The organism is Streptomyces sp. NPDC001220 (genome assembly GCF_053597895.1).
The window spans coordinates 1-115343 of record NZ_JBSFJE010000008.1; the positions used below are offsets into that span (position 1 = coordinate 1).

A 115343-nucleotide genomic window follows, 5' to 3' on the forward strand; every position below is an offset into this window, starting at 1 on the left:
GCCATCGCGAGGCCGCTGCCGCGGCCCTCCGCCCGGGCCCGTTCACCCATCCTCGGATACAGCTCGCGCACCATCGCCCCGCACGACCCGGACGGCGTCACGATCGCCTCGTACTGCGCGAAGACATCGGAGAAATGCCGGGCCAGTGGTTCTGCCTGGTGGCGGTATCCGGTGTTGTAGTGGGCCTGTCCGCAGCAGGTCTGGGCCATCGGGAAGTCGACCTCGACGCCCAGTCTGGTCAGGAGTTTCACCATGGCACGGCCGGTGTCCGGATACAGCGTGTCGTTGACACAGGTCAGGAACAGGGCGACACGCATCACGGCTCCTCGCGGTCGATCATCGGATGAGTGCAGGGAGTCTCGTTGACACGGGCACAGGCCAGGGCGACAGGCACGGCGGTCATTCCTTGGTGGCGCCGGCCAGCATGCCGGCCACCAGGGTGCGCTGTGAGACGAGGAAGAGCGCGAGGACGGGCAGGATGGCAAGGATGATCGCCAGGGCCAGTTCCGGGATGGTGATGTTCAAGCCGGCGCCGGCGACCGGGTTGAACGACGGTGTGGACGTGAGCAGTTGGTTCAGGCCGACCTGGATCGGGAACTGCTCGCTGTTGGGCAGCACGAGGTAGGGCAGGAAGAAGTTGTTCCAGTTGCCGACGAAGCTGAAGAAGGCGACCAGTCCGACGACGGGTTTGGCCAAGGGCAGCGCGATGCGGGCGAACAGCTGCCACTCCGTGCATCCGTCGATGCGCGCCGCGGACAGGAGGTCCCTGGGCAAGCTGCTGCCGAAGTAGATGTAGACCAGGTACACGCCGAACGGATAGAACGAGAACGGCAGGATGACGGACCAGACCGTCCCGATCAGATGGAAGCGGTTGAGCTCCAGGAAGACGGGGAGCACCAGGGTGGCCTGCGGCATGATCATGGTGACGAGGGTGATCACCAGGAGCAGCTTGCGGCCGCGGAACTTCGTCAGGGCCAGCGCGTAGCCCGCGGGGACGCTGACGAGCAGCGTGAGGACGAGTGAACCGCCCGAGTAGATCGCGGAGTTGCGCAGCCAGGTGAACATGGCGCCGTCCTGGAAGGCGAACAGGTGCTTCCACGCCGCGCCGACCTGGTGGAAGGAACCGAAGGAGAGCGGGTTGTCCCGCACCACTTCACCGGCGGTCTTCGAGGGTGCGAGGAGCAGCCAGACCACCGGCAGGACGAAGAAGACCAGCAGCGCGGCCAGCAGGATGCCCACGACGACGTAGGACAGGGCACGGCCAGGCCGGACGAGACGGCCGGCGGTCGGTGAGGCGGAAGTGGGCAGCGTCATTTTTCATCCAACGTGAACAGGTTCGAGCGGGCTACCAGGAGACCGGCGGCAAGCAGTCCTACGACCAGGAGGCAGACCGAAATCGCGGCGGCGCCGTTGAAGTCGCCCTGCTGGAAGGCGTAGACGTAGGCCAGCTGGTTGGGCGACCAGGTCGGGCTCACACGGCCCAGGCTGGCGGTCTGCAGCAGTTGGGGTTCGACGAAGAGCTGGGTGCCCGTCGCGAACGCCATGATGGTCATGTAGACGATCCACTGCCGGATCATGGGGATCTGGATGTGCCAGGCGGTGCGCCAGGGTCCGGCGCCGTCCATCCGGGCGGCTTCGAGCACCTCGTCGGGGATGTTGTTGAGGGCTCCGTACATCACGACCATCCAGCCGCCCGCACCGGTCCAGAACGCGATCAGCATCAGGATGAGCGGCAGGTTGCCTGGTGCCAGCGCGGCGGCGAAGGTGTGCAAACCCATGCTCTCCAGCAGCCAGGACACCGGGCTGACGTCCGGATCGAGCATGAACAGCCAGACCAGGACACTGGCCACGCCGGCCAGCGCGCCGGGGAGGTAGTACAGGAAGCGCAGGAGCGCGGAGAGGCCGGGGCGGATCCGGCTGCGCAGCACCACGGCGACCAGGACGACCAGCACCACCAGGGTGACCAGCCACAGGAGCAGATAGACGAGCATGTGGCCGAAGGCCGGGAGGAAGCGGTAGTCCTTGGCGACTTTCACGAACTGGTTGAGGCCGGTGAACTGGCCGCGGTCGTTGGTGAAAGCCAGGTAGAAGGAGTAGCAGGTCGGGAAGACACCGAAGGCGAGCAGCAGCAGCGCGTATCCGGCGACGAAGAGGTATCCGGCCGTACTGCGGCGCCTCCGCCGCGGCGCGGTGCCGCGGCGGAGGGCGGAGACGGCGACGCGCTCGGTCTCCAGCAGGGTCACTTGGTGACCACCTTGTATCCCTGGGCCTTCGCCTCGTTGCCGATCTCCTGCTGCCAGGCGGGCAGGGTCGCGGTGAGACTCTTGCCGGCGGTGAGGGCGGGCAGGACGACGCTGGACCAGGCGGTGGAGTCGGAGAACCGGGTGTTGGACCAGCCGGTCCACACGGCGTCGGCGGCCTTCTGGAACGCGCCGCTGACGTCATTGGCGAAGTAGTCGCTGTTGGCCGGGTTGGCCAGCCAGGCCTGTGCCGCCTTCGTGTAGGCGGGGTAGGTGGGCGCCGAGGCCTGATTGGCGTCGGAGGTGGTCAGCCAGGTCACGAGGTCGGTGGAGCCCTTGAGGTTGGCGCTGTGCGAGGAGACCATCCACACGCCGCCGCCGACGTTGCCGGTGGCGACCGTCGACTCGCCCTGCCAGGTCAGCGGGGGCGCGGCGGCGATCTGCTTGGCGGGCGTCTTGAAGGCGGCCTTGAACAGGTACTGGCCGTACCAGGAGGGGCCGTAGGCCATGAGGACCTTGTCCCCGCTGTCCTTGGCGAAGCCCTGGCTGAAGAACCCCTTGGTGGTGACGGCCTTGGCGTCGATCAGGCCGTCCAGGAGCTTGGCCGTGCGGGTGCAGTTCGGGTCCTGGAGGTCGGTGCGCAGGGTGTCCGGCTGCACCAGGTCGAACGCCGGGCACTGGCCGGACCAGAAGTACGACTCGTGGGAGTTGGTGTCGCCGACCGAGCCGACGAGGTAGCCGGGGTGCTCCTTGGCCACTTTCTTGCCCAGGGCCTCGTACTGTTCCCACGTGGTGGGGACCTGGTAACCCCACTTGTCCATGAGGGACTTGTTGTACCAGAGGACGACCTGCGCGATGTCGTTGCGCAGGCAGTAGGTGTGGCCGTTGAACTGGCAGGGGGTCAGGGAGCCCTTGGCGAAGCCCTTCAGCGTGCTCTGCGGGACGAGCTTGTCGTCCAGCGGGGCGGCGAACGGCTGGGCGCCGGGCTTGGTGGCCTTCGAGGCCCAGGTGACATCGGTGGGTGAGCCGAAGACGACGTCGGGCCAGCCACCGCCGGTGCGGTCGAACAGCTGGATCTTGGACTGCAGGTAAGTCGAGCCGTCCGCTCCGCCGTCGTAGGTGACGATCTTCAGCTTCTCGTCCGGATGAGCCTTCTGGTAGGCCTGTACGGCCGGCAGCCGGGTGGAGTCGGCCCACACGGTGATCTCGGAGCCGTCCTTCTGCTTGACCGGCTTGAACGCGGCCTTGGAAGAGGAGGAGGACTGGGTGCTGGTGTCGGCGCTGGCGCAACCGGCCAGCACGGCCGCGGTGGCCAGAGAGATGGCTGCGGCCGCAGTACGGACGACCGCGCGGCGTCGGGCGCCTGTCGGAGATCCGGAAGACCTCATCGTCGTGCCTTTCTGTTCATGCTCGGTTCTCTACCGGCGGGATGAATCCCCGCGCGATTCGGGTGGTGCGCCGGATGGGGGGCGTCGGCAGTGGTCGCCATCGCGGTGAACGGCGATCACTGCCGGCTCAGCACGGTTGTTCGACGAAGGGCAGCAGTGCGTCGCCGTAGCCGAAGTCGAGGGGAAGGGCGATGCCCGGTCCGGTGGGAGCGTGGACCAGACCCTGGTCGTCCACATGGCGTTCGCGTACGACGTGCGCCGCGGTCACCAGGGACTCGTAGTAGGTGGTGTTGGAGATGGCCATGCACAGGTGGTGGTTGGGGATGTCCGAACCGTGCACCTCGGCCCGCAGCCGGTAGGCGTCGGCGAGGTGGGCGGTGCGCATGGCTCCGGTGATGCCGCCCCGCAGGTTGGTGCTGGCGCGGACGCCGAAGGTGGCGGCGCCGGCCCGGATGAAGTCGGCGGAGTTCATGTGGGCTCCGTCGGAGGTCTCGGCGACCAGCAGCGGGATGTCCACCGCTTCGGCGAGCCTCTGGTACGCGGTGATGCTGAACTCGCGCATCGGCTCCTCGTACCAGAGGTAGTCGGCCTCGGAGAGTGCCCGGCCCAGCCGGATCGCGTCGGGCAGGTCGAACCCCGCGGATCCGTCGTACATGAGGGGGATGTCGGGGCCTACGTGGTCGCGCAGCGCGAGGCAGAGCGCCGCGTCACGGCGGGCGTCGCCCCAGGCGTGCAGCTTGATACCGCGGTAGCCCAGTGCCAGGCACTGGTCGGCCACGTCGAGGAACTCCTCGGTGGAGGAGAAGGTGGAGGTGGAGGCATAGGCCGGGATGGCCTCGCGGAACCCGCCGAGGAGGCGCCAGACCGGCTGTCCGTGGTAGCGGCCGGCCAGGTCCCACAGGGCGGTGTCGATGAGACCGAGGGTGGGGAGCGGGAGTTCGTGGATGCGGTCCAGTTCCCACACGCGGTGCCACAGCCACTCCCGCTGGAGGGGGTCGGCGCCGAGCAGCTCTTCCCGGAAGACCCGGTCGACGAGTTCGGTGAGGGTGGTGAAGGCTCCCGGGCGGGCGAACACCGCCACGCCCTCGGCGCCTTCGTCGGTGCCGATGTGCAGGACCGCGCCGTCGCCGACCTCGGGGCTTCCGCTCAGGCCGTCGCGCCACCGGAAGGGTGGGCTGGCCGCCGGAACGTCGATCCGGTGTACTTCGACATGGGTGATCTTCATTCTGGCTTTCGTCTCTGTGTGGGAGGAGCCGGCCGGGTGCCGGCGGCGCGGTGGCCGCCGGACGCCCGCCGTGCGGGTGGCTCAGAAGCCGCCGTAGGCCTGGAGCTCGTAGATGCTGCCGCCGTTCCAGCTGGAACCGGTGACCGTCAGGCGCAGGTAGCGTGCGGTGACCGGGTGTTCGGCGAAGGCGTAGTTGGTCGCCGAGGTGGTGTTGTCCGCCGTGTGGTCGTCGAACAGGGACCAGTTCTCGCCGTCGGTGGAGTACTCCAGGCGGTACTTGTAGCCGCTGGACTTCTCGAAGGTGACCGCCACGCTGGAGACGTCGGTGGCGTCGCCGAGATCGACCTGGATCCAGGACGGGTCCGGCAGGCCGAGGCCCTGGGCCCAGCGCGTCGACAGGTCGCCGTCGAAGGCGTTGGCGGGCGCGTACCCGTCCGACTCGGAGGACGCGGTGGCGGGCTTGTGCAGGGCGAGGTCGTTGTCGGTGGGTGTGGTCACGGTGGCCGCGGGGCTCGGGTCTGACGCGTTCAGCGCGGCGTCACGCGCGACGACCGTGAAGGCGTACTGCGTGTGGGCCGTCAGGCCGGTGACCCGCAGGGTGGTGTCGTCGGTGACGGCGATGCGCTTGCCGTCCTGGTAGACGGCGTAGCTGGTCACGGCCGTGTCGTCCGTGGCGGCCGACCAGCTGAGGTCCAGGGCGCCGGGCGCCAGCGGCCGGATCTCGGGCTGCCCGGGTCGCGAGGGAGCGGTGTGGTCCGAGCTGGGAGCGGCCGGGCTGCCGTAGACCTGGAAGTCGAAGATGCTGCCGCCGTTGCCGCTGGATCCGGTCACGGTGAGCCGTACGTAGCGGCCGGTGACAGGGGTGCCGGTGTGGTCGTAGTTGGTCTGGGCCGTGGTGTTGGCGCCGGTGCGGTCGGTGAGGGTCTTCCAGTGGACCTCGTCCGGTGACACCTCGATGCGGTACTTGTAGCCGCCTGCCTTCTCGAAGGTGGTGATCGCACCGTCGACGTCGTAGGAGCCGCCGAGGTCGACCTGGATCCAGGACGGGTCGGGCAGGCCGAGGCCCTGGGCCCAGCGGGTCGACAGGTCTCCGTCCACCGCCTTCTCAGGATGGTTGTCCTCGGAGTCGGAGGAGGCGGTGACCGGCTTCTTCAGTGCCAGGTCCTGGCCGGCGGGCATGGTGAGCTTCAGCGTGCCGCTCGGTGCCGACTCGTTGCCGGCCGCGTCGCGGGCGGTGACCTTGAAGGTGTACGTCTTTCCGGCGGTCAGGCCGGGAATGCGCACGGCGGGGGTGGCGGAGGCGTTGACGAGCTTGCCGTCCTGGAACACCGAGTAGCCGGTGACCGCGGTGTCGTCGGTGGCGGCGGGCCAGCTGAGGTCGGCCACGGTCGGGAAGTCGGTGACGGCGGTCGGGGTGCCGGGGACGGTGGGAGCCCGGTGGTCGGTCACGGCGGGATCGGGGTCGAGATGGCGGTAGGGCTTCTGCAGGCCGGCGTTGTCCACGATCGAGGCGGGCAGCTGGTCGCATGCCCCCACCGTGATGTTGCCGTTGACGGTGTCGTTCTTGCTGAGGTACTGGACGCTGAAGGCGGGGTTGGTCGTGTAGTTGCCGGTGGCCCGGTTGTCCTCGGCGTGGTTCATGAGCAGCCACTGGAAGGCGATGTCGCAGAAGGCGTTGCCGGTGTTCGTCCAGTGGCGGCTGCCCTCGTCGTGGTAGACGGCACCGTAGGCGGGGGCCGGCACGCCGTGGATGTAGTTGCCGGAGACGCGGCCGCCGGGGTTGTCGCTCAGGGTGTAGATCGCTCCGCCGTCGGCCTGCGACTTCATGATGTCGCTGATCTCGTTGTCGCTGACGACGTTGTCACGGCTGATGGTCGCGGTGTCGGAGACCGGGACGCCGGCGTTGCCGAGGTAGGCGGAGTTGCCGCCCTGGTCGGTCAGGCCCCAGCCCCAGCCGACGGAGATGCCGCTGTAGGGCAGGTCGTGGACCTTGTTGTGGGTGATCACCGTGGAGTCGGTGTAGCCGGCCAGGATGCCCAGCGACCCGTTGTACTGGTCGGCGACCTCGGTGACGACGTTGTTGTCGACGCGGGTGTCCCGGGTGATGTCACGGGGGTCGTCGGGGTGGGCGTCGCCCCAGGTGACTCCGCCGATCTGGATGCCGGTCGCGGCGATCTGGCGGAACACGTTGCCGGTGATCGTGGTGTGCTGGGTGCCGGTGTTCAGGTTCAGGCCGACGGCACCGAGGTGCGTGAAGGTGTTGCCGGTGAACTCGATGCCCTGCCCGTGGCTGACGTTGACCGCTCCGGGGGTCTTCTTCCAGTTCAGGCGCGTGGAGTCGAAGGTCGGGTTGTCGTCGCCGACCATCCGGAAGCCGGCCTGGCCCTCGATGAGCCCGTCGGCCGAACTCGGCTCGAGCCAGGTGGAGTAGGAGAAGGTGATGCCCTGGAGGGACACGTTCGCCACGGGGTGGTCACGGGTGCCGTTCAGGTCCACCAGGTCCTGGACCACGGGCACGGTGACGTCCGCGGTCTTCATGTCCTCACCCTGCGCGGGCATGTAGTAGATCTCGCCGGCGCTCTTGTCGAGGTACCACTCCCCCGGGCTGTCCAGCAGTTCCCGGGCGTTCTCCAGCCAGGTCGGGTTCTGGATCTCCTGACCCTGCTGGAGGTTGGCGTTGTGCCAGCACGGCTGCCGCATCGTCATCGTGGTGCCGGAGATCGACTCCACGGGGCAGCGCATGAGCTTCCAGCCCCAGGAGCTGACCACTTCGAGGTCCGCGGGGTGTTTGTAGGCGCTGATGGCGCTGTCGGTGAAGGTGTAGCCGGTGGAGGTCTTGCTGAAGCCCGAGGGGTTCTTTCCGCTGCGCGCCCGGGTTCTCAGCTCGCCGTTGACGTAGAGCTGGCGGGTGTCGAGGCCGGTCAGTTTCGCCTTGTAGACCGTGCCGTCGGCGTCGGCCTTGGTCCAGCCGGTGACCTGCTTGCCGCCGCTGACCACCGGGTGCGCACCGGGCGCGGCCTCGTAGACGATCCGCTGCCCGTCCCGGCCGGAGTCCTGGGCGGTGAGGGCGAAGGTACGGCTGAGCCGGTACGTGCCGGACAGCAGCCGGACGTGGATGTCGCCGTCGACCTTGCTCTTGGTGTCGCGCACGTAGTCCCGTGCGTGTTCCAGGGTCTTGAAGGGGTGGTCGGCACTGCCCCGGCCGGTGTCCTTGCCGGTCGGGGAGACGTAGACGGTGAGCCCGGACGCTTTCGGGGCCGCCTGGGCCGGGGCGACGGCCAGGGGGGCCATCGCCAGGGCGACGGGCAGGGCGGCTATGAGGGTTCTCGGCAGGGGCACGGCTCTACCCCTGCGTGCAGACAGAAGAGACACGGAGATCCAATCGCCTGGTGAATGGAACACGGGAAGCAGGTCGTCCGCCCTGTTACCGGTACGCCGGTCTGCACGTGCCCGTGCCGGTCGGCGCGGGCACGTCACCGGGCTAGGACGCCGACGTCTGCGGGGGCGCCGCAGCGGGCCCGGGGCCGCTGTCCACCGACGGCCACGCGGGTGCCCCGGGGGCGGGGCGGTCGTCGAGGTTGAACAGCCGGTCGCGGATCTTCCGCTCGAACTGGCTCTGAGTGGTGGCGATGTGCTCCACCATCAGCTGCTCGGCGAGTTCGGCCTCCCCCGCGGAGACCGCCTCGGCGATGGCGAGGTGCTGGCGCGCGGCGACCTCCAGGGAGCCGGGGGCGTCGCCGTGGAAGAGCAGCACGTCGGACTGGCCTGCAAGACGCCGGACACCGGCGACGCTCGACCGGAGGAACACGTTGTGCGAGGCGGCGCCGACCGCGTCGTGGAATGCCTCGTCGGCGCGGGCGAAAGCGTGCACCTCGTGCCGTCCGGCGGCTTCCAGCGAGGCCTGCGCACTGTCCTTGATGGCACGGACTTCGATGGGGGTGGCGAGGGTGGCGGCCCTGCGGGCCGTCTCCGACTCGATCACCGATCGGTAGTCCAGGAGCATCAGGACGTCTTCCATGCTCGTCGGCCGGAACTGGGACATCTGGTCGTCGACCAGTCCCCCGGTCCCCTCGGCCACGAAGATGCCGGCCCCCCGCCGCACGCTCAGCCTGCCGATGGCCGCCAGGACCTTCACGGCCTCGCGGGTGACGTTGCGGGTCGCGCCCAGGATCTCGGCGAGGCCCTTCTCGGTGGGGAGCCGGTCACCGGGACGCAGCCCCTGTTCGGAGATGTAGTTCAACAGTTGCTCGGCCACCAGCTCGTACCCGGGTCGGTAGGGATGTGACGCATCGTCATCCCCCTTGCCCGGGGCGCGTGACGGATCGGGCACGATGCACTCCTTCTCGCTCATCAAATGAATCTGGTTCATCGGCGAGGCCACTATGACATCGGTGTTACGTGATGGGTAGATGTTGACGAAGATCAGTTTCAAATCCGACTTAACGTGTCGGAGTCAGTGGTCAGAGAAGGTTTGTGAGCCCTCTGTTGCGCCAGAGCGATCTCATCCTTATGGTCCTGAGCGTCAGATGAAGCAGATCCATCGCACACTGCAAGGTGTCGGTAACCCGACTCTGTGGTCGTGCCGCAGGAGCGTCCGGCGTGTGCCGGCGTCCACGCCCGGGGCCGGACGACCTCGCACTGCACCTGACAGCCGAAGTTCGAAGGCACTTTTGCGGGAGAGTTCTGTGAGACTGGCGCGGCACGGCTCGGCAGGAGCCGAGACACCCCTGATATCCGGACCGGACGGCGCGTGGCCCGATCTGCGCCCTGTCGTCGACGACCAGTGGGACACGGGCAAGAACTGCGAGACCTTCAACCCACTGGGACCCTGGCTGCTCACCGCCGACGAAGTGCCCGACCCCCAGGCCCTGGGCCTGCGGCTCTCGGCCAACGACGAGGTCCGCCAGAACGGCAGTACCTCCGACATGGTCTTCGGCGTCTTCGAACTGATCCGCTGTCTCAGCCACTTCATGGTCCTGCGCCCCGGTGACGTGATCAACACCGGCACGCCGGCCGGCGTCGCTCTCGGGCTGGCCGGCGCTCCCTACCTGCGGACGGGTGATGTCGTGGACGTGGAGATCGACGGACTGGCCGCCAGCGACAGACATTCGAGGAGGCCTGACATGAGCGGGTTCAACGGGCTTCGTGCCCTGGTCACCGGCGGCGCTTCCGGCATCGGGCTGGCCACCGCCCGGCTGCTCGCCTCCCAGGGAGCACGCGTCGCGATCCTGGACCTGACGCAGGCATCCCCCGACGGGTTCGCCGCGTGCCTGCAGGCCGACGTCGGTGACGACACCTCCGTCACAGCTGCCGTGAGCAGCGCGGTCGACGCCCTCGGCGGCCTGGACATCCTGGTCAACAACGCCGGGATCGGCGCCCAGGGCGGCATCGCGGACAACTCCGACGACGAGTGGCACCGGGTCTGGGACATCAATGTCGTCGGGCTCGTGCGGGTGACCCGCGCCGCGCTGCCCGCGCTGCGGTCCTCCGCGCACGGTGCGATCGTCAACATCTCCTCCATCGCCGCGACGGCAGGCCTGCCCCAGCGGGCGCTGTACTCGGCCACCAAGGGCGCGGTGCTGTCGCTGACCCGCGCCATGGCGGCGGATCTGCTCCCCGAGGGCATCAGGGTCAACGCCGTCTGCCCCGGCACCGCCGACACGCCGTGGGTGGCACGCCTTCTGGAGCGGGCTCCGGACCCGGCGGCCGAATACGCGGCGCTCGCGGCCCGGCAACCGCACGGCCGGCTCGTCTCCGCGGACGAAGTCGCCGCAGCCGTGGCCTACCTGGCTTCCGCCGCGGCCGGATCCACCACCGGGACCAGCCTGGCCGTGGACGGCGGCATGGACGGCCTGCGGCTGCGAAAGGAGGCGTGAGCGATGGAACGCCACGCCGCCGTGGTCAGGCTGCGCCCGGAGAAGGAGGCCGAGTACCGGGCCCTGCATGCCGCGGCATGGCCCGGCGTCCTGGCGGCGCTCAAGCGGGCCAACATCGGCAACTACTCGATTTTCCTGCGCGACGGACTGCTGTTCAGCTACCTCGAATACACCGGCGACGACTACGCCGCCGACACCGCCGCGATCGCCGCCGACCCGACCTCACAACGGTGGTGGGCACTGACCGACCCGTGCCAGCAGCCGCTGGACACCGCCACCGACGGCCGGCTGTGGGCAAGCGGCGAGGAACTCTTTCACCTCGACTGACCCCGCGCCCCCGCGTGACGCCGCACCACTGTCCAGCCCGCCTCTTCTCTCACCTGGAACGGACCATGCGCATCGACGCCCATCACCACCTGTGGGACCTGCGGGTCCGTGACCAGCCCTGGACCCACGGCCTGCCCGAACTGCACCGCAGCTTCAGTCCGTTCCAGCTGCGGCCGCTGCTCGAGCACAACGCCATCGACACGGCCGTCGTCGTACAGACCATGGCCGACGCCGAGGAGACACCGGAGCTGCTCGCGCTGACCACCAAAGACACGCATGTGAAGGCCGTGGTCGGATGGACGGACCTGACCGATCCGGCGGTCACCGACCGCCTCTCCGAGCTGCGCGACGCCCGGGGCGGGGCGGCGCTCGTGGGAATCCGCCACGGTATCCAGGACGAACCGGTGTCCGACTGGACGTCCCGCCGCGACGTCCGCCGTGGCCTTCGGGCTGTCGCCGCGGCCGGACTCTCCTACGACCTGCTGGTGCGACCCGACCAACTCCCCGACGCGGTCAGGACCGTACGCGAGCTGCCCGACGTGCGCTTCATCCTCGACCACGCCGGCAATCCCGTGATCAGCGAGGCGGGCCTGGACGCCTGGACCGCCGAGATGAAGGACCTGGCCGCGAGCCCCAACGTCGCCGTGAAACTGTCCGGTCTCGTGACCCGGACGCCTTCCGGAGACGACGCGGTTCGTGCGCTGCGCTCCTTCACGGACGTGCTCTGGTCGACCTTCGGGCCGAGTCGCGTCATGTTCGGATCGGACTGGCCGGTCTGCCTCCTGGCAGCCCACTACGACGACGTCCTCGCCGTGGCCGAAATCCTGTGCGAGGGCCTGAGCGACGCAGAACGCGAAGCCGTCTTCGGCACCACCGCCGCGCACTGGTACGGAATCCCGGCATGAACGTCACGCGGCTGAGCCGCACGAAGGTGCACGTCAGCGCCCTGGGCTTCGGTGCCGCTCCGCTCGGCAACCTCTACAGCGCCATCAGCGACGATGAGGCTCGGGCCACGGTCGACGCCGCCTGGGACGCCGGACTGCGCTACTACGACACCGCTCCCCACTACGGCCTGGGGCTGTCGGAACGGCGCCTTGGCGCGGCACTCGCCGACCGGCCGCGGGAGGACTTCGCCGTCTCCACCAAGGTCGGACGGCTTCTGGAACCTCACCCCGCACCTACCGGGTCCGACCTGGCCGCGGGCGGCTTCGCCGTACCGGACACCCTGATCCGTCGCCCCGACTACTCCCGCACGGGCGTGCTGCGGAGTCTGGAAGCCAGCCTGGACCGCCTGGGGCTGGACCGGGTCGACATCGTCTACGTCCACGACCCGGACGACCACCTGGACGCTGCCGTCGGTGAGGCCGTACCTGCGCTGCTGGATCTGCGTGACCAGGGAGTCATCGGCGCGGTGGGCGTGGGTGCGAACACCGTGGGCCCGCTCCTGCGGACCGTCACCGAGACGGACATCGACACTGTCATGGTGGCCGGGCGGTGGACCCTGCTCGACCGCACCGCCCGGCCGCTGCTCGACGCCTGCGCTGCGCGAGGACTGTCCGTCGTCGCTGCGGCGCCCTTCAACTCCGGTCTCCTGAGCCGCCCCGACCCGGCCGCCGACGCCACCTTCGACTACGGTCCTGTTCCCGCGGCCGTGCTGCACGGCGTCCGTGGTCTCGTCGAGGTGTGCGCCCGACACCGAACGGTCCTCCCCCACGCCGCCGTGCGTTTCCCCCTGCGCAGTCCCGAGGTGGCCTGCGTGGTGGCAGGTTTCCGCTCCGGCGACGAAGTGCGAGCGGCCGCCCGATGGGCCGCGGTCGACCTGACCGAAGAGGCATGGGCCGACTTGGACAGCGCCGTTGAGACGATATGAGGTGTCCCAGCCGGGGATGAAACGGTGTGGTCCGATGGCCTGAGAAAGTTCGAGGACCGGAGTATGCGGCCATGAAGCACTCGCCGTCCCGCGCACCACGCCCGTGGTTCATCCGGGCCGGGTCGAGAACGTAGGCGGGTCGCCGCCGGCCTCCTCAACGCCCTCGCTCCCAGGGTGGCACCAGGTGCTGTACACCACACGGATCCCTCGCTGGCCTGCAGTGTTGTGCACAGCACGGCGGCCGGCACCCCGACCGCCTTCCGCGTCAGGTCGGCCACGCGACGCCCGCAAGTTAACGTCAACACGTCCCGAGCTTCAGCGATCTCTAAGCTTGCAAGCTTCTACGCACCCACCACCTCGGATAAACCGCCAGTTCAGAGGTGGGTAAGCGAGAGATGTCTGCACCGGACAGAAGAGTGGACGCCTTCTGACGCCCGTTGTTATCGTTAACTTGAAACAGGAAGACCCCCCGTGAGGAGTAGATGTGCCGTCGCCGTCTCGTTCGTACGATGCCAACCCCAGCTACGAGCCCGTAGAGGGGCAGGTAGTCGCGGGCTGGCCGACTGCTGTCGCCGGACTGCCCGCCGGTCCGCTCGTGCTGTCGGTGGACGGTCCTGCCGCTCTGGACTGGGACTCGGTGGCCGAAGGCCTGTCGGCGGCCGTCCGCTCCGCAGGGCGGGAGGTGCGGTTGGTGGATGTGCGTCACCACTACGCACCGGCGGCCGCCGACCGCATCGCCGCCCGGCCCGTCCCTGCTGACGACTCCTTCTTCACCCCCTTGTCCGAGGCACAGGTCTGCGACCTCTTCGGCGTCGTCCCCCGGGCCGAGAGGCTCCCGGACGAGGGCATCGTGGTGATGTTCGGTCCGGGCGCGGGGCTGTGCGAGCCGGACGTGCTGTGGTACGCGGACCTGCCGAAGCGATACGCCGAGGCCGCCGTGGCGCACGGGCAACTGCCGGTGGGCACGAACCTGGCCCGTCTCGGTGAACCCTCGGATCTGGTACGGCTGTTCTACACCGACTGGCCCGTGCTGGACCGACACCGGGACGCACACGCGACACGGGTCGACCGGTGGATCGACACGCAGGACGCGTCAGCCCCCGCCTCACTGGACGGCACCGCCCTGCGCAGCACCCTGGAACACCTGGTGCGCGGGCCCGTACGCACCCGCCCGTACTTCAACTCCACGCCATGGGGTGGCCAATGGGCGGCGAGCGAACTCGGCTTCACCCCGCAGGCCGGCAACACCGCCCTCGGCTACGAACTGATCGCCCCCGAGGCGGGAGTCCTCATCGGCGACAAGGGCGGGCCACAGGTCGAGGTCCCGTTCCAGCTGCTCTGCGTCCTGCATCCGGAGGCCATGCTCGGCGAAGAGGTCCACCGCACCTTCGGCACCTCCTTCCCGATCCGGTTCGACTACCTCGACACCGTCGGGGGCGGCAACCTCTCCCTGCACTGCCACCCTCAGGAGCAGTACATGCGGGAGGTCTTCGGCTGGCCCTACACCCAGCACGAGACGTACTACGTCACCGCGAGCGAGCCCGGCGCCCAGGTCCTCCTCGGGCTCACCGAGCACGCGGATCCCGCAGTCATGCGCCGCCAGGTTCAGGACGCCATCGCGCACGGCACCCCCATGCCCGTCGAGGACCACGTCCAGACCCATCCGGCCACCGTCGGCCAGCTGTTCATGATCCCCGCGGGCACCCCGCACGCCTCCGGCGCAGGCAATCTGGTGCTGGAGGTGAGCGCGACGCCCTACCTGTACTCCCTGCGCTTCTACGACTGGCTCCGCAAGGACGCCGCCGGCGCCTCCCGGCCCCTCCCTTACGAACACGGCTTCGCCAACCTCGACACCACTCGACGCGGAGAGGACGTGACGAAGGACCTGATCCAGCAGCCGCGCATCCTGCGTGCCGGCGAGGGCTGGCGCGAGGAGGTCATCGGCGCGCTGCCGGAGATGTTCTACGCGGTGCACCGCTTGGTCCTGGCCCCGGAAACCGGCATCGCCGACGACACCGCCGGCCGCTTCCACATCCTCAACGTCGCCGCGGGCCAGGGAGTCGTCATCGAGACGCGCGACGCGGGCAGCCACTTCCTGGCCTTCGCGGAGACCATCACGGTGCCCGCCGCAGCCGGCCCGTACCGCATCAGCCCGGTGGGCAGCGACGAGGTGCACATCGTCAAGGCCCTGGTGGTCGCGCCGTGACCAGCGCTCTCGTCCAGCGGGCCGGTGCGCTGATCCCCGTACTCGACATCGGCGGAACACATGTCACCGCCGCCTTGGTCGATCCCGCGACCAGCCGCCCCGTTCCGTCCTCGGTGCTGCGCAGGCCCCTCGACTCCGACGCCGCGGCCGACAGCATCCTCGACACCGTCGCCCTGGCCGCCCTGGAACTGCCCGCCGGACACCGGCCCTGCTGGGGCGTCGCCATACCAGGCCCCTTCGACTACGACACCGGCGTGGGCCGCTTCACGGGCATCGGGAAGTTCGAGGCCCTGTCCGGTGTCGATGTCGGGGCCGGATTGCGCCGGCGGTTGGGCCACCGGGCCGAACGGCTGCGCTTCCTCAACGACGCCGATGCCTTCGCGATCGGCGAATATCACGCGGGGTCCGCGGCAGGGCATGAGCGCGTGGTGTGCCTGACGCTGGGCACCGGTGTGGGCTCCTCGTTCCTGCGGAGCGGCCTGCCTGTGCACGATGACGCGCAGGTGCCTCCCGACGGTCACGTGCACCGGCTGACCATGCGCGACCGGCCGCTGGAGGATCTCGTCTCACGCCGTGCCATCCGCGCCCGCTACACCGGTCTTGGGAATCTCGCGGAGGATCGAGACCCGCCGGACGTCCATGAGATCGCCGCGCTGGCGAAAGGGGGCAACCCGGCAGCTGCGGAGGCTTTCCGCTACGCTTTCGCCAGCCTTGGCGAGGTACTGGCCCCGTGGATCGTCCGCTTCGCGGCCACCGCGGTGGTGGTCGGTGGTTCCATGGCTCAGTCGTGGGACCTGATCCACCCTCCGCTCTCCGCCGGACTCGTCCGGACCGGTGGGATCCCCGTGCGGGTGTTGCCGGCCAGGCAGCTGGCGGAGGCACCGCTGATCGGAGCCGCCCACTGGGCACACGACACAGCCAGTACGGCGCCTTGAGGGCCGGCCAGGTCCGGGAGCCGCCACAGTGGACGCAGGAAGGGGAACGGGCATGAGCGCTCGCCGCGGCGGCGGGGCGACCATGCAGGACGTCGGGAAACTCGCGCAGGTCAGCGCGATGACGGTCTCGCGGGTGCTCAAGAACGACCCCCGGGTCTCCGAAGCCACCCGCGAACGCGTCTTCGCGGCGGTGGACCGTCTCGGCTACCGCCTCAACGAGACCGCGCGCAGCCTGCGGCTCGGCGGCAGCGGCATGATCGGCCTCGTCGTCACCAACCTCGCCAACCCCTTCTATTCACGTCTCGCGCTCGGGGTCCAGGAAGTCCTCACCGAACACGGCTTCCGGATGCTGCTGAGCAACACCGGCGAACAAGCCGAGCTCGAACCCGGTCTCGTCAACGGTCTGGTCGATCACCGGGTCGAAGGCCTGATCGTCGTCCCCGCCGGCAGTCGGCAGCAGCACCTGGCCGATGCCATGCGCCATGTCCCCGTCGTCCTCGCCGCGCGGCCACCTGCCGGACTCGACACCGACTGTGTGCTGGTCGAGGACTTTCACGGCGCCCGCGAGGCCACCACCTGTCTCCTGGCGGAAGGTCACACCCGCATCGCCTTCCTCGGCAATCCGCCGGCGCTCTACACAGGGGCCGAACGGCTGCGCGGGTTCTGGGCGGCACACGAGGAAGCCTCGGTTCAGCCCGACAGCGCCCTCGTACGGCAGGGCCTCGTCGACGCCGCTACAGCCGAGCAGGCGACCCTCGAACTCCTCGACCTCCCCGACGGCCCCACAGCGCTGTTCTGCACGAACAACCGCATCAGCCAGGGCGCGATCAGAGCCCTCCACAAGGCCGGTACCCAGCTCCCCCTGGCAGGCTTCGACGACTTCGACCTCGCCGACGTCCTCGGCCTCCCGCTGACACTCGTCTCGTACGACGCCGACGAGATCGGCCGTCAAGCGGCACTCCTCCTCATCGACCGCCTCGGCCGGCAGGACACCGAGACCCCCGCGTCCCGACGCATCACTGTCCCGACCCGCCTGCTGCGCTACGGCCCGCACCCTGGCGCTCGCCCAGGCAGGAGGCCGTCGCAGGACTCCTGACGACCTCGTGCCCGGTTGGCCGTGGCACGTCGATGACGAGCTTGAGGTACGCGCGGAGCGGCGGGTCGACCGACCCAGGGCTCAGGGCAGGTTCACCAGGGGAGGTTCCCGGACCGGTCGATGAACTGTCCCGTCGGCCCGTCCGGGCCGATCGTCGCGAGGGTCACGATGGACTCCGCGCCGTCGGCGACGCTGTGTCCGAGGCCGCCGGTGAAGTCGGTCGCGGTCTGCCCGGGGTCTGCGGCGTTGACCTTCACGTCCTTCAGTTCCTTGGCGTACTGCGTCGTGAGCATCGTGACCGCGGCCTTCGAGGCGCAGTAGAGGGGCAGGGCATACCGCGACTCGATCCGCGCCGGGTCCTGGGTCATGCCGAAGGAGCCCATCCCGCTGGACACGTTGACGATGACGGGGTTCGGCGACGTGCGCAGCAGCGGGAGGAAGGCGTGCGTGACGCGCACGATCCCGACGACGTTCACGTCGAGTACGGCGCTCACGTCGGCCGCGGTGTACTCCTCGACGGGGCCGACCTTGCCGAGGACGCCGGCGTTGTTGACCAGGACGTCGATCGTTCCCTCATGCGCGGCGACATCCGCGGCCGCGGCCTGGACCGAGGCGTCGTCGGTCACGTCGATCTGAACGAACCGGGCGCCGAGCGACTCGGCGGCGGCCCGACCGCGCTCACGGTGGCGGGCACCGAGGAGGACGGTGTGCCCCGCCTCGACGAGGCGACGAGCGGTTTCAAAACCGAGGGACTTGTTGGCCCCGGTGATGAAGGTGGTGGTCATGCTGACTCCTCCTGGTCCGAACAGCACGGTCGTGCGCTGTTCACGCACTCCATGCTGGGTCCACGGGAGGGTTGGCGGGAGCTACGAAACTTCCTGGTACAGCGCGTACCACCCAGCAGCCTGGTCCATCGGTCGAGGCGGAACGCGGGCTTTCATTTCTGCGGAGACATCCTCTGGACCCCAAGGGCCGCGAGGAATTCGAGTTTGCTACGGGCGTCGGTGCCTGGCTGCGGCGTGTACACCACGAGGCGGAGGTTCGTGTCCTGGGTGTTGAGGATGTCGGAGTTCATGGCGATGTCTCCGACATCCGGGTGCTGGACGAGTTTGCGCGCACTCTGGTGACCGCCCACCGCTCGGCGGCTCCACAACTCGCGGAACCGTGTGCTGAGGTTCAGCCTCGACACCAACGCCGCGAGGTCGGGATCGTCGGGGTACCGGCTCGTCGTCGCGCGCAGGTCGGCGACGAGGGACTCCTCGAACGCCGCCCGCTCGGCCGCCGTCTGCCGGACCCGGGGCAGCTCACCCAGGAACTGCCGGACCAGGACGTTGCGGTCTCCCACACCGTGGACCGTGGGATCGCCGAACGTGGCCGCGAACAGCGGATTCCAGTGCAGCAACTGCCAGGTGGCGTCGTAGATCGCCAACGGGTTGCCGGCGAGCTGGTCCACGATCCGGTACAGGCTCTCTGGGATCATGCGCGGAACCCGGGTCGGGTCCGCTGCATGACCGGCCATGCGCAAAAGGTGAGCGTGCTCGTCGTCGGACAGGTGCAGGGCGCGAGCCAGGGCCGAGCAGACCTGTGCCGAGGGTGTCGCCACCCGTCCCTGCTCCAGCCGGACCACGTACTCGACCGAGATGCCGGCCAGCGCCGCCAGCTCCGCGCGTCGCAGACCCGGGACCCGACGGGGTGAGCCATGGGCGAAGCCCACTGTCGCGGGATCCAGCCGGTCCCGCCACGCCCGCAGCGCGGCACCGAGTTGATCCATGCGCACCATCCTCCCCCACACCCTGCCCCGCTGGGTGGTACGCGCTGTACCACGAAGCCCCGTGGCTCCCGCCGACGCTTCCCGGGGCTCAGTGTCGAGTCCTGAACGGCGCACACCGATGCTGTTCGGAGTCAGGAGGAGCAAGCGTGACCACCACGTCGAACCACTACGTCAGAGTGGTGTCGGAAGCCCGTGCCTGCCTGCCTGCATCCGGTCGCGTCAGGACGACGCCTCCACCAGTCCTCCACCAGTTCAGCGAGCCGCCTCACAGCCCGTCCGAGGCGCCGGCCCGGAGCCCTGCGGGGCGGCGCAAGCAGCGGCAGGTCACCGCGCCGCCCATGGTGCGGGAGCAGCTGATCGGACACCCACGTCACGACATCGGAAAGTGCCGGTTCGCAGGTCACAGGTGACGTGCAGGCCACGAGCACCCTCATGGATGAGGATCCTTGGACATGGCTCTGGCCGGAGTTTTGTGAACAGCCGGGTCAGCAGTGCGGGGATACCGAGGATCCAGCCTCACTGCGGGGTTCGCTACCCAGCAGCCACGACCTGGCCGGCCGTGATCTGAGGAGGGTTGGGAAGCAGCGATGCGAGGCTTTCCCGTACGAAGTCCACCGCCCTCTTGACCGACTCGTCGGCCCCGGCCTGGTCTTCATAGATGCTGGTAGAGACCATCACCCCGCCCCCGGCATCAATCCAGTAGTAGGCCACGAAGCCGGGGACCTGACGGAGGATGGGGACGAATCCCTCGTCCACCCGGCGTCCCGCCTCGGCAGGATCCGTCACTCCTTCATACCGCCGAACCACTGCGTACATGGCTGATCTCCTCGCGTATCCCAAGGCCACCTTGCTCGAAAGGGCGTACCCCGCAGCGGGTGTCTCCCGTTCATGGCACGCCCGGAAGACGCTCGGATAGGCGCATGGTTCATCCGCACGTGAAAGGCCATGGACGGTGGGCTCGGAGTTCCACATCAGGTCTCGTGCCTCACCGCCGGCACCAAACGTCTCAGACGGTCAGACCAGCGCTGGTCATCCAGATGTGTTCACAGGTCGCGGATGCCTCTTGGAGTTTCTCGCGGGACTCTTGCGAAGCGTGGTAGAAGGTCCGCTCGATCATCCAGCACAGGGCGCGTGCCATGGCTGACGCTTGTTCCGGTGCGGAGCCGGCCTGGATGCCGGCTCGCTCCAGGACCGCGGTGATGGCCGTGATGAACAGGTCGGCTGTGTGGTTCCACAGCTCGCCGATCTCCGGGACGGTCAACGACAGGTCGATGGCCGTGCGCATGACCAGGCCGTGCTCGTTCCACAGCTCGACGGTGCGCTGCATGGCTGCGGTGATGGCGGGGCGCGGCTCGTCCGTCTGCGCGGTTGCCCGGGACCGTTCCCATAGGTGCTCGACGGTCCGGGCCACGAGTGCCGCGACGACTTCTTGCTTGGAGCCGAAGTAGAAGTACAGGGCACCGCGTGTGATGCCGGCGCCCTGGGCGATGTCGCCGACGGTCATGGCGTCGTAGCCCTTTTGCGCCAGCAGGGCCTCGCAGGTGTCGAGGATGGCCCGCTCCCGGACATCGCCCTTGCGTTCGGTGGGGCGACGGCTCCGCGCAGGGTGGTGGCCGGACATCAGAGCTGAGCACCCTCGGCGAAGTCGGTCGTACGGGAGAGCGTCTCCCATGCGCGGATGTCCTCGTCAACGGCCCTGCGCGCGGCGCTGACCAGTCGCAACGCGTCCGAGCCCAGGACGAGGTGGGCCGGCGGCTGCTCGACCGACGTGATGTGCACGACTGCTTCCCCGGCCTTGGCCGGATTGCCCAGCTGGTTCCCGCTGGCCTTCTGCCGCGCCTCGCGGATGGGGGTGAACAGCTCGTCGTAGTCGTCGATGGTCTGCGCGGCGCGAGTCATGGACCGTCCGGCCCAGTCGGTGCGGAAGGAGCCGGGCTCGATCGCCGTCACGTGGATCCCGAACTGTGCGACCTCCTTGCCCAGCGCCTCCAGGACGCCTTCCAGGGCGAACTTGCTGCCGCAGTAGGCGGACATGCCGGGCACGGCCATGAGCCCGCCCATGGAGGTGACGGCCATCAGGTGTCCGCGGCGGCGCCGACGCATGTGGGGCAGTGCCGCCTGCAGGGTGGCCACTGCCCCGAATACGTTGACCTCGAACTGCCGCCGCACCTCGGCCAGCGGGGTTTCCTCGAAGGTGCCCTCCAGGCCATAGCCGGCGTTGGCGATGACGACGTCCAGGGGGCCGACGCTCTGCTCCACTTCCGTGACCACGCTGGAGACGACGTCGCCGTCGGTCACGTCCAGGATGCGTCCGTGAGCGTGTCCGGGTTTGAGGTCTTCGAAGGCTCGCAGATCCGTCTCTGTGCGGGTGGTGCCGACGACGGTGTGCCCGGCGGCCAGGGCGGCTTGGGCGAAGGCACGTCCAAGGCCTGTGCTGACGCCGGTGATGAGCCAGTTCCGCTTCTCCACTGCTCCTCCAGGAGGGTCTCGCGGGGACCTGGGGTGCCCCCTCATCAGAAAGTCTACACAGCGTCGATTTTTATCGCCGCCGTGTTGATTCTTCCGCGCTTCGCGGCGCGACCAGAGCGCTTCCGGCCCCTCACCGATGTCGGGGCCAGCCGACACCTCTCGCTGTGCGCACTGGCTGGTGGGCTGCGCCGCTGTCCCGCGACGTCACTCCGGCATCCACGGTCCGCATTCGGAGGACCTGGCCCGGCATGGGTTCGGCCGGCGGAGACGGACTGATCGGCATCAGGTGACTGTTCGGCCCCGGGATGATTCCCACGTGTCTGGTGTGGTCACAGGGCGGCCTCGGTCGGTAGGCAATGGCCTTGCTGCGACGGTCACGCCCAGCGATGCTGGGCCGATGCCGGGACAGCGCAAGAGGAGACGTCAGCACCAGGACCAGATGCGGCGGACTGCTGACCGCTTCGCGCCGGAGGCAGGCCGCTGGGAAGTGCTTTTCGAGACCCAGGATGAGCCGGAGTGGCGCGAGCACATTCGGCACCTCCGGGCATCGGACACGCAGATCGACTGGTCCGCAGCGCGGATGGACACGTTCTGCGGACGCCTGCTGCAGCCGACTACGTACCGGCTGAGCCTCTTCGTGCGGGACAGAGTGTCTGATCCGGGCAAGGGCTCCTCTGACAATTGATCTTGTGGCCGACCGGGGTGGGTTGACGGATACGGCGCGGTCGCGAATAAAGTCTTGCTGCCGCAGGTGGACGGGCGCGGCCGTCCGTGGCGTGATCATCGTCAGGTGGTCAACGGTGTGCTGTGGCGGCTGCGGACCGGGGCTCCGTGGCGTGATCTGCCTGAGCGGTACGGGCCCTGGCAGACCGGTCGACGGCCGGGGCCTGCCCTTGCCGATCGGGCTCACGCCCGGCCACTCCAACGACGCCATCACGTTCGCCCAAGTCCTGGAAGGCATTCGCATCCCCAGGGCAGGCAAGGGCCGGCCCCGCACAGCCCCGGACCGTGTCCTGGCCGACAAGGCCTGCTCCAGCCGGTCGATCCGCCAAACGTCGCAGGCTCTGACCTGTGGCAGCGGCGCAGCCAGGAGGGCGCCGAGGACTCGGCATCGCCAGGGCGGCCAACTAGTTCTTGATTGAACTATCCATTATTGCTACGGTGGCACCACCACGGCACGGGACCCCTTTCCGTGCACGGATTACGTATTGATCAATCCAGAAAAGAAATGGTGTGAGGTCATGGATCTCGGACTCGACAACAAGGTCGTCGTCGTCACCGGCGCCAGCAGGGGCATCGGCCTGGCTGTCGCCCGCGCCTTCGCTCACGAGGGCGCTCACGTGGTCGCGGGCGCGCGCAACCCGGGCAAGGAGCTCGCCGAGCTGAGCAAGCGACACGGTCTCGTCTCGCTGCCGGTGGACCTGAGCACGGCCGACGGAGCCGCCGCCCTCATCGACGCGGCGGTCACCCACTTCGGCACCGTCGACGTACTCGTCAACAACGTCGGCTCGGTCACTCCGCGCCTGGGCGGGTTCTCGTCCGTCAGCGACGACGACTGGACGCAGACCTTCAACACCAACCTGTTCAGCGCCGTGCGGGCCAGCCGGGCAGCCCTCCCCCACTTGCTGGAGAGCCGCGGAGCAATCATCAACATCGGCTCCGTGAACGCGATCCTGCCCGACCCGAGCATCGTCGACTACGCGGCATCCAAGGCCGCCCTGGCCAGCTTCGCCAAGTCGCTCTCCAAGGAGGTCGGCCCCCAGGGCGTCCGCGTCAACACCATCAGCCCTGGACCGGTCGAGACCGACATCTGGCTGGCCGACGGCGGCATGGCCGACACCGTCGCCAACGCCATGGGTGTCGAACGTGACGCGGCACGCGAGGCCATCGTCGCGGGCCTCGGCGGCCTGGCCACCGGCCGCTTCACCCGCCCCGACGAGGTCGCCGACCTCGCCCTGCTGCTGGCCAGCCACCGCACCGGCAACGTCACCGGCGCCGACTTCACCATCGACGGCGGACTCATCAAGACCCTGTGACACCCGCCCGGGGCACCCGCACGCCATAGGGGCGCGGAACGGACACACGCCCGCTCCGCCGAGGCCAACACGGGGGTGGCTGTGGAACGCACCCCCGGGACCGGCCATACCACCAGGACGCCCTTCGACTCGACCATCGCGCACGTCCCGACGGTCAAGGACGGCCTGCCGGCGGGCTTCGATGCGTTCTTCGGGGATCAGCCGATCGCCGCCGCCATCAGTGCCACGCCCGCTCAGAGCTGACCGGGCGGAGCACTCGGGCACACCTCGGCTGCGCGTTCCGGTCCGGCCTGGACGCGGTTGTCCCTTGGAGCGGCGATCACCTCCTCGATACTGGAATAAACATTCCAAAAATGCTACTATGATCACATGGCACGCCCTCGGGAGTTCGACACAGACCAGGTACTGGAGCGGGCCATGGACCTCTTCTGGCGCCAGGGCTACAACGCGACGTCGCTGCCGCAACTGACGGCGGAACTGGGCATCGGCAGCGGCAGCCTGTACGGCGCGTTCGGCTCCAAGGAGGGCCTGTACGCCCAGGCCCTGAAGCGCTACTGCGACGACCAGGCCGCCTCCCTCGTGGAGCGACTCGATTCCGCCTCCGATATCCGTGCGGCACTTCGGGAGACGCTGCTCGCCATGGCCGAGGCGGACCTCGCGGATCCCGAGCGCGGCTGCCTGCTGGTCAACGCGGCTACGGAGCGCGCATCGCACGAGGGCACAGTCGAACGTGTGAAGTCGACCATGGCCACCGTCGAGTCCGCGCTGACCGGGGCGTTGCAGCGCGCCCAGGTTCGGGGTGAGCTGTCCGCCGAGAAGCGTCCGGCCGAGCTGGCGCGCTTTCTGACGACGTTCATCCAGGGAATGCGTGTGATGGGCAAGGCCCATGCGGACCGGGAGTTCCTCGAGGGCGCCGTGTCCGGCGCCCTGAAGGTGCTGGACTGAGGCCGTACCCGGATCGCCGAACTGCGCGACAGCGGCGTTCTCTCCTTCGACATCGATACCGAACGCGCGCGGCTCGGGCTGCCGATCCGCACACCCAGCTATAGAACGCGGACGTGTCGCGCACGCAACTCACCCACAGTGAGAGGCAGTTGATCGAGCTGTACCTTCCAATCGGCAGGTTCGGTCCGCATCCCGAGCGGTTGCGTGAGCAGTTTGAGGGGGTGGTGTGGCGATTCCGCACGGGCAGCCCTGGCGGGACATGTCGCCCAGGCCGTTGTCCTTCGAGCTGACCGGGGGCCAGGCCGCCGACAGCCCCCGCTTCGTTCCGGTGCCGGAAAAGGTCGAAGGTGGACGGGAACGGCCCGGCGCAGCCCTGTTCAAGCCGCTGCGACAGGTCATCGAATCGATCAACGAGACCTTCCAGGGACAGCTTGACCTCGAACGGCACCGAGGGCGCACTCCCGGAGATGTCATAGCCCGCGTCATGCAACGCATTCTCGCGCTGACCGCCGCGATCTGGCACAACGACGCCACCGGACAAATCGTCCTACGCTCACTGATCGCCTACGATCACTGCCCCTTGGACTGGATCATCTAGTTCGCCCCTGTGTCCAGCGGGGGTTCCTGCCAGTGAGGGCCAGTGCGCGGTCGAGCACGGGTGCGCCTGCGTCTTGGGGTACTTCGCCACCCAGGAGGCCGAGACCGCGCATGCGGGGTGCCTCACGCGAGTAGGTCGCGAACGTGGCTTCGGCCAAGGCCGTGGGAATAGTGAGCCGTTGTCCGGTGGCTGCTGCCGTGTCCCAGGCGTGGACGGTGAATTCGGCGATCAGGATCCCGCCGAGCGCGGTCGCGGGCATGGGCGGTCCGCCGAGGCCGGCCTCGCCCTCCCATGCTGCCGGCTCGGACCAGGCCCTGGCCGCCGGTTCCGCTCCGCCGGCCACGAGCGACGCCCACTCGGACTCCGGCCGCCCGGCGAGGAGTGGCACCGGGCTCGCGGTCAGCAGGCCCGGATCCGATGCCGTGCGGGTGCCCGCGTCCCTCGTCATCAGCAGCATCATGGCGATGTGATTGACGAGGTCTTTCACCGTCCACGCCGAACACGGCGTCGGGTGGTGATACTGGTCGACCGCCGCACCGCGCACAGCGTCCACGACCAGATCGATGCTCTGCGCCAACTGCTCCACCTTCGTCGCCGGCAGCATGGGGCATCCCTCCTTCGAAGTCGATTGCGACGAACGCGATCACCGCGGTTCGCCCCTCATCCGTAAGGCGTCGTCCTAGTCGATGAAGACGCTCCACGCGGTGGCGTTGAGGTTGTCGGAGAGGAAGATGTCGGTCCCGCCCAGGCGCTTCTCCCAGGACGGCATCAGCTCGGCCGCGCGGGCGGTCACCGCATCCATCCAGACCTTGATTTCCGCCTGCTTGTTGTTGGCCGGCACCCTGGCGGCGGCCGAGGCTTCCTTCAAGTCGACCGTGCGCAGTGCTTCGGAAGCAGCGGCGCGCAGGTCCCGGATGTACTCCCGGTTCGTCGCCACGTCCTCGGGCGTACCCGGCAGGGCCATGTGGCCGGTGACGATGGTCTCGTAGTCGTACTCCAGCAACTGGTCCATGGCGTCGAAGTACGCGGGGACGTGCGCGGAGAAGTACAGGCGGAAGAACGGCGCGCTCTTCGGACTGAAGCTGTCCATCGCTCCCATGAGCTTCAGTTCCGGCAGGTGGATGAACAGGTTGCCGGCCTGATGCCAGTCTCCCGTGTAGTCGAGTACGAACCGCACCCCGTCGATGTCCATCTCCTTGCGCCGGCCGCTGAAGGTCTCGGTGGGCAGGGGACGCCGGTCGTCGTTCTTGACCTCCTTGATGAACTCGCCGGTGATCTCATGGGAGATGATCTTCAGGCCGTTCCGCTTCAGCAGGTGAGCCGCCCCGATGTGGTCGGCGTGCGCGTGGCTGTAGATCAGGTGGGTGACCGGCTTGGGGGTGACCGACTCGATCGCCTCCAGCAGTTTGTCCCCCAGGAACGGTGAGGCGTCCACGAGGACGACACCGTTCTTCGTCTCCACGAACATCGTGTTGATCATCCCCTGGGTGACGAAGTGGGCGCCGCCGCCCAGGTCCTGGACGACGTACCCGGACTCCGGGATGTCCGGCCCCAGGGCGAAGTCGGGTACAGGCGCGAACTCGGTCATGTCGATCTCCTTTGGGCGGCCCGCCCCAGGGCCGGGGCGGAGGGGTGTCTTGTGATGGGGTTCGAAGGGGCCACGTGGGGGCTGGCTCGGGCCTGCCCTGCGGCAGCGCGGTCTTCGAGGCGACAGCGGGCCGGTGCAGGACAGCCGGTCCGTTCTCCGGCCGAATGCAGGGATGTCCTCTGGCTTCCTCGCGGGAGAAGGCGGTCGCTTTTCAGCCAGCATGGCCCGCTTTGCGTTCACGTGGAGGCTCCAAGGACGCCCTGCTGAACCTAGGTCTGACTGGTCCACCTTCACCGGCCCGCCGCGCCGCTACGGGGACCACACTGGCCGCATGAACGACAACGGCGAACTGGGGGACTTCCTGCGCTCGCGGCGGGCCCGTCTGCGTCCCGAGGAGGCGGGCGCGGCTTTCAGCGGCGGCGCGCGCCGGGTTCCCGGACTGCGCCGCGAGGAAGTCGCGCACCTGGCCGGGGTGAGTACGGACTACTACGCCCGTCTCGAGCAGGGCCGGCACCCACACGTCTCGGAGGCGGTGCTGGAGGCGGTCGCCCGCGCGCTGCGCCTGGACGACACGGAACGCGGCTACCTCTTCGAACTCGCCCGGCCCAGGACACCCGGACGCCGCCGGAGCAGTCCCGTCCGCGCACCGCGCATGCGGCAGCCGATCCACCAGATGCTGGACGTCCTGAACGACGTCTCACCGGCCGTCGTCATCAACCACCGCGCTGACGTCCTGGGCGCCAACCACCTGGCCAGACAGCTGATCACGGACTTCGACGCACTGCCGCACCGCGACCGCAACCTCGCCCGATTCGTACTGCTGCACCCCGCCGCCCGTGACCTGTACCAGGACTGGGACCGGGTCGCGGAGACCTTCGTCGCCAGTCTGCGCCTGGCCTCCGGACGCCATCCCGACGACCGCCTGCTCATCGAGCTCGTCGGGGAGCTGTCCATCAAAGTTCCCGAGTTCTCCGCCTGGTGGGCCGGCCACCGCGTGGACCAGTGCGCCCACGGCACCCAACGCCTCGTTCACCCCGTGGTCGGCGAACTCACCCTCTCCTACGAAACCCTGGCTCTGCCCGCCGACCCTGACCAGAGCATCGTGCTCTACACCACCGAACCCGGCTCCGCCTCCACGGAAACACTCCGCCTGCTCGCCAGCTGGACCACACCGACGAACACACACGAGGCCGCCCCTGCCCAGGCACCGTACGGCTGATGCGGAACAGCCGGTCGTCACCGGCGCCGCGTCGGGTCTTGGGCTGAGACCGCCCGTTCCCTCGCGAGCGCCGACGCCTTGGTCACCTTCACGGTCGGCAGCACGGACGTCGGCGAGCTCGCCGCGACCGGTATCCGTAAGGCGGCCGGGAACGACACCGTCCATGTCGGCCCGCTCGATCTCGCCGACGGGACGTTGATCGCCGCCTTCACGGGCGTCTGGTCCGGGTCCCTGATACTCATCCTGTTAGGGAACAAACGATGGACTCCGTACCTCGCACCGCACCGCAGCACTCCCTGGGCCGCTTCGGGATCTTCAGCCACGAACTGCGCTCCGAAGATCCGGCACTTCAAGAGCAACGGCGACGCGCGGCAGCCGAGCTGGAAGAGCTCGGCTTCGGCGTGATCTGGCTCGGGGGCAACAGCAGCGTGCACCACGCCGCCGCGCTCGCCGGGTGCACTGAACGCATCGCCCTGGCCACCGGCATCCTCAACATCTGGCACGAGGACGCCGCCGCGGTGGCCCAGCAGCGAGCCGAACTGGAGGAAGCCCGCCCCGCCCGGTTCCTCCTGGGCCGGGGCGCAAGCCACGCCCAGCTGGCCCAGAACTACCAGCGGCCCTACTCCACGATGGTCGGCTACCTCGACGCCCTCGACAACGCCGCCACCCCCGTCCCGGCCGACCGCCGGATCCTGGCGGCGCTCGGACCGAAGATGCTGCGTCTCGCCCGCGACCGGGCCGTCGGCGCCCACCCCGCGATGGTCACCCCCCAATACATCAAGCAGGCCCGGGAGGTCCTGGGCGACGGACCGCTCCTGGCTCCCGTGGTCACCGTGCTCCTGGAAAGCGACCCCGTCCGGGCACGTGCCATCGGCCGTGACTTCCTCGAGCTGTACCTCCGGCTGCCCAACTACACCACGAACTTCGAACGCCTCGGCTTCACCGCTGACGACTTCACGGGCGGCGGCAGCGACCGCCTGGTCGACGCCCTGGTCGCCTGGGGAACCGACGACGCGATCAGCGACCGCCTGACCGAGTTCCACACCGCCGGCGCCGACCACCTGGCCCTGCAGCTCATCACCGCCGAGGGAGGTGAGACGCCGCCGCTCACCCAGTGGCACCGCCTCGCCGACGTCTGCGCGAAGAGCGCGTAGCCGTACAGGTGACGACACCCGAGGCACTCATGACAAGCATCCTCTGGAGCACGGCATGTCCACACCCGAGCAGAACAAAGAAACCGTTCTGAGAGCCTTCGACACACTCTTCCGCAAGCGCGACTACGCGGCCGCGAAGGTGTTCTGGTCCGAGGACCACCTCCAGCACAGCCGGCACATCCCGCCGGGGCGGGAGGGTGTGTTCAACATCGACCGGCTCGGATTCGACGCCGCCATCGACTACAGGCGGGACGACTTTCCCGACCAGCTGCGCGACCGCACCCCTCGATACGTCGACGTGTTCTTCGACAACGTCGGCGGAGACATCCTCGACCAGGCACTCACCCGCCTCGCCCGCGGTGCGCGAGTCGTCATCAGCGGCGCGATCTCCCAGTACGACAACGCCGACGCGGTCGTGGGACCGAGCAACTACCTGACCCTGCTGTACCGGAGCGCCTCCGTGGCAGGCGTCGCCGTTCCCGCCTTCGCCGACCGGTATCCCGAGGCCATGACGCAGATGTCGCACTGGCTCGCCGACGGTCAGCTGACGAGCATCGAGGACACGGTGCACGGCGACATCGAGACGTTCCCGGCCACGCTCAGGCGCCTGTTCACCGGCGAGAACACCGGCAAGCTCGTCCTCGAACTCGCGCACCAGACGTGAGCCACCCCTCTGTCTTCCGGCGCACCTGCACCAGGCCTGCCGGGACCGCCTCCCTCACCTGTTCAGGCGAGGACAGAACAACCGACCTACTACTAGGGACTTGAGGTCATGACAACCACCCAGCGCATCCACACCCCCTTCGGGGAAGAGTCGACGGCCGCCGAGGTCATCGAAGGCATCGATCTTTCCGGCAAACACGCGGTCGTCACCGGCGCCGCCTCGGGTCTCGGCGCCGAGACCGCCCGCGCCCTCGCGGAAGCCGGTGCCTCGGTCACCCTCGCGGTCCGCAACACGGACGCCGGTGAACGCACCGCGACCGACATCCGCAAGGCCACCGGAAACGACGCCGTCCATGTCGGCCGGCTCGACCTCGCCGACCAGGCGTCGATCGCCGCCTTCACGAACGCCTGGACCGGACCCCTGCACATCCTCGTCAACAACGCCGGCGTGATGGCACTGCCCACGCTCGACCGCACACCGGACGGCTGGGAGCTGCAGTTCGCGTCCAACCATGTCGGTCACTTCGCGCTCGCGCTCGGCCTGCACGACGCGCTCGCGGCCGCCGGCAACGCGCGGATCGTGTCGCTGAGCTCCCGCGGCCACCATGCCTCGCCCGTGGAGTTCGACGACATCAATTTCGACAACCGCGCCTACGACCCGTGGCTCGCCTACGGGCAGTCCAAGACCGCCAACGTTCTCTTCGCGGTCGAGGCGAGCGACCGCTGGATCACCGACGGGATCACCGCCAACGCCGTCCACCCCGGCGTGATCATGTCGACGAACCTGTCGCGCCACATGGATCCGGACCAGGCCGCACAGCTGCGCGCCGCAGAGGCGGCCGGAGAACTCGGCTCCATCCAGGGCGCACCGTTCCGGTTCAAGACCATCGCCCAAGGCGCCGCGACCAGCGTGCTCGTCGCGACCTCCCCCCAGCTGGAGGGCATCGGCGGCCGCTACTTCGAGGACAACAACGAAGCGGAGAAGCTGTCGGCCGAGGCCGTGGGATCCGCCCCCGGCGGCGTGGCCCCATACGCACTCGACCCGGACGCCGCCAAGCGCCTGTGGGAACTGTCACTCGCTGCAGCGGGCGCATGAGCAGAATCCTCGCGAGAGGGGCGGCACTGAACTCGCGGCAGCGATTCCAGCGGAGCAGCGGCAGGACGGCTGCCACAGGTCACACGGAAGCGGAGATTGCGGCCGGTCCTTCGGAGTCAACCTGAGGGTGCCTCGGAGGAGCTGCGCCTTCGTAGGGCCGTCGGGGCACTCCAGCTGGCGAGCATGCCGAGCGCTTCCGCGGAGGCCGAACCAGGTTCCGCGGTGTAGAGGCAGATACTCAGGTCAGGGTCGGCGGGCAGGGCAAGGATCTCGTAGGAGAGGGTGAGTTCGCCGACCACGGGGTGAAGCAGGCGTCGGCTGCCGTGGGCGCACTGGTCCACGCGGTGGCCGGCCCACCAGGTGGAGAACTCGGGAACCTTGGTGGACAGCTCCCTGACGAATTCGTTGAGCAGGCGGTCGTCGGGATGGCGTCCGGCAGCCAGACGAAGACTGGCGACGAACGCCTCCGCGACCCGGTCCCAGTCCTGATAGAGGTCACGGGCGGCGGGCTGGAGCAGTACGAATCGGGCGAAGTTGCGGTCGCGGTGCGGCAGCGCGTCGAAGTCCGTGATCAGCGCCTTGGCAAGATGGTTGACTGCCAGGACGTCGCTGCGGTGGTTGATGACCAGGGCCGGCGAGACGACGTTGAGAACGTCCAGCATCTGGTGGATGGCAGGACGCACGCGCGGCAGCGGGGCCGGACGGCGCCGTTCCGGACCGGGGGACTTGGGCCGGGCGAGCTCGAAGAGGTAGCCGCGTTCGGTGTCGTCCAGGCGCAGCGCGCGGGCGACCGCCTCCAGCACCGCCTCCGAGACGTGTGGGTGCCGGCCCTGCTCGAGACGGGCGTAGTAGTCCGTACTCACCCCGGCCAGGTGCGCGACCTCTTCACGGCGCAGTCCCGGGACCCGGCGCGCGCCGCCGCTGAAAGCCGCGCCCGCCTCCTCGGGACGCAGACGGGCCCGCCGCGAGCGCAGGAAGTCACCGAGCTCGTCGCTTCGATCCATGCATCCAGTGATACCACCACAGCGGCATGACGGGGCCTGTGAGTGGCCCAGTCAGACCTAGGTTCAGCAGGGCGCGCGCGAGGCGTCCGCACGGGCCTACCGGACGGGATGCTGGACGCGAACCGGGAGGCAACGCCGCCTCCACAGGTGGTCCTCGGCGGCCACGGGCCCTTGCTGAGAACGGGCCGCGCACGGCCGAGCGGAGCACCCGGTCACCCCTCGTTCCTCACACGAAGCAGATGAATCATGCCCTTTGTGATCTACGTCCTTGGGCTGGGCATCTTCGCCCAGGGCACCTCGGAATTCATGCTCTCCGGCGTGATGCCCTCCATCGCCAAGGACCTAGACATCCCCCTCGCCTCCGCCGGAATGCTGGTGTCCGCCTTCGCCATCGGCATGCTCGTCGGAGCACCGCTGATGAGCCTGGTCACCCTGAAGATGCCGCGCCGTTCCGCGCTGGCCGGCTTCCAGCTCGTCTTCATCGCCGCCCACGTCGGCGCCGCTCTCGTCCCGCACTTCGGATTCCTGCTGGTCATGCGGGTGCTGTCGGCCATGGCGTATGCCGGATTCTGGGCCATGGCCTCGGTCGCGGCCATCTCGCTGGTCGAGGCCGGCAAGCAGGGCCGGGCCATGGGAGTGGTCGTCTCGGGACTGAGCGTGGCCACGATCATCGGTGTCCCGGGCGGCACGCTGCTCGCACAGCACGCCGGCTGGGAGGCCGCCTTCTGGGCCGTGGCCGCGATGACCGCTCTGTCCACGATCGCACTGCTCATCGCCCTGCCCGGCGGCCGGGACACGACAACGGCACAGCCGCGTCTGGCCACGGAACTGCGCTCGCTGATGCAGCCACGGCTCTGGGTCGCCTACGCCACCACCGCACTGACCGTGGCCGCCCAATTCGCGGTCTTCTCCTACCTCGGAGCCCTGCTGGAGGACGTCACCGGCCTCAGCACAGGCCTGGTGCCCCTCGTACTCGGACTCTACGGCGTCGGCGCGTTCGTCGGCCTGACCATCGGAGGACGCGTGGCCGACCGCGCCCCCTTCACACTCCTGCTGGTGGGCATGGCCGCCTTCATCATCGCCGCGACAGCACTCGCAGTGACCGCACAGGTCGCGTGGGTCACGATCGTGCTGGTGGTGCTCCTGGGCGCCGCCAACTTCGGGGTCACGCCCGCGGTCAACGCCAGAGTCTTCGCCATTCTCGGAGAGACCAGGACGCTCGGCGGCGCCGTGAACATCGCCGCCTTCAACGTCGGCATCGCCGTCGCCCCCCTGGCATCCGGCCTCGTGATCAACACGGGACTGGGGCTGGCGGGTACGGCCTGGATCGGTGCGGCCTTCGGGGTCGCCCACATGGGCAGCGTTCTCCTGGACCGCCACCTCACCCGACGCCACGAAGCGGGAACCGAGGAGCCCACAACCGTCTCCGAGCTGGAGCACGCTGCCGCTGCATCCTGACAACCGCAGCCGTAACCAACGACCTCGTGCACGGTTGGCCGTGGCCCGTCGAGGTGTGTGGCGTTGTCGGTGTTCACGCTCGGGCGGTGCCGTGCTCGAGGCGGATGCGCCGGGAGGAGTGTGCGCTGCGCCGTAGTTCATGCCGCTCCTCGTACCAGGCAGAAGCGTTCTTCGTGAACCTGCGATGGGTCGCGTCACCCATCCCCTTGTAGCCGGCGTCCGCGAGGATCTCCGTGAAACTCCATGCGGTATTCGCTCCTGCCGGTCGCAGCGGCCGACCGCCGGCCCCGAGCGGGCTGCCCGCGGCGACGAGTACGGACAGGTCGACAGCAGGGACCAGTTGGTGAGCGCGCTACAGCAACTGCCCATGCGGATGCGGACGGTGGTGGTCCTGCGGTACTTCCATGACCTCTCGGACAGCGAGATCGCGGGCGACCTGGGCATCTCGCCGAGCACGGTGCGCTCCCAGCTCGCCCGGGGGATCGAGAGGCTCAGACGCCAGTTACCCGCACTCTCCGCCCCTTCACCACGGCAGCACACGGAAGGAATCCGCCGGAGACCTCGAGTCCCGGATAGGGCGACGTTCCTGGCGGCAGCGGATAGAGGCCCATCCGCTGCATGATGTCTGCCCGGTTCAGGGCTGTGGCCGCCAGGTGCCGGCGTCTGTACCTGGTGGTGCCGGCGTCTATTCGGAGGCCGCAGGGCGGTCGCGGACTTCGCGCAGTCGCCGATGAGCGGCCGAACAGATGGTGGACCACACCGAGGTGACCGCTCCGGTCAGTGTTGCGGGATCAGGGTCTCCGGCCACCGGAGCCGCGGGTTCCGACACAGGCGCGGTCGGCGGCTCGCAGCCGAGCGCCGCCCTGTCCGGCATGTCAGCGCGCACCGGCCGCTTTCATGATCTTCAGCGCGCCGGTCAGTAGAGCTGCCCAGGTCTCGGGCGAGATGCGGGCAGGCGGGGTGAAGCCCTGGACGCGCTGGTGGGCGACGGTCTGCGGCTCGGTGTACTTGAGGATTCCGTCGGCGCCGTGGCGGCGGCCCAGTCCCGAGTCGCCCATGCCGCCCATCGGTGCGTCGATGCTCCCCCATGCCGCAGCGAACGCCTCGTTGACGTTGACGGTGCCGGCGTGGACACGGGCGGCCACTGCCCGGCCGCGGGCACCGTTGCCGGTCCAGACACTTGCGTTGAGGCCGTACGGCGTGGCGTTGGCCCGCGCGACCGCTTCATCGACGGTGCGGAAGGGGTAGATGGAGACGACGGGCCCGAAGGTCTCGTGGTCGTACAGCGTCATGTCGGGTGTGACGCCGGTGAGGATGGTCGGCTCGTAGAACAGTGGGCCCAGATCCGGCCGCGCCCGGCCACCGGCTACGACGGTCGCACCCTTGGCGACGGCGTCGTCGACGTGCTCGCTGACGGTCTCCAGCTGGGAGGAGTTGGTCAGGCTGCCGACGTCGATGCTGTAGTCGTAGGCGGCGCCGATCTTGAGCTGCCGGGTGCGGGCGACGAACGCGGCGACGAACCGGTCGCGGATGGGTTCGGCGACGTAGAGACGCTCGATGGAGACGCACAGCTGCCCGGCCGAGGGAAAGCATGCCGCTACGGCGCCGTCGGCGGCCTTGTCGATGTCCGCATCGTCGAGGACGATCATGGCGTTCTTGCCGCCGAGTTCCAGGGACGCGCCGATGAGGCGCTGTCCGGCGCCGCGGGCGATCTGGCGTCCGCTGGCGGTGGAGCCGGTGAACATCATGTAGTCGGCGTTGTCCAGCAGGGCGCCACCGATGGAACTGCCCCGGCCTACCACCATCTGCCACACCCCGGCCGGCAGGCCGGCCTCGTGCATCAGGTCCAGCGCCCACAGTGCGGTGAGAGCGGTCTGGGTGTCGGGCTTCTGCACGACGGCGTTACCCGCCAGGAGCGCGGGTATGGCATCGCCGGCGGCCATGCTCAGCGGGTAGTTCCACGGCGAGATCACCGTGACGACCCCCTTGGGATGACGCAGTTCGGTGGTGTGGGTCAGCAGCGGGACCGCGCCGCGGCGGCGCTTGGGCTCCAGGTACCTGGCGGCGTTGCGCGCGTAGTAGCGGGTGGTGATCGCGATGTCGGTCACCTCGAGGAACGCGTCGCGGCGGGTCTTGCCGCTTTCGGCCTGCATCAGGTCCAGTGCCTCGTCCTGGCGGGCGAGTACGAGATCGTGGAACCGCAGCAGGATCTTCTTGCGCCGGCTCAGCGGCAGGGCGGCCCAGGATTTCTGGGCCGTGCGGGCGCGCGCGAAGGCGTCCTCGACATCGCCGGGTGTCGAGACCGGCAGGCCGGCCAGCGGCAGACCTGTGTAGGGAGCGGTGGTGGTGACCCGAGCGGCGCCCGGGGCGGCGGCAACGCGCTGCGCGAGGCGCTCGATGCGGCCTGGAGCCAGCGTTGCGGGCAGGTCGGCACCGCGGGCGGTGGTGGGTCGGGTCGTGTGTTCGGTGACCATCGCAGGCTCCCTTGCTACTTGTTCCGGCTCGGGACCGAGGTGGGCACCGGCATGTGCAGGGCAAGCTGGCCCTGTGTCATGACGTCGAGCTGGAGGGTCCGCATCGGCCTGAGCGAGCGCAGGTCATCCGCCATGCGGCCCTCGCCGACCTGGAGCTGGATGTCACGCGGAAGGCGCGTCGTGCCGGCCGACAGCACGTTGGTCTGGCTCAGTGTCGAGTGCCACGCGCCGTTGATGGAGGTGTAGGAGGTGAGCGAGCCGACGCGCTCGCCGCTCGGATAGGCGGTCTGCTTCGGCGTGGCCACCTGGAGCGAGAGGTCGGTTCCGCCGGCGTCGTTGGCGACCCGGGCCGCTGTCCGCTGGGGGTCGATGTCGACGTCGAGACCGGTGACCCACTTGGGGAAGCCGTAGCCGTCGTGGCCGCGCACCTGGGCGATCTCCGTGCTCACCGGGAGGGACAGCACATAGGAGTCGAGGTGCTCGTTCTTCAGCCCGGCGACGAGATCGAAGAAGCCGAGCCTGCCGTGCCGGGCCGGTTTGACGGCGATGCCGACAGCGGCCTCGGTGTAGAAGTCGATGTCGCACACGTCGTAACGGAAGAACATCACCGAGACGAGACCGACGCCCGGGGCGATCTCCAGCGGCGCCAGTTCCCTGGGCAGGCGGGACCGGACGGCGCGGGACGGGGCGAGCATGGTGAGCCGCACGGTCGAGACGGAGTAGTAGAAGTTCGGCGTGAGTGTGCTGCCGATCAGTGAGTCGACCTTGATCTTGGGGAGCCGGCGGAAGAAGTCCACGCCGTTGACGCGGGGGTCCCTGGCGACTTCATCCAGGTCGGTGTCCATCCGGTACCGGTCGTACAGGCCGCCCTTGGGGACGGTGACAGTGCGGCCGCCCAGGTCGACCTCGACCACTTCCTGCTGCGTCGGTGCTGACATGACGTGCTTCCTCATTTCCATGTTTACGATGCACACATGACCCTAACCCTCGATGTATACACCGTCAACACCATCTCCGGGCGTCCGGTGCGATGCGCGCCTCGGACACGGCGAAGATCCGGGCAGGCAGAGACGCGACAGCGCCTGCGGGAAGCGACGGCGGCTCAGTCCCGCCCCAGACGGTCGAGCCCACACGCTCGGCCGCGAAGGCACGGGCACCGTCCTGGACAGCCCCCGGGAAGCCGAACGGGAGACGGAACCCGTCATGTGGAAGGGGCACGGCGGTGAAAACCAACAGTGGGTACTCGCCCTACCCTTCGGCACCTCCAGATCGCGAAGCGCCATGTTGCTGAGCACCCCCGTCGACCGGGCCGCAGCACGGGGTGTGGGACCGCCGCAGCGGCGAACGGTCCGTCCGGGGTCGTGCGGCCCCGGACGGACCGTTCTTCACTCGCATGCGATCCGCGACCGTGCGTCAGCGCAGGCCGAACGCCCGAATCACCGTCTGGTGAACGGCGTTGCCCGCCGAGTCCTCGGCGCTCGCCCTCAGCGACACGTAGGACGCATTCTTCGGCGCGTCCAGGCGGTACCGCCCGTCGTGATCGGAGGTGGCCCTGTGCCACGTCGTGCCGCCGTCGTAGGACATCTCCAGGGTCACCGCGCCGACCCGGCCTGCGCCGGCGGCACCCGGCAGCTGAGCGGCGGTGACGGTCAGGGTGTCGTGCCGTCCGGCCCGCCCTGCCGAGTCGGTGCCGACCTCGTAGTCGATCTGCACCAGCGGCAGCACCGCGTCGGAGCCGTCCGGCGTCGCCTTCGAGGTGAAGTCCCACTCGGTGCGGGTGCTGGAGGAGTACGGAGTGAACGCCACTTCGCGCTTGCCGGTGACGACCAGCCGGTAGGGCAGCTTGCCGGCGCCGGGTGCGTCACCGGAGACGTTCGTGAAGGTGCCCGTGCCCAACTCCGTGGTGCCCTGGTACAGGGTCTGCCGCTGCTCCGCTCCGCCGTCGATCTGGTTCATGCCGACGTGGTTGCGGCTGCCCCAGGCGGGGGCGTCGACGTACAGGTGGTCACCCCTGCGCGTGGGCAGACTGTAGACGTCGTTCAGGTAGGGCCGTTCGATCGGCTTGAACCACTCCTCGGACTGCGTGCTGCCCGCCCGGTAGGAGGCCTTGGGCCCGGCTTCGAAGACCATGCCGTCCGCGTACGCGCTCTGGCTCCAGCTGTTGAAGCCCCCGGTGGAGACCCAGTCGGTCCGCTTCCCCCGCACCGGCTCCGGCATCATTCCGCCGACGGCCCAGTCGTTGTAGGCCGGCCAGTCGAACCGGAACTCGCCGCCGGTGCTGCCCGGGGCCGGGCTGTCGAAGGTCTCGTCGACCCGGGCGAGGTTCTTGGAACTGCCCTGCACCACCATGTGGCTGGGGATCTCGTTGTGCCAGGTCCGGTCGAGGTCGTAGACGTACGGGCTCACGGGCGCGGAGCCGACCGTGACCGAAGCGCCTCGGGCCTGGGCCTGCCGGACGAGCTTCTCGCCCTCGTCGGTGCTGAGCAGGCCCACGTCGAGCGGGATGGGCAGCGAGCTGAACGGCGCGTTGTAGGAGCGGAAGCCGCGGCCGTCCACGTTGTTCACGACCAGCATGAGCTTCGCGCCCGCGGCCATCGCGGCGGCCGCCTGGGCCATGTCGGACACGTCGTCGTTACGGCGTACCACCACGGCCTTGCCGTGCACGTCGAGGTGAGCGTAGTCGGCGCTCGCGCCCTCCCCGGCGAAGACCAGGGGGAACTTGACGCTGCCCTTGGGCAGGGGGGTGACGCCGTCCTGGCGCAGCACGTCGGTGAAGTCGGTCGTCCGGGTGGAGACGGACAGTGCCGGCTGCTCCTTGCGCCACCGAGCCGCCAGGTAGAAGTCGCCGTGGGTGACCTTGTGAGTGGTCGGCTGGGCCCACAGGCTGTCGTAGTTGGTCTGGGTCTCCATGTAGTCCCGCCAGTTCTGGCCGCCCATCAGGCGGGTGTAGTCCAGGCGCTGGTAGGTGGTCTCGGTCCGCTGCGGGGCGGTCATGTCGATGCGGTGGGCCTTGGACGCGTCGAGGGTGACGGTGGTGTCACGGTCCAGTCGGACGTCCGGGTCGCCAAGCAGTGCCATGCCCCACGAGTGGGGACCGTGGACGCCCTGCACCGTCTTGAAGGACAGCACCGAGTACACGTCGTTGGGCAGGTACATCTGCGCCGTACCGGAGTCGTCGATCACGACGAACTGCGGGGCGTCGTCACCGGACCTGAGCAGTTCGACCACGCCGGACATGGGCCGCCCCTGGGCGTCCTTGAACTCCATGGTCAGTTTGTGCTGGACGTCCCCGAGGGAGACGGCGGTGTGCGCCGCAATGTCGCCGGCCGTGGTCTTCGCGACGACCTGGCCGGTGTACCGGCCGTTGTCGGTGGTGATGCCCGAGCCGTCGATCGTCACGGTGACACCGGCGGTCCCGTGCGCGGGCACGACCACCTCGGAGGCGGAGAGCCGGAACAGCCCGGCGGGGGCGTGTGCCGCCTCGACGCTCAGCGCGAGGGTGACGGGCGTGTCCGTGGTGTTGGTGTACGTCACCGGGCGGCGCACGCCGCCGGCGGGACTCTGCGGAACCTGGGCGGCGTAAGCGGTCGCCGTGGCGAAGACTCCGGCATGCGAGGCCGCGGCGACATCGAGGCGGCCGCTGCCTGCCTGGAAGGCGTCGTACCGCGGGGTCTGCCGGGAACTGCTGGCCAGCAGGTCCTTCAGCTGGCTTCCGGTGAGGTCCGGATGAGCGGCGGCCATCAGCGCGGCGGCGCCGGTCACGTGGGGCGTGGCCATGGAGGTGCCGCTCATGGTCTGGTAGGCGCCCTCGCCGTTGCCGTCGAACTGGGAGTTGGCCGCGAGGATGTTGACGCCGGGCGCGGTTATCTCCGGCTTCAGCGCGCCGTCCACGCGGGGACCCTGGCTGGAGAACTCGGCCACGGAGTCGTCGGAGTCGACGGCGCCCACGGTCAGCGCGTCGCTCGCCGCGCCCGGTGCGCCGATGGTGCCGGGTGCCCCCGCGTTGCCGGCGGCGACGACGAACAGCGCGCCGGTCTCGGCGCTGAGCCTGTCGACGGCCTGGCTGAGGGGGTCGGTCCCGTCGGACGCCTGACCGTCACCGAGGCTCATGTTGATGACCTTGGCGTGCTGGTCGACCGCGGCCCATTCCATGCCGGCCAGGACCCAGGAGGTCTGACCGGACCCGGTGTCGTCCAGCACCTTGCCGATGTCGAGGCGGGCGCCGGGTGCGACACCCTTCTCCCTGCCGTCGGAGGCCGCGCCCGTGCCGGCGATGATGGACGCGACATGCGTGCCGTGACCGAAGTGGTCGTCCGTGTTCTCGTCCGGTACGAAGCTCTGCCGGCCCGCGACGCGGTCCGCGAGGTCGGGGTGTCCGGCGTCGACGCCGGTGTCGAGGACGGCCACGTCCACGCCCTGTCCGGTGTTGCCGTCCGCCCAGACCTGGGGGGCACCGATCTGGGCCGTGCTGTCGGCGAGGTCGGCGTGGACGAGGCCGTCCAGCCAGATGTGCGCGATCCCGTCGGCGAAGGCCGGTGCGGCGGACTGCTTGCGGGCGCCGTCGGTCGTCGCCGTCCCGGCCACGGACTTCCAGAAGTCCGCGGCGTGCGCGCGGTCCGCGGTGACGGCGGCGCCGTTGATGCCGTCGAGGGTACGGACCCGGGTCGCCCCGTCGGGCAGGGCGGCGGCCTTGCTGCGCGCGCCGGCGGAGCCCGCGTAGGAGACGATGAGCGGCAGTCGGTCGCGGTGCGCGTCGTCGTACCTGTCGGCGATCATGGCTGTGACGTTGAACAGCTGCCGGTCCAGGATGCCCTTGGCCACGAAGGGCAGCACGGACTGGGGGAACACGTAGAGGTCGTCGCCCGACGTCAGGATGTGGGTCTCTACCGGGCGCCCGTCGGCACCGCGGACGCTGACGATGCCTCCGGTCCCGTTGTCGGCGCCGGAGCTCTGCCGGGTGGTGACCACGTCACCGGTGATCAGCGTGACGGAGTGGTCGCCGGCGGGCACCCGGTCGGACGTGGATACGGTGGACGGGGAGTCGGCGGCGACGGAACGTGCTGCCGAGGACGCGAAGGCCATCGCGTCGTAGGGGCCTGCCAGCGCGAGTACCAGAGCGCCGGCGGCAACCGGCACGCTCCAGCGTCTGCGGTGGTGTGCTTTCACTAGGTCTCTCCCGGCTCTGCGATCGGGCAGAGCACGGTCGTCCTCTGCCGTCCACGTGGCGCCCCCTGACCGGTCGTAGGCACCGAGGGTGCTCGGAGCCCTCCACAGGTGGCGTGAACGTTCAGAGTGAAAGCTTGTGAATGACGAATGTCTAGATCAAACTCGTGTCGCACATCGCCAGTTGGCGATTCGCGCCACGACCGTCCCGACTGCTCGTCGGGCGGTGGTCACTGGGAGGGCCGCCGGTGCTGAGCACCCTGGGGATCAGCGAGTTCGAAGAACGGGTCTACCGCACCTATCTGACCAAGTCGGACCGGACGACTGCCGAGATCGCCGAAACCCTTGGCACCACGCCCAGCCGGATCAGGCGCTCCGTCTCCCGGTTGGTGGAACTGGGCATGCTGAGGAAGGAAGGACACGGCCAGTACCGGCCGGTCAGCCCGCACACCGCGCTGAGGGCACTGCTGGCCAGACGCCGAGCCGAGACCGAGGCCGCGTTCACCGCGGTGTGGGGCACCGTCGACGACCTGGCGGACGAATACCGCGCCCGTCGGCTGCAGGAGGATCCGACCGGACTGGTGGAAGTGATCACCGGCGAGGCGGAGATCACGCTGCGCGTCGCGGAACTGATGCAGTCGGTCCGCACTCATTTCTGGGTGCTCGATCGACCCCCCTATCTGGGCCCCTACAGCACCGAGTTGGAGGAGGACCTGACGATGGACCTGCTGGGCCGCGGCGTCGACATACGGTCGGTCTACACCCCGGAGGCACTGGCACATCCGGACCGTTTCGAGCTGATCACCCACCTCGCCCAGATCGGCGAGCAGGCCCGCATCCTGCCGGCCCTGCCGTTCAGACTGCGCATCATGGACCGACGCGTCGCGCTCGTCGCGCTGGTCCCGGGCCGCTACGACAGGATCGCCGTCGTCCACCAGTCGGGCCTGCTCGACGCACTCCTCGAGCTGTTCGACTCCTACTGGCAGCGTGCGCAGTCGCTCGTCGCGACCGATCCGTCGACGCCCGACGGGCCGAGCGCGCAGGACATCCTGCTGCTGAAGATGATGCAGGCGGGATACAAGGACCAGGCAATCGCCCGGCAGTTGGGGACGAGCACACGCACCGTCACCCGCCGGATCGCGGCGATCGCGTCCGAGCTCGGCCTCGACACCCGCTTTCAGGTCGGAGCCGAGGCCGCCAAGAGGGGCTGGATCTGACACCCGGCATTGATCAAGTCCGTGTGTGTCGACGTGGACCATCTCCCTCGCGGATCCTCACCTCCACTCCCCCGCCCACCGGACAGGCCCCTGATCCCGAGGTCAGGGTCTCGGCGAAGTCGCGCGATGCCCGGTTCGTGGTCTCGGGGTTCTGGGAAGTGAGGCGCATCGAACGGCGCGGGCCCCATGAACCCGAGTGCTGATAGCTTCGCGCCCGTGATCGTGTATCCGCTGTGGCATGTCGGCCACCAGAACGAAGCCGGCGACGACGGCTCGACCGTGCACGTCGATGAAAGTGGCGTGTTCTGCGACGAGTCGGACGGTGACGACGTGAAGCTGCTGGGCATCTACTCAACCCTCGAACGGGTCGAGGAGCGTGTGCGGCAGGCTCGACTGCTGCCGGGCTTCCGTGATGAACCGGAGTGCTTCTACTTCGACCCCTGCGAGCTCGATGAGGACGGTTGGACCGAGGGCTTCGTTCGAGTCCCGCCGGGCGAGTAGGTCTGTGGGCAAGGCTTCGGTGGGATGCCGGTTCCTGGTCACGTGAGCCCGAGGAGCGCGAGGGGACGGGTCACGTCGTCGGCGTTGCGCCGCAGGCCGGCGGCGATGTCGCGGGCGCCGTTGAGCCGCTGAGCCGTTGAGCCGTAGGGCGCCGATGGCGAGGTTGCGCCAGGTGGCCGCGTCGCTCGTGACTACGACTCCAGCCAGCTCGGACATGGAGTCCAGCAGCGGTTGGAAACTAGGGCTCTTGCCGTCCACGGCCAAGCCGCAGAGCTGGGCGGTCCAGGTCTCTCTCGGCCGGCGGTCTGCAGAGCGACGGCCACTGCTCGACGGTCACGCGAACCGTCGGACCAGGCCCAGGAGCAGTGGTAACCCGACGAGTACCTCAGGGATCAGTTCCTCCTGGACCTGTAAGCCACGACGGCCGCATCCTGCACTCGGGCGACCTCCTTACGCTCGTTTTCGGGACCTGTCGTCAGCAATATGTGGTAACGGCCGCCGATAAGCACGGCCGCATTCTTTACAAATAGGCTCTTCCCCTCTTCGGTTTCCCATGTGAACTGTCCCTCGGCTTCGGTGAACTTGCCGACTGTGACCGTACGCATCCCGGTTGCGGTGCCCCAGCTCGTATCCCGAAAGGGCTGCAGTTCCGGTTCGACCTCGCGCTGATAATCCATGGGGTCTTTGGCAGCCCCCGTGGCGGAGTCACGGCCGGGAACGACAGTGAGCGTGTAGGCGCCCTGGGTGTAACGGTACTGTCCGGAGGCGTTCTTGGCGTGCTGCTTCCAACCCGCCGGAACGACGGTGCTGAACTCGGGCTGCTGAACGTGTACGTATCCGCCGCTGGACGAGGGCGATGGTGTCGGCGTTGTGGCTGAATGTGTTGAGCGTCCCTGAGTCGAATCACGCGCCTGCCGTCCAGCGGCGTCCAGGTATCTCGTTCCGAATGGAGCGGCGGCCAGAAGCGCCAGAGCCGTCAGCCAGCTCCAGCGCCTCCATCTCCCGACTCCCGGGTCTGGTGACTCGCCGGTCGGTTCCTGTCGACGCGGCGTCGAGCCGTCGTCCGGTGCACGCCCTGGCGACGCCCCCCTGTGCCTTCCGCGCGGCCGGTCCCCGGACTTCCGGCTCAGCAGATCGATGACGAGTGGTCCCGCATCGACCGGTGGAGGGGGCGGTCTCTTGCCGGTCCCCACCGTTTCGGCGCCCCCGTCCATGAGGCCTCCCGGCAAAGAGCCTGCACCGTAAGCGCCGCCGAGGAGCTTCGGTAGCGGGGCAGCCTGCTGATGCGACGGCTCGGGTCCGTCCGGTTTGCGAGTCGGCACCGTCGTCGCGCGGTTGCGTACCAGGGCGATGACGTGACCGGCATTACGTGCCCGCTGCTGCGGCAGTGGCCGGGACTTTGCCTCCAACTCCCTGCGCACATGCCAGAACAGTGCTTCCATCTCCAGTGGATCCGAGGCGCCCGGGACCCCGAACTCCAGGGCCTTGAGCAGCTCGCCGGTGAAGGCTGTGTAGGTCTCTCCTTCGGGCGCCCAGGCGAGTTTGGTTTCAGCCGAGGCCGTCATCAGGTAAGTGCCCTCGATCAAGGCATGGTTGGCCACATCCACAGCGGGCCCCATATGTCCGACCAGCGCACGGCCGCTGTAACAGCAGTCCAGAATCACCACCTTCCGGGTCGCGGTACAGGTGTCGACCAACTGCTGGCGCAGGTCCTCATATGCCACGGCGCGATAGAGGCGCTTGGCGTGCGCGGTGGGCAGGGCCAGATACAGCTCGCCGCCGGCAGAGACCAGCCCGTGTCCCGCGAAGTACACGACGAAGGCGTCTTCCGCCTCGGCCGCAGCGTCGTGCACCGCGTCCAACACCATCTCGGGAGAGGAAGGATTGAGCAGGACCGTGCACTGTTCAGGGCTCCCCAGTCCCCACAGATCCGGGTCTCCCAGAACCTGCGCCAGACGGTCGATGTTGTTCGTCACCGACGGAAGGTCGGGCAGTACGGCGTAGTCCGCCACTCCGACGAGCACGGCACGGGATGTGGCCGGGTCGGGTAACAGTCTCACTGACTGTTCTCCGCTCCCTCAACGGCTGCCCCCGGTTCCTCGTCCCGGTCACTACCGGCCGTCGACTGCAGCGCCTGCACGATGCGCCGGATGGTCTCCTCCGACGCATCGTCCACGGTGAGTGGGCGGTCGGTGGCTGTGACGGTGATGGTGATCGGCGGCGCGGCCGGACGCGCCGTGCGCCAAGCGGCATACGACATGGCCAGGTTCAGGGCCGAGAACCCCTGGCTGAGGACCAGGTCGATGATCTCGACCGCCCCCATGGCGCCGCCCGGCCGTCCACTTGGCATCAGTTCCACCGTCGCGTGCCGTCGCACATCGGGATCCTCCCTCAGCCACCTGTAGAGGTCGGAAACGGTGTCATGGCCGTCTTCGGCGGTCGTCGCCACCCGGATGTGCATGATTTCCCCTGCCTTTCCTTCTCGCCCACGATAGGGAAGGTTCGGCCGCCCGGTAGCCAAAACGTCCTCGAGGCCCGGGCCTTCCTGTCGTTGGTCTAGGGCGTCGTATGGAGATCGTTTGGGGCCGTCCGGACGGTGGGGAACCAAGAGCGACGGACGCCTGTGCGGAATGCCGATGCCGAGATCAATGCCGTTCCGTCCGCTCCCGGAGCTGCGACCAGCACCGAGGACCAGGCCCCCAAAGTTCGGGCCTCCGTCAGATTGCCAGGGCCGAGGGCAAGCGCCGCTTCGACGTCGGGGCCGCGGTACGGACCAAGTCCGGTCATCCGGAGCGGGGGTTAACGCAAGCGCACACCGCAGGGGGCAGAGCGGCGGGCCACGGGGTGGCGATCAACCACCCAGCCCGAACAGGTTGAACGTGAGCGCCGTGCGGTCCGGCGTCCGCAGCTCCTCCAGCGAGCGAATCTCTGCCAGACGCAGCACCGCCGCCGGTTGGGGCAGCCCGTGCATCCCCTGGGTTGGTCCAAGGGCCGTCAGGCGTCCTTGGCGCTCTTCGCGTCCGGCGGCATGCTGCTCGATGACGCCATGGCAACGAACAGCGGCATCTTGTACAGCGGAGGGGGTTCGCCTGCCAGACCCAGTCGCTGCCAGGCCAGCTGAGCGGAGAACTTCAACACCCGACGCGCGCGCATGACGAGCAGGAAGGCGAGTGGCAGCTCCACCAACACAGCCGAGGCTATGCTGCCCCACACGTCGCCTCGCCCCAGACTCAGGGAGATGTCGAACCAGGCATCGCAGACCAGAAGCGTCGCCGCCACGAAGGACATCGGAACCAGGGCCTGCCGTCTCAGCAGGACTGCCGCTCCGGCACCGGCCAGCGACACGAGCAGCATGATGTCAAAGCCCACCCACACCATGGGCCAGTACCGAGCCTCATAGCGATCGGGCAGTGAGACAGCCAGATAGACGGTCCACGGGACGAGCACGATCACGCACAAGGCGAATTGCCCCACCGCCCGTCGGTGGCGGCGGCGCAGCGTGGAACTGTCCGGTACGAGTGCCTTGGCCGTCTCACCTGTCGAGGCGGTGGGGTTGCGCTGCTCGCTCATCTCTGCCTGTCCCTGATATCAGCTCCGGGCCCGAGCCGACTCCGTCGGTGACCGCACCGCTGATCGCATCACACGGGCAGCACACGGGCGTCAGGAGGCCATGCCGCGAAACCTGTGGATCGTTCCTCGATACTACGGCGCGCGCATGTGGCGTCCGCAGCCGGACGCGGCATGTCACAGAGCAGGCGAGTGTGCGTCCGGTTGCAGCACTCCGGATGGGGATCTTTGCTGGTAGGTACAGATCTGACTGCACCATGCCGCCCGACCGGGCGACCGAGCGCGGGGTGGCTGGAGTCGGCGGCCGGGTCCGCGTACGGGTTGCCCAGGGAAGAAGTGGATGACATGGGACAGCTTGACGGCAAGGTCTGCCTGGTGACTGGCGGCTCAACCGGGATCGGTCTGGCGATAGCCCGCCGGTTCGTGGCCGAGGGCGCCACGGTGTACGTCACGGGCCGACGCGAAGCAGAGCTGGACTCGGCCGCGGAAGCCCTCGGGGACCGGGCCATCGGCATCCGGAGCGATGTCTCCCGTCTCGACGATCTCGATCGCCTCTTCGCCTCCATCCAGGCCGGCAGCGGACGGCTGGACGTGGTCGTCGCCAACGCCGGCGGCGCCGAGCTGGCGCGGTTGGGCGAGATCACCGAGGAGCAGTACCGATCGACCTTCGACATCAACGTCAAGGGCACGATCTTCACCGTGCAGAAGGCGCTCCCGCTGCTGCCGGACGGCGCCTCCGTGATCGTGCTCTCGTCCACGAATGCGTCGATGGGCCTTCCGGCCATGACCGTGTACAGCGCCACCAAGGCGGCCATCCGCAATCTGGCCCGCACCTGGGCCGCCGAGCTCTCGGAGCGCGGGATCCGGGTCAATGCCATCAGCCCGGGACCGATCGAGACTCCTGGCATTCGCGGTCTGGACAGCCCGTCCGATGGCGAAAAGCAACTGGCGGACAGCATCAGCGAGGAGATCCCGCTCGGCCGGATAGGGCGCCCCAGCGAGGTCGCCGCCGCGGCGGTGTTCCTGGCTTCGGAGCAGAGCTCCTTCACCACGGGAGCGGAACTCTTCGTCGACGGTGGCCTTGTCCAGGTCTGAAGCCGCCTGACGGCGACCGGCGTGGGTGTGCAGGCGTGTCGGCGATGAGGGGGCCCAGAGACATCCCCCGGCCCGCCGACCGAGGGGGCGAAGGGCCGAGGGGGCGAGGGGGCGAGGGGGCGAGGGGGCGAGGGACTGGCTCTGCCAGGTAAGGGTTCCGATCCGTGCCGTCCCGTGCCGTCCCGTACCGGCGCGTTCCGCCGACCGTCCGGCGCGGCCCCGGCACTCGGTCCTCACGCGACATCCACATCCCGTACAACTTGTGGCTGTTCCCCCATCACGGCCTCTGCGCTAGCCTCTCTGGCCGTCGTCCCCCGCCTGTGGCAAGGCCACCGATCACGACCGACACGGCGGTCGGGCCGGCTTCCCTCTGGCGTTGTCGAGTGCACCCAGGAGAGAAGCGCAGCCGTGAACCATGTCGATGCGCCCGTGCGGGACGCGCGCGGTCCGGCCGGGCCGGACGTCCCGCGGCCCGGTGAACTTCAGGCCCTGCTCGCCGAGGGCACCCTCGCCGTGGTCGACGACGGTGATCTGCGCACCGGCCGAGACCGCTTCGAACGCGCCTACCGGATCGCCGAGTCGATGGGCGATGAACGGGCGATGGCGGTGGCCGCCCTCGGCTTCGGCGGCCTGTGGGTGCACGAGCACCGGACGGTCGCCGGCTCGGTACTCCTGGAATCGCAGATACGCCGGGCGTTGGAGTTGCTGGACCCGCGGTCCTCCCTGGCACTGAGGTTGCGGATCAGGCTGGCCGGGGAGGGCGACTACCGCAGCGGCGACAACACGGCGGTACTGGCGCTGCTCGAGCAGGCGAGTTCGCGGCAGAATCCGATGGCGCGCGCGGAGGCTCTGAGCCTGGCCCATCACTGCCTGGTCGGCCCGGAGCACGGCGCACTTCGCCGCGAACTGGCCGCCGAGCTGGTCGCGGAGAGCTTCCGTACCTCCCGCCGCAGCGATCTGCTGATGGGTCTGCTGTGGCAGACGGTCGACATGTTCCTGGACGGTGACCCGCACGCGGAACGCTGCCTGGCGGAGCTGCGCGGCCTGCTGGCCGAGCGGGACCATCTCGCGGTGGGCTTCGTCGTGAGCGCGATGGAGGTCATGCTCGCCGTCCGCGCGGGCCGCCTCGACGAGGCCGAGGCCCTGGCCAGGACGTGTGCCGAGCGCGGGGTCGCCGCCGGTGATGTCAACGCCACGGTGTGGCATGCCGCGCAGCTGGTGACCATCCGCTGGTACCAGGGCCGGGTGCTGGAACTCGTGCCGCTGCTCAGCGAAGTGGTCAACTCCCCCACGCTGAGCGCCGTGGACGATCACGCCCGGGCCGCGCTGGCGGTGGCCGCGGCGACGGCCGGGGACCGGCGGAAGGCGGTCAGTGCGCTGGCCACGCTGTGCGGTCGCGACCTCGGCGACCTGCCGGTGTCCAGCAGTTGGATGGTGACGATGCATGGTGTCGCGGAGGCCGCCTATCTCCTCGACGACACCGCCACGGCGGCGCGGGTCTACGCGTTGCTGAGTCCCTACGGTCACCTGCCGATGGTGGGCAGCCTCGCCGTCGCCTGCTTCGGCTCGGCCCACCACGCGCTGGGGGTCGCCGCGTTGACCGTGGGAGACGTCGACCGGGCCGTGACCCATCTGCGGTATGCGGTACGGCAGAATCTCGCCCTCCCGCACTGGCCCGCGGTCACGGCCTCCCGGGACCGGCTGGCGGAGGCACTCGTACGGGCCGGCCGGCAGGCCGAGGCCGACGCCGTCCGCCGGGAGTTCGCGATGGCTGCCGAGGGGGCCCCGCCGGCGCCGCCGAAGACCGACGGGCCTGACAGCCCGGGTCCGCAGGGCGAGGACGGGCAGGGGCGGCCAGCGGCGTTCTGCGCCCGGTTGGGCCGTAAATGGCGGATCGACCTCGGCGGCCGCAGTGTCCTGGTGGAGCACAGCGTGGGAATGCTCCACCTGGTGGTGCTGATCGCCAACCCCAGCCAGGAGATCCGCGCCGTCGACCTCGTGGCAGGGCTGACCGCGCTCCACGTGGCCGCCGAGCATACGGCCCTGTCCGGGCAGCCGGTTCTGGACCGGGTGGCGACGCAGGAGTATCAAAAACGTCTGGCTCGGCTGCGCACCGAACTGGACGAACTCGAGGCGGCCGACGACCATGAGCGCGCCGCCGTGGCCCAGGTCGAACACGACTGGGTGATGAGCCAGCTTGCGGGTGCCACGGGTCTGGGCGGACGCGTCCGCCGCTTCCCCGAGGGCGAGGAGCGCTCCCGGGTCGCGGTGAGCAAGGCCATCCGCCGGGCACTGGACCGGATCACGGCCGCGGATCCGGTGATCGGTGAACACCTACGGCACGCGGTGCACACCGGGGTGCGGTGCTCGTACTGGCCGGCATGACGTGTGCATCACGCACGCCCGGCCTGCGGCACCGGCCGGACCGCGGGCTCCCCGCCTTGCTCCGCCCGGCCCGCGGCACCGGCCGGACCGCGGGCTCCCCGCCTTGCTCCGCCCGGCCTGCGGCACCGGCCTGACCGCGGGGCTCCCCCCTTGCTCCCGGGCGACCGGCAGGTTGATCTCAACGCGATCCGCGCCCTGCACGCGGCCCGTTGTGCCGGATTCTGCGGGGCCGCCACGGCCGAGCGACCGGCCCACGCCGTTCCCGGCACCGTCCTGCCCTTCAGCGTCGACTCCGCGCTCGAACTCGTCGCGGACCTGGATGCCGTGGCACAGCCATGTCTGCACTTGATCGGCGCCGTCTCGTCCCGACGTATCACCCTCCCGGCCTGGAGCGTGCGGTGGCTGATGAGGCAGAATCTGGCGCGGCCAGGCATGTGTCGGCTGATCTGCGCCGTTCTCACGTGCTGGGGCCCTGAGCCGGGCCTTCGCCGCACGGGAGGCGGTCCCGGCTATGGCTGCGTCGTCGAACTGGTCGATGCCGGAAACCAGCGGAGCGGACCGGCTGAGATGACGGCGGGTCGGGGAGCGAAGTGGAGCCATGACGAGGATGGACGCACCGGCCGAGGACGATCCAGGCCCGACGGGACTCGGCGCCGAGCCGGCGGCCGACCTCGAGACCCTGCTCGCGGCTGCCAGCCGGGCGCTCGTCGTCGAGGGTGACCTGCAGACCGGTCGGCGGCGGTTCGACGCGGCCTACCGGATCGCCGAGTCGACGGGTGACGCACCGGCGATGGCCGTCGCGGCGCTCGGCTTCGGCGGTCTCTGGGTCCACGAACACCGCACGGTCACGGGTTCCGCGCTGCTGCGGGCACGGCTGCGTCAGGCGTTGTCGCTGCTCGCCCCGGACTCCCCGCTCGCTCTGCGGCTGCGGGTCAGGCTTGCCAGCGAGACCGACTACCGGGCCGGTGAGCACGCCGCGACACTCGCCCTGCTCGACGAGGTGAGGCTGACAGCCGACCCGGTGGCGCGGGCGGAGGCCCTCAGCCTCGCCCACCACTGCGTGCTCGGCCCGGACCACGGCGCGTTACGCCGAAAACTGTCGGTCGATCTCGTCGCGGAGAGCTTCCGCACCGCACGGCACAGCGACCTGTTGATGGGCCTCCTCTGGCAGACGGTCGACCTGTTCCTGGACGGCGATCCGCATGCCGAGCGCCGTCTGGCCGAGCTGCGGGATCTGCTCGCCGAGCGGGATCACCTCACGGTCGGCTTCGTGGTGAGTGCGATCGAGGTGATGCTCGCCATCCGGGCGGGCCGTCTCGACCAGGCCGAGACACTGGCACGCGCCTGTGCCGAGCGCGGGGCGGCCGCCGGTGACGTCGATGCCACGGTCTGGCTGGAAGGGCAACTGCTCACGATCCGGTGGTACCAGGGGCGCGTCGAAGAACTGCTGCCCCTGCTCGGGGATCTGGTGCACTCCCCCGAGCTCAGCCCGGTGGACAACCATGGTCTGGCCGCACTCGCGGTGGTCGCCGCGGTGGCCGGGGACCGGCGCAGAGCGGTCGGCGCGCTGGCCATGCTGTGCGGCCGCGACCTTGCCGACCTGCCGCGTTCGAGCAGTTGGCTGGTGACGATGAACGGCATCGTGCAGGCCGCACACCTGCTTGACGACGTCGAGACGTCGGCTCGGGCGTACGACCTGCTGAGCCCGTTCGGTCACCTGCCGATGATGGGCAGCCTCGCCGTCGCCTGTTTCGGCTCGGTGCAGCACGCCCTGGGGGTCGCATCGTTGACCATGGGAGATCTGGACAGCGCGGTGGAGCACTTCCGCGCGGCAGTGCAGCAAAACCTCGCGCTGGCGCACTGGCCCGCGGTCATGGCTTCCCGGCAGCTGCTCGCGCAGGCCCTCGCCCGCCGGGGCCGGCCGGACGACGACGACGCCGCCCGGCGCGAGCTGGCCGCCGCCTCGGAGCCGGCCGCGGCACTGCAGGACGCCGGGCGGCCCGGCGATCCGGAGGAAGAGCCGCCGGCGGCGGAGGCGACCTGTGCCCGCCAGGGCCGGAAGTGGCGGATCGGTCTTGGCCGGCGGAGCACGCTCGTCGAGCACAGCATCGGAATGTTCCATCTCGCGGTGCTCATCGCCAACCCGCGTCAGGAGATCCGGGCCGTCGACCTGGTGGCGGGGCTGACCGCGCTCGGCGGTGCCGTCGGGAGTAGTGGCCTCTCGCAGCAGCCGACGCTGGACCGGGTGGCGGAAGACGAGTACCGACGCCGCCTGACAAGGCTGCGTTCCGAGATGGCCGGCCTCGAGTCGAGGGACGAACACGGGGACGCTGCCGGCTCCCGCCGCGAACACGACTGGCTGGTGACCCAGCTGGCCGGTGCCGCGGGACTGGGTGGGCGCCTCCGCCGCTTCGCCGAGGCCGACGAACGAGCGCGGATCTCCGTGGGCAAGGCGATCCGCCGCGCGCTGCAACGGATCGCGGATGCCGACCCGTTGATCGGTGAACACCTGCGCCACACCGTGCACACCGGACTACGGTGCTCCTACTGGCCCACGTGACGTACGTCCGGGACGTCCCCGTACGCACGCGGACGGGCTTGCTCGGGTCCGGTCGTGCGGGCCGCCGGCCGGCCCTGTCCGGGGCGTGGACCCCGTCGGGGCCGCCGGCGGTGGCGCACCGTACCCGGTCAACCGCCCGCTCACTACTGCCTTCCCAGGCCCCGGCACCAGCGGGTCGGCGTCGGCCGCCAAGCAGTCCCGTGGACGGTCCGCGTCACAGCGCGGTCAGCGTCTGCCAGGTCGTGGACGCGACGACCCCGTCCGCCGGAAGGCTGTGGGCGGACTGAAAGGATTGCATCGCGCTGCCGGTGGACGCGCCGAAGACACCGTCCACGCTCAGCGCGGCCCCGTGGGCGTTGAGCTGGCGCTGCAACGCCGTCACCGCGGGCCCGCTGCTGCCCTGCCGCACGGCAACGGCGAGGGCCCGCCAGGTCGCCGGTCCGACGATCCCGTCGGGGGACAGACCGCGGCTGGACTGGAAGGACTGCACCGCGCTGCCGGTGGACGGGCCGAAGGCGCCGTCCACGCTCAGCGTGGCTCCCCTGGCGTTGAGCAGGTACTGCGCGGTCCTGACCCGCTCACCGCTCGCCCCCTGCTGAACCACCGGCCAGCCGGCGCTCGGAAGCGGCGTACCGCGGCCCGCGGGCACGGGGAAGGGAGCGGGAAGGAGCAGCTGTGTGTTGCGGGCATCGGCCGTTCCGCGGCGCTTGCCGATGCCGGCCGCCACCGCCTGGAGGTCGTTGGCCGCCAGCTCGCGTCCCAGTGAGGCCAGCGCGGCGGGGGTGCTGGTGTCCCCGTTGCACGACAGCGGTGCGTCGGAGTCGACCATGGTCGTGAAGATCGACAGGATGCCGCCGCCTTCGGCGATCTCGAAGATCCGGCTCTGGATGGGCCAGTCGATGTGCGACGCCGTGTTCACCTCCCAGAAGCCGTTGCCGATGGCGGACGGCCAGGAAGTCCTGTGGGCCGAGATGTTGTTGGTGTGGGTGTGGCCGTCGACCATGAGGATCACGTTCGGGAAGCGCAGTAGCAGGTCGCGGAGTTCCGTGCCGCCGTACGGTGACTCGCTGTCCGTGTTGTCCATGGAGTCGAGCGTGTGATGGCAGCAGATGACGATGAGTTTGTCGGTCACGTCAGGCTGGGTGACCACCGTCCTGGCCCTGGTGCCGTCTGAGTCGTCGAGTTCGTAGCGTGAACTGTTGGCCTTGAGCTGGGCGTTCAGCCAGTCCCACTGGTCGGTGTCGATGGCGCCGTCGGCCCCGCCGCTGGTATTGGTCGTGTCCAGCACAAGGAACTGGAACACGTCGCCGGTCCCCGAGGGAATCGCGTAGTAGCCCTTGTCGCTGCCGGAGGTGAAGCCGTGCCCGCGCGGGACACCGGTGGTGTTGAAGTGCTCCGCGATGAAATCGCTCCGCGCGAGCAGCCGCCGGGACGGGTCTGCCGTCACGTGGGCGGTCTGGAGGGTGAACTCGCCCGTCAGTACGTCCTTCAGCAGGTCCAGATAGTACGTCGCGGTGTTGTCGAAGACGTCCGGGAGGCCCTCGATCTCCGTCAGTTTGGTGGAGCCGGTGGCGATGCTCTTGAGCGGGTCGAAGGGGAGAACGTCGATCGGCACGTTGCCCTGGACGAGCGCGTCGTGGTTGCCGTAAGCGGCGTACCAGGGCATGCCCAGCCCGGTCGCCGTGAACGATCTGCGGGCGGCGTTCAGCAGGCCGCTCACGACGGGAAAGCCGTGCTGGGCGTTGGTGTCGGGCGGAGTCTGCCGTGCCTCCGGATGCCAGTAGTGGGTCTCCGTCCCGAACTGGCCGCCGGCCACGCTCTCGTCCTTGGTGAGGTCACCGGAGTCGGGGCGCACCGTATTGCCGTCGAGCAGGTCGATGTACCAACGCGACTCGTTGTACTGGCAGTTGTCGACCGCGTCGCCCGTGACAACGGTGAAGGCCAGCGGTGTGCTCGTCCGCGGGCTGCGGAGGACCTGCCGGACGGCTCGGCACATGGCGTCGGTCGTCTGCGTCGAAAGGAATTCGTGCGCGCGGTACGCCGATTCGGTCGGGTACGAGTTGTAGTGCGGAGGTCCGTAGTCCGCGAGCCGGTCCAGGCACTCGACCCGCAGCGGCGACTGGTCATCGACGATGTGCAGGTCGGACATCTGGGCGAAGGCGATCAGCGACCGGGTGACCTGCGGCGAGGTGGCGACGGTGAAGTCGTTGCGGATGATGTGCGGTTCGCCGGGCCCGGCGACCACGCCGTGGTATCCCAGGCCCAGGTCGGGACCGACCTGCACGGTCTGGTCCAGGGTGGTGAGCCCGAATGCGGCACCGGTGCCGAGAGGTGGCGATGCGGCACTGGCGACGGCACGCAGACCGCCGACGTCGATGGCCGCGGCCACCACAGCCACTCCGGCAGCGGTCAGGATCCTGCGTCGGGAGATTGTCATGTCGATTCCTTCGGTGTGGGGCGTGACATGCTGCGAAGTCGTCGTCCGCGCGTCCCGCGCCCCGGTGACCGAGGTCAGTTCCGGGGGCCGGTACCGGACGGTTCCGGGGTGGCGGAAACTCGCGCAGGTGCCGGCCCCGCCGCTGGGCGGGCGGGGCCGGCACCTGTGTTCAGGCGGAGGAGCGGGGCGGTTCAGGTGTCGCGGGGCCGGTCACAGCCCGATGATGCTGTGGGTGGAACGTAGCTGGAACTGGCAGGACTCCCAGGCCGACCAGCCGGTGCTGCTGGGGTCGGTCTGCGTGCAGTGGTAGAGCGTGCCCGTTTCGTCGACGGCGAACAGCTCGATCTTCGCGGCCCCGTTGCGCTCGGCGGCGACGTGGCGCATCCGCAGTGTGGTGCCGCCGTATTGGGTCGATATCTGGGCCCAGGGCTGCCAGGTGCCGGCGGCGGGGGCGGTCTCGAAGCGGCGCCAGAGCATCCCGTCGGGATTGGTGCCGAAGATCGCCAGGCGACCGTCGAGGTTGCGGGCCATGTCGATGGAGTCGAGGATGCCGTCGACCGGGAACACCCCGCCCCACTCGCTCTCCGTCTGCGCGTTGGCGACGTTCATCTTGCGCTGGACGAGGAGGCCGTCCTCCTTGATGGCGACCAGCACGGCGCGGCCATCGGAGCCCGTCTCGACGGCGAGCTGGATCGCGCTGCCGCCGAGCTGGGTCCAGGGCGTGAACCAGCCGTTCGAGGGGGTGTCGTCGTTGAGGAAGTCCTGCCAGCGGTGGCGGATGGTGTTGTCGTTGCGGGTCGCGTAGACCTGCATGCCGCCCCACTGGTCCTGGACGGCGGTCACCGAGGTGAAGGCGGAGTCGAACACCTGGGCCGCCGTGTAGGTGCTGCTGCCCACGCCGGTCTGCGCGCGACGGTTCACGAAGCCGTTCTGGTCGATGGCGAACACCTCGACCCGGCCGTCCTGGTGACTGCCGGCGGTGACGCACCGCCACCCCGGACCGGTGGCGAGCTTCGTCCAGGACTGGAGGTTGCCGCCCACGGTCTGCTGGCTGGTGTTCCACAGATTGCCCTGCGCGTCCGTGCCGAACAGCTCCAGCCGCCCGTCCTTGTTGCGGGCCGTGGCGATCGGGGAGCCGAACGGGAGTGGCGCGTGCAGCGGGAAGGGGGCCGGCAGGAGGAGTTGGGTGTTGCGGTCCTGGCTCACGCCCATGCGGTTGGTGATGCCGTGGCTCACCTCCTGCGGGTCGTTGGTGGCCAGCTCCCGTGCCAGGGAGGCGAGTTGCGCGGGGGTGCTGGTGTCACCGCCGAAGGAGAGTGGCGCGGCGGGGTCGACCATGGTGGTGAAGATCGAGAGGGTGGCGGGCCCGGCGGAGGAGCCGAACTCGCCCGCGTTCTGCGCGTCGGGACTCGCCATGATCTCGATGATGCGGCTCTGGATCGGCCAGTCGATGTGCGAGGCCGTGGAGATCTCCCAGAAGCCGCCGGAGATCGGGCTGGAGGCCGGTGTCGGATGCGGGACGATCTTGTTGGCGTGGGTGTGCCCGTTGACCATGGCGATCACGTTCGGGTAGCGCAGCAGCAGTGACTTGAGTTCGTCCCCGGTGTGCCGGTCCCCGAAGATGCCGCCGAAGATGCCGTCGTCGAGGTTGTCCATGGTGTTGAGCGTGTGGTGGCAGAACAGGACGTACATCTTGTCCTGCACACCGCTCTGCGTGACGATGCGGTTGTCGGTGTCGATGTAGCGCGAGCTGTTGGCCCTGAGCTGCTGTTCCAGCCAGTTGAGCTGGTCGGTGTCGATGGACCCGCCCGCGGCACCGGAGCCGAAGCCGTCGGTGTTGGTGTTGGTGGAGTCCAGGGTGATGTAGCGGATCAGGTCGCCGGAACCGGACGGGATCGCGTAGTAGGCCTTGTCGGTCCCGACGCCCTGGAACCCGTGCCCGACCGGCAGGCCGGCGGTGTTGAAGTGGTCCTGGATGAACGCCTTGCGGGTGAGCAGCCGCCGGTTGGGGTCCGCGGCGACCCGGGTTCCCTCGAGGTCCCAGGCGACCATCAGCTTGCCGAAGGTGCCGAGGTCGCTGTAATTGTCGGGCAGGTCGGCGGAGGTGCCGGTGGTCTTGGACGAGCCGACTGTCATGCCCTGTACATCGACGAGGTTGTTGTCGATGGGCTCGTTGCCCTGCCACAGCCCGTCGTGGTTGCCGTACGCCGCGTACCAGGGCATGCCCAGGCCGTGGGAGACGAACGGCCGGCGGGCCGCGCCCACCACTCCGCTCGCATCCAGCAGGCCCGGAACATAGGGAAATCCGAGCCCCGACGTGCCGGTGTACTGGTTGCCCGGCACCTGCTGCGGGGGCACCGACGGGTAGTAGTAGTGGTTGTCCGCGGTGCCACCGCTGGTCAGGGCGCCGCTGGAGAAGCTCTGGTCCAGTCCGAGCTGGCCGGAGTCCGGGACGATGGTCTGGCCGCCGTCGAGCAGGTCGATGTACCAGCGGTTCTCGTTGTGCTGGCAGTTGTCGATCGCGTCGCCTGTGACGATGGTGAACTGCAGCGGCTTCTTGCTCCGCGGGCCTTTGCCGATCCCGGCGATGGCCTGGCACATCGCGTCGACGACCTGGGTGGAGAGGAACTCGTGACCCCGATACGCCGAATCGGTGGGGTACGAACCGTAGTGCGGGGCGCCGGCGTCCGCGTAGCGGTCCATGAACTCGAGGCGCGCCGGCGACTGGTCGTCCACGATGTGCAGGTCGGTCATCTGCGCGAACGCCGCCAGCGCCATCGTCGGAGGGCCGAAGCGGGACCAGAGGTCGGTGCGGATGGTGTGCGGCTCCCCCGGCCCCGCGACGAGCCGCTGGTACCCCGCCCCTTGGGCGTAACTCGCCCGCTGCACCGTCTGGTCCCACGTGGTGACCACCTGCACGTCCGACGGGGAGGCGGCCGCCGCCTTGCCGGTCGCGACCGAGGTCGCGGCTTCGGCGGCAGCGCGGAAACCACCCGCGTCGATGGCTGCCGCCACCACGCCCGCTCCGGTCGTCGTCAATAGCATTCTTCGCGAGATACCCACGCCATGTCTCCCAGAAATGGTCCAACCTCGTCTCCCCTTACGGCGTTCCATTCCGTTCCACCTCGTTCCACGGGCGCGGTCCGGCGTGGGAGGTGTCACCCTGTCACCCGACGTCGATGCCTACGCCGATGCCGCAGATCTCGGCCTCATCGGCACCGACCCGCACACCCCGCCGTGCCGGCCCTCGGGCAGGACCACCCCGACGACGCCTTGTGCAGCCGGTCCGCCTGGTGGTCCGCGCCCCACTCGCACCCATGGGGGCACCCCCGAGTGCGGGACAAGGGCCAGGTCGCGCCGCGTGCCTGAGGCCGGCCCCAGCCATCCCCGCCCTGGCCGGTTCAGTCGGCCGCTCCGGGCTCAGTGCTGGGGGTCGCCGTCACCGAAGTCGGGGAGCTCGGTGACCAACAGGTGCTCAGCGCCGCCCTCGAGGGCTTGGGCCGTCTCGGCGGACCGGGGCAGCATCGTCTTCTCGTAGGCGTGGAGGGCGTCTTCGACTGTCGCCGCGTTCGCCAGGGACAGGGCGAGGTCGCTCGCGTCGAGCATGGCGAGGTTGACGCCGACACCCAACGGCGGCATGAGGTGGGCGGCGTCGCCGAGCAGGGTCACCGTCGCGTTGTGCTCCCAGGAGTGCGGCACGGGGAGGGCGAAGATCGGACGGTCCACGTAGGGGCCGTCGTTGTCGGTGATCAGCTGCTTCATGCGGGGTGACCAGTGGGCGTAGTGCTCCAGGAGCCGGGCGCGGATGGCACCGGTGTCCCGGGGCGGCAGGCCGCTCGCGGCGATCCAGTCGGCCGGGATGCGCTGGATCAGGTAGACGCGGATGTGGTCGTTGCCGTTGCGCTGGGCGAAGATGCCGCGCTCGCCGTCCGCGGCGTGCGCGCCGCCCTGACCGACCAGTTCGGCAATGTCGGGGTGACGTGCTTCGACGTCGGAGAACCACGCTTCCAGGAAGCTGACCCCGGTGTATTCGGGGACGGCCGGCGAAAGAGCCGGTCGCACACGGGAGAAGGCGCCGTCGGCCCCGATGACCAGGTCGGACTCGACGGTGGTGCCGTCGGTGAAGTGCAGCAGGCGCGGCCCCTGGGCGGGTCCGCCGACGCGATCGAGGCCGTGGCCCCAGCGCACCGTGCCGGGCTGGAGGGAGCCGAGCAGCAGGTCGCGTAGCCGGCCGCGGTCGATTTCCGGCTTGAACAGCTCGTCGGGCCTGGGGATCTGGTGCGAGGTGATCACGCCTGTCAGGTCCATCTGTCGCATCTCCTGCCCTTCGGGGCGGGCCAGCTCGAAGAACTCGTCGAGCAGGCCGGCTTCACGCAGGGCGATCTGGCCGTTGTCGGCGTGCAGGTCCAGGGTGCCGCCCTGGTCGCGTGCGTCGGGGCCGGCGTCGCGGTCGAAGACGGTGACCGCGATGCCGTGTCGCTGAAGGACGCGGGCGCAGGTCAGCCCGCCGGGTCCGGCTCCGATGATGCTGATGCGGGCGCGAGTGGGGTGAGGAGAAGTCATGGGTTCGTCCTTCGCTGCGGGATGGCTGGGCGTCGCGGCCGGAGTGGCGTTGCCGCGGCCGGGCCGCGGTGTCTTGTCCGCGCGGCCCGAGAAGCTGCGGGACGGCGTCTACTCGTCAGCTTCTAAAAGTAGAGTACGCAGAAAAGTAGAATGTGACAACTCTTATTCGAGTGGCACCTTCGGATAGGCTCACGGCATGACCGAGCCCGTTGTCAGCCGCCGAGAGCGCAAGAAGGCCGCCACCCGGCAGGCGATCGCCGACGCCGCACTCCGACTCTTCCTGGAGCACGGCTACGACCACGTGAGCATCAAAGACATCGCCGAAACCGCGGACGTGTCGACTGCCACGGTGTTCAAGCACTTCACCGGCAAAGAAGCCCTGGTGTTCGACCAGGAAGAGAGCACGGACGCCCACCTGGCCGCGGCCGTGCGAGAACGGCCCGCGGGTCAGAGCGTCCTCGTCGCCCTGCGCGAGCACGTTCTCGCCACCTGGCTGCCGATCGCCGCACACCCTCAGCGAGCGGAGTTCACACGCCTGGTCAACACCACCCCTGCGCTACGCGCCTACGCCGAGCGCATGTGGACCCGGCACACCGACACCCTCAGCGCGGCCATTGCCGACGAGTACGGCGTTGATCACGGCAATCTCGCCTGCGCCGCCCTGGCCCGATTCGTCCTGGAGGTCCCCGCCCTGGCCCAACGCCAGAAGGACCACAGAGCGGCCGTCGAGGAAGTCTTCGACATCCTCACCAACGGCTGGCAGCCGCCCGACAGCGACGACACCCCCGGAGGTACATGAGGCAACGGAACCGGCGACGGCGGAACCGGCGACGGCCGCAGCAGAGCAGAGCCGCCCCGGCAGCCCAGGCCCGGAACTGGCCACGGCGGCCACGGCGGCCACAGCGCCCAGCACGACGGCAATCCGTCACCGGTACCTGGCACATCAAGGTCGGCGACCGGTCGGTGAACGTGTCCTGCTTCGGCAAACCGGCGCCGCACGGCCGGTCGTCGCACTGATGGCCGGCCTGGGAAATGCCGTGGACAGCCTGACTGACACACAGACGAGATGCGCGCAGGGCCGGGTCTGCTCCCACGACCGAAGTGGCGAGGGCGAGCGCGAGAACGAGAGCGGGAGCGACTCGCCCGCGGGCCCGCGACAGCACCAGACCCGCGGGCCCGCGACAGCACCAGCAAGGTACTGACCGCGGTACTCGACCGGCTGACCGATCACTGGCCCGTCGTCCAGGCCGGGCACTCCCTGAGCAAGCTGATCGCCGCCCGCTACGTACCCTAGGCGATCACGCCTCCGCGATGATGTGGGCCTTCAGCCGGTCACAATCGGCGACCGCGTCCGGCACACGGTCGAAGGAGTCCTTCCAGAAATCCGGTCGCTGCCACTCCTGGGGCGCCCGGGCAGCCGGCCATCCTTCAGTCCGGCGACCCAACAGGTCAGCATCTGATCAGACACGATCGCGGCGACTCGATCTCGTCCCGCCGCGCACTGCGGTCAGGAAGCTGAAACAGGATCCGCAGCCGGGCAGTGAACACTTCCAGGACTGGTCCAGGCACCTGGCACCTCCGGAGCCCCCAGCCCGAGCGCTGCCCGGTCGGCTGGGCTCAGTACCATCCACGGGTGTCCTGGATACGACGTCGCACGCGCAAGGAGGAGCCGCCGGCCAACCGGCTGCCCGACCTGGAGTCCCTCGCCCTGGTGAGGGCCGGGCTCGAAGAGTTAGCGCCCGGTGTGACGCAGGGAGCCCAGCTCAAGGGGAACTCGTTGATCAGCCCACAAGGTTGGGCCGTGGCTGTAGCCCCGCCGCACCACGGGGGCGGCCGCCACTACGACCTCGTCGCGCTACCGGACGTCAGCCTCCAGCCGGACGTGCCGTGCTTCATGGACTGCGTCGTTTCGATGTCCGCCGATCCACAGGACGCAGCGAACTCGTGGGTGCAGACGGCAGGCGCCTGCCTGCTGGAACTCCTTGACCGAGGCGAGCACTTCGCGGACCACGCAGGCCCCGACGACGAGCGCGGCGTGCCCGGCTGGCACGTGATCACGTCCGGCGCGGTCGGCCTCGGACGCGACGTCGACGAGAACCGGCGGCTGCAGGGCGCGCTGCTTGAAGCGAACGTGCTGCACCGGATCGCGGACTCGTTCACCACGGACCTGGAATCGCCCTTCTTCAACGGCATCAAGGTCTTCTACGGCGGTAGCCCCGGCGCGATGCAGGCCGAGATCCGCGTCAACGGTGAGCGCCACGAGGCCGCTTCGGCAGCGATGGCAGCGCTCGAACTGCCCGAGCCAACGACGTTCACGGCAGTGCGGTTCTATGCACTGCTGCTTCCGCTACCGGCGGGCGGGGGCGAGCCGAGCTCCCCGACGGCCCAGCTCAATCTCGTTGCCACCTCCGTGCAACCAAATGCCCACGCCCACCATGCCGCCTGCGACTGCGGCGGCCACCTCGACCCGGAGCACCCCGGCTTCGATCTGGCCCTGCCCCACCTGCTCGCCGAGTTCACGGAGGAGGAGCGCCAACGCCTGGTGAAGTCCGATACGGGCGCGATCATCATCGCGGAGGGCGCCGGCAACTTCCTCAAGGTCCGCCTCCCGATCCGGCTGGACGACGGACGCACGGTGATCTACCTCGCCTGGGTCTACCTCCAGGCGGCCGTGATCGACGACTTCGTGCAGCGGGTCCACAACGACAACCTGGCCGGCCACCGTTTCGAAGGCCTGCTGTGCAACGCCATCGGCCCGTGGGGCGAGGAGGTCCTGCGCGCCCCCGTCGTCCTCGGCGGCCAACGGATCAACGAGGACGGCTCGGTCCGCCTCAGCGAGGTTCTGGAGTCCAGCCACCCCCTGCTCAGCAAGGTACTGAGCGAGACCTGGCCCGCAGCCCTCGTCCTCGGCGACCGCTTCACCCGCTCGCCGTCGAGCTGAGGTGTCGGCAGGGGACGCGGACCCGAAGGCGCGGAGCTCGACCCACTAGGACGGGGCGGCAGCGTCAGCTCCCCCACTCAAGCGTTCGCACCCGGCTCCCTGTAGTGCACCGGGCTCCGTGCGGGTTACCGTCAGTCCCACCAGCCGTCGCCGGCCTGCCAGCGCTGCACCCACGCCAGGAAGCCGAGCGCTTTCGGCAGGGGGTACGGGTACGCGCCGACGTCGGTCACGAGCCAGACCTTGCCCCGTTCGGGACCGGTCACGACGAGAACCCAGTAGGAGAGTCCATCGTCGGTGCCGAGCACAACAGAACCGTGGTTGTAGACGGCGGCGACGCGTTCGTGGTGGTCTTCGGCGAGGGGTTCGCCTTCCCAGGCCCAGGTGTCCTGGAGCGGGAACGGGGTGGCGGGATCCCGGTCTACCTGGCCGGGCCAGTCCGGGGGAAGCCAGCCGAGGGGTAGGAGGCCACCGTCTTCCGGTGGCCCGAGCGATGACCCATTGGTGATCTGGGAGATCAGGCTCCGGTACGGCTCCGGGAGGGCGACGCTGTTCTCGGATTCCCACACCGAGACGGCATCGTCTCCGAGTGCCGGCTCGCGCCACTCTGGCTCGAACACGGAGCGCAGGAACTCCAGTGTGGCCTCATCAGGGCGTTGATCAGGTGAAGTGGTAGTCATGGCAGCATGCTGGCAGAAGAGGCTGGCAGAGCCGCTGTGAGGGCGTCAGGCCCGAACGTTCGGGTGGAGAAGTTGACGCAGCCGTTGGGGAATTGCGTGGCCATGGCCGCAGTTGCGTGAAAGACCATGTGGGACGGGGTGGCAGATCATGTGTCGCCTGCACACTCGATCACGTCATGTGGAGGCTGGTGGATCTGTGTATCCCAGCATGTCGGCGAGGGGAATGCCGGCTCGGGCTGCCGCGATTCGACATGCTCGCAGTTGGGCTCGGGTCCGGGGGCGGAACTTGGGCTCCCTGCCGCAGCCGCAGAGTTCGCGGCCCTCGTAGCGCAGTCCGGCGTTCAGTACCGCAGCCGAACTCGCCGTCGACGCCGTGCAGTACGCACTACTCCAACGTGGCGAAAAGGCGAAGCACTGGCTATTGGGCGCGGCTCACCCCGACCGGGCCGCTGTCTGCGCCGTCACCCATCCCCACCCCGCTCCCCCGTCCTGGCGTACACAGGCACAACTGGGGCGTGTGTCGGAAGTGGTCTAGGTTGACTGACGTGAGTGGGCGGGGGCGGAGTTATCGATATGTCGGACTGGTCGAGCTGAAGGCTGCGGTCCGGCCTGGCGGCGGCGGGCGTCGGATCGGTTCGGCGGCTGACTTCGGTGTCTGGATCGTGGAGCAATCGGCGGTGGAGCTGGCCGAACCGTTCACCTTCGTGGTCGGTATGGATGGTGTGCTTCGGCTGGCGCCGCGGCGAAGCGAGCACGTGGCCTGTGCCGGCGGAGACGTCGTTCTGAGTGCCGGTGAGATCAGCTTCATGCGCGAGGCGGACCGGTGGACCGTGAGCGAGGTCAGTAACCAGTCCACCGGCTATTGCCCGGACGTCGCCTCCTGGGCGGAGGTTGCCCGCGCTCTGGACGCGGTAGAGCTCCGGCGACCCTCCGGCTTCACCCACGAGGTGGTGTTCCGGCGGTGCCCTGACTGCCAGGAGCACAACATCGTGCGCGAGGACGACTTCGTCTGCGTCTTCTGCGGCGGCGATCTTCCCCCGGCGTGGAACGTGGATCCGACCGCGTGACGGTCGAGGGTCGTAGCCACTCGTTGAGGGCAGCGACGAGGACGGTCGCCTCGTAGCGAACGGCGAGCTTTTCGTAGCGCGTGGCGACAGCGCGGTGTCTCTTGAGTCGGTTGATCCCGCACTCGACCGCATGGCGCGCGCGGTAGTCGGCCGGGTCGAAGCGCGGCGGTCGGCCGCCGCGGGAGCCGAGCTTTTGGCGATTGCGTGCCTGGTCGGCCTTGTCCGGGACTGTGCAGCGGATCCCGCGGCGGCGCAGGTAGACGCGGTTCTTCCGGGAGGCGTATGCCCTGTCGGCCCGTACGCGATCAGGGCGGACGCGTGGCCTGCCCGACCCGAGTCGGGGCACGCGAACCTTTTACAGCACTGGCTCGAACTCCGGCGAGTCTCCACGCTGTCCTGCGGGTCCACGATCGACACGGGCCTCTGACCTTGCTCGACGGCCAGGTGCAGCTTGGTGGTGAACCCGCCGCGCGACCTTCCTAGCCCGTGATCACGGGGCTCGGTGAACACACCACCCGGTGGTTCCGTCTGCAGGTCGCCCTGCTTGCGGGCCCCGGCCGCATGCTGGTGGGCGGGGCAGACCGTGGAATCGACGCTCAGATCCCACGTGACCGCACCCTTCGCATCGGCCAGAGACTGGATCCTGGTGAAAATTTGGTGCCAGGTACCGCTCCGCTGCCATCGGCGGAACAGGTCATACACCCGACCCCACGGCCCGTACTCGACAGGTATATCCCGCCACGGAACACCCGTACGGCCCCGGAACCGTATGCCGTCGATCAGCTGCCGCCGAGTCCAGACGGGCGACCGCCCCGGCCTGGCACCCTTCGGCAACAGTGGCTCCAGCACCGCCCACTGCTCGTCCGTGAGATCTCCCCGCCCCATGAACCGTGATCATTCACAGACCAAGATCCACTTTCGATGCACAGCCTGGTGCTGTGACCGGAGAGGTTTGCTGGGGCCGGAGCGGAGCTACGCGTGGAAGCTCCTGCTGGCGGATAGCCTCATGTGTCGGCGAAGGGGGATTCGTGATCATGACAGAGCATACGGTTCCGCCTCGCGTGGTGGCCGCGGAGCGTGTCGCCGTCGAGGCGGGATTCAAGAAGAGTTGCATCCGGGAGGTTGGCCGGCTGCTCGCTCTGGCCGCTGCCGCGAAGCCTCACGGGGTCCTCGCGGAGAGCGGCACTGGCTCGGGAGTGGGCACTGCGTGGTTGCACAGTGGCCTCGGCGCAGGTGCCCGCCTGGTCACCGTGGAGCGTGAGGAAGACCTGGCCCGTCGAGCGGCCGGCGTCTTCGCGGACGACGAACGTGTCAGCGTTCTCACCGGGGATTGGCGGCTGCTTGAACAGCACGCCCCCTTCGACGTCTTCTTCTGCGATGGTGGAGGCAAGCGTGACGACCCCGAAGGGGTCATCGAACTGCTTGCCCCCGGGGGCCTTCTCGTGTTGGACGACTTCACCCCCTCACCCCATTGGCCGCCTCGTTTCGGCGGCGAAGTGGATGAACTCCAACTGTTCTTCCTCACTCATCCCTCCCTGGAGGCCACTGAAGTACTCACAACACCGTTCAGTTCCGCGGTTGTTGCCGCCCGCCGCCTGTAGTGCGCTGACCGCATTGGTTGACCGGGCCGGTAATTGGGGTGGGTGGATGTGCGATGACGTCCGATCCGACCGGTGGAAGTGTGGTGGCCGATCCTGTGCGGGTGCGCAGACTGACCGACCAAGAAGGTCAGAAGCCGCAGCCGCTCCAGGACCGCAGTCGTGTCCGAGCCCTGCGCGATTTCAAGGTCAAGATGGCAACGACATAAGCCCGAGGAAAAGAGTTTGATCACGACCACCCACTCGGGCAACTCTCACTCCGGAGAACGACACAGGTGTCTTCCGTACTCTCGCTACGGCACACTGTGCGACAGTAACTGCTCCTGTACACAACGGCAGGCGGACGAACACCTGCGGGCGAATGCGCGCACCGCGAGCCCACTACCGTTCAGCCGCAGCATCAAGAAAGGGTGCAAGCATCATGTCCGACACCACACCCCGCGCCACAGAGTTGACCTCCCAGTACAGCGCACAGGTAGCCGGCGACCTCGAGCACAACCTCAAAGAACAAGACCGCCTCAACAGTGAAATCGAAGCACTCCAGGCCCAGTTGGCTGCTCTGCGAAACGACCACACCGTGCTGGTGAACATCCAACAGGCCCTCGGCATCCCAGCAGCCCACGACGCGCCCGCGGCCCAGCCCGTCGCAGCCGTGCCCGCTCCCCGCAACAAGACAGCCGGGACATCGGACGCGCCCAAGCAGAAGAAGGCCGGGAAACCCGTCGCCACCGCCCGCAAGCGGGCCAGCGAGAAGAAGTCAGCCCAGGCACCCGCCGCATCCTCGGCCACACCCACGCTCGTCGAACTCGTTCACGAACACCTGGCACGCCAGAGTGAACCCCGCTCCGCCGCCGAAATCACCACCGCCCTGACACAGCAGCACCCCGAGCGCGCCATCAAGACAACCGTCGTACGCACCACGCTCGAAGGACTCGTGGCCAAGAGCCAGGCCCAGCGCACCGTGCAGGGCAGGTCCGTCTTCTACACCACCCCCCAATCGGCCGAAGCCTCCGAACCGGCGAGTCACGACGAGCAGATCCCGCAGGAATCCGCCTGACAACTGGTCGCGGCGATAGTCGGTCGCTGTCCTCTGGGCCCGCTGATAGACATGTCCGATGGCGGGTGACGATTCCAGCGAATTGCGGACAGGGCAGTCGGGACTGATCGTGAGGGTTCCTGAGGGGAACCTGTTGTTCGCGCACGGAGTGACCGGCTGGATGCCTCGGCTCGTGCAGGTGTACCGGCTCACGTCACCGTGCTCTTCCCATTCCTCGAAGAGAGCCACATCGACTGCGCCACCTGTGACCGAGTTCGACCTTCGCGGCATGCTTCCTGTCACCGCCCGCGTGTCGGCGGTTGATCTCATGGTCCATGACGGATTGCGGTGGCAGCAACGGGCGTCGTTCGTGCTCGGTTGACGCCGCTACCGGTCACCGGTCAGCCGCTGCCCTGCTGGGCTTCGGCGTGCGCGAGGCGGTATTAGTCGGTGCCGGTCTCGATGATGTCGTCGCCGAAGGTGAGTGACCAGGAACAGTAGTTCGGCGCCGAAGCGGTCGAGTTTCATGTTTCCGCGCTCGTCGATCGCTAGGAGATCCACACGGCCGTACCGGGCGATGGTCTTGGTCAGCTGGCGTTCGTCGGCGGCCTCGACCAACACCTTGACGAGCTTGACGGCCACGAAAGCCGGCCATGGCGGCCTCGGTGCCCAGCACGACCAGCAGGTGAGACTTACCGGTTCCGGGGTCCCCGATCAGGCAGAGCGGTTCGCTCTTCTTGATCCATTCGCAGGAGGGCCGTGGCCAGGAAACACACCGGACCCGGGTTGCGGCGCCGCGCCTACGGACTGCTCTGGCGTCTCGCCCGGCGGCGCCGGTACAGGCCATACAGACTGAGGACGACCATCACGCCTGCGGTCAGCGGCCACAACCACGAGTCCCCGTTCTGGGCCATCTGTATGCCCTTCCACAGAAGGGCGATCGACAACAGCAGAGCGAGCAGTCCCATGGCGATGTCGAGCGGACCGCCATCCCTGAACGGATTCTGCATCTTCATGTCCCTCTACTCTGCGAGCCCGCGACCACGGCGTCGGCGAGTGTAGCCACTACCTGCTTGAAGCCATCGTGTGGGTTCCGGTTGAGAAGTGAGCGCTCACGCGGAGTGACCACAAGTCAGGCCCTCAGCACCACCACACCACTCGACTTCGAAGACCCCGTACGGCACCTCGCACCCACACCCGTCGCCTACCGCCCGGCGGGCCTGTGGCTGGGACTTCCCCCGGAGGATTGCCGCACCCTCGACCACACGGCCGAGGACATCGCGTCCGCCCGCGCCGCGAGCATGGACGTGCCGGCGGTGTGACATCCCCCTTGCGACAAGGGCGCCAGTCAGGTTCGCCACCACAGCCCGGTCGTCGTGAGCGGCTTGCGCGGTCCGGTCCGCGCTCCCCCCCCCACCCACCGGGCCGGTGGGTCACCATCGCCGACGAATGACGTGCTTACGCCCAGTCCGAAGCGGCCCCCGCCCTCCGGGACTCCGGTGATCACATCGGACGCCCAGCCGCGACGCCCTGAGGATCTCCCGTGTGCCGTGGCGCTCCCCGCGGATAGGGTGGACGGTGATCGACAGGGACGGGCTGGGTGAGGGCGGCGGACGGCGTGGGCGGTGCCGAGGAGAGCAGGAGCACGGGCACCGGGCGCCCGACGTCACGGGACGTCGCCCGGCTCGCCGGCGTGTCGCACACCGCGGTGTCCTTCGTGTTCAACGGCCGAGCCGAGGGCAACCTCTCGCCCGCCACCCAGGAACGCATCCGGCAGGCCGCGGCCCGGCTGGGCTACCGCCCCGACCCGGTGGCCCGCGGTCTGCGCCGTCGCCGTACGGCCGTGATCGGGCTGGTCACCGATGAGATCGCGTCGTCGCCGTTCGCCGGTCGGCTGCTGCGCGGCGCCATGGAGACCGCGTGGGAGAGCGACCATCTCGTCCTCACCGTCGACTCCGGCGGTGACCCGGCCAAGGAGGACGCGGCCGTCGCGGAACTGCTCGACCGGCGGGTGGACGGCATCATCTACGCGGCCATGTCACTGCGCCGGGTCCGCGTCCCCGAGGGCCTGCACCGCACCCACTCCGTGCTGGCCAACTGCCTGCCCGACGACGACTCCCTGCCTGCAGTGGTCCCCGCCGAGCGCGCCGGTGGCCGTACCGCGGCCCGGCTGCTGCTCGGTGCGGGCCACCGCCGGCTCGCCGTGATCGGCGGTCTGGACGACATCGCCTCGGTGGAACGTACCCGCGGCTTCCGGGACGCGCTGCGCGCCGAGGGCGTCACCGTGCCCAGGGAGTGGATCGTGCGCGGCGGCGGGGAGATCTCCGCGGGATACGCGGGGGCGCTGCGCCTGCTCGACGGGGTCGAGCCGAGCCGTCGCCCCACTGGCGTCCTGTGCTACAACGACCGGGTCGCGGCGGGTGTCCTGCACGCCGCGACCCGGCTCGGGATCGACGTGCCCGCCGATCTGTCCGTGGTCGGTTACGACGACCAGGAGCACATGGCCGCGTTCCTCACCCCGCCGCTCACCTCGGTCGCGCTGCCGCACCGGGCGATGGGCGAGGCGGCGGCCCGGCTGCTCCTGGACGCCATCGAATCCGGCCGTACGCCGCCCGCGACCGTCCGGCGCCTGGCCTGCCCTGTGGTCAGCCGTGACTCCGTGGGTCCGGTGCCCATCCGGTGACCCGGGCCCCTGGCCCGTCGACGACCAGCTCGACGATGTCGTCGGGGCGCCGGTAGACACGCTCGGTGACCATGGCCCGCTCCTCGACGAAGAGTTCGAGGAGCGAGCCGTCGACGAGCAGCCGGAGCGTGAGTTCCGGCCCCTTCGGCACGTGTACGGTGATCGGGGCGGAGCCTTCCCTGCCGGTCCGGGGCCAGGCGCTGCGGTCGAGGACGACGGTCCCCGAGGCAGGGTCCGCCCGGACGGTCAGCTCCCGGCCCGCCGCGTCCCGGAGCAGGCTTACCGTGGTCGGTTCGCATGCGGTGACCGTCAGGTCGTACGTGTGGGGAAGCGGAACCCGGCCCGGCGCGGTGACGAACGGCTCGGCCGGGCGCAGCAGGTCGAGTTCCGGGACCGGACTCACCCGCAGTGAACCGTCGGGGTGGATGTCGACGACCCGTGGCGCGGTGAGTACGCCTGCCCATCCGGCCCGGTGCACCTCCTCTTGCGGGCGGGCCTCCCACGACCAGCCCCACAGCAGCGCGCGGTGCGGCTCCTGGAGCACGGCGGGAGCGTAGAAGTCCCGCCCCTGGTCGAGCCGGCCGCCGGCGCGCGGCACGAACCTCAAGGACTGGCCTTCGGCCTCCAGACGACCCGTCAGGTATCCGGTGGAGCAGGGGTCTCCGTCCCACAGGGATACCAGGAGCACGTGGTCGCCGCCTGCTGTCCGGTACAGGTGCGGGCACTCCCAGCCCACCGACTTGTCGCCGAACACGCTTGCGGCCACCGGGTTCCGGCCGTCCAGCAGCACACCGGCGAACCGCCAGTCGGTCAGGTCGTCGCAGTCGTAGAGCAGGACCGACGGTGTGCCGTCGGCGTGCCCGGCGCCGACGAGGGCCCAGCGCCGGTCCGCGTGGCGGAAGACGAACGGGTCGCGGAACATCACCACGTCCAGTCCCGGCGGCGGCCCCGCCACCACCGGTGTCGGCAGCGGCTTCCACTCGGTCAGCAGCTCGTCGTCCGGGTCGGCCGCCCGCGCGAGGCAGATGGTGCCGAGTCCGGCATGGGCATGGTCGACCGCCGTGTATACGGCGGTCGGTGTGCCGGCGTCGTCGGTCACGCAGCCCGACCAGCAGCCGGCCTCGTCGGGGCCGCCGGGTGTCGGGGTGAGTGCGATCGGGTGGTGCTCCCAGTGCGCGAGGTCGGCGCTGGAGGCATGACCCCAGTGGACGTTCGCGTGCACCGGTGCGTCGGGGTTGTGCTGGTAGAAGAGGTGGTAGCGGTCCCGCCAACGGAACGGCCCATTGGGGTCGTTGATCCAGCCGACGGGCGGACGGACCCTGAAACGTGGCGCGTTGGGGTCATGGCTCAACGGTTGACTCCTGCCGAGGTGATGCCCTCGCGCAGAGGGCGCTGGCCGACGACGAACACGGCGAGGGCGGGGAGCATCGAGAGCACGACCCCGGCCAGGACCACCGAGATCGACCCGGTGCCGAGGTTGCCCTGGAGAGAGACCAGACCCAGCGGAAGCGTGTAGTTCTGGCTGGAGGTCTCCAGGATCAGCGGGCGGAAGAACTCGTTCCAGTGGTAGTTGAAGGCCAGCACGCCGACGATCGCCAGGCCGGGCGCGGCCAGCGGCGCGTACACCGAACGGAAGATCCGCCAGGGCCCCGCGCCGTCCAGCATGGCCGCCTCACCCAGATCCTTCGGCATACCGAGGAAGTACTGGCGCATCAGGAAGGTGCCGAAGGCCGTCGGGAAGGCCGGGATGATCAGGCCGAGGAGCGTGTCGGTGAGGCCCATCGACTTCAGCACCAGGAACACCGGCACGATGGTGACCTGCAACGGCACCATCATGGTCGCCAGGACCAGGCCGAAGAGCGGCTTCTTGAAGCGGAACTCCAGGCGCGCGAAGGCGTATCCGGCCAGGCCCGCCGTGATCATCTGGCCGACGGCGATCAGTGCCGTCACCAGCGTGGAGTTCAGGGCGAGCAGCCATACGTCGATCTGCTGGAAGACCCCGCGGTAGGCCGCGGTCGTCGGGTGCGTCGGGATGATCTGCGGGGGCAGGTCGAAGGACTGGGCCGGAGTGCGCAGGGAGGTGGAGACGGTCCAGACGACCGGGCCCAGTGTCAGCAGGGCGCACACGGTCAGTGCGGCGATCCGGGCCCAGGGGGTGAGTGAATGACGTACGCGGTTCAGGGTCGGGGTTGCTTTCAAGGTCGAGGTTGCTTGGCTCATAGCGCTCATGCGGCTCACCGGCTCACTGGTAGTGGACGAAACGCCGGCTGAGCCGGAACTGGACGGCGGTGACCGCCATGATCAGCACGAAGAGCAGCGTGCCCACCGCGGATGCCTCGCCGAAGTCGAGCTGCTCGAAGGCCCTCTCGTAGATCACCATCACCACGGTGCGGGTGGCGTCGCCGGGGCCGCCGTCGGTGAGGACGTAGGGCTGTTCGAAGACCTGCAGGGCATTGATGATGGCGACCACCGACGCGACGAGCAGCGTCGGCGACAGCAGCGGCAGCGTGATGCCGAGGTGCTTGCGCAGGCCGGTCGCGCCGTCGAGGGCGGCGGCCTCGTGGATCTCCTTGGGGATGTTGTTCAGACCGCCGACGAACAGCAGGAACGAGAAGCCGAACTGCTGCCAGACGTAGACCAGGATCACCGTGGCCATCGCCGCGTGCTCCGAGGTCAGCCAGGGCACGGGGGCGACGCCGACCAGGCCGATCAGCCAGTTCACCACCCCGAAGTCCTGGTTGAACAGGTACTTCATCACCACCGAGATGGACGCCGCGGACAGTACCAGCGGGAAGAAGAACGCCGAACGGAACAGCGACCGCAGCCACCCAGGCATCCGCCCGTTCAGCGCGAGCGCCAGCGACAGCGCGATCAGCAGTTGCAGCGCGACCGCGAGGACCATGAAGAGGAGGGTGTTGCGGAAGGACACCAGGACGGTCGAGTCCGTGAAGGTGGTGCGGTAGTTGGCGCCGCCGGCGAAGCGGGGCGGGTCGATCACGTTCCAGTGGAACAGGCTCAGCACGATGGACCCGATGATCGGCACGACCGTGAAGACGACGATGCCGACGACCGTGGGCGCCAGGAACAGCGCGGCCAGCAGCCGGGCGCCGCGGTCGCGGACGGACGGCCGTACGGCGGCGGCGGGTGGGGGTGTGGCGGGCCGCGAACGTACGGCCGGGTTCGAGGCGTTCGGAGCCTGGACGTTCGGAACCTGGTTGTCCGGAGCCTGATTGTTCGGAACCTGGGTGTTCGTCATATCTCACGCTCCATGGCCTGCTCCAGGGCGCCCTGCATCCGGCGCAGCGCGGGACCCACCGCACGCGGCGAGGCCAGCGCGGTGCCGGTGTACTTGAGCAGGACGTCGGTCACCTCGGCGACCTGCGGCGGCGCGGGGATCGGGCCGGTGTCGGGAAACCGGTCGAGGGTGTCGTAGAAGACCTGCCAGTGCGCCGGGCCGCTCTCGGCGTAGCGTGCGGCGTGCAGCATCGAACGCCGGGCCGGGGTGGTCTGGTTGCTCTGGAACAGCCGGGTCATGGTGTCCTTGCGGGCCGCGTACTTGATGAACTCCCAGGCGGCTTCCTGCTTCTTGGAGGTGCGCAGCAGCGCGTAGCCCGCCGCGCCGAACTGGTGGCGCTGGGTGCGCCAGCGCGGGAAGTACTGCACGTCGTAGTCGGCGGCCCGCATGCCGGCCAGGTGCAGGCCGCCCGCCCAGAATCCGCCCGCCGGTGTGACGCCGACGCGGCCGGTGGAGAACACGCCGACCAGATTGCTGCCGTTGCCGCCCTCGGGCCGGGTGCACAGGTTCTCCTGGACGAGGGAGGCGAGATAGTCGTACGCCTCCTCGACCCGGTCGGCGGTGGCCTGCGGGGTCGTCCAGCGGAAGCCCCCGCCGCGCCCCTGCCGGTCGGCGGCCGGGTAGAAGGTGTCCCACAGCCAGGAGCCGCCGGGCGCCTTCGACTCCTTCAGCAGGTTCGTGCCGTTCGCGAAGAGCCAGGGCACCACGCCGCCCCACAGCCGGTTGGTCCAGAAGTACGGCGTGAAGTGCGCGTCGCCGGCACGCTTCATCTCCCGCAGCAGCGCGGTGAAGTCGTCGCGGCTCCAGTCGGCCGCCGGGAAACCCGCGCCCGCCTGCTTCAGCACCTGCTTGTTGAGGTAGATGTCGGCGGCGTTGAACTCCATCGGCAGTTGGTAGAGGTTCCCCTCGTACATCATCGACTCCACCAGCGAGGGGTGGACGTCGGCGAAGTACTCACGCAGCTCGGCCGCGTCCCGCCGCACCCAGCGGTCCAGGGGGACGCCGAGCCTCTGGGCGAACAACTGCACGCCCTCGGTGGCCACATACACCAGGTCGGGGGCGGTGCCCGCGGCGATCTGGGTGAGGATCTTCGCGAAGAAGTCCGACCAGTCGACGGCCTGCACCGCGTTCACCCGCAGCGGGATGTCGGGATGGAGCCGGTGGAAGCCCTTGGTGAGGGCGTCGACGGTGGCCGGGTCGAAGGCGGAGCCGAGGGTGGCGACGACGAGGGAGCCGTCGTCACGGCCGGGGATGTCGGCTCCCGTGAGCCGGTCCCAGCTCGCGGCGGTCGCGGCCAGGGCGGCTGCTCCGGCCCCGTACGCGCCGTACCGCAGCAGCGTGCGGCGGGGGATGTGCGAGTCAGTCATCAACGGGCCTAACTCGTGTTAGTTCAGGGGTGATGCCCCAGATGATGGGAACCGGGCCGCAGACCTGTCAAGGGTCGGGAACGCTTGACCTTTAACGGGTTAGGTCTACAGTCCTCGTTCACATGAGCCGATTTTTCACGCCCTTCGCGGTGTGAGCCGCACTCGCGTGCGTGACGAGCCGCCACGGGCCCTGATGGGCCGCCATGGGCCCTCACGGGCCGCCACGAGAGGAACGATGCGTCATGCCCGGAACATCGGGGATATCCAGGAGATCACTGTTCGCGGGATCGGCGGCGGGCACCGCCGCCGCGCTGCTGCCCGCCGCAGCGGCCACGGCCGCCCCGAAGCCCGAGCCCGGGTCCACGGCCAAGAGCAGGACCGAGTCCGCGGCAAGTGGGGCGAGTTACCGTGCCGCGTACCACTTCACGGTCCCCGACCAGTGGAAGAACGACCCGCAGCGGCCCGTCTGGATCGACGGCGAGTACCGGTACTACTACCTCTACAACGCCGACTATTTCACCGGTGTCGTCGGCACCGCGTGGCGCCTGGCCACCACCAAGGACCTGGTCTCCTTCGCCGACCACGGGGTCGCCGTGCCCAAGGACACCACGCCCAACGGCGATCTCTGGTCGGGTTCGGCGGTGGTCGACACCGGCGACACGGCCGGATTCGGCGCGGGCGCGGTCGTCGTCATCGTCACCATGTCCCCCGGCGGCGGCACCGACCACCAGGAGCAGTTCCTGTACTACTCGACCGACGGCGGTCTCACCTTCGACAACTACGGGACCGACCCCGTCCTGCCCAACCCCGGCGTCGCCGACTTCCGCGACCCCAAGGTGATCCGCGACGAGGACCGGGGCCGCTGGGTGATGGCCCTCGCCGAGAACGACAAGATCGGTTTCTACCACTCCGACGACCTCAAGTCCTGGACGTACGCGAACGGTTTCGTCCACGACGGCATCGGCGTCCTGGAGTGCCCCGACCTGTTCCGCATCACCGCCGGCGACGGCACGGTGAAATGGGTGCTCGGCGCGAGCGCCAACGGGAAGAGCTCGGGGCTGCCCAACACGTACGCCTACTGGACGGGTTCCTTCGACGGCAGCATGTTCACCGCCGAGGCGAGTGAGCCGCAGTGGCTCGACCACGGCTGGGACTGGTACGGCGCCGTCACCTTCGAGAAGCGGGACGCGAGCGGTGCGGTGGACACGGCCGCCCGGTACGCGATCGGATGGGTGAACAACTGGGACTACGCCGACACCACCCCCACCATCGACTGCGACGGCTTCAACGGCACCGACTCCATCGTCCGCGAGATCACCCTGAAGAAGGCGTCCGACAACACCTACTACCTCGCCTCCCAGCCCGTCGCCGGCCTCGACTCGCATGTCTCCCGCACCGTGAACCTGGGCGACGTGACCGTGGACGGCACGAAGGTGCTCGACTACACCGGTATCTCCTACGAGGTGACGACCGAGATCACCTGGTCCCAACTCACCGGCGCCGGCCTCCAGCTGAGGCGCTCACCCAGCGGTGGTCGGCACATCGATGCCGGGATCTACGCCGACTACGCCTTCCTCAACAGGCGTAACACCGTCAACGCCGACACGTCCGGCAAGTGGCAGGAGAGCCATACCCCGTTCGACCCGTCCGCCGGCACGGTGAAGCTGCGTATCCTGGTGGACCGTACGTCGGTGGAGATGTTCGTCGACGACGGCCGCTACGTGCACACCAGCCAGGCGTTCCCGTACCTGCTGGACACCCAGCTGGCACTGTTCACGATCGGCGGCAGCGCGGTGTTCCGCAACACGGTGATACGCGAGTTCTCGGTGTGAGGCCGGCCAGGGGCCGGGTGCACGCCCTCCGCGTGAACTCGATCGGCAGCACCGGAACGAGTCGCCCAGGACACCACACGCAAACAGCGCGTCCGCCAACTTGTCACCGGAACCGCGCTCTGGACGAGCTGCTTAAGGCCGCCCGCTCCAACCTCCGCTTCCAAGGCCGCCGCGTCGCCGACCTCGAAGCCCGCATCGCCGGGCCGGGGTCAACTACCTGACACCTTCCCAAACGAAGTCAGTGCGCTGTTGACAGCAGCAGGAGGTCTCACAGCGTGACGCCACGGTGCGTCGGCAAGGCCGCCGAGTACCGATCCGGTACCGGAAACGGGTGACCTTGGTGTGGGCGTGGTCGGTGACGACCACGCCCACACGAAGAGGCTTTACGCATCGTCCAATGGCATATGCCCCGACAGCGAGCACGACATCACCCTTCACCGGTCAATCGTGACCTCTTCGCCGCCCTCGGTCGGCCGGCCACTGCGAAACTCCTGCCCTTGCCGGACAAGGCACGAGAGTGTTCTCGCCGGCTTCCGCATGCCCCTAAGAAACCCGCAGGCGCTGAACTCGCGGTTTGCCAGTAGCAGTTCAACATGCTCATCGGCAGGACCCGGGTTTTGCCCGAGAAAGCCAGCACCGAGCGGAAGACCCGCTTCCTCGCGACGGACGTGCCGACGAGGACGATGACGCTGGCGGAATGTAAGGCGCACACTCGTGTTGCTTCGAACTATCGCAAAGCTACCGGCCGGTCGGCCACTTGCCCCTCATGTGGAAGGGGCCCCAACTGGATCACGGGACACTAGAACTCCCACTCAAGAATTCCATCAGCGGTGAACACCGCGGCACACCCGTTGCGGGTCAAATGAGGATCGCTGTCACATGCGGCGCCTTGAACAGATCCGGTCTCCAGCGCACCCGCCACGTCAGCCCACATTTCGGTCACGCTGCGCCAGATGGGTGCGCCGAAGAGGCCGTCATCCCTGCTCCAGGTCAGAACACTCCCGCGCAACTCGCCGGGCCTGTTGTCCACCACCAGCAGGTCTCCCGTCGTGTCGTCACCGATAGGTACCAGGAGCGGATGAAATCCCCGACAAGGCTCTCCGGAAACATCTATGCCCTCCTCCCCGCTGGTCGGAGTTACTGAGGCGGCACGCTTGCGCTGCCACAGCATCTGCATGCGCTGGAGGCCGACAGGGATGTACAAGGGCGGCAGCAAAACGCCTGTGACCGGATTCGGCTCCGCCCCGTCGAAAAGCAGCAGTTGATCCCTCACCGCATCGGGGAACGTCTGCCCCATCACGGACTGAGCCTCAGATATGTCATCCATATCCGCCGATGTTCGGACAGTACGCGCCGTCGAGGGGGCATTCGCGTCCAGAGCCGTTCGGATACGCGCCCAGACATCGGTGAGTGTCGTCGCCATGGATGCCATCCTGCTCCCTGGCGATGATCGTGTACGCCATTACCCACGCCCAACACGGTGCCCAGTGGTCACATGTTGTCACTTGGTCGGGTGATCCGCCGTATGACAGTCCAAGAAACCCGTCCACTACCCTCCGCACTCGACAAAACGCATTACGTAACCACCATGCGAAGGAGCGCGCGGAAGCACGCAACGGCCAATCCACTCAAGGCACTTCACGGCGCGAACGACCTCCGTGCGTCTCGCGCCGCCCCGTCTGCACGCCTCGCCCACTCGGCGATAGCCTGCGGGCCGAAGCAGGATGGTGAGTCCAGTGGGCTTCGACGCAGAACGATCAGCTCGTATCGCTGCCATGCAGGAAACCGCCCGGCCCGTCTGGCAGGCAACCGGTGACACGGACGTACTGCAGCAGTTCCTCAAGGACATCGGGTGTCACGGAGTGGAAGCCGTGTTCGTGACCATGGGCCTGCTGAACTGCGATCTTGGCGAAGCCCAACGCGCCTTCTTCAACGCCCCGTGCCGCGACGCCGAACGCCGCTTCCACAACCACGCCATGGACCTGCTCCAAGAGGCCGCCGATCACGACACCTGACCGCATCAGCGGCCCAGCAGGTACCTTGGCTCAGCCATCAAGACACCGTTTCTCATGGTGGGTCCGCGTCGTTGCTGGGGGTGTGACAGGTCTCGTAGAGCGGCCGGTGCCGGAGGAGCTGTGGGAGCTGATTCGGCGGGTGGTGCCGCCGATCGAGGTCGTCCGCCCGCAGGGTGGAGGGAAGAGGCGAGCCGACGATCGTGAGGCCCTGGCCGGGATCATCTTCGTCGCCGCCTCCGGCTGCACCTGGTGGCAGCTGCCACCCGCGTTCGGGCCGTGCCGGCAGACGGTCTACCGGCGCCTCGCCCAGCGGAGCCGCGCACGGGCCTGACAGGTTCGAATCCGACCGATCGCGGCAAGAACGGACCGAAGATCCTGCCTGGAGTTCGTCGGCGTCGACCCACTGGTGCCGGCAGGGGACCCCGGCGGCCGGCTATTGCATGCAACCAATCCGCAGCTCGCGTGGCCTCGGATTCCACACGGGTGTTCCGCCCCGCCGCGCCCATGGGAGATCCATTGTGAAGGAACGTGTACATATCGGCAGCAATCCAGCTGCCAAACCTGATCTGCAACAGCTCGTCCAGGAGGTGGCGCTGGGTGATCAGGAGGCATTCGCCGCGGTCTACGACGCCGTGGCCGGTTCCGTCCTCGGGGTCGTCCGGGCGGTGTTGCGTGATCAGGCGCAGTCGGAGGAGGTGGCGCAGGATGTGCTGGTGGAGGTGTGGCGCACGGCCCCGCGCTTCCGGCCTGAGCGTGGCACGGCCATCAACTGGATCCTCACCCTCGCCCACCGGCGGGCGGTGGACCGGGTCCGGTCGGCGGAGGCAGCGGCGGCCCGTGACACCAAGGCCGCCCTGCTCGACCATCAGCCTGCGTACGACGAGGTGACCGAGGAGGTCGAGAGCCGACTCGAGCAGGAGCAGGTACGGCGCTGCCTGCGCACGCTGACCGAACTCCAGCGGCAGTCGGTCACGCTCGCGTACTACCGCGGCCTGACCTACCGGGAGGTCGCCGAAGCACTGGCGCTGCCGCTCGGCACGGTCAAGACCCGCCTGCGTGACGGACTCATCCGGCTCCGCGACTGCCTGGGGGTGACCGCGTGACCACGACCGATCTGCACGCTCTGACAGGCGCCTACGCGGTGCACGCGCTGCGCGGCGAGGAACGTGCCGCCTTCGAGCGTCACCTGGCCGAGTGCGCCGCCTGTGAACAGGAGGTCGCCGAGTTCACGGCCACTGCCGGACGCCTGGCCCTGGCCTCCACGGTGCGCACGCGTCCCGTCATGCGGGAGCAAGTGCTACAGCGCATCACCACCGTGCGGCAGGTGCCGCCCGGCGCCGCGCCCCTGGAGCGAGTACGCCGTGGTGTGCGGCCCGGACGGGGCCTGGCGCGATGGGCGCTGGCAGCCAGTGTGGCCGCCGCGGCCGCTTTCGGCGGAACCGCCGTATGGCAGTACGAGCGTGCTCAGGACGCTCAGTACCGGGCAGCGCAGGCGGAGCGCCAGGCTCAGGACGTGGCGGGAGTGCTTGCCGCGCCCGACGCCAAGTCGCGTTCGGCGCGGGTGGCGGGCGGCGCGGGCACGCTGGTGGTCTCCGCCGACCGCGACCGGGCGGTGTTCGTGGCGTCCAGGATGGCCGCACCGCCGCGGGGCAAGGTGTACCAGCTGTGGTTCGCCGACGGCGGGAAGATGCGCCCGGCCGGCCTGATGGACCCCGACCGCGACAGCCAGGCGGTGCTGATGCAGGGTGCGGTCGACGGTGCCTCGGGCATCGGCATCACGGTGGAGCCGGCTGGTGGGTCGAAGCAGCCGAGTTCGACGCCGGTCGCTCTGCTCGGGGTGCCGACGTGAGGGTGTGCGTGCCGACGTGAGGATGCGCGTGGGGAGCCCGTCCGTCGGCGGGCTCGCCACGCGGCTATCGACGTCGGCGCGGCGGCCGGGGGAAGAAGGCGCTGGTGCGTGCCACGTACGCGTCCCAACCGGGCCGGCCGGCCATGTGCCGTTCCAGCAGGCGTTTCCCGCTTCCGTTGATCAGCAGCACGCTCATCACCAGTGGTGAGGCGACGGACACGGCCGCGGCCTGCCATCCGCCGTCGCAGGCGAGAAGGAACAGTCCCCACCAGACGCAGAAGTCGCCGAAGTAGTTGGGGTGCCGGGTCAGCGCCCACAGTCCCTGGTCCATGACGCGGCCTCGGTTGCCGGGCTGCGCCTTGAAGCGCGCCAACTGGGCGTCGCCGACGGCCTCGAAGAACAGTCCGACGGCCCAGATGGCCGTGCCCGCCCAGGCCGGGGCGGACAGCGGCCGGGGCGCGTACTGGGCTGCCTGCACCGGCAGGGACACCAGCCACACCAGGGCTCCCTGCAGCAGGTAGATCGTCCGCAGGGCGTACAGGTTCCGATTGCCGCGCGCGCGGGCCAGCATCGCCGCGTAGCGCGGGTCCTCGCCGTGGCCATGGCCCCGGCGGGCGATGTGCGCCGCGAGTCGCAGCCCCCACACCGCGGTGAGACCGGTGACCAGCAGCCGCCTGCCCGGATCGCCCTGGGATGCCGAGAGGCCGAAGGTCACCACGGCCACCGCGGCGAATGCGACCCCCCACGCGATGTCGACGACACGGTGCACGCCCAGGTTCAGGGCGATCGCGAAGGTGCCGAGCATGACGGCCAGCGAGGTCGCCGCCGCCCACCCGAGGTTGGCGGCGAACGCGTCCCAGGCGAATGTGTTCACCGCTCCTCCAGGTGTCGGTACCAGTCGGCCGCCTCCGCTCCTGTCAGGCCGCTGTCGCCCGTGGCCAGCGGGCGTACGGCGAGGAACTGGTCCACGCCCATGCGCCGCTCCTCGAAGGCCAGGGCCCCGCCGACCAGGTACAGCCGCCACACGCGGGCCGTCTCCTCGCCGACCAGCCGGACGAAGTCGTCCCAGCGTTCCTCCAGCGTGCGGTGCCAGGCGTTGACGGTGCGCACGTAGTGCTCGCGCAGCGACTCCACCGAACGGACTTCCAGGCCGGCCGCCTCCAGCAGGCCGACGGTCTCGCGCATCGGCCGCATGTGCATGTCCGGGGCGATGTACGCCTCGATGAACGCGCCGCCGCCGGGTGCGGTCGCGCCGCGGGACATCTGCTGGACCAGCACGCGCCCGTGCGGGCGGACCAGCCGGTGCAGGGCGGCGGCGAAGGCGGGGTATTCGTCGTCTCCCACGTGCTCGCCCATCTCGATGGTGGCGACGGCGTCGAAGGCGGAGCCGGTGATGTCCCGGTAGTCCTGGCACACCACCTCGACTCGGTGTTCCAGCCGCCGGTCGCGTACCTGTTCCCGCACGTAGGTGGCCTGCTCCCGGGCCAGGGTGACGGCGGTGACCTGCACCTTGTGCTCTTCCGCCGCGTACAGGGCGAGCGACCCCCAGCCGCAGCCGATGTCGAGCAGGCGGGCGCCCGGAACGAGGCCGAGCTTGCGGCAGATCAGCTCCAGTTTGGCGCGCTGTGCATCGGCCGGGTTGGTATCGGGTTCCTGACTGGTCCAGTAGCCGCAGGAATAGGCCATGGTGTCGTCGAGAAGGAGACGGTAGAAGTCGTTGGACAGGTCGTAGTGGTGCCTGATCGCCGCTCGGTCGCGGGCCTTGCTGTGCAGGCGGCCCCGCAGCCGCGCCTGCGTCGCGGGCGCCGGTGGACGCGGGCCGACGGCACCCAGCCGCACCGCCTCGCCAATCGCACGGGTCCAGTCGGCCGGGGAAAGCCGTGGGGCGTGCAGACCCCGCTCCCGCACGGCGGCCCACATCGCCCGCAACCCCCGTGCCAGATCGCCCTCCACATCCAGTTCACCGGTGACGTACGCCTGGGCGAGGCCGAGTTCGCCGGGCTGCCACAGCAGGCGGCGCAGTGCGCGCCGGGAGCGCACGACGACCACGGGGGCGTCTGCGGGGCCACTCTCGCTGCCGTCCCAGGTGCGCAGCCGCACCGGCAGCGGGGCACCGAGCGCATCCTCCGCGAGGGCGGCGAGTCGCTGCGCGGCACCGGTACGTACGGGGGTGCGGGCGGACGTCATCGGGCCGAGGTCTCCTTGGTGAGCAGGTACTGCTGGACGTCGAGGTAGCCGGAGCGGAAACCGGCCTCGGAATAGGCCAGGTAGAAGGTCCACAGACGGCGGAAGGTCTCGTCGAAACCGAGTGCTGTCACGTCATCGGCGTGTGCGGTGAACCGCTCCCGCCACAGCCGCAGAGTCTCGGCGTAGTGCGCGCCGAGGCTGTCCCGGGCGGTCACCGCCAGCCCCGTGTGATCGCGAACCGTCTCCTCGACGGCTTGCGTGGAGGGGATCAGCCCGCCTGGAAAAATGTACTTCTGGATCCAGGTGTGGGTGTCACGGCCGGCCAGCATCCGCTCGTGCGGCATGGTGATGGCCTGCAGCGCCACCCGGCCGCCCGGCGCGAGGCGCTCGTCGAGGGTGCGGAAGTAGACGGGCCAGAACTCGGCACCGACGGCCTCGATCATCTCCACGCTGACCACCGCGTCGTACGTGCCGCGGGACTCGCGGTAGTCGCACAGCTCGATCGACACCCGGTCGCCGTACTCGGCCCGGCGGACGCGGTCCAGGGCCAGTTCGCGCTGCTCCCGGGACAGGGTGAGCGAAGTGACGTGCGCGCCACGGGCGGCGGCCCGCAGGGCGAGTTCGCCCCAGCCCGTGCCGATCTCCAGCAGGCGGGTGCCCTCGCGGACACCGGCCAGGTCGAGCAGACGGTCGATCTTGCGGCGCTGGGCGGCGGCCAGCAGCGACCAGTCCGCGGGAAAGCCGCGGAAGACGGCGGCGGAGTAGGTGAGTGTCTCGTCCAGGAACAGCGCGAACAGGTCGTTGGACAGGTCGTAGTGACGGCTGATGTTGCTGCGCGAGGCGTCCGGTGTGTTGCGCTGTGTGTGCGGCTGTCGCTGCGCCCAGAGGCCGCGCAGCCGCTGCAGGCGGGGCGGAATCAGGTCGGCCGCGTGGGCGGCGAGCACGGTGAGCGCGCCGACCAGGTCCGGCGCGTCCCACTCGCCGGCCATGTAGGACTCGCCGAACCCGATGAGCCCGCGGGTGCCGATGCGGGCGTGGAACGCCTTGGGGTCGCCTACTGCTATCAGCGGGCCGCCCAGGCCGAGGGTGGCGCCGTCGGCGAGCCGGACGCGTAGCGGCAGTCGCCGCAGGGCGCGTTCCAGTACGGACGCGGTGATGGCCCGCACCGGCCAGGAAGCCCTGGGTACGGCGGCCACATCGGGCCAGCGGCCGGTGTCGATGGGGGCGACTCGCTGCCTGCCGGTGCGGTGGCGGGCGGTGGCACGGGGTTCGACTTGGGTCATGAGGCACTCTCCGGGGTGCGGCGGGCCGTGCGCGGCTGCACCGGCAGGCCCCGCAGAAACAGGCGGATGCCGTGGAAGCGGATGGCGGCCGACACCGTCAGGGTCGACCAGGGATGGCGCAGGGCCAGGCGCAGCAGCGCGGGGACTGTCGCGTTGCTGCGTGTGCCGTGGACCGAGGCCGTGAAGGGCGGGCTGCCGGGCCGCTGGAGCCGTACGGACAGATGCAGGCGCTCACCGGGCGGGGGCAGCCGCATCTCGTAGTGGCCGTCGACCGGGTGGAAGGGCGACACGTAGAAGTCCTTACGAGCCGTGGCGGTGCCGGCTGCGTCGGTGTGCAGCAGGTAGGCGTGACGCCGGCCGTAGGTGTTGTGGACCTCTGCCACCACGCAGAGCGGGTCACCATCGCGGTCGTGACACCAGTACAGGGTCAGCGGGTTGAAGACGTGTCCGAGGTTCCGGGCGTGCGCGAGCATCAGGACCTGGCCACCGTGCAGGTCGATGCCGTGCTCCCCCAGGAAGGCGTCGAGGGCGGCCCTGATCGACGGGGCAGAGCCGGTGAAGTGGTCGCGGGCGCTGAAGCGGGCGAGCGGCCGGAGTGGACGCGGCAGCACCGGGAGGTGGTCGAGGTCGACCAGCCACAGGTAGCTGCGGTGCCGCAGGCTGTAGCGCTGGGGTGCCCGGCGCACGTGGGTGATCGTGCACGGGTAGAGGGCCGACGGCCCCGGCCGCGCCGCCTCCCGGTCGGTCCCGGCGGTCACCACCTCTCCCCCAGGGCGGCGGCGGCCTCGACGCCGCTGCGGCAGCCGTCCTCGTGGAACCCCCATCCGTGATAGGCGCCCGCGAACACGGTCACCGCTGTGTTCAGTTCCGGCAGCCGGCGCTGGGCGGCGATCGACTCGGGTGTGTAGATGGGGTGTTCGTAGGTCATGCGGGCCAGCACCCGGGTGGGGTCGACACGGTCCTGGCCGCCGAGGGTGACGACGTAGGTCTGCGGGGCGTGGAGTCGTTGCAGCCGGTTCATGTCGTAACTCACCCGCACCCCGTCGGCGCCGGCCAGGCAGCTGGGCATCAGGTAGTTCCAGGAGGCACGGGCCCCGCTCGCCCGTGGAAGGAGTCCGGTGTCGGTGTGCAGCAAGGTGGTGTTGCGGGAGTAGCGGAACGCGCCGAGGACCTCCTTCTCGGCCGGGGTCGCGTCGGCGAGCAGCCGCAACGTCTGATCGGGGTGCGCGGCGAGAACGGCATGGTCGTAGGAGGCCGTGGTGCCGTCACCGGTGGTCACGTCCACGCCGTCCGCGTGGCGGAGCACGGACCGGACCGGGGTGCCCGCGCGCACCTCGTGCAGGCCGTCGGCGATCCGGTCGACGTACGTTGCCGAGCCGCCCGTGACGGTCCGCCACACCGGTGATCCGCTCACCGAGAGCATGCCGTGGTGGGCGAGGAAACGGAACAGATAGGCCGCCGGGTAGCGCAGGGCCGTCTCTGCGTCGCAGGACCATACGGCGGACACCACCGGTGTCATGAAGTGCGCGCGGAAGTAGGACGAGAACCCGGTCCGGTCCAGGAAGGCGCCTAGCGTCAGGGTGTCGTCGGCGCCCGTCTCGAGCAGGCGGCGGGCGGCCCGGTGGAAGCGCGGTACCTCGGCCAGCATGCGCAGGTACGGCCCACGCAGGGCGTTACGTGGCTGGGCGAGCAGTCCGCGCAGGCCCCGGGCGCCGGCGTACTCCAGTCCGCAGCCCTCGCACCGCACGGACATGCTCATCTCCGACTGCTGCGTGGCGACGTTCAGTTCACGCAATAGACGCAGCAGGTTCGGGTAGGTGCGGCGGTTGTGCACGATGAATCCGGAGTCGACGCGGTGCGTGCGTCCGTCGGGCGCGGTCAGGTCGTGGGTGTGGGCGTGGCCGCCGAGCCGGTCGTCGGCCTCGTAGAGGGTGACGTGGTGGGCGCGGGCCAGAATGTGCGCGGCGGTCAGTCCCGCCACTCCGCTGCCGATGACGGCCGTACGGCGCGGGCTCTCGGCACCTGCTGCCCGCCTGCTCGCCGTCGCGTCGGACGGTCGTTCCATGGTGCTGTCTCCCTCTCCGGGCGGATGCACGGCAATCTCCGGGCGGATGCACGGCAATGTCCAGGGCGTCCGCAGGCGTTGAGGTCTGCTGACGAGTCCTCCGGTCGGGGCATCCGGCGGGCCCTGCCGGTCGGGCGGCCGGCGGATGCCCCGGTGCGAGGTACGCGTGCCGCCTGGATCGCTTCCGTCAAGGCGACCGGGCGGGGCGTGCGTCCTCGGCTGGCACAGGTGTCAGCTCTTGGGCATGAGGACGGTGTCGATGATGTAGACGTTGGCGTTGGCGGTTTTGACGTCGCCGCAGACGACCTTCGCGGAGTCGTCGACCGTGTAGGACTCGCCCGAGCCGGAGGTCATGACCTTGGACTTCTCCAGCGTGTCGAAGGAGCCGTTCTGAAGGTCCTTGGGCGTCAGCTTCTGGCCGACGACGTGATAGGTGAGGATCTTCGTCAACTGGGCCTTGTCGTTGAGGACCTTGTCCAGGGTGGACTTCGGGATCTTGCTGAAGGCGTCGTTGGTGGGTGCGAACACGGTGATGTTCTGGGCGTTGTTGAGGGTGTCGACCAGGCCGGCCTTCTTCACCGCGGTCACGAGGGTGGAGAGTGCCGGGTTGTTGGAGGCTGCGGTGGCGACCGGGTCCTTGGCCATGCCGTTGAAGGAGCCGGCGCCGTTCTTCGGCACCGAGGAACACGCCGGGCCGAACGGCTGGTCCATGCTGCTCGCGCTGCTGCTCGAGCCGCTCATGTCGTCGCTGCTCTTGGTCGCCGGAGCAGACGCCTTGTGCGATGACTCGGACTTGCCCGAGTCACTGCTGCCGTTGGAGCAGGCGGTCAGGGCCACGGGCAGGACGGCAGCAGCGGCGAGAAGGCCGGCGGTACGACGGATGCGGGTGTTCATCATGTTCTCCTGTTGCAACGTGCAGCGCGAAGCGGCTGCGTTCGGGGGATTGCGGAAAGGTGGTTCGAACGGCCGCGGAGCCCGTTCGGTGGGGGCTGGTGATCACTCGACGGTCACGACGACCGAGTGCCATCCGCTGGCGCCGTCGGGGATCGTGCGGGTCCGTTCGTCCGTCTGCACCGCGCGGGTCCGGTCGGTGGCGCGGACGGTGAGGGTGTGGCTGCCCCTGGTGGCCTGCCAGGGAATCGACCACTGGCGCCAGGTGTCCCGGCTGTCCTCGGCGGCCAGGTGGGCTTCCTGCCAGGGCCCGTCGTCGACACGGACCTCGACCTTGTCGATGCCCCGGTGCTGGGCCCAGGCGACACCGGCGACCATCACCGTGCCGGTCCTGGGCCGGGCGAAGGGCTTGGGAGTGTCGATACGGGACTCGGTCTTGATCGGGGCCCTGCGGGCCCAGCCACGCTTGACCCAGTACGGATCGTAGGAATCGAAGGTCGTCAGCTCGATGTCCTCGATCCACTTGCAGGCCGAGACGAAGCCGTACAGGCCCGGGACCACCATCCGCACGGGGAAACCGTGTTCGAAGGGCAACGGCTCGCCGTTCATGCCGAGGGCGAGCATCGCGTCCCGGCCGTCCATGACGTCCTCGACCGGGCTGCCGATCGTCATACCGTCCACCGACCGGGACACCAACTGATCCGCCGCACCGCCCCGGGACGGAGGCTCCACACCGCACTCGGCCAGCAGGTCGGCCAGCCGCACCCCGATCCAGCGGGCGTTGCCCACATACGGGCCGCCGACCTCATTGGAGACACAGGTCAGGGTGATGTGCCGCTCGATCAGCTCCCTGCGCAGCAAGTCGTCGAAGGAGTGGACGACCGGCCGGCGCACGCCCTTGCCGTGGATGCGCAGCCGCCACCCGGTGGCGTCGACTCTGGGCACCACCAGTGCGGTGTCCACCCGGTAGAAGTCGTCGTTCGGGGTGACGAACGGGCTGACTTCGGGGAGGCGCAGTGCGGCCCTCTTGGGTACCGGTCGCGCCGGTGACCCGGGCGTGGGCAGCACGACGTGCTTCCGCGAGGCGATCGCGCCCCGGCCACGGGAGGCGTTCAGCGACCGGCCGACCGCGCCCACCGCGGCAGAAGCCGCCGCGGCGGACGCGGCCGCCAGGACGAAGCCCCGCCGGTCCCACCCCTCGGATGCAGGCAGACGTGCTTCCGCTTCCTCGGTCACCGACTCGGGGGCCGACGCCGGTGGCCGACTCACCGCGGTCAGGCGGCCCACCAGAATGTACAGAAGCAGAGCACCGGCAACAGCCCCCACGACGGAGGGCAGTGCGTCGGTGAGGCTGGTGGAGTCGGGCCGGCTGACGGCGGCCGCCGCGCCGATGACCCCGAAGAGAAGGACCCCGGCGGCTCCGACCCGCCGCAACCGCACCGCCAGCCCACCCAACGCCAGAGCCAGCATGGCCAGCACGGCGAGGATGCCGAGTTGCAGTACGAGCTTGTCGTTGGTGCCGAAGTGGCGGATCGCCCAGTCCTTGACCGGGGCGGGCGTCGCGTCGATGGACGCGCCGCCCACCGCGATGACCGGACTGGACTGCGGACGGACGCCCGCCGCGACCAGTTCGGCCACCGCCAGTGCGGCGAAGCCGGCCAGCGCCCCGCTCAGCGCACCCAGCGCCAGACGCGGCCAAGGCGACCGTGCTCGCTGATCCTTCTCTTCGTCCCTCACGCAGGGAATCCGGTTCTGCACACCGGGCGGATTGGTGCCGGACCTGATCGGGTGAAAGAAGATCCCGGACCAATCCACCACGCGTTCCGCAACGGATTACGCAGTTCAACGCCGCCGGAAATCGCCGTTACTGCTGCACCGGGGTATGGGCGTATGGCCTACCCGGGAGTGCCTGCGCAGGAGTCCGGACGTCCCCCCTCCCCCCTCCCCCCCGGACGGGCTGGGCGATCCACGAGCCTCCGTGTCGCGGCTGCTCAAGGCCCTGAGGGGGTGCCGGCCGGGGCCGGTGAGCTGGTCGTCGGTGTGGGTGGGGGGTTACCGCCGGTTGTGCCGCCGAGCAGTCCGCCGCCGGTGCCGGCGGTGTCGGTCGGACTTGGGCTGACGCAGTGCTTCTTGTGTCCGTGGCACGGTGTGGTGGTGGGGGTCGGAGTGGCCGGTGCGGTCGGGGTGGCCGGGGGTGTGCTCTGGAGTGCGGTGGCGGAGGGTGTGGGTGAGGGTGCGCCGTATTCGTCCGTGCTCTGGCCCAGTGGGGGTGCGGGCGGGAACTGCTGGACGGGTTGTCCCTGGAGGGCGGCGGTCATGTAGCCGGTCCACACCTCGGTGGGCATGTCGGCGCCGAAAACTTTGGCGTAGCCTCCGACGCCCTGCATGGACTGCAGGCCGGCGTTCTTCGGGTCCTCCTTGAACATGCTCACCGCGGTGGTCAGTTGCGGGGTGTAGCCGATGAACCAGGCGGACTTGTAGTCGTCGGTCGTACCGGTCTTGCCGGCCACCGGGCGGCCCAGGGCCTGGGCGTTGGTACCGGTGCCGTTCTTGACGACGTCTCGCAGGACGTCGGTGACGGTGTCGGCGGTCGAGGCGGGCATGGCCGTGGTGCCCTTGGGTTTGTCGAAGCCGGGCAGCTGCCGGCCGTCGGCGACGACCTTGGTGACCGAGTACGGCTCGTGCTGGATCCCGCTGTCGTCGAAGGTGGCGTACGCGTCTGCCATGCGGATCGCCGACGGTGTGGAGGTACCGATGTAGAAGCCCGGTGTGTCGTACTGCAGGGTCGTGCGCAGGAGCCCCGCCTTCAGGGCCTCGCCCTCCACGTCGTCGTAGCCGACGTACTCGCCGAGCTGGACGTAGGGGGTGTTGACCGACTGCTCCATCGCCTTGCGCAGTGTGATGTAGCCCCACTTCGTGGACACGTCGTTGCGCTGGTGCAGGAGCCCGGTGGGGTCGTTCGAGTCCGGCACTTCCCGGCCCTGCTGGTTCTTGATGGTGATTCCGTCGTCGCCGTTGAACTTCGAGTCGGGGGTGATCGGTGAGGCCGGCTGCCCGGGCGAGAGGACGGCGCCGTGGTCGAGGGCGGCGGCCAGGTCGATGGGTTTGAAGGTGGAGCCGACCGGCACACCGGTCGCGTCCGCGTTGTCCGTCCAGTGCCCCTTGTTCCAGCCGGCCCCGCCGTACAGCGCCACGATGGCGCCGGTTGACGGACTGATCGACGCCGCGCCGACCTGGACGTCCTTGTCGGCCGAGCGGTGCCGCGGGTCGAGGTGCCTGTGCTCCATCGCCGCGACGGACGCCGACAGCGCGTTCACCTTCTTCTTGTCGAAGGTCGTGTAGATCTGGTACCCGCCGCGCTCCAGCTGCTGGTCCGTGAGGGAGGTGTGGGCTTCGACGTACTTCGCCGCGGTCTGCACCAGGTAACCGGTCTGCCCGGACATTCCCGCCGACGGCGTGTACGGCTTCGGCGTGGGGAACCCCTGCGCCAGATAGCGCTGTTCCTGGGCGCCGGTGATCTCGTGGATCTTGGCCATCCGGTCCAGTACGTACTTCCAGCGCGCCTTGGCCTGGGCCTTGGCCCGGGGATCGGTGTCGGCGTGCATCAGCAGGCTCGGCTCGTTGACCGTAGCGGCGATGAAGGCGCCCTGGCTGACGTTCAGCTGGAAGGCGTGCACGTGGTAGTAGGTACGAGCCGCGGCTTCGATCCCGTAGGCGTCCCGGCCGTAGTAGCAGGTGTTGAGGTAGCCCTGCAGTATCTGCTGCTTGGACATCTGGCCACCGATCTTCAGGGAGATCATGATCTCTCTGAGTTTGCGGCTGACCGACTGGTCCTGGCTGAGGTAAGTGTTCTTCACGAACTGCTGGGTGATGGTGGACCCCGACTGCACCTCTCCGCCCGTGGCCATGTGGTAGACGGCGCGGAGCATGCCCTGCGTGTCGACGCCCGGATCGGAGTAGAAGGTCGCGTTCTCCGCGGCGAGGAAGTCCCACTGGACCAGTTTCGGGACCTGCGCGAGATCGATGTTCTGCCGGTTGGTCGACCCCTGGGTGGCCATCACCGACCCGTCCGACCAGTAGTAGGTGTTGCTCTGCGCCTGCGTATTGGGATTCGCGCCGGGGATCGTCGTGGTGGCGTAGGCATAGCCGAACAGGCCCAGCAGGCCGCCGACGAACAGCAGGAAGGTGCCGGACACCAGCTTCCACGAAGGCAGCCAGCGCCGGAGGCCGCGCCTGCCCGCCCGCGGGTAGTCGATCAGACCGCGCCGAACGGAACGTCCCGCGTCCTTGCGTCGTGTGCCGCCCGCGCGGCGGGTTCGTCCGTCCCGGGCCTGGGCAGCCCTGCGTGCCGCGGCCCGGCCGCCGTCCGGAATACCGTCGGAGCCGGACGGCATGCCGGACGGTGCGGTCCTCCCCGACGATCGGCGCCGGTGTTCGCTCATTCTCGCCACTCCTCAGCCAAGGACACGGCCCCGCCATCGTCGCGAGACCACCCGCCGGGTGCCTCATGGGGGTCTGACCTGGACAAGCCGACACCCTCCCCGGACTCCTACAAGTTGTAAGAGTAAGTCGCACTCGCAACGTGCATACAACCGCCCACCCAGGAGCGAGCCGCAGTACGGCATCTGCGCCTTCCCGGGTTCCAGTGCCGGCGCCCACGACTGTCGGCGATCCGTGTGCCAAGTCCGACCCAGCCCGCCGACTGCCCCGGCGCAGGGTACGCGTCGGGGCAGTCCGTCGTCGCGGTCGGTCAGCCGAGCGAGGTGAGGAGGGTGTTGAGCGCCTTGACCTCGGTGGCCTTGTCGGGGCTCGGGGCGCGCAGCGACGTCAGGACCTGGTCGATTTCGCTGTCGAGGAAGTGCCAGGACTGCTCGCTCTTGGGCTCAAGGGTGGACTGGTCCTTGTCCCAAGCGGTCTCGAGGTCGGTCACTCGGGTGGTCGCGGCCGACTGGTCGCCCGAATTGAGCTTTGCCAGGGTGTCGGCCGCGATCGTACGGAACTTCGCGATCTCGGCCGGAGGGAACGGCGATGTCGCCTGCTTCGGGGTGAGATGGGCGGTTACCGGTGCGGGGGCGTCCTCCTCGCTGGCCACGGCCGCGTGGGGCTGGTGGTGTGCCCAGATGAGAAGCGCGGCGGTTGCGACCGCTACGACGGCGTAGTAGCCGAGCATGATCCGCTCACGCGCCGGGTTCAGCGCTCGCGGGGCATGAGAGAGATCGTGATCCTCGATGACATCGCTGCGGCTGACCGTGAGGTACACGACCGTAGCGAGGATCGCACCCAGGAAGATCACGCTGGTCACCGCAGTGCCGAGGCCCAGGCCGCCGTCGCCGCTGGGCGAGCCGAGCCAGTCGCCGAGGTTGGCACCGAGCGGGCGGGTGAGGATATAGGCGAGCCAGAAGGAGAGCACCGCGTTGGCGCCGAGGCGCCATCCGAGAACGATCGCGACGATCAACCCGAGAGGCAGGAACACGGAGACACCCGGTGTCCAGCCGGTCAGTTCCAGGGTCCAGTCGCCGGTGGCGGTGCCGAGGGCGAAGGTGACCAGGACCGCGAGCCAGTAGAAGAGTTCACGGGGACGAGTGGTGATGGTGTGGACCGACAGGGTCCGCTCGCGGGCGTACCAGATCCCGAAGACGACGGCCAGCAGGCCGGCGAACACGCTGCTGCTCAACGCGAGGGGAACGCCCTGGCTGTCGGTGAGGATGTCGGTGTAGAGGGTGCCGGTCACACTCACCACCACGACGGTGAGCCAGTACACGAACGGGACGTAGCGCTTGGTGGTGAGCTGCCAGCCCATGACGCCTGCCAGAACCACGGTGAAGATCAATGCCGTGTTGATCAGGCCAACGCCGAGGTTCATGTTGATCCAGTCGGCGAAGCTCTCACCGACCGTGGTGCACAGGATCTTGATGATCCAGAACCAGATCGTGACCTCGGGAACCTTGTTCAGCATCTGCCTGGCAGGCGTCCGAAGACTCTCGGTCGTCGTCTCAGTTGTCACGAAACCCTCGCAGGGAACGAGTGGCAGCACGGAGGGGCGACCCTCACGCCTGCGGAACGGTGATTATCTGGAAATGCATGAATAAGCGCGCAGGACACGCCTTTACCGCCCGCTCCGCCCGGCAGGGGGCAATACGAAAGCGTTAGAAGGCGTGAGAATTAGCGAGAACTCGGGGATATTCGTCCTGGGATTCAACTGCGCAACGCGTTGATCCGAGTCTCCCGATCTCCCCGCGCGTTTTCCCCTCCCGGCTAGACAGAGGTTCTCTGCCCTTCCCCGTCCAGTGGTGGAGAAGCGGTGTGGGCGCGCCTCAGCCGGTTGTTCGCCGGCTCGCCGGTGGGTTCCGCCTCTGGAACCACCGCGGTATCAGACGTTTCATCGGTCATGCTGCCCGACTGTGCCAGCTGGAACCTGAACATATCCTGACTGCCACCGTGCGTATCACTCGCCCTGCTCGGCCTGAGGGCGCATCCGGCACGCACGCGCTTCATTCCGAGCGATGAGTTCTGGCGGTGGAGCGGGTCTGCCCTGGCATGACGCGCATCATCGCTGACATCTCGGTCTCCCTCGACGGCTTCGTCACCGGGCCCCACCCCGGCCCGGACAACGGCCTGGGCACTGGTGGCAAGGCCCTGCACACCTGGGCCTTCTCCGACGACCCCGACGACCGCCGGGTCCTCCGGGAGGGGACGGCACGATCGGGCGCCGTCGTCCTCGGCCGCCGCCTCTTCGATATCGTCGACGGACCGAACGGCTGGGACGACACGATCGGCTACGGCGCCGGCGAGGTCGGCAAGCCCGCCTTCGTCGTCGTGACGAGCTCGCCGCCGCAGTCAGTACGGCTCACCGACCTCGACTGGACTTTCGTCACGACCGGTCTGCGCGACGCGGTCACCGCCGCGCGGGAGCGCGCCGAGGCGGCGTCGTCGGGAAGCGGGGAGGACCTCGACGTCGTCCTCATGGGCGGCGGCGCCACGGTCGGCTCCGCGCTCGAGGCCGGGTTGGTCGACGTGCTGTCCCTGCATCTGGCGCCCGTCGTGCTGGGCACCGGGACACCCCTGTTCACCGGCGGAACGCCGCGCACGCTGGTGCAGCGAAGCGGGACCGCGACATCGAACGCGACGCACCTGACGTACGACGTCCTCTGACGACGTCCTCTGACGACGTCGGGCCGGCCGTCGACGACCCCGAGCTGACCGGGTGACGGGGTGGCGAACCTGCGGCTCGTACCGGCCGCATCGGAGTACCTGGACGAACTCGTCTGGTGGGCCGACACGGAGTGGGCCGATCACCCCTGTCGTCCCGTGGAAGCCCGGCCTGACGAGGTCAACCGGCAGACGCGTGACTACGCCAAGGATCTCCGGCACGCCGCACTCTCGGCCGGCGTCCGGGACGAGATGACCCACATCGATCGGGACCGGGTCATCGGCGACCGGCCAGGAGCCTCGCCGAGATGGAGCCTGCGGACCCTTATCGGCAGGACTGAGGCACGACCCTCTGAAACACCGAAGGGCCAGCCGGGGAGGAAAACCCTCCTGAACTGGCCCTTTTTGTGCCTCGGCGAGATTCGGCCGACGGCGCTCGCTGTATATCTCGTCAGGTCCTAGCCGACGGAAGCTGAACCCACTAGCGGACTGGCCCCAAGTGCGATCGAATGACCAGGCATGCGCGCCGGAACTGACTTGGGGAACCGCACTCGCCGAGCTCGCGGCAATCGTGCTGCTCTTACAGCCCTAGGGGCGCTGTCGCTCCTAGGAGTGATCTATGTGGTGCTGGGGCCGCTGTCATGGCTGATAGCAGGGGACACGGTCCGCACCCTTCACGGCAAGGAACGCGCAGACGCACTCACCGCCGTGCGTCAGACCGTGTTGGCTGCGGTGGCAGGTACTTCGGTGCTGATCGGTGTCGGGTTCACGGCCCGTACTTATCGTCTGTCTCGGCGCGGGCAGGTTACGGAGCGCTTCAGGACAGCTATGGGTCTTCTGGCTTCGGACAAGCTCGCGGGGCGATTGGGGGCCATCTACAGCTTGGAACACGTCATGGCTGAGTCGCCCGAGGAGCACAACACAGTCGTGTCAGTGCTTGCATCGTTCATTCGAGAGAACGCCAGGCGGGACGGCCTGCCGAGCGACGAAGACGGACCGCCGGACGGGATGCGAGACCTGCCGCCATGGGCAACCGAACCCCCCACAGACATCCGAGCAGCACTCGATGTTCTGGCTCGTCGGCCTGAAAGGCCCGAGCCACGCCGCGTCGACCTTCGCTCAACTGTCCTTGTAGGGCTGGTTCTGCGGGATTTTGAGTTCGATGCCCCACCCCGTCTGTCGAGGATGTTTCTCACCTGGGCCGACCTACGACGCGCTGATCTTCGTGGCGCTGACTTGACCCGAGCGATCCTCAATGGTGCTCAACTCTGCTACGCCTGGCTCGGGTCCACCCGCCTCGATCACGCACAACTCAGCGACGTCGACCTGCGGGGCGCCCGCCTTGACGGAACCATGCTGTTCGGCGCTGACCTAGCCGGTGCAGACCTCAGGGACACCCACGGACTGTCTGCTGAGCAGCTGTCAAGCGCCTTCATCGACGAGACGTCCCGGCTCCCCTCAGACCTGGTCGCCGATCCATGGGTCATGGCCAGGGTGGCGGACTGCCGGGCGTGGCGAGAGCAGCACGCCTCGAATGAGTCGCCGCCACCACCGACGCCGAGACCTCCAGCGCATTCGGAATGACCACCGCGATAGTCACGTCTTCTCCGGCCCCCGGGTGCCAACTCCACGGGAGCGACTTCCGCGACGACTGGATCAAAGCGCGGAACGGCGGGCATCATCGCCGACGTGGACTGCCACGATCTTCGGCAGACCGGGAACACCTGCCGCGTCTGGCGTGAGCTGATATCCCGGACGGCCCACAGCACTCCTCGCACGCCACTGATCTATCAGCTCATGGTCAACGGCCGTGATCGCCGATCGGCTCGGCTCGATGATCCGCAAGGAGCGGGGCGATGAGGACTCGCAGTGGACTATCGGGCACGCGCGTGGCACGGCCGTGATCACGGCAAAGGGCCAGTTCGAGGGGATCATGCCCCTGGACTGGCCCTTGGTACTTCAGCTGTAGATTGCGGTAGCGGCGGAGTTGGTGCTCATCCCGGCCGGTCAGCCCCTTTTCGGCCTGGAAGGTCTCGTCCACCCGCCACCTTGATCCGGCGACCCGGACCAGGGTGGTGAGCGGGACCGGCCTGGTGAAGTGGCAGCGGTAGTAGGCGAATTCACCGGTGCGGCGATTGCGGCGGATCAGCAGCTGATGGTGGCCTGGGCCAGGCTCGGCCAGGTCGATGACGGCCCAGTCGTAGAAGCGGTTGCCGTTGGCTCCCGCGCCGGCCGACAGCTTCTGCCAGCCCTGCTTCGGCGTCGGTACGAAACTTACCTGCACCGGTGGTCACTTCGGCCGAGCAGGCCACCGCCAGGACGTACTCCAAGCCGCGTTCCTCCCGGCCAGACCGCAGGTTGGAGTTGCCGCCGTAGACCTCGCCCCCCGGTGACCCACCCGACACGGTGTCCGGCGTCCAGGAATCGGGGGATCGTACGGGTGGCCAGTTCCCGCTTGGCCGCGAAGGCGGTGTCCTCGCAGAGCCCCGACGCCCGGCAGCGGTCCGGGTCGCAGGTCCACTGTGACCCGCGGCCACCCTCTCATCGCTACTCCACACAAGTCACGATGATCACCGGTGGCCGTACCCGCACCCGAGACAGGCCCCATCAGTAGGCCCGGGCACCCGAGTTGGCGAGTCCGAGCCCGCACTTCGTGTCCGCTCGCGCGAACGTCACGGTTGTGCACTCTGACGGTGCATAGGGGGCCGATCGAGTATCTCGATGTACATGATCCGGCCGTCCACGACGTCCAGGATCAGCATGCCTTTCGAGGGCAAGAGAGGTACGCACCGATGGCCAGGGCCGTACGGCTGCCCCTGTGGATGATCTGCCGTCCGGATGCTCTGGCAAAAGTCATCGCCGCAGCCGCACTCGTCCACCAGACGCAGATCCCACGCGCAGATAGCCAGCTCTCGTTCTCCTTCATCCTCCAGGAGAGCAGTCAGCGGCAGGATTCGAACCTGCGACACCCGCTCTTGGAGATCATCCGGGCACAACACTGATCGACTGCGAGGGCTTTTACGCCTGCCCGGCAGGGTGCGCGACTGGTGGTCCTGGTACGGCAACGTGTGCCGACGTTGAGGTGGCCGACCTGCTGCTGGAGCGAACGCCATCGCCCGCCTGGCAAACGAGAAAGACTACCCAGCGCTTGCGGCCGGCCTGGTGCGATCCGCCCTCGACAAGCGAGTCGCGGAGGACATCACCGCGCGCGCCGCGGGTTGACGACGAAGAGGCCGCCCCGTCACAGCAAGGTCCTCGGGATCCAGCCCACCACCGCGGACCAGCGGCCCCAAGTCGATGCGTGCTGCCATCACGACTGCCGATGATGCATTCGGGTGATTACCCAGCCTGCGGGAGCGAGAGATCGGTGGAGCACTCGTTGCTCTTGCCAGGAGGTCAGACATGGGGCACTGGGTCTACGAATTCTTGGGGCGCCCTGGCATGAGGCCCTACCGACAAGTTGCTGATGAAGTGGAGCCGGCCGAGGTCGTGGTGTGCGAAGGCCTCGGCGGCCAATCCGTTGTGGACGGGTTCGTGCGAGAGAGCGTCGATGTCCTGATGATGGTGGCCCGCTTTCAGTGGGTGGTCAGCGGAGATCTCTCTACGGTGACGCCGGAGCTGACGCGGGCGTCGGGGCTGTCGCCGTCACCGGCTGTGCGGGTCTATCGGCTCGAAGACCAGGAGTGATGTCCGACGGATCCGGGTGTCGCCGGTGTCCGGCCCTGGTCAAGACCGCCTCGTGCCCCTCGCCAGTGAGGCGGGCTCGCCCGGCACCACCCAGCATTCTTGGCCCCCCTGGCGCGGCCAGACCTCCGGACCACCGATCGAACTGCTCGTCCTGGCGGCGCTGATCCTCGCCGAGGGCGGCGGATGCGGCATACGCAGGGGAGATCAGCCACAGCGCCGGCCCGACGACGATCGCCACCCCGGCGGCCGTGCGCAACGCGAGCAAGGGTTCCAGCCGCGTCTCCTCGATCGTGAGCCCGGATCGCACGACCTCCCTGAAGGCCCGCAGCCACGTCACGGCTGTGAGCCTAGCCGGAACACCCTGCCGGGTCGCGTCGGCCTGGTTGAGGTGCGGCAGCCGTCGGGCCAGGTGGCCTCCCACGCGCCCCGCGAACAGGCTGGTGGCGGCAGCCGCTGGACGAGGTGCAGCCACCGCGGACACTGCTGAGCGTCTGCCGTCCGTCCTACCGGGCCGGGGCTGGGGGCAATCGCCGCCCGTTCAGGTCTGACCGGAGTGCGGGCGATTGCCCCGGCCCCGGCCGGAGGACGGACAGATCGCCGCCGGCCGGAGGACCGGCAGATCGCCGCACGTCCCCCGGACCGGTCCGGGGGACGTGCGGGACGGCGGCCGAGGGTCGCTCATCGCTTGTGGCCGTTGCCGTGTCCGTTCGGATGCAGGACCACCTTGGTCCAGCCCTCGTCACGGGCGTCGAAGTGCTCGTATGCGGTGGGGGCCTCGTCAAGGCTGAGTTCGTGGGAGACGACGAAGCTCGGCTTTGCCTTCTCGCCGGCGATCAGGTCCCGCAGCGCCCGGTTGTACTTCTTCACCGGTGCCTGCCCGGTGCCCATGCGCTGGCCCTTGAACCACATCATGCCGAAGTCGATCGGGACCTTGCCCTGAGCTTCCAGCTCGCCCTGGGCCTCGGCGCCGCCGGGGTCCTGGGGCAGGAACACGCCCACCACACCGATGTCGCCGGTGAACCTGACCGAGTCGATCAAGCCGTTGAGCGTAAGGCTGGCGTCCTCATGCCCCTTGGGGTCGTGCGCCTGATAGCCGACGCACTCACAGCCGTTGTCGGCACCCAGACCGAGGGTGGCCTCCTTGACGACCTCCGCCGGCTTCTGCTCGGCGGTGTTGATCGCAATGGCCCCGATCTCCTCCGCCTTGCGCAGCCGGTCGGGCTGGTGGTCGGCCACCCAGACGCGCCCGGCGCCCTTGAGGAGGGCGGAGTAGGCCGCCATCAGCCCGACGGGGCCGGCCCCGAAGACGATCGTCTGGTCGCCCGGTTTGACGTGGGCCATCTCGGTGGCGTGATAGCCGGTGGGGAAGATGTCGGCGAGCATCACGTAGTCGGTCTGCCGCTCGGCGGCGTCCTCACCCAGCCGCAGCGCGTTGAAGTCGCCGTAGGGCACGCGCAGCAGTTCCGCCTGGCCGCCCTGGTAGGGGCCCATGTCGGCGAACCCGTAGGCGGCTCCGGCGAGGGCCGGTTCCGGCTGCATGGTCAGGCAGTAGTTGGTCAGACCCTGCTCGCACTGCTTGCAGAAGCCGCAGGCGATGTTGAAGGGCAGGACCACATACTCGCCGACCTGGACCTTGCGGACGGCCGAGCCGACCTCCACGACCTGGCCCATGTTCTCGTGTCCCAGGGTGCGGCCGGACTCGAAGGAGGTGCGGCCCTCGTACATGTGCAGGTCCGAACCGCAGATGTTGGTAGTGGTGATCTTGACGATGATGTCGCATGGGTGTTCGATCTTCGCGTCCGGTACGTCCTTCACGGTGACCGTTCGCGGGCCTTCGTATACCGCTGCTTTCATGATCGCTTCCTTCGGTGCCGCGCAATGACCGCAGCACGGGTGCGATGGAGAAGACTAAGACGGCCTACCGAGCCTGATTCCCCGGAGTTGGTGCGACGGGTCCATGGCTCCGGCATGCCTCCGTGGGCCGTTCACCCGGTTCAGGTGGAACGGCGGTGCCGCCGTGGGCCTGACCGGCGGAGCTTCGACGCTCCGGCGGCATGCCTTGCGAGTCCCCGTCGGCCCTTGACGCGAAACAACCGCACACCGATCGATCAGCGGACGGTTCGTACGCGGACAACCACCAACGGCCGACGACCACCGGCCACCAGCGAATCTCCGCCTCAGGTCACCAGCTGGTCGCCGTCGTCGTCCTGGAGCATGTGGCGGCGCTCCTGTTCGCGCTTGGAGTAGGCGGCTGCCCGGATCGCCTCGTCGCTCTCCAGGCCCGATCCCAGCGCCCCGCCCACCGTGGCGACCGAAGCGACGAACCAGGACAACGTCCAGTATTCCGCGGCGTGAAGCGGGGTTCGCGTCGTGGAGGCGAACACCTGGTCGTTGAGGATGAACAGGGCCCACACCAAGTTGATGGCGATCAAACCCACGTAGCAGACGAGCACCCCGATACCCACGGTCACGACCGTCGAGGCGTTGTAGAGCCTCGCCCTCTGCCTCGCCTCCCGCGAGACCTCTGCTGATCGATGCCACAACTGCGCGTCCACGATCAACCAGCCGATCATGAGCGCGACGGACCCGATCGTGGCGATCACCAGGCGCGGCGTGCTCAGGGACACGGCCAGGTTCCAGATGGTGGAATTCACAGTGGCGACTGCTCCCGTGGCGAGTGCGGCCGCCAGGGCTTTCGACAAACCCGGCACCAAGCGCCACGGCCGGTTGGCGCGGACCATACCGAGGAGCACCCTCAGGTGACCGCGCAGCCCGCTGACGACGTACCGAAGATCAGCGGTCTCCTCCTCACCGACCTGGCCCGGGTGAATAGGCGCGAGGCGACTGACGAAGGGCCCCACAAGCGGCTGACTCCGCGGAGGTCCCTCAGCCCCGGTGGCCCGCGGAGCCGCCAAGCTGAGCACGGCTTCTTCCACGACCCGCCGGGCTCTCGTCTGCAGACGCAAGCCCCCCAGCGGAGGAAGAGACAGCAGCGCCAAGCCGTGTTCGTGACTCAGTTCCACCACGAGTTTGCGCCCGTGTGAGTGCAGCGGAAGGTCGGTGAGGGCCACGACGATGTCCCAACTCTCCGCTCTTCCGCGGTCCATGATCCGGCGCATCAAGGTGGGCGGGTCCTCGGTCCCGGCGGTGAAGGGCTCACTGATCACCTCGACGTCGAACCGTCGCCCCTGGCCTGCTGACCTGTCGGCGAGCCGAGCGGGAAGTGTCCGGGCCATGCGCTGCGCGATCTCCGTGGGCGCGTCGGGATCCGCCAGGAGAGCCACGACCGTAACGCCCTGAGACGACATCCGCGTGGCTCCTTCCCGTCGGCTGCCCCCGCGACCGCCCGTGCCCACAGGATGCCTTCGAGGTATCGCCGACGCCGCGTGACACGCTGGCCCCTGCCGGCAGGTGCAGGCGGTACGGTCAGGTCTCCTCGTCCTCCCCGCACAGGGCCTGGTCCACCACCGGGCCACGGTGGCGTGCGCCACCGCGAACACCCGCTCCGCGCCACCCCGGTCGGCACCGCACGCCGCGCCGCGCGGCCCGTGGGTCTACTACCGGGGCGAGCCCTCGGTCTTGGCCGCCATGGGGCGCATGCTCGCGACCTGGGGCTGAGACGCCGGGGGCGAGTGCGTTACCGGGAAGAGAACCACCGCGTTCGCCGAAGGGTGCCGGCAGGGGTCAGGTGAAGGCCCCGACTGGTTCGGGGGGTCCCCAGCCGGGGCCGATCGAGAGTGGGCGCGAAGGACGGTCGCCTCGCGGCGGGGGCTCCATAAGGCTTCAGCCGAACGATCGTCCTCATGGGCAAAGGGTGAGGCCCGGGGACACAGTTCCCTTCACGCCCACATACCGATCAACGCTGAAGCACCCTCGAATGTTCCCTGAGAACGGCTCATACCGGGATTCTCAGGACGCTCGTGTGAGCGGAGCCCGGTGACGGCGCCTGTCGCGCGGTTCCCGGTGCGATCAGGTAATCAGGAACGGTGGACAAGGACGCGACCGACCCCTTCGTACATGTCCGGGGCGCCAGTGAGAACAACCTGCGGAACCTCGATGTCGACGTTCCGCGGGACGCGATGGTCGCCTTCACCGGCGTCTCCGGTTCGGGGAAGTCCTCGCTCGCGTTCGGCACGCTCTACGCGGAGGCCCAGCGGCGCTACTTCGAGTCCGTAGCACCGTACGCCCGAAGGCTGTTGCAACAGGTCGGTGCACCGCACGTGCAGGAGATCACCGGACTGCCACCGGCCGTGGCCCTGCAGCAGCGACGCGGGTCGCCCAGTTCGCGCTCGACGGTCGGCACCCTCACTACGCTGTCCAATCTGCTGCGCATGCTGTACTCCCGCGCCGGCACCTATCCGCCCGGGGCCGCACGGCTGGAGGCCGAGTCGTTCTCACCCAACACCGCGGCCGGCGCCTGCCCGGAGTGCCACGGACTGGGCGTCGTGCACGACGTCGCCGAGGACCTGCTCGTCCCTGACCCCTCGCTGAGCATCCGCGAGGGGGCGATCGCCGCCTGGCCGGGCGCCTGGCAGGGCGCCAACCTGCGCAGTGTCGTGAACGGCCTGGGGATCGACATCGACCGACCGTGGCGCAGGCTCCGGAAGAAGGACCGGGACTGGCTGCTGTACACGGACGAGCAGCCCTCCGTGTACATCGAGCCGGAGGAGGACCGCGTCGACTACGGCTACCAGGGCAAGTTCTGGAGCGCCCGCAAGCACGTCATGCACGTCCTCGCCGACTCCAAGAGCGAGAAGATGCGCGAACGGGCACTCCGGTTCGTCAGGAGTGTGCCCTGCCCCGAGTGTCACGGCAGCGGACTGCGGCCCGAGGCGCTCGCCGTGACCTTCGCCGGACGTTCCATCGCCGAGATCAACGCGATGCCGCTCACCGAGGCCGTGGCGCTGCTGCGGCCCGTCGCGGGGCGGTCCGAGGCCGACGCCAGCACGCCGACCGCCCGGTCCGGGGAGACGACCGAGGTCGCGGTCCGGATCTGCGGCGATCTGGTCGCGCGGATCGACGTACTGCTCGACCTGGGCCTCGGCTATCTCAGCCTCGGGCGCCGCTCGACGACCCTGTCCCCCGGCGAGGCGCAGCGCCTGCGGATCGCCACCCAGCTGCGCTCGGGCCTGTTCGGCGTCGTCTACGTCCTCGACGAACCCTCCGCGGGCCTGCACCCGGCTGACGCGGAACCGCTCCTTGACGTGCTGGACCGCCTCAAGGCGGCGGGCAACTCGCTGTTCGTCGTGGAGCACGACATGGACGTCGTACGGCGGGCGGACTGGGTGGTCGACATCGGCCCCGGCGCGGGTGAGGGCGGCGGACGCGTGCTGTACAGCGGCCCGGTCGCCGGTCTCGAGCGGGTCGGGGAGTCGGCCACGAGCCAGTACCTGTTCGGGCGCGCGCAGCCGCTCGATCACCGCCCGCGCACACCGCACGGCTGGCTGCACCTGAGCGGCGTCTCCCGCCACAATCTGCACGACGTGTCCGTCGACGTACCGCTCTGCGTACTGACGGCGGTGACGGGCGTGTCCGGTTCCGGAAAGTCGACGCTGGTGACGCAGGTGCTCGCCGAGGTCGTCCGCGGCCACCTCGGACTCGTACCCGAGGAACCCGACGAGGCGCAGCTGGAGATCGACGTCCAGGACGCGTCGGGGGTCGAGTCGTTCGACCGGCTGGTCCGGGTCGACCAACGGCCCATCGGCCGGACTCCCCGGTCCAACCTGGCCACGTACACGGGGATGTTCGACGCGGTGCGCAAGCTGTACGCGGCGACGGACGAGGCCAGGGCGCGCGGGTACTCGGCCGGGCGGTTCTCCTTCAACGTGCCCGAAGGGCGGTGCGAGACCTGCCAGGGCGAAGGATTCGTCGCGGTGGAACTGCTGTTCCTGCCCGGCACCTACGCGCCGTGCCCGACCTGCCAGGGCGCCCGGTACAACGCCGAAACGCTGGAAGTCACCTACCGCGGCAAGAACATCGCGGAAGTGCTGGGGCTGTCCGTCGACGCCGCCGCCGAGTTCCTGTCCGCCGTCCCGGCCGCCTCCCGCAGTCTGGAGACGTTGCGCGAGGTGGGACTCGGGTACCTGCGGCTGGGGCAGCCCGCGACGGAACTCAGCGGTGGTGAGGCGCAACGCATCAAACTGGCCACCGAACTGCAGCGAGCCCGCCGCGGGCACGCGCTCTACCTGCTCGACGAGCCGACGGCGGGGCTGCACCCCTCGGACATCGCGCTGCTGCTGCGACAGCTGCACCGGCTCGTCGACGCCGGCAACACGGTCGTCCTCGTCGAGCACGACCTGGACACGATCGCCACCGCCGACTGGGTCATCGACCTCGGGCCGGGCGGCGGCGACGCGGGCGGCCGGGTGGTCGCGGCGGGCCCGCCGGCCAAGGTGGCGAGGGCCCGCCGCAGCGCCACCGCGCCCTATCTCGCGGCCCGGCTCGCGCGCTCCTGACGACGGCGCGAGGGGCTGAGATCGAGAAGGCGCACACCGATGTCTTCAACACCCTGCTGCAGATCCTCGATGACGGCCGCATCACCGATGCGCAGGCCGGCACCGTCGACTTCCGCAACACCGTGATCATCATGACGTCCGACATCGGCTCCGAGCACCTCCTCGACGGCGCCACCCACGTCGACAAGTCCCCCACCGCCGCTGCCCGGGAGTACGCCTTGGACGCAGCCCTCGAAGTCCTCCCTCAGTCGGTGTCGGAGGGCCTGCGTCAGACGCCCTCCCGCTCTCCGAACCGCTCGCCTTCTAGCAGGACTCCGTCGGTCCTGTGGTGCGACAGAGGCTGAGGAAGGCCGTGTGGGTACGCCAGCCGAGGGACTCGTACAGGGCGCGGCCCTGGGGCGTCGCACCGAGGACGGCGCGGGTGGCGCCCGAGGCCAGAGCCTGCTGCTGGAGCGTGCGCATGACGACGGAGCCCAGGCCGCGACGCTGGTGGGCCGGGGTGGTGAGGATCTGGTCCGCCACCGCCACCTCCTTCGCCACGCCCATCTGTCCGCGCGCGGCAAGCGATCCGTCGGGAGCCGCGATCAGCACGCGGACGACGTCGCCCCGGGTCCAGGTGCGCAGCACGTAGCCGGGTGGGAGCGTTCCGGGCGTGACCGGGGCCAGCTCGACGGACATCAGGAATGCCGCCGTGTCGGACGCCCACCCCGGTCCGAGCCATGCGCAGACCTGCGCCTCCGGCTCCTCGCACGGCTCAGGCAGGAAAACCTTGAGCCACCACCCCTCCCCCCGCGCCTGCGCGGCGGCCTCGCGCACGCGCGCCTCGTCCGCGTCGACAACCACGTGCCGCGCCACCTGGGCCGGCTGTCCGACGTCAATGGTCCAGCCCCACGGCCGCGCCACGGGATCGGACGCACCCCGCGAGACCACCCAGCCGGAGACCCAGTCCTCCACGACCGACGCATATGTAAGCGATGAACCAACCATAGATCTATTACATCAGTGGGCCGAGGGAATCGCCAGGCCCGGCCGAACCGACCCTTCGGCGGCAGCCGTCGGACTTCGCTGGTCGGGATCGTCAATGTCAGCGCGGACTCGTTCTCGGACGGGAACAGGTTCAGGCGTCCCCCGCCGCTCACGTCTCGTCCTGGTCCACGGGAAGGAGCAGGGTGAACGTGGCCGGGTGCCGGCTGGTCAGGGAGAGCCTGCCGCCGAGCGAGACGGCCAGGTCACGGGCCAGGGCCAGGCCGATGCCGGTTCCGTGCCCGGTGCCGGTGCGGCCGCGGTCGAAGAGCCCGGACGCCTCGCCCGTCACGGCACCCTCGTCGCTCACGTCGAAGGCGAGGGCGTCGTCCAGGTCCCGCACCGCCACGCGGACCGTGCCACGCCCGTGCACCCGGGCGTTGTCCAGCAGGATGCCGAGCACTTCCGACACGGACGCGCCCGGAACGCGGACGTCGGCCGGTGCGTCCTGGAGGGTGCACTCCAGGCGTCTGCCGTCCTGGGCGAAGACGCCGTGCCACCGTTCTTCCGTCTCCCGCAGCAGCTGTCGTACGGCGATCGTCCCGGCGCTGGGGCGAGCCGTCTCTCCGGAGCGGGACAGGCGCAGCACCTCCTCCACCGTGCGGTGCAGGCGTTGGGTGGTGGCCAGCGCCTCGGTCAGCACGGGCCGCAGCCGGGCGTCGTCGTCCTGGGCGAGGCCCGCTTCCAGGGCGAGTTGCAGCCCGGTGAGCGGGGTGCGCAGCTGGTGGGAGGCGTTGGCGGTGAAGTCTCGCTCGCGGCGCAGGAGTTCGGAGAGACTCTGCAGCATCTCGTTGTGGGTGCGGGCGACCTGGTCGATCTCGGCGACGCTGCTCGGGGCGGCCCGTGCGGTCAGGTCGCCCCCGGTCACCGCCCGGCAGTGGCGGGAGAGATCCTCCAGCGGCGCGGCCAGCGCGCGAGCCTGGCGGCGGGCGACGAGGACGGCGACGGTCAGCGCGAGCGCGGCCACCCCGAGCAGCAGCGTCCAGGCCGCGAAGACCCGGTTGCGTACGGCGGCTGCGGGGGTCGAGGCCCGTACGACGCCGATCACCTTCTCGGCGTGCGAGACGGGCACGGCCACCACCAGGTCGGCGCCCGCCCGCCCCCGTACCGCCGCACCGCCCAGGGACTGCCGGACCGGGGTGTCGCCGGGCCGTGGGCCGCTGCCCGCACGCAGGCGCATGTCAGGGTCGTACAGGCCCAGACGGCCGCCGGACGGTGGCGCGGGCAGTTCCACCGGGTCGCCGGTCACGAAGTCCGGGCTCACGCGTACGGCTGCGGCCAGCGCCGACCGTTCCAGGGTGTCGCGTTGGTCGGCGTACAGGGACGACCTGATCGCCAGGGCCAGCGGGACGGCGAGGAGGACGACGGCAACCAGAGCGGCGGTCAGGGCGACTCGCACCACGCGCTGTCTCATGCCTTCATCATGCTTGTCGCTCACCTGGGCAGATGCGCGGCGCCACAGGCTTTTGCCGTCGTCTAACCCTCGCCGAGCGGGGCGTTAACCGACCGCTTCCTAGCGTCGGTGCCATGACCGTCCGGTCCGATGACTCTTCTTGGAGGGCAGTGGCCATGGCAGCACGCACAAGGACGTACGCGGTCGCGGGGGTGACCCTCGTGGCCGCGGTGGCCGCCGGCTGTTCCGGTTCCGCCTCGCACACCGGCTCCGGCAGCCCCGCGTCCGGTTCGAGCACCGTCAGCGGACAGAACAAGCCGGCACCCACCGAGTCCAACCCGCCCGGCGACATCCCCGACAACCAGGTGTACGTCTCCTACCGGCCGACCGGCGGTTCCTTCACCGGCTTCACCCTGAAGGTGCCCGAGGGCTGGGCCCGCACCACCCAGGGCGCCACCACCGCGTTCACCGACAAGCTCAACACCGTGAGGATCACCGCGGTTTCCGCCTCCGGCGCGCCCACGGTCGGCTCGGTCACCGGCGTGGTCGTGCCCCAACTCCGCTCCCAGGTGCCGAAGTTCTCCTCACCCAAGGTGAGTGAGGTGACCCGGCACGCCGGCCGTGCGGTCCTGCTGACCTATCAGGGCGACTCGGCGAAGGACCCGGTCACCGGCAAGGTGGTGCGCGACGCGTTCGAGCGGTACGCGTTCTACCGGGCGGGGCACGAGGTGGATCTGACCCTGTCGGGTCCGGTCAAGGCCGACAACGTCGACCCGTGGCGTGTCGTCAGCGACTCCCTCAGCTGGCGGTGAGTGCACCATGCCCGACGGCACACACACCGGCGGCGTCGCCGACGACGTCCTCACGGCCCGCGAGCTGTACCGCTTCTACCGGGCCGGCGAGGAGGAGACACTCGCGCTGCGCGGGGTGTCCCTGAGGGTGCGGCGCGGTGAGACGGTCGCGGTCGTGGGGCCGTCCGGGGCCGGGAAGTCGACCCTGCTGGCGTGCCTGGCCGGACTCGACGAGCCCTCCGGCGGCGAGGTCCACGTCGACGGCGTACGGATCAGCCACCGGCCCGAGACCGAGCGGGCCCGGTTGCGGGCCGGGCACATCGGCGTCCTCCTCCAGGCCCGCAACCTGCTGCCGCACCTGAGCGTGCGGGACAACGTCCGCCTGCCGCAGCGGGCACAGGGCCGCAAGGCACCCGTTGCGGCCGAGGAGCTGCTGGCCCAGGTGGGGCTGGCCGACCGGACGAACGCCCTGCCGCGACAGCTGTCCGGCGGAGAGCTGGCGCGGGCCGGGCTCGCCGTCGCCCTGGCGAACGCGCCCGCCGTCCTGCTCGCCGACGAACCGACCGGTGAACTGGACGGCGAGACCGAGCGGTTGGTGCTGTCGATGCTGCGGGAGCGGGCCGCGGAGGGGTGCGCGGTGCTGATCGTCACGCACAGCCGGGAAGCCGTCCGCATCGCGGACCGGGTGATCACCCTGACGGACGGGAAAGCCACCGACGCCCGGCGGCAGGACCGCGAGGAGGCGCAGGATGCCGTCGGATGAGGTGCTTGTCAGCTGTACGGACGCGGCCCTGACCTTCGGCCGGGGACCAGGGGCGGTCGTGGCCGTGCACGGAGCCGACCTGGAGATCCGGGCCGGGGACCGGCTCGCCGTCGTCGGCCCCTCGGGGTCGGGCAAGAGCTCGCTCCTGCACCTGCTCGCCGGGCTCGAAAAACCCACCAGCGGCACCGTCACCCGGGCCGCCTCGCTCGGGCCGTACGACATCGGCCTGGTGTTCCAGGGCGACAGTCTGATCCCCGCCCTGAACGTGGCAGAGAACACCGCTCTGCCCCTGGTCCTCACCGATCGTCCGGAGGACGAGGCGCGACTGTGCGCGCTCGCGGCACTCGCCCTGGTGGATGCCGCCGACCTGGCCGACCGGCTCCCCGAGGAGATCTCCGGCGGCCAGGCCCAGCGGGTGGCCGCCGCCCGGGTCCTGGCCCAGGCGCCACGCCTGATCCTCGCCGACGAACCCACCGGTCGCCTCGACCACGCCACCGGCGCCCGCGTCCTGGACGCCCTGCTGACGGCCGCCGACCACACCGGCGCGGCACTCGTCGTCACGACCCACGACCCGGCCGTCGCCGCCCGGCTCACCGTCCGCCGCGGCATGCGCGACGGACGGCTGCTGGCACCCGAGGAGGTTCCATGATCAGCACGTGGGCGCAGGGACCGCGCCGGGACCGCTCCGGAACCCAGCGCCCACCCCGGTCCGCCCCCGCTGTGCGTGCCCTGCCAGCCTCCAAGGAGATGTCATGATCGCCACCTGGGCCCGCGGGCTGGCCCGCTACCGCACCGGACGGCTCCTGGCCGCGCTGACCGGCATCGCGCTCGGGGTGGCTCTGGTCGCCGCGCTCGGCTCCTTCCTCACCGCGTCGAAGGCGACCATGACCCAGCGCGCCGTGCGCTCGGTCGCCGTGGACTGGCAGGTCCAGGTGCAACCCGGCGCCGACCCGCACACCGTCCTGTCCCTGGTGGCCGGGACCCCTGGCACCCGCACCGCCCTGCCCGTCGGCTTCGCACACGCCGGCGGTTTCACCGCTCGCGTGCAGGGCAGCACCCAGGCCACCGGTCCCGGCATGGTCCTTGGCCTGCCCGACGGCTACCGGGCCCGCTTCCCCGACGCCGTTCGCACGCTCTCCGGCGCGTCCACCGGTGTCCTGCTGGCCCAGCAGACCGCCTCCAACCTGCACGCGGCCCCCGGCGACACCATCGGTGTCCGGTTCCCCGGTGCCGGTCTGCGGCAGGTGAAGGTGGACGGTGTGGTCGACCTGCCCCAGGCCGACTCCCTCTTCCAGACCGTCGGCGCCCCCAGCCAGTCCCAGCCGACCGCGCCCCCGGACAACGTCGTCCTGCTGCCCGCCGCCCGCTTCACCGCCCTCACCCGCGGCGCCACCGGTGTCACCACCCAGATCCACGCCGCTCGCGACAACACCCGGCTGCCCTCCGACCCCGCCGCGGCCTACTCCGCCGTCACCGGCGCCGCCCACAACCTCGAAGCCCGCTCCGCTGGCGCGGCCCTGGTCGGCAACAACATCGGCGCGGCTCTCGACTCGGCCCGCCAGGACGCCCTGTACGCCCAGATCCTCTTCCTCTTCCTCGGCGTGCCGGGCGCCGTGCTGGCCGCCGCGCTGACGGCGGCCGTCGCCTCGGCCGGCGGCGAACGGCGCCGCCAGGAACAGGGACTGCTGCGGCTGCGCGGCCTGCGGCCCCGTCAGATCACCGCCCTCGCCGGTCTGGAGGCCGCCCTGATCGGCCTCGTGGGAGGCCTGGCCGGGCTGGGCATCGCCGCCCTCACCGGCAGTCTCGCCTTCGGCACGGCCTCCTTCGGCGCCGGCGCGACGACCTGGTCCGTCTGGTACGCCGTCGCCTTCGTACTCGGAGCCGCGGTGGCCGCGGGCGCCGTCCTCATCCCCGCGCTGCGGGACCTGCGTACGGTCACCGTCGCCGACACCCGCAAGCAGGAGGACGTACGACGCGCCCGATCGCCCTGGTGGATGCGGTACGGCCTGGACTTCGCCCTCCTGATCGGCTCCTGGCTCGTCTTCCGCGCCTCCTCAGGCAACCAGTACGCACTCGTCCTCGCGCCCGAGGGTGTCCCCAGCATCTCCGTGTCGTACTGGGCCTTCCTCGGCCCCGCCCTGCTGTGGATCGGCGCGGCCCTGCTGCTGTGGCGCCTCACCCTGCTCGCCCTCACCCACGGCCGCCCCGCCCTGACCCTGCTGGTCCGGCCGCTGACCGCGACCCTGGCCGGCACCACCGCCGCCGTGCTGGCCCGGCGCCGCCGCCCGTTCGCCCGGTCGGTGGTCCTGCTCGCCCTCGCCGTCTCCTTCGCGATCTCCACAGCCGTCTTCAACGCCACCTACCACCAGCAGGCCGAGGTCGACGCCCGGCTGACCAACGGCGCCGACGTCACCGTCACCGAACCACCCGGCGCCCAGGTCCAACCCGCCGCCGGGGCAGCGCTGAAGATCGGCGGCGTACGGCACGTCGAGCCCCTCCAGCACCGCTTCGCCTACGTCGGCTCCGACCTCCAGGACCTCTACGGCGTCCGCCCCGGCACCATCGCGCGGGCCACCTCGCTCCAGGACGCCTACTTCGCGGGCGGCACCGCCGACCAGCTGATGCGCCGTCTCGCCCAGCGGCCGGACAACCTCCTCGTCAGCGCCGAGACCGTCAGCGACTTCCAGCTCTCCCCCGGCGACACCGTCAACCTGCGCGTCCAGGACACCCGCACCAAGTCCCTGCGCACGGTCCCGTTCCACTACGCAGGCATCGCCAAGGAGTTCCCCACCGCCCCCAAGGACAGCTTCTTCGTCGCCAACGCCTCCTACATCGGCAAGGCCACCGGCGACACCTCTGCCGGTGTCTTCCTCCTCGACACCGGTGGCAGCAACCAGCAGCAGATCGCCGCCCAACTGCGCCGGCAGCTCGGTACCCGGGCCACCGTCACCGACCTCACCCAGACCCGCGGCACCGTCGGCACCAGCCTGACCTCCGTCGACCTGGCGGGCCTCACCCGCATCGAGCTCGCCTTCGCCGTCCTGCTCGCCGCGGGCGCCGGCGGCCTCGTGCTCGCCCTCGGACTCGCCGAACGCCGCCGTACGTTCGCCATCGCCACCGTCCTCGGCGCGCGACCACGCCACCTGCGTGGCATGGTCCTCTCCGAAGCCCTGTTGCTGGCCGTCGCCGGCCTGGCCGGAGGCGGCCTCATCGGCTGGGCCCTGTCGGAGATGCTGGTCAAGGTCCTGACGGGCGTCTTCGATCCGCCACCCGCGGCGCTCTCCGCCCCCGGTGCCTACCTGGCACTCACCGGGGCGGCCGCCGTCGCCGCCATCCTGGCCGCGGCCCTCAACGGCATCCGCGGCAGCCGCCGCCCCGCCGTGGAGGAGCTCCGCGACCTGTGAACACGGCATCCATCGATGACGGGCCCCTCGGCCCAAGGCTCCTAGGCTGTCGACCATGCGCACACCTGCCGCACCGGACCGCAGCCGACTGCGCGTCCTCGTCGTGGAGGACGACGACACCATCGGCCGCCACCTGGAGACCGGCCTGCGCGGCCACGACTACGCGCCGACGTGGTGCCGCACCGGAGCGGCCGCGCTGACGGAGGCCGGGCGGGCGCCGTACGAGGTGCTACTGCTGGATCTGGGGCTACCGGACATGGACGGCCTGGACGTTGCCCGGCAGCTGCGCGCCCGCCTCCCCGACCTGCTGATCGTCGTACTGACGGCACGGACCGACGACATCGACATCGTCGCCGGGCTGGATGCCGGGGCCGACGACTACCTGGTCAAGCCGTTCAGTCTGACCGTGCTGCTCGCCCGGTTGCGGGCTCATCTCAGGCGGCACACGGTGGCCGCGCCGGCCCGGGAGCCGGTGCGGCTGGGCGAACTGGTCGTCGACGTGACGGCCCGGCGCTGCGCCCTGCTCGGTGTCGAAGTCCCCCTGCGGGCCAAGGAGTTCGACCTGCTCGCGGTGCTGGCCGAGCGGGTCGGCGAGGCGGTCTCGCGCGAGACGCTGATGGCGGAGGTGTGGGACGAGAACTGGTTCGGCTCCACCAAGACCCTCGACGTGACGTTGGCCGGCCTGCGCCGCAGACTCACCGAGGCGGCCCAGGCGAGCGGGCGGCAGGCCCGGCTGCCCCGGATCACCACGTTGCGGGGGCACGGATACCGGCTGGAACGGCGACCAGCTCCGCCGGATTGACACCCTGCCGGTGGGCCAGGGCAGGGCAAGGGTCCTGCCGGTGGGCCAGCGCAGGGCAACGGTCCTGCCGGTGAGCCAGTGCAGGGCAAGGGTCCTGCCGGTGGGCCAGCGCAGGGCAACGGTCCTGCCGGCCGATGGAAAGCAGGCATCCGGACGGTTCACAAGGCCGAGCGGCGGGCCAGGAGGGCCAGGACCAGCAGGCCGGGGACCATCGGCAGCCATCCCGTCAGCAGGCGGTAGCCGAGGACCGCCGAGACCGCCGCCGGTCCCGGCGCGCCGGCCGCCGTGAGGGCAAGAGCCAGCGTGGCGTCCAACGACCCCAGTCCGCCCGGCGTGGGCAGCAGCGCTGCCGCGCCGCTGGCGATCAGGTAGGCCATGACCACCCGGCTCGCGGGGAGGCCGAGGCCGATCGCATGGACCACGGCGATGACCACCCCGGCGTGCAGCAGAGCGAACGCGACCGACCCACCCCACAGCGCACAGGCCCGCGCCCGGCACCGGTGCACGTCCCGCACGTCAGCGAAGGCTCGGCTCACCGCCCGTCTGAGGCGGCCGCTGATCGCGACCGCCAGGACGACGGCTCCCGCCGCCACCGGCAGCAGGACCAGCACAAGCGGAATCCGCGCGGAGAGGTGGACCGTGCCGGGCAAGGCGACCAGCAGGGCCACACCCAGCGCGCACCGGACGATCCCGCCGACGGCCGCCTTCACCGCCAGCGCCGTCGCCGAGCGCCGGGTGGACAGCCCGCACCGCGTCAGGAACCGCAGGTTGACCAGCGTCGCTCCGGCCCCCGCCGGAAGAAGGTGGTTGGCGGCGCCGGCCGCGAACTGCGCCGCCACCAGCCGCCCCCTGGGCAGCCGTTCGACCACCGCCCCCTGCTGCGCCACGGCCGCGCACACCCAGGTGGCCAGGGCGGCGAGGCAGGCGAGCACCAGCCACTCCCCGTCGGCGGCGGCCAGCCGGTCGGTGCCGCTGTCCAGCGTGGCCCGGTGCGCGGCGAGCATCCCGCCGGCGGAGGCGAGCACCAGCAGGGTGACGCCCAACTGGACGTACAGACGTCTGCCCGAGGCCGCCGGCAGGCTCTCGGCCGTGGTCACGGCGGTCTCGGCCGTGGTCACGGCGGTCACCTCCCCTGCCGTACGCCGGGTGCGACGTAAGCGCGGAGTGCGCCGGCCCGCTCCTCGGACCAGGTGCGTGCGTACGCGGGCGGACGCCCCTTCGGCGGCACGAGGACGGCGAAGGACGTTCGCTGCGCGGCGCGCTTCAGTTCGGACACGGTGGTGCTGGCGTCATGCCCCGCCGTCTGGGCGGAACCGCAGCCGGTGGCGAAGGCGATGGGGACGGCTTCGTAGCCGCTGAGCAGGCACGGCTGCCGTACGCCGAGTGCGTGGAGGGCGGCGGCGGTGCGGGCCCAGTCGGCGCGGGAGGCGTCGGAGCTGTGCACGGTGTGTTCCAGGACGACGTACTGCACGGCCAGGTGGCCTGCCAGGCCGACCGCCACCAGACCGGCGGCCACGGCGCGCCCGGCCCGGTCTGCCGGTGCGGTGACCAGGTGGACGAGGCCGTGGGCGACGGGGAGGGCGAGCAGGGCGTAGGCGGGCAGCAGAAAGCGGGGGGCCGCGTAGCCGATGAGGAACAGGTAGGGGACCGCGGCTGTGACGGCGCAGGCCAGCGGGAGCAGGACGGGCAGGGCGCGCCGGGATCGGACGGCGATCACCGCGCCGAGGACAGCGAGGACGGGCAGCGCGAACCACCACAGGGTCACCAGCGGGCTGGGGGCCGATCCGGTGCAGGGCCGGCACAGGGTACGGCCGCCGAGGCTGTGCAGTTGGTCGAGCACGGAGAGGTGCCAGCCGAGGCCGCCCTGGATGTCCGAGGCGGCGGAGAGGCGGTGCGCGAGGCCGCCGTAGCTCGTGTACGCCTCGATCACCCACTCGCCGGCACCCGCCACCAGCCCCGCGACCAGTACGACGAGCAGACGCGGGCGGCGCAAGGAAGGCGGGGAGAGCCGGGAGAGCGGAGGCAGCAGGGAGAGCAGGGAGAGCGCGAGCAGGGGCAGCGCGACGTAGACCGCGTCCATCGGGCGCATCCCCGCCATCAGCGCCGCGCCCGCGAACACGCCCCACCAGGCCGCCCGGTCCCGTGCGTTCGCGCGGGCACGCAGGAAGCAGCCGACGCAGACCAGCGCGCCGACGGCGACCCAGTAGTTGGGCATGGCCTGGGGGCCGTAGAACAGCGTCACCCACAGTGAGGCGAACAGGGCGCCGGCCAGGGCCAGGACGCCGGGCCCGAGGTGGCTTCGCCACACGCGCAGGGCGAGGTAGAGGGCGAGGCCGGAGAGGACGGCCAGGTAGATCCGGAGCAGGACGGTGGAGTCGGACCACGACGCGATCGGGGCGGTGAGAAGCGAGATGCCGCGGGAGCGGGGCGCGCTGAAGTAGGCGGCGGGCACGTGACCGCTGACCTGGCTGACGTAGACGCTCTCGTCCCAGCCGAGACCGAGATCCGGCCGTACGAGGACGAGCTGGGCGAGCGTGAAAGCGGCGGCGACCGCCCCGAGCCGGGGCTCCCACCGCGAACGCCGGGGCCGGACGGTCTGCGGCGGAAGGCCGGTGCGAGGGAGGCCGGTGCGGGGAAGGCCGGTCGTCGTGCCGTTCGGGCCCTCGGCCATCTCGCACCTCTCGTCGTCACTCGCCACGGAACCAGCGCCTCCTACAAGTTCACAGGAGGACGTCCCACCCTACGGCCTGTAGGGTTAAAGCCAGGTGAGAAGACGTTCGTTCCCTTCAGCCCGCCCATTCTCCTCAGCCGGCACCGGGACGGGCGATTCACCGGTCGCGGGGGCGATTCCCAGGTCGTGGGCGAAGATCACGGCCTGGACGCGGTCCCGGACGCCGATCTTGGCTACGACTCGACCGACGCGCGTCTTCACGGTGGACTCGGACACTGGGCGACGCCCACACCTGGGCCACCGACAGTCAGCGCGGAGAGGTCGTCCACCTCACCGGCACCACCGGCCGTGCCGCCCTGAACCGTGCCGCCTTCGCAGCGCCGGGCCAGATGGGTCTGCGTACGACGGCGTCGAGCAGCAGACCTACGCGTACGTCGACGACCAGGGCGAACGGCATGAGCTCACGAGCTCGCAGGCGAGCTGCGAGCGGCAGGCGGCGAGCGGCAAGCAGCAAGCGGCAAGCGGCAAGCGGCAAGCGGGCCGAGGTCACATATGACCCCGCACACCCCGCGACCGCCCAGGTCGGCAGTGGTACGACGGGCGCGGCCAAGCCACTGCTGCCACGGACGACAGCCAACCGAAAGCCACACCCGGCACCCTGGGCGGCCCAACCATACGAAGGGCTCGGCACATCCCGTACCTGGAACGTAAGGCCAGCTGAAGCACTGCACGGCGTACCGTGGCGCGCAGTCACAACGCATCAGCGATCAATGCTCACAGCTGCCGTGTCCGACGAAACGGCCTACTGCACCGTGACGTTGACAGTCGAGGAGTGAGTCTTTCCCGAGGCGACACGGAAGTCCTGGCTGCCCTTCATGGTCACTCGGGTCGCAAGGGCGTATGTGTCACCCTTTTTCACCTTGGAGTTGACATGGAGCGGCATCCACTTGCCGTTCCTGTCCATCTGCAGAATCACAGACGCTCCGGGGCGGATGCCGGAAGTGCGGCCCGCGAATCGGACCGTGTGCCCGGCCTTTACAGTCGTGGGGCTTGCCTTCACTGTGATCGAGGCGGGATGCGCCGGGGGCGTGGTGGCAGCCGTAGCCCCACCCGCGGCGACACAGAGCAGCGCGACGGACATGCCTGATGCTGCCGCTACGCGTGCACGCACGTACATGGCGGCCTCCTTTGAGGAGAAGGGCGGCCCGTAAAAACTCCGTTCGTACGGGGCGCTTAGTGCAATAGCCACGCTAGTCCTCGATCTGGGGTGCGCCGAACGGAAAACATCTCCCA

The 115343-nt window shown here is 69.4% G+C and carries 90 protein-coding genes and 12 pseudogenes; 48 read left to right on the forward strand and 54 right to left on the reverse strand.

Going from position 1 to position 115343, the window contains the following annotated elements:
* From ACWDGI_RS20020 to ACWDGI_RS20050, 7 genes are all read right to left on the reverse strand, one after another.
* Nucleotides 1-317, reverse strand: a 317-nt coding sequence (locus ACWDGI_RS20020) for a heterodisulfide reductase-related iron-sulfur binding cluster (protein WP_450760751.1), incomplete at its 3' end; no start/stop codon positions are given.
* An 82-nt stretch (nucleotides 318-399) separates the two neighbouring features.
* Complete coding sequence (locus ACWDGI_RS20025; RefSeq protein ID WP_450760753.1) at nucleotides 400-1314, reverse strand: carbohydrate ABC transporter permease; 915 nt, start codon at nucleotides 1312-1314, stop codon at nucleotides 400-402.
* On the reverse strand, nucleotides 1311-2243 hold the full coding sequence (locus ACWDGI_RS20030; RefSeq protein ID WP_450760755.1) for a carbohydrate ABC transporter permease: 933 nt from the start codon (nucleotides 2241-2243) through the stop codon (nucleotides 1311-1313). The genes ACWDGI_RS20025 and ACWDGI_RS20030 overlap by 4 nt, the downstream gene beginning before the upstream one ends.
* Complete coding sequence (locus tag ACWDGI_RS20035) at nucleotides 2240-3628, reverse strand: ABC transporter substrate-binding protein (RefSeq protein ID WP_450760757.1); 1389 nt, start codon at nucleotides 3626-3628, stop codon at nucleotides 2240-2242. The genes ACWDGI_RS20030 and ACWDGI_RS20035 overlap by 4 nt, the downstream gene beginning before the upstream one ends.
* Nucleotides 3629-3755: 127 nt before the next feature.
* Nucleotides 3756-4853, reverse strand: coding sequence for an enolase C-terminal domain-like protein (locus tag ACWDGI_RS20040; protein WP_450760759.1), 1098 nt, complete (start codon nucleotides 4851-4853; stop codon nucleotides 3756-3758).
* Nucleotides 4854-4934: 81 nt separating this feature from the next.
* Nucleotides 4935-8144, reverse strand: coding sequence for a discoidin domain-containing protein (locus ACWDGI_RS20045; RefSeq protein ID WP_450761354.1), 3210 nt, complete (start codon nucleotides 8142-8144; stop codon nucleotides 4935-4937).
* A 190-nt stretch (nucleotides 8145-8334) separates the two neighbouring features.
* Nucleotides 8335-9204, reverse strand: a complete 870-nt coding sequence (locus ACWDGI_RS20050; RefSeq protein WP_450760761.1) for a FadR/GntR family transcriptional regulator — start codon at nucleotides 9202-9204, stop codon at nucleotides 8335-8337.
* Nucleotides 9205-9379: 175 nt separating this feature from the next.
* Between ACWDGI_RS20050 and ACWDGI_RS20055 the strand changes: the two are divergent.
* The 8 genes and pseudogenes from ACWDGI_RS20055 to ACWDGI_RS20090 form a co-directional block, all read left to right on the forward strand.
* A pseudogene (locus ACWDGI_RS20055) lies at nucleotides 9380-9934 on the forward strand (fumarylacetoacetate hydrolase family protein); the annotation flags it as partial.
* A gap of 42 nt (nucleotides 9935-9976) precedes the next feature.
* Nucleotides 9977-10729, forward strand: coding sequence for an SDR family NAD(P)-dependent oxidoreductase (locus ACWDGI_RS20060; RefSeq protein ID WP_450761355.1), 753 nt, complete (start codon nucleotides 9977-9979; stop codon nucleotides 10727-10729).
* A 3-nt stretch (nucleotides 10730-10732) separates the two neighbouring features.
* Nucleotides 10733-11056 (forward strand): L-rhamnose mutarotase, encoded by a 324-nt coding sequence (locus ACWDGI_RS20065; RefSeq protein WP_450760763.1) that lies wholly within the window; start codon nucleotides 10733-10735, stop codon nucleotides 11054-11056.
* 65 nt (nucleotides 11057-11121) lie between these two features.
* Entirely contained in the window at nucleotides 11122-11961 is an 840-nt protein-coding gene (locus ACWDGI_RS20070; RefSeq protein ID WP_450760765.1) for an amidohydrolase family protein, read from the forward strand.
* On the forward strand, nucleotides 11958-12926 hold the full coding sequence (locus ACWDGI_RS20075) for an aldo/keto reductase (RefSeq protein ID WP_450760767.1): 969 nt from the start codon (nucleotides 11958-11960) through the stop codon (nucleotides 12924-12926). The genes ACWDGI_RS20070 and ACWDGI_RS20075 overlap by 4 nt, the downstream gene beginning before the upstream one ends.
* Before the next feature lie 484 nt (nucleotides 12927-13410).
* On the forward strand, nucleotides 13411-15132 hold the full coding sequence (locus ACWDGI_RS20080) for a class I mannose-6-phosphate isomerase (RefSeq protein WP_450760769.1): 1722 nt from the start codon (nucleotides 13411-13413) through the stop codon (nucleotides 15130-15132).
* Nucleotides 15129-16067, forward strand: coding sequence for an ROK family protein (locus ACWDGI_RS20085; RefSeq protein WP_450760771.1), 939 nt, complete (start codon nucleotides 15129-15131; stop codon nucleotides 16065-16067). Before ACWDGI_RS20080 ends, ACWDGI_RS20085 begins: the two co-directional genes overlap by 4 nt.
* A 52-nt stretch (nucleotides 16068-16119) precedes the next feature.
* Nucleotides 16120-17163, forward strand: coding sequence for a LacI family DNA-binding transcriptional regulator (locus ACWDGI_RS20090; protein WP_450760773.1), 1044 nt, complete (start codon nucleotides 16120-16122; stop codon nucleotides 17161-17163).
* Between the two features lie 92 nt (nucleotides 17164-17255).
* On the opposite strand, the gene ACWDGI_RS20095 is transcribed toward ACWDGI_RS20090, so the two are convergent.
* The 5 genes from ACWDGI_RS20095 to ACWDGI_RS20115 form a co-directional block, all read right to left on the reverse strand.
* On the reverse strand, nucleotides 17256-17948 hold the full coding sequence (locus ACWDGI_RS20095; protein WP_450760775.1) for an SDR family NAD(P)-dependent oxidoreductase: 693 nt from the start codon (nucleotides 17946-17948) through the stop codon (nucleotides 17256-17258).
* A gap of 152 nt (nucleotides 17949-18100) precedes the next feature.
* Entirely contained in the window at nucleotides 18101-18934 is an 834-nt protein-coding gene (locus ACWDGI_RS20100; protein ID WP_450760777.1) for a helix-turn-helix domain-containing protein, read from the reverse strand.
* 531 nt (nucleotides 18935-19465) lie between these two features.
* Nucleotides 19466-19750 (reverse strand): hypothetical protein, encoded by a 285-nt coding sequence (locus ACWDGI_RS20105; protein ID WP_450760779.1) that lies wholly within the window; start codon nucleotides 19748-19750, stop codon nucleotides 19466-19468.
* Nucleotides 19751-19940: 190 nt separating this feature from the next.
* Nucleotides 19941-20555: a TetR/AcrR family transcriptional regulator gene (locus ACWDGI_RS20110; protein ID WP_450760781.1), complete on the reverse strand. Its 615-nt coding sequence runs from the start codon at nucleotides 20553-20555 to the stop codon at nucleotides 19941-19943.
* The gene (locus ACWDGI_RS20115; RefSeq protein WP_450760782.1) at nucleotides 20555-21403 is read right to left on the reverse strand and encodes an oxidoreductase; all 849 of its coding nucleotides are present in this window, start codon (nucleotides 21401-21403) and stop codon (nucleotides 20555-20557) included. Before ACWDGI_RS20115 ends, ACWDGI_RS20110 begins: the two co-directional genes overlap by 1 nt.
* A gap of 397 nt (nucleotides 21404-21800) precedes the next feature.
* Between ACWDGI_RS20115 and ACWDGI_RS20120 the strand changes: the two genes are divergently transcribed.
* The 6 genes and pseudogenes from ACWDGI_RS20120 to ACWDGI_RS20145 form a co-directional block, all read left to right on the forward strand.
* A complete protein-coding gene (locus ACWDGI_RS20120) occupies nucleotides 21801-22088 on the forward strand; it encodes a hypothetical protein (protein ID WP_450760784.1) in 288 nt (95 codons plus the stop codon).
* A 22-nt stretch (nucleotides 22089-22110) separates the two neighbouring features.
* Nucleotides 22111-22274: pseudogene (locus ACWDGI_RS20125) on the forward strand (transposase); the annotation flags it as partial.
* Between the two features lie 370 nt (nucleotides 22275-22644).
* Nucleotides 22645-23439 carry an oxidoreductase gene (locus ACWDGI_RS20130; protein WP_450760786.1) on the forward strand — a complete coding sequence of 265 codons (795 nt, stop codon included), beginning with the start codon at nucleotides 22645-22647 and terminating at the stop codon, nucleotides 23437-23439.
* A gap of 81 nt (nucleotides 23440-23520) precedes the next feature.
* Nucleotides 23521-23682, forward strand: a complete 162-nt coding sequence (locus ACWDGI_RS20135) for a hypothetical protein (protein WP_450760788.1) — start codon at nucleotides 23521-23523, stop codon at nucleotides 23680-23682.
* 126 nt (nucleotides 23683-23808) lie between these two features.
* A complete protein-coding gene (locus tag ACWDGI_RS20140) occupies nucleotides 23809-24384 on the forward strand; it encodes a TetR/AcrR family transcriptional regulator (protein WP_450760790.1) in 576 nt (191 codons plus the stop codon).
* A gap of 346 nt (nucleotides 24385-24730) precedes the next feature.
* Nucleotides 24731-24982 (forward strand): annotated as a pseudogene (locus ACWDGI_RS20145) (IS982 family transposase); the annotation flags it as partial.
* On the opposite strand, the gene ACWDGI_RS20150 reads toward ACWDGI_RS20145, so the two are convergent.
* Nucleotides 24975-25586 (reverse strand): TIGR03086 family metal-binding protein, encoded by a 612-nt coding sequence (locus ACWDGI_RS20150; protein WP_450760792.1) that lies wholly within the window; start codon nucleotides 25584-25586, stop codon nucleotides 24975-24977. The pseudogene ACWDGI_RS20145 and the gene ACWDGI_RS20150 sit on opposite strands and share 8 nt — an antisense overlap.
* A 75-nt stretch (nucleotides 25587-25661) precedes the next feature.
* Nucleotides 25662-26570 (reverse strand): MBL fold metallo-hydrolase, encoded by a 909-nt coding sequence (locus tag ACWDGI_RS20155; RefSeq protein WP_450760794.1) that lies wholly within the window; start codon nucleotides 26568-26570, stop codon nucleotides 25662-25664.
* 331 nt (nucleotides 26571-26901) lie between these two features.
* On the opposite strand from ACWDGI_RS20155, the gene ACWDGI_RS20160 reads away from it, so the two are divergent.
* The 4 genes from ACWDGI_RS20160 (at nucleotide 26902) to ACWDGI_RS20175 (ending at nucleotide 30702) form a co-directional block, all read left to right on the forward strand.
* Nucleotides 26902-27789, forward strand: a complete 888-nt coding sequence (locus ACWDGI_RS20160) for a helix-turn-helix transcriptional regulator (protein WP_450760796.1) — start codon at nucleotides 26902-26904, stop codon at nucleotides 27787-27789.
* A gap of 260 nt (nucleotides 27790-28049) precedes the next feature.
* Nucleotides 28050-28943: an LLM class F420-dependent oxidoreductase gene (locus tag ACWDGI_RS20165; RefSeq protein WP_450760798.1), complete on the forward strand. Its 894-nt coding sequence runs from the start codon at nucleotides 28050-28052 to the stop codon at nucleotides 28941-28943.
* A 55-nt stretch (nucleotides 28944-28998) separates the two neighbouring features.
* On the forward strand, nucleotides 28999-29607 hold the full coding sequence (locus ACWDGI_RS20170; protein WP_450760800.1) for a zinc-binding dehydrogenase: 609 nt from the start codon (nucleotides 28999-29001) through the stop codon (nucleotides 29605-29607).
* A 108-nt stretch (nucleotides 29608-29715) separates the two neighbouring features.
* A complete protein-coding gene (locus ACWDGI_RS20175) occupies nucleotides 29716-30702 on the forward strand; it encodes an SDR family NAD(P)-dependent oxidoreductase (protein WP_450760802.1) in 987 nt (328 codons plus the stop codon).
* 116 nt (nucleotides 30703-30818) lie between these two features.
* On the opposite strand, the gene ACWDGI_RS20180 is transcribed toward ACWDGI_RS20175, so the two are convergent.
* Nucleotides 30819-31706, reverse strand: coding sequence for a helix-turn-helix transcriptional regulator (locus ACWDGI_RS20180; RefSeq protein WP_450760804.1), 888 nt, complete (start codon nucleotides 31704-31706; stop codon nucleotides 30819-30821).
* A gap of 246 nt (nucleotides 31707-31952) precedes the next feature.
* Here ACWDGI_RS20180 and ACWDGI_RS20185 point away from each other — a divergent pair, with 246 nt between their 5' ends.
* Entirely contained in the window at nucleotides 31953-33164 is a 1212-nt protein-coding gene (locus tag ACWDGI_RS20185) for a Cmx/CmrA family chloramphenicol efflux MFS transporter (protein ID WP_450760806.1), read from the forward strand.
* 184 nt (nucleotides 33165-33348) lie between these two features.
* Nucleotides 33349-33657: pseudogene (locus tag ACWDGI_RS20190) on the forward strand (sigma-70 family RNA polymerase sigma factor); the annotation flags it as partial.
* Nucleotides 33658-33715: 58 nt separating this feature from the next.
* Here the strand turns inward: ACWDGI_RS20190 and ACWDGI_RS20195 are convergent.
* The 4 genes and pseudogenes from ACWDGI_RS20195 to ACWDGI_RS20210 form a co-directional block, all read right to left on the reverse strand.
* A pseudogene (locus ACWDGI_RS20195) lies at nucleotides 33716-33817 on the reverse strand (NAD(P)H-quinone oxidoreductase); the annotation flags it as partial.
* A gap of 222 nt (nucleotides 33818-34039) precedes the next feature.
* A complete protein-coding gene (locus ACWDGI_RS20200; protein WP_450760808.1) occupies nucleotides 34040-35638 on the reverse strand; it encodes a succinic semialdehyde dehydrogenase in 1599 nt (532 codons plus the stop codon).
* Between the two features lie 14 nt (nucleotides 35639-35652).
* Entirely contained in the window at nucleotides 35653-36576 is a 924-nt protein-coding gene (locus tag ACWDGI_RS20205) for an acetoacetate decarboxylase family protein (protein ID WP_450760810.1), read from the reverse strand.
* Nucleotides 36577-37051: 475 nt separating this feature from the next.
* Nucleotides 37052-40720 (reverse strand): S8 family serine peptidase, encoded by a 3669-nt coding sequence (locus tag ACWDGI_RS20210; protein ID WP_450761357.1) that lies wholly within the window; start codon nucleotides 40718-40720, stop codon nucleotides 37052-37054.
* A 329-nt stretch (nucleotides 40721-41049) separates the two neighbouring features.
* Between ACWDGI_RS20210 and ACWDGI_RS20215 the strand changes: the two genes are divergently transcribed.
* Nucleotides 41050-42018, forward strand: coding sequence for a helix-turn-helix domain-containing protein (locus tag ACWDGI_RS20215; protein ID WP_450760812.1), 969 nt, complete (start codon nucleotides 41050-41052; stop codon nucleotides 42016-42018).
* A gap of 216 nt (nucleotides 42019-42234) precedes the next feature.
* Nucleotides 42235-42519: a DUF7336 domain-containing protein gene (locus tag ACWDGI_RS20220; RefSeq protein WP_450760814.1), complete on the forward strand. Its 285-nt coding sequence runs from the start codon at nucleotides 42235-42237 to the stop codon at nucleotides 42517-42519.
* 392 nt (nucleotides 42520-42911) lie between these two features.
* Here the strand turns inward: ACWDGI_RS20220 and ACWDGI_RS20225 are convergent, their stop codons facing one another.
* From ACWDGI_RS20225 to ACWDGI_RS20235, 3 genes are all read right to left on the reverse strand, one after another.
* Nucleotides 42912-44579, reverse strand: a complete 1668-nt coding sequence (locus ACWDGI_RS20225; RefSeq protein ID WP_450760816.1) for a caspase family protein — start codon at nucleotides 44577-44579, stop codon at nucleotides 42912-42914.
* Nucleotides 44576-44980 carry an effector-associated constant component EACC1 gene (locus ACWDGI_RS20230; RefSeq protein ID WP_450760818.1) on the reverse strand — a complete coding sequence of 135 codons (405 nt, stop codon included), beginning with the start codon at nucleotides 44978-44980 and terminating at the stop codon, nucleotides 44576-44578. The genes ACWDGI_RS20225 and ACWDGI_RS20230 overlap by 4 nt, the downstream gene beginning before the upstream one ends.
* Before the next feature lie 533 nt (nucleotides 44981-45513).
* Nucleotides 45514-46089: a hypothetical protein gene (locus ACWDGI_RS20235; RefSeq protein WP_450760820.1), complete on the reverse strand. Its 576-nt coding sequence runs from the start codon at nucleotides 46087-46089 to the stop codon at nucleotides 45514-45516.
* 342 nt (nucleotides 46090-46431) lie between these two features.
* Here ACWDGI_RS20235 and ACWDGI_RS20240 point away from each other — a divergent pair, with 342 nt between their 5' ends.
* From ACWDGI_RS20240 to ACWDGI_RS20250, 3 genes are all read left to right on the forward strand, one after another.
* The gene (locus tag ACWDGI_RS20240) at nucleotides 46432-47181 is read left to right on the forward strand and encodes an SDR family NAD(P)-dependent oxidoreductase (protein WP_450760822.1); all 750 of its coding nucleotides are present in this window, start codon (nucleotides 46432-46434) and stop codon (nucleotides 47179-47181) included.
* 408 nt (nucleotides 47182-47589) lie between these two features.
* A complete protein-coding gene (locus ACWDGI_RS20245; RefSeq protein ID WP_450760824.1) occupies nucleotides 47590-49566 on the forward strand; it encodes a hypothetical protein in 1977 nt (658 codons plus the stop codon).
* Nucleotides 49567-50164: 598 nt separating this feature from the next.
* Nucleotides 50165-52126, forward strand: coding sequence for a hypothetical protein (locus ACWDGI_RS20250; RefSeq protein ID WP_450760826.1), 1962 nt, complete (start codon nucleotides 50165-50167; stop codon nucleotides 52124-52126).
* Nucleotides 52127-52340: 214 nt separating this feature from the next.
* Here ACWDGI_RS20250 and ACWDGI_RS20255 read toward each other — a convergent pair whose 3' ends face one another.
* The 3 genes from ACWDGI_RS20255 to ACWDGI_RS20265 form a co-directional block, all read right to left on the reverse strand.
* On the reverse strand, nucleotides 52341-54563 hold the full coding sequence (locus ACWDGI_RS20255; protein WP_450760828.1) for a TIGR03767 family metallophosphoesterase: 2223 nt from the start codon (nucleotides 54561-54563) through the stop codon (nucleotides 52341-52343).
* A gap of 210 nt (nucleotides 54564-54773) precedes the next feature.
* Complete coding sequence (locus tag ACWDGI_RS20260; RefSeq protein ID WP_450760830.1) at nucleotides 54774-57602, reverse strand: TIGR03767 family metallophosphoesterase; 2829 nt, start codon at nucleotides 57600-57602, stop codon at nucleotides 54774-54776.
* A 381-nt stretch (nucleotides 57603-57983) separates the two neighbouring features.
* Nucleotides 57984-59126 (reverse strand): FAD-dependent oxidoreductase, encoded by a 1143-nt coding sequence (locus tag ACWDGI_RS20265; protein ID WP_450760832.1) that lies wholly within the window; start codon nucleotides 59124-59126, stop codon nucleotides 57984-57986.
* 196 nt (nucleotides 59127-59322) lie between these two features.
* On the opposite strand from ACWDGI_RS20265, the gene ACWDGI_RS20270 reads away from it, so the two are divergent.
* Nucleotides 59323-59925, forward strand: a complete 603-nt coding sequence (locus tag ACWDGI_RS20270; protein WP_450760834.1) for a TetR/AcrR family transcriptional regulator — start codon at nucleotides 59323-59325, stop codon at nucleotides 59923-59925.
* An 834-nt stretch (nucleotides 59926-60759) separates the two neighbouring features.
* Nucleotides 60760-62067 (forward strand): DUF6348 family protein, encoded by a 1308-nt coding sequence (locus ACWDGI_RS20275; protein WP_450760836.1) that lies wholly within the window; start codon nucleotides 60760-60762, stop codon nucleotides 62065-62067.
* A 131-nt stretch (nucleotides 62068-62198) separates the two neighbouring features.
* On the opposite strand, the gene ACWDGI_RS20280 is transcribed toward ACWDGI_RS20275, so the two are convergent.
* A complete protein-coding gene (locus tag ACWDGI_RS20280; RefSeq protein ID WP_450760838.1) occupies nucleotides 62199-62744 on the reverse strand; it encodes an SMI1/KNR4 family protein in 546 nt (181 codons plus the stop codon).
* Between the two features lie 545 nt (nucleotides 62745-63289).
* On the opposite strand from ACWDGI_RS20280, the gene ACWDGI_RS20285 reads away from it, so the two are divergent.
* Nucleotides 63290-63811: a hypothetical protein gene (locus ACWDGI_RS20285; protein WP_450760840.1), complete on the forward strand. Its 522-nt coding sequence runs from the start codon at nucleotides 63290-63292 to the stop codon at nucleotides 63809-63811.
* Nucleotides 63812-63818: 7 nt separating this feature from the next.
* On the opposite strand, the pseudogene ACWDGI_RS20290 reads toward ACWDGI_RS20285, so the two are convergent.
* A pseudogene (locus ACWDGI_RS20290) lies at nucleotides 63819-64696 on the reverse strand (IS5 family transposase); the annotation flags it as partial.
* Between the two features lie 149 nt (nucleotides 64697-64845).
* On the opposite strand from ACWDGI_RS20290, the gene ACWDGI_RS20295 reads away from it, so the two are divergent.
* Both ACWDGI_RS20295 and ACWDGI_RS20300 read left to right on the forward strand, forming a co-directional pair.
* Nucleotides 64846-65412, forward strand: a complete 567-nt coding sequence (locus tag ACWDGI_RS20295; protein ID WP_450761359.1) for an O-methyltransferase — start codon at nucleotides 64846-64848, stop codon at nucleotides 65410-65412.
* A gap of 418 nt (nucleotides 65413-65830) precedes the next feature.
* Nucleotides 65831-66466, forward strand: a complete 636-nt coding sequence (locus ACWDGI_RS20300) for a hypothetical protein (protein WP_450760842.1) — start codon at nucleotides 65831-65833, stop codon at nucleotides 66464-66466.
* Between the two features lie 465 nt (nucleotides 66467-66931).
* Here the strand turns inward: ACWDGI_RS20300 and ACWDGI_RS20305 are convergent.
* Nucleotides 66932-67199, reverse strand: a pseudogene (locus ACWDGI_RS20305) (ATP-binding protein); the annotation flags it as partial.
* A 46-nt stretch (nucleotides 67200-67245) separates the two neighbouring features.
* The gene (locus ACWDGI_RS20310) at nucleotides 67246-67461 is read right to left on the reverse strand and encodes a hypothetical protein (RefSeq protein WP_450760844.1); all 216 of its coding nucleotides are present in this window, start codon (nucleotides 67459-67461) and stop codon (nucleotides 67246-67248) included.
* A gap of 105 nt (nucleotides 67462-67566) precedes the next feature.
* Between ACWDGI_RS20310 and ACWDGI_RS20315 the strand changes: the two genes are divergently transcribed.
* Together ACWDGI_RS20315 and ACWDGI_RS20320 are read left to right on the forward strand one after the other, a co-directional pair.
* On the forward strand, nucleotides 67567-67767 hold the full coding sequence (locus ACWDGI_RS20315) for a hypothetical protein (RefSeq protein WP_450760846.1): 201 nt from the start codon (nucleotides 67567-67569) through the stop codon (nucleotides 67765-67767).
* A gap of 296 nt (nucleotides 67768-68063) precedes the next feature.
* Nucleotides 68064-69128: a LacI family DNA-binding transcriptional regulator gene (locus ACWDGI_RS20320; protein ID WP_450761361.1), complete on the forward strand. Its 1065-nt coding sequence runs from the start codon at nucleotides 68064-68066 to the stop codon at nucleotides 69126-69128.
* On the opposite strand, the gene ACWDGI_RS20325 is transcribed toward ACWDGI_RS20320, so the two are convergent.
* From ACWDGI_RS20325 to ACWDGI_RS20340, 4 genes are read right to left on the reverse strand one after another with little or no spacing between them, the layout of a single operon-like run.
* A complete protein-coding gene (locus ACWDGI_RS20325; RefSeq protein WP_450760848.1) occupies nucleotides 69091-70479 on the reverse strand; it encodes a glycoside hydrolase family 32 protein in 1389 nt (462 codons plus the stop codon). The genes ACWDGI_RS20320 and ACWDGI_RS20325 overlap by 38 nt on opposite strands.
* Nucleotides 70476-71348 carry a carbohydrate ABC transporter permease gene (locus tag ACWDGI_RS20330; RefSeq protein WP_450760850.1) on the reverse strand — a complete coding sequence of 291 codons (873 nt, stop codon included), beginning with the start codon at nucleotides 71346-71348 and terminating at the stop codon, nucleotides 70476-70478. The genes ACWDGI_RS20325 and ACWDGI_RS20330 overlap by 4 nt, the downstream gene beginning before the upstream one ends.
* A 22-nt stretch (nucleotides 71349-71370) precedes the next feature.
* The gene (locus ACWDGI_RS20335) at nucleotides 71371-72384 is read right to left on the reverse strand and encodes a carbohydrate ABC transporter permease (protein WP_450760852.1); all 1014 of its coding nucleotides are present in this window, start codon (nucleotides 72382-72384) and stop codon (nucleotides 71371-71373) included.
* Entirely contained in the window at nucleotides 72381-73790 is a 1410-nt protein-coding gene (locus tag ACWDGI_RS20340) for an extracellular solute-binding protein (protein ID WP_450760854.1), read from the reverse strand. Before ACWDGI_RS20340 ends, ACWDGI_RS20335 begins: the two co-directional genes overlap by 4 nt.
* A gap of 242 nt (nucleotides 73791-74032) precedes the next feature.
* On the opposite strand from ACWDGI_RS20340, the gene ACWDGI_RS20345 reads away from it, so the two are divergent.
* Entirely contained in the window at nucleotides 74033-75622 is a 1590-nt protein-coding gene (locus ACWDGI_RS20345; protein ID WP_450760856.1) for a glycoside hydrolase family 32 protein, read from the forward strand.
* Nucleotides 75623-76421: 799 nt separating this feature from the next.
* Here ACWDGI_RS20345 and ACWDGI_RS20350 read toward each other — a convergent pair.
* A complete protein-coding gene (locus ACWDGI_RS20350) occupies nucleotides 76422-77045 on the reverse strand; it encodes an SMI1/KNR4 family protein (protein WP_450760858.1) in 624 nt (207 codons plus the stop codon).
* Between the two features lie 313 nt (nucleotides 77046-77358).
* Between ACWDGI_RS20350 and ACWDGI_RS20355 the strand changes: the two genes are divergently transcribed.
* From ACWDGI_RS20355 to ACWDGI_RS20370, 4 genes and pseudogenes are all read left to right on the forward strand, one after another.
* Nucleotides 77359-77637 carry a hypothetical protein gene (locus ACWDGI_RS20355; RefSeq protein ID WP_450760860.1) on the forward strand — a complete coding sequence of 93 codons (279 nt, stop codon included), beginning with the start codon at nucleotides 77359-77361 and terminating at the stop codon, nucleotides 77635-77637.
* 82 nt (nucleotides 77638-77719) lie between these two features.
* Nucleotides 77720-77962 (forward strand): annotated as a pseudogene (locus ACWDGI_RS20360) (transposase); the annotation flags it as partial.
* A 193-nt stretch (nucleotides 77963-78155) separates the two neighbouring features.
* Nucleotides 78156-78740 (forward strand): sigma-70 family RNA polymerase sigma factor, encoded by a 585-nt coding sequence (locus ACWDGI_RS20365; protein WP_450760862.1) that lies wholly within the window; start codon nucleotides 78156-78158, stop codon nucleotides 78738-78740.
* Nucleotides 78737-79486, forward strand: a complete 750-nt coding sequence (locus ACWDGI_RS20370; protein WP_450760863.1) for an anti-sigma factor — start codon at nucleotides 78737-78739, stop codon at nucleotides 79484-79486. Before ACWDGI_RS20365 ends, ACWDGI_RS20370 begins: the two co-directional genes overlap by 4 nt.
* A gap of 64 nt (nucleotides 79487-79550) precedes the next feature.
* On the opposite strand, the gene ACWDGI_RS20375 is transcribed toward ACWDGI_RS20370, so the two are convergent.
* The 9 genes from ACWDGI_RS20375 to ACWDGI_RS20415 all read right to left on the reverse strand — a co-directional run bounded on the left by ACWDGI_RS20375 (nucleotide 79551) and on the right by ACWDGI_RS20415 (nucleotide 91868).
* Nucleotides 79551-80360, reverse strand: coding sequence for a DUF1295 domain-containing protein (locus ACWDGI_RS20375; RefSeq protein ID WP_450760865.1), 810 nt, complete (start codon nucleotides 80358-80360; stop codon nucleotides 79551-79553).
* A complete protein-coding gene (locus ACWDGI_RS20380) occupies nucleotides 80357-81673 on the reverse strand; it encodes a class I SAM-dependent methyltransferase (RefSeq protein ID WP_450760867.1) in 1317 nt (438 codons plus the stop codon). Before ACWDGI_RS20380 ends, ACWDGI_RS20375 begins: the two co-directional genes overlap by 4 nt.
* Nucleotides 81670-82956 carry a class I SAM-dependent methyltransferase gene (locus ACWDGI_RS20385; protein WP_450760869.1) on the reverse strand — a complete coding sequence of 429 codons (1287 nt, stop codon included), beginning with the start codon at nucleotides 82954-82956 and terminating at the stop codon, nucleotides 81670-81672. The genes ACWDGI_RS20380 and ACWDGI_RS20385 overlap by 4 nt, the downstream gene beginning before the upstream one ends.
* Nucleotides 82953-83714, reverse strand: coding sequence for a DUF1365 domain-containing protein (locus ACWDGI_RS20390; RefSeq protein WP_450760871.1), 762 nt, complete (start codon nucleotides 83712-83714; stop codon nucleotides 82953-82955). Before ACWDGI_RS20390 ends, ACWDGI_RS20385 begins: the two co-directional genes overlap by 4 nt.
* On the reverse strand, nucleotides 83711-85021 hold the full coding sequence (locus ACWDGI_RS20395) for an NAD(P)/FAD-dependent oxidoreductase (RefSeq protein ID WP_450760873.1): 1311 nt from the start codon (nucleotides 85019-85021) through the stop codon (nucleotides 83711-83713). Before ACWDGI_RS20395 ends, ACWDGI_RS20390 begins: the two co-directional genes overlap by 4 nt.
* Nucleotides 85022-85252: 231 nt before the next feature.
* A complete protein-coding gene (locus tag ACWDGI_RS20400) occupies nucleotides 85253-85915 on the reverse strand; it encodes a fasciclin domain-containing protein (protein ID WP_450761363.1) in 663 nt (220 codons plus the stop codon).
* Nucleotides 85916-86017: 102 nt separating this feature from the next.
* The gene (locus tag ACWDGI_RS20405; protein ID WP_450760875.1) at nucleotides 86018-87649 is read right to left on the reverse strand and encodes a molybdopterin-dependent oxidoreductase; all 1632 of its coding nucleotides are present in this window, start codon (nucleotides 87647-87649) and stop codon (nucleotides 86018-86020) included.
* 254 nt (nucleotides 87650-87903) lie between these two features.
* Nucleotides 87904-90354, reverse strand: a complete 2451-nt coding sequence (locus tag ACWDGI_RS20410; RefSeq protein WP_450760877.1) for a transglycosylase domain-containing protein — start codon at nucleotides 90352-90354, stop codon at nucleotides 87904-87906.
* Between the two features lie 308 nt (nucleotides 90355-90662).
* A complete protein-coding gene (locus tag ACWDGI_RS20415) occupies nucleotides 90663-91868 on the reverse strand; it encodes a COG4705 family protein (RefSeq protein ID WP_450760879.1) in 1206 nt (401 codons plus the stop codon).
* 581 nt (nucleotides 91869-92449) lie between these two features.
* On the opposite strand from ACWDGI_RS20415, the gene ACWDGI_RS20420 reads away from it, so the two are divergent.
* The 3 genes from ACWDGI_RS20420 (at nucleotide 92450) to ACWDGI_RS20430 (ending at nucleotide 94645) form a co-directional block, all read left to right on the forward strand.
* Nucleotides 92450-93064, forward strand: coding sequence for a dihydrofolate reductase family protein (locus ACWDGI_RS20420; RefSeq protein WP_450760881.1), 615 nt, complete (start codon nucleotides 92450-92452; stop codon nucleotides 93062-93064).
* A gap of 60 nt (nucleotides 93065-93124) precedes the next feature.
* Nucleotides 93125-93523, forward strand: coding sequence for a hypothetical protein (locus ACWDGI_RS20425; protein ID WP_450760883.1), 399 nt, complete (start codon nucleotides 93125-93127; stop codon nucleotides 93521-93523).
* Between the two features lie 150 nt (nucleotides 93524-93673).
* On the forward strand, nucleotides 93674-94645 hold the full coding sequence (locus ACWDGI_RS20430; RefSeq protein WP_450760885.1) for a pentapeptide repeat-containing protein: 972 nt from the start codon (nucleotides 93674-93676) through the stop codon (nucleotides 94643-94645).
* A 391-nt stretch (nucleotides 94646-95036) separates the two neighbouring features.
* Here ACWDGI_RS20430 and ACWDGI_RS20435 read toward each other — a convergent pair.
* Nucleotides 95037-95581: pseudogene (locus ACWDGI_RS20435) on the reverse strand (transposase); the annotation flags it as partial.
* 882 nt (nucleotides 95582-96463) lie between these two features.
* Between ACWDGI_RS20435 and ACWDGI_RS20440 the strand changes: the two are divergent.
* The gene (locus ACWDGI_RS20440; protein WP_450761391.1) at nucleotides 96464-96748 is read left to right on the forward strand and encodes a hypothetical protein; all 285 of its coding nucleotides are present in this window, start codon (nucleotides 96464-96466) and stop codon (nucleotides 96746-96748) included.
* A 169-nt stretch (nucleotides 96749-96917) separates the two neighbouring features.
* On the opposite strand, the pseudogene ACWDGI_RS20445 reads toward ACWDGI_RS20440, so the two are convergent.
* From ACWDGI_RS20445 to ACWDGI_RS20455, 3 genes and pseudogenes are all read right to left on the reverse strand, one after another.
* A pseudogene (locus ACWDGI_RS20445) lies at nucleotides 96918-97229 on the reverse strand (FUSC family protein); the annotation flags it as partial.
* 197 nt (nucleotides 97230-97426) lie between these two features.
* Complete coding sequence (locus tag ACWDGI_RS20450) at nucleotides 97427-98602, reverse strand: glutathione-independent formaldehyde dehydrogenase (protein ID WP_450760887.1); 1176 nt, start codon at nucleotides 98600-98602, stop codon at nucleotides 97427-97429.
* A gap of 323 nt (nucleotides 98603-98925) precedes the next feature.
* Entirely contained in the window at nucleotides 98926-100056 is a 1131-nt protein-coding gene (locus ACWDGI_RS20455) for a hypothetical protein (RefSeq protein ID WP_450760889.1), read from the reverse strand.
* A 678-nt stretch (nucleotides 100057-100734) separates the two neighbouring features.
* Between ACWDGI_RS20455 and uvrA the strand changes: the two genes are divergently transcribed.
* Both uvrA and ACWDGI_RS20465 read left to right on the forward strand, forming a co-directional pair.
* Nucleotides 100735-103203: an excinuclease ABC subunit UvrA gene (uvrA, locus tag ACWDGI_RS20460; RefSeq protein ID WP_450760891.1), complete on the forward strand. Its 2469-nt coding sequence runs from the start codon at nucleotides 100735-100737 to the stop codon at nucleotides 103201-103203.
* Between the two features lie 17 nt (nucleotides 103204-103220).
* Nucleotides 103221-103379 (forward strand): annotated as a pseudogene (locus ACWDGI_RS20465) (AAA family ATPase); the annotation flags it as partial.
* A gap of 127 nt (nucleotides 103380-103506) precedes the next feature.
* Here the strand turns inward: ACWDGI_RS20465 and ACWDGI_RS20470 are convergent.
* Both ACWDGI_RS20470 and ACWDGI_RS20475 read right to left on the reverse strand, forming a co-directional pair.
* Nucleotides 103507-104157, reverse strand: coding sequence for a GNAT family N-acetyltransferase (locus tag ACWDGI_RS20470; RefSeq protein ID WP_450760893.1), 651 nt, complete (start codon nucleotides 104155-104157; stop codon nucleotides 103507-103509).
* Nucleotides 104158-104338: 181 nt separating this feature from the next.
* A complete protein-coding gene (locus ACWDGI_RS20475; RefSeq protein WP_450760895.1) occupies nucleotides 104339-105640 on the reverse strand; it encodes a HAMP domain-containing sensor histidine kinase in 1302 nt (433 codons plus the stop codon).
* Between the two features lie 155 nt (nucleotides 105641-105795).
* On the opposite strand from ACWDGI_RS20475, the gene ACWDGI_RS20480 reads away from it, so the two are divergent.
* The 5 genes from ACWDGI_RS20480 (at nucleotide 105796) to ACWDGI_RS20500 (ending at nucleotide 111379) form a co-directional block, all read left to right on the forward strand.
* Nucleotides 105796-106431, forward strand: a complete 636-nt coding sequence (locus tag ACWDGI_RS20480; protein WP_450760896.1) for a hypothetical protein — start codon at nucleotides 105796-105798, stop codon at nucleotides 106429-106431.
* Between the two features lie 7 nt (nucleotides 106432-106438).
* A complete protein-coding gene (locus tag ACWDGI_RS20485) occupies nucleotides 106439-107173 on the forward strand; it encodes an ABC transporter ATP-binding protein (RefSeq protein WP_450760898.1) in 735 nt (244 codons plus the stop codon).
* Entirely contained in the window at nucleotides 107160-107822 is a 663-nt protein-coding gene (locus tag ACWDGI_RS20490) for an ABC transporter ATP-binding protein (RefSeq protein ID WP_450760899.1), read from the forward strand. Before ACWDGI_RS20485 ends, ACWDGI_RS20490 begins: the two co-directional genes overlap by 14 nt.
* A gap of 103 nt (nucleotides 107823-107925) precedes the next feature.
* The gene (locus ACWDGI_RS20495) at nucleotides 107926-110577 is read left to right on the forward strand and encodes an FtsX-like permease family protein (protein WP_450760901.1); all 2652 of its coding nucleotides are present in this window, start codon (nucleotides 107926-107928) and stop codon (nucleotides 110575-110577) included.
* Nucleotides 110578-110632: 55 nt separating this feature from the next.
* Nucleotides 110633-111379 carry a response regulator transcription factor gene (locus ACWDGI_RS20500; RefSeq protein ID WP_450760903.1) on the forward strand — a complete coding sequence of 249 codons (747 nt, stop codon included), beginning with the start codon at nucleotides 110633-110635 and terminating at the stop codon, nucleotides 111377-111379.
* 158 nt (nucleotides 111380-111537) lie between these two features.
* Here the strand turns inward: ACWDGI_RS20500 and ACWDGI_RS20505 are convergent, their stop codons facing one another.
* The 5 genes and pseudogenes from ACWDGI_RS20505 to ACWDGI_RS20525 form a co-directional block, all read right to left on the reverse strand.
* On the reverse strand, nucleotides 111538-112497 hold the full coding sequence (locus ACWDGI_RS20505) for a lysylphosphatidylglycerol synthase transmembrane domain-containing protein (RefSeq protein WP_450760905.1): 960 nt from the start codon (nucleotides 112495-112497) through the stop codon (nucleotides 111538-111540).
* 5 nt (nucleotides 112498-112502) lie between these two features.
* Entirely contained in the window at nucleotides 112503-114050 is a 1548-nt protein-coding gene (locus ACWDGI_RS20510; protein ID WP_450761365.1) for a hypothetical protein, read from the reverse strand.
* Between the two features lie 171 nt (nucleotides 114051-114221).
* Nucleotides 114222-114326, reverse strand: a pseudogene (locus tag ACWDGI_RS20515) (LuxR C-terminal-related transcriptional regulator); the annotation flags it as partial.
* A 31-nt stretch (nucleotides 114327-114357) separates the two neighbouring features.
* Nucleotides 114358-114507: a hypothetical protein gene (locus ACWDGI_RS20520; protein WP_450760907.1), complete on the reverse strand. Its 150-nt coding sequence runs from the start codon at nucleotides 114505-114507 to the stop codon at nucleotides 114358-114360.
* 345 nt (nucleotides 114508-114852) lie between these two features.
* The gene (locus ACWDGI_RS20525; protein WP_450760909.1) at nucleotides 114853-115227 is read right to left on the reverse strand and encodes a hypothetical protein; all 375 of its coding nucleotides are present in this window, start codon (nucleotides 115225-115227) and stop codon (nucleotides 114853-114855) included.
* Nucleotides 115228-115343 lie beyond the last annotated feature (116 nt).

Excerpts from the sequence above, each read along its gene's own strand:
- ACWDGI_RS20155 (WP_450760794.1), bottom strand. The coding sequence starts at position 26,570 with ATGACCGAGTTCGCGCCTGTACCCGACTTCGCCCTGGGGCCGGACATC.
- ACWDGI_RS20350 (WP_450760858.1), bottom strand. The coding sequence starts at position 77,045 with ATGGCGACGACACTCACCGATGTCTGGGCGCGTATCCGAACGGCTCTG.
- ACWDGI_RS20075 (WP_450760767.1), top strand. The coding sequence starts at position 11,958 with ATGAACGTCACGCGGCTGAGCCGCACGAAGGTGCACGTCAGCGCCCTG.
- ACWDGI_RS20295 (WP_450761359.1), top strand. The coding sequence starts at position 64,846 with ATGACAGAGCATACGGTTCCGCCTCGCGTGGTGGCCGCGGAGCGTGTC.
- ACWDGI_RS20385 (WP_450760869.1), bottom strand. The coding sequence starts at position 82,956 with ATGACCCAAGTCGAACCCCGTGCCACCGCCCGCCACCGCACCGGCAGG.
- ACWDGI_RS20450 (WP_450760887.1), bottom strand. The coding sequence starts at position 98,602 with ATGAAAGCAGCGGTATACGAAGGCCCGCGAACGGTCACCGTGAAGGAC.
- ACWDGI_RS20150 (WP_450760792.1), bottom strand. The coding sequence starts at position 25,586 with ATGCTGCCGGCGACGAAGGTGGAGCAGTTGGCGCAGAGCATCGATCTG.
- ACWDGI_RS20255 (WP_450760828.1), bottom strand. The coding sequence starts at position 54,563 with ATGACAATCTCCCGACGCAGGATCCTGACCGCTGCCGGAGTGGCTGTG.
- ACWDGI_RS20300 (WP_450760842.1), top strand. The coding sequence starts at position 65,831 with ATGTCCGACACCACACCCCGCGCCACAGAGTTGACCTCCCAGTACAGC.
- ACWDGI_RS20040 (WP_450760759.1), bottom strand. The coding sequence starts at position 4,853 with ATGAAGATCACCCATGTCGAAGTACACCGGATCGACGTTCCGGCGGCC.
- ACWDGI_RS20165 (WP_450760798.1), top strand. The coding sequence starts at position 28,050 with ATGGACTCCGTACCTCGCACCGCACCGCAGCACTCCCTGGGCCGCTTC.
- ACWDGI_RS20265 (WP_450760832.1), bottom strand. The coding sequence starts at position 59,126 with ATGACTTCTCCTCACCCCACTCGCGCCCGCATCAGCATCATCGGAGCC.
- ACWDGI_RS20495 (WP_450760901.1), top strand. The coding sequence starts at position 107,926 with ATGATCGCCACCTGGGCCCGCGGGCTGGCCCGCTACCGCACCGGACGG.
- ACWDGI_RS20060 (WP_450761355.1), top strand. The coding sequence starts at position 9,977 with ATGAGCGGGTTCAACGGGCTTCGTGCCCTGGTCACCGGCGGCGCTTCC.
- ACWDGI_RS20500 (WP_450760903.1), top strand. The coding sequence starts at position 110,633 with ATGCGCACACCTGCCGCACCGGACCGCAGCCGACTGCGCGTCCTCGTC.
- ACWDGI_RS20440 (WP_450761391.1), top strand. The coding sequence starts at position 96,464 with ATGGGGCACTGGGTCTACGAATTCTTGGGGCGCCCTGGCATGAGGCCC.
- ACWDGI_RS20395 (WP_450760873.1), bottom strand. The coding sequence starts at position 85,021 with ATGGAACGACCGTCCGACGCGACGGCGAGCAGGCGGGCAGCAGGTGCC.
- ACWDGI_RS20105 (WP_450760779.1), bottom strand. The coding sequence starts at position 19,750 with ATGTACGCAGTGGTTCGGCGGTATGAAGGAGTGACGGATCCTGCCGAG.
- ACWDGI_RS20525 (WP_450760909.1), bottom strand. The coding sequence starts at position 115,227 with ATGTACGTGCGTGCACGCGTAGCGGCAGCATCAGGCATGTCCGTCGCG.
- ACWDGI_RS20490 (WP_450760899.1), top strand. The coding sequence starts at position 107,160 with ATGCCGTCGGATGAGGTGCTTGTCAGCTGTACGGACGCGGCCCTGACC.
- ACWDGI_RS20200 (WP_450760808.1), bottom strand. The coding sequence starts at position 35,638 with ATGGTCACCGAACACACGACCCGACCCACCACCGCCCGCGGTGCCGAC.
- ACWDGI_RS20380 (WP_450760867.1), bottom strand. The coding sequence starts at position 81,673 with ATGACGTCCGCCCGCACCCCCGTACGTACCGGTGCCGCGCAGCGACTC.
- ACWDGI_RS20210 (WP_450761357.1), bottom strand. The coding sequence starts at position 40,720 with ATGGCCTTCGCGTCCTCGGCAGCACGTTCCGTCGCCGCCGACTCCCCG.
- ACWDGI_RS20270 (WP_450760834.1), top strand. The coding sequence starts at position 59,323 with ATGACCGAGCCCGTTGTCAGCCGCCGAGAGCGCAAGAAGGCCGCCACC.
- ACWDGI_RS20035 (WP_450760757.1), bottom strand. The coding sequence starts at position 3,628 with ATGAGGTCTTCCGGATCTCCGACAGGCGCCCGACGCCGCGCGGTCGTC.
- ACWDGI_RS20345 (WP_450760856.1), top strand. The coding sequence starts at position 74,033 with ATGCCCGGAACATCGGGGATATCCAGGAGATCACTGTTCGCGGGATCG.
- ACWDGI_RS20250 (WP_450760826.1), top strand. The coding sequence starts at position 50,165 with ATGACGAGGATGGACGCACCGGCCGAGGACGATCCAGGCCCGACGGGA.
- ACWDGI_RS20185 (WP_450760806.1), top strand. The coding sequence starts at position 31,953 with ATGCCCTTTGTGATCTACGTCCTTGGGCTGGGCATCTTCGCCCAGGGC.
- ACWDGI_RS20025 (WP_450760753.1), bottom strand. The coding sequence starts at position 1,314 with ATGACGCTGCCCACTTCCGCCTCACCGACCGCCGGCCGTCTCGTCCGG.
- ACWDGI_RS20175 (WP_450760802.1), top strand. The coding sequence starts at position 29,716 with ATGACAACCACCCAGCGCATCCACACCCCCTTCGGGGAAGAGTCGACG.
- ACWDGI_RS20240 (WP_450760822.1), top strand. The coding sequence starts at position 46,432 with ATGGGACAGCTTGACGGCAAGGTCTGCCTGGTGACTGGCGGCTCAACC.
- ACWDGI_RS20510 (WP_450761365.1), bottom strand. The coding sequence starts at position 114,050 with ATGGCCGAGGGCCCGAACGGCACGACGACCGGCCTTCCCCGCACCGGC.
- ACWDGI_RS20340 (WP_450760854.1), bottom strand. The coding sequence starts at position 73,790 with ATGACTGACTCGCACATCCCCCGCCGCACGCTGCTGCGGTACGGCGCG.
- ACWDGI_RS20335 (WP_450760852.1), bottom strand. The coding sequence starts at position 72,384 with ATGACGAACACCCAGGTTCCGAACAATCAGGCTCCGGACAACCAGGTT.
- ACWDGI_RS20420 (WP_450760881.1), top strand. The coding sequence starts at position 92,450 with ATGACGCGCATCATCGCTGACATCTCGGTCTCCCTCGACGGCTTCGTC.
- ACWDGI_RS20095 (WP_450760775.1), bottom strand. The coding sequence starts at position 17,948 with ATGACCACCACCTTCATCACCGGGGCCAACAAGTCCCTCGGTTTTGAA.
- ACWDGI_RS20100 (WP_450760777.1), bottom strand. The coding sequence starts at position 18,934 with ATGGATCAACTCGGTGCCGCGCTGCGGGCGTGGCGGGACCGGCTGGAT.
- ACWDGI_RS20050 (WP_450760761.1), bottom strand. The coding sequence starts at position 9,204 with ATGAGCGAGAAGGAGTGCATCGTGCCCGATCCGTCACGCGCCCCGGGC.
- ACWDGI_RS20485 (WP_450760898.1), top strand. The coding sequence starts at position 106,439 with ATGCCCGACGGCACACACACCGGCGGCGTCGCCGACGACGTCCTCACG.
- ACWDGI_RS20090 (WP_450760773.1), top strand. The coding sequence starts at position 16,120 with ATGAGCGCTCGCCGCGGCGGCGGGGCGACCATGCAGGACGTCGGGAAA.
- ACWDGI_RS20455 (WP_450760889.1), bottom strand. The coding sequence starts at position 100,056 with ATGTCGTCTCAGGGCGTTACGGTCGTGGCTCTCCTGGCGGATCCCGAC.
- ACWDGI_RS20520 (WP_450760907.1), bottom strand. The coding sequence starts at position 114,507 with ATGCCGTTCGCCCTGGTCGTCGACGTACGCGTAGGTCTGCTGCTCGAC.
- ACWDGI_RS20045 (WP_450761354.1), bottom strand. The coding sequence starts at position 8,144 with ATGGCCCCCCTGGCCGTCGCCCCGGCCCAGGCGGCCCCGAAAGCGTCC.
- ACWDGI_RS20235 (WP_450760820.1), bottom strand. The coding sequence starts at position 46,089 with ATGAGCGAGCAGCGCAACCCCACCGCCTCGACAGGTGAGACGGCCAAG.
- ACWDGI_RS20110 (WP_450760781.1), bottom strand. The coding sequence starts at position 20,555 with ATGTCCGGCCACCACCCTGCGCGGAGCCGTCGCCCCACCGAACGCAAG.
- ACWDGI_RS20475 (WP_450760895.1), bottom strand. The coding sequence starts at position 105,640 with ATGAGACAGCGCGTGGTGCGAGTCGCCCTGACCGCCGCTCTGGTTGCC.
- ACWDGI_RS20140 (WP_450760790.1), top strand. The coding sequence starts at position 23,809 with ATGGCACGCCCTCGGGAGTTCGACACAGACCAGGTACTGGAGCGGGCC.
- ACWDGI_RS20415 (WP_450760879.1), bottom strand. The coding sequence starts at position 91,868 with ATGCTGAACAAGGTTCCCGAGGTCACGATCTGGTTCTGGATCATCAAG.
- ACWDGI_RS20230 (WP_450760818.1), bottom strand. The coding sequence starts at position 44,980 with ATGCACATCCGGGTGGCGACGACCGCCGAAGACGGCCATGACACCGTT.
- ACWDGI_RS20205 (WP_450760810.1), bottom strand. The coding sequence starts at position 36,576 with ATGTCAGCACCGACGCAGCAGGAAGTGGTCGAGGTCGACCTGGGCGGC.
- ACWDGI_RS20480 (WP_450760896.1), top strand. The coding sequence starts at position 105,796 with ATGGCAGCACGCACAAGGACGTACGCGGTCGCGGGGGTGACCCTCGTG.
- ACWDGI_RS20330 (WP_450760850.1), bottom strand. The coding sequence starts at position 71,348 with ATGAGCCAAGCAACCTCGACCTTGAAAGCAACCCCGACCCTGAACCGC.
- ACWDGI_RS20065 (WP_450760763.1), top strand. The coding sequence starts at position 10,733 with ATGGAACGCCACGCCGCCGTGGTCAGGCTGCGCCCGGAGAAGGAGGCC.
- ACWDGI_RS20120 (WP_450760784.1), top strand. The coding sequence starts at position 21,801 with ATGCCGGGACAGCGCAAGAGGAGACGTCAGCACCAGGACCAGATGCGG.
- ACWDGI_RS20400 (WP_450761363.1), bottom strand. The coding sequence starts at position 85,915 with ATGAACACCCGCATCCGTCGTACCGCCGGCCTTCTCGCCGCTGCTGCC.
- ACWDGI_RS20310 (WP_450760844.1), bottom strand. The coding sequence starts at position 67,461 with ATGAAGATGCAGAATCCGTTCAGGGATGGCGGTCCGCTCGACATCGCC.
- ACWDGI_RS20070 (WP_450760765.1), top strand. The coding sequence starts at position 11,122 with ATGCGCATCGACGCCCATCACCACCTGTGGGACCTGCGGGTCCGTGAC.
- ACWDGI_RS20170 (WP_450760800.1), top strand. The coding sequence starts at position 28,999 with ATGTCCACACCCGAGCAGAACAAAGAAACCGTTCTGAGAGCCTTCGAC.
- ACWDGI_RS20130 (WP_450760786.1), top strand. The coding sequence starts at position 22,645 with ATGGATCTCGGACTCGACAACAAGGTCGTCGTCGTCACCGGCGCCAGC.
- ACWDGI_RS20180 (WP_450760804.1), bottom strand. The coding sequence starts at position 31,706 with ATGGATCGAAGCGACGAGCTCGGTGACTTCCTGCGCTCGCGGCGGGCC.
- ACWDGI_RS20280 (WP_450760838.1), bottom strand. The coding sequence starts at position 62,744 with ATGACTACCACTTCACCTGATCAACGCCCTGATGAGGCCACACTGGAG.
- ACWDGI_RS20410 (WP_450760877.1), bottom strand. The coding sequence starts at position 90,354 with ATGAGCGAACACCGGCGCCGATCGTCGGGGAGGACCGCACCGTCCGGC.
- ACWDGI_RS20160 (WP_450760796.1), top strand. The coding sequence starts at position 26,902 with ATGAACGACAACGGCGAACTGGGGGACTTCCTGCGCTCGCGGCGGGCC.